This window comes from Streptomyces sp. NPDC007205 (assembly GCF_040634095.1).
In the GTDB taxonomy this organism is placed as follows: Bacteria; Actinomycetota; Actinomycetes; order Streptomycetales; family Streptomycetaceae; genus Streptomyces.
Genome location: NZ_JBEYEW010000021.1, coordinates 1 through 113905, shown reverse-complemented (window position 1 = coordinate 113905; position 113905 = coordinate 1). Strand labels below are relative to the sequence as shown.

The 113905-nt window shown below is 72.0% G+C and carries 102 protein-coding genes, 1 pseudogene and 1 riboswitch (1 of these 104 cut by a window edge); of the genes and pseudogenes, 28 read left to right on the top strand and 75 right to left on the bottom strand.

Going from position 1 to position 113905, the window contains the following annotated elements; translation table 11 throughout:
* On the bottom strand, positions 1-1349 hold the start of the coding sequence (locus ABZ624_RS29095; RefSeq protein ID WP_360095197.1) for a nitrate- and nitrite sensing domain-containing protein. It extends 2047 nt beyond the left edge of the window; 1349 of the gene's 3396 nt are visible here — the first part of the coding sequence; the start codon lies at positions 1347-1349; its stop codon lies off the left edge, out of view.
* 421 nt (positions 1350-1770) lie between these two features.
* On the opposite strand from ABZ624_RS29095, the gene ABZ624_RS29090 reads away from it, so the two are divergent.
* Positions 1771-2301, top strand: a complete 531-nt coding sequence (locus tag ABZ624_RS29090) for a hypothetical protein (RefSeq protein ID WP_360095251.1) — start codon at positions 1771-1773, stop codon at positions 2299-2301.
* A 246-nt stretch (positions 2302-2547) separates the two neighbouring features.
* On the opposite strand, the gene ABZ624_RS29085 is transcribed toward ABZ624_RS29090, so the two are convergent.
* From ABZ624_RS29085 to ABZ624_RS29075, 3 genes are read right to left on the bottom strand one after another with little or no spacing between them, the layout of a single operon-like run.
* Positions 2548-3735 (bottom strand): FAD-dependent oxidoreductase, encoded by a 1188-nt coding sequence (locus ABZ624_RS29085; protein WP_360095194.1) that lies wholly within the window; start codon positions 3733-3735, stop codon positions 2548-2550.
* Positions 3732-4382, bottom strand: coding sequence for a hypothetical protein (locus ABZ624_RS29080; protein WP_360095191.1), 651 nt, complete (start codon positions 4380-4382; stop codon positions 3732-3734). Before ABZ624_RS29080 ends, ABZ624_RS29085 begins: the two co-directional genes overlap by 4 nt.
* Positions 4379-4702, bottom strand: a complete 324-nt coding sequence (locus tag ABZ624_RS29075) for a bifunctional 3-phenylpropionate/cinnamic acid dioxygenase ferredoxin subunit (RefSeq protein WP_360095188.1) — start codon at positions 4700-4702, stop codon at positions 4379-4381. Before ABZ624_RS29075 ends, ABZ624_RS29080 begins: the two co-directional genes overlap by 4 nt.
* 312 nt (positions 4703-5014) lie before the next feature.
* Between ABZ624_RS29075 and ABZ624_RS29070 the strand changes: the two genes are divergently transcribed.
* The 8 genes from ABZ624_RS29070 to ABZ624_RS29035 all read left to right on the top strand — a co-directional run bounded on the left by ABZ624_RS29070 (position 5015) and on the right by ABZ624_RS29035 (position 16183).
* Complete coding sequence (locus tag ABZ624_RS29070) at positions 5015-5854, top strand: IclR family transcriptional regulator (RefSeq protein ID WP_360095185.1); 840 nt, start codon at positions 5015-5017, stop codon at positions 5852-5854.
* Positions 5855-6090: 236 nt separating this feature from the next.
* A complete protein-coding gene (locus ABZ624_RS29065; RefSeq protein ID WP_360095182.1) occupies positions 6091-7176 on the top strand; it encodes an S-(hydroxymethyl)mycothiol dehydrogenase in 1086 nt (361 codons plus the stop codon).
* Positions 7173-7793, top strand: a complete 621-nt coding sequence (locus ABZ624_RS29060; protein ID WP_360095179.1) for an MBL fold metallo-hydrolase — start codon at positions 7173-7175, stop codon at positions 7791-7793. Before ABZ624_RS29065 ends, ABZ624_RS29060 begins: the two co-directional genes overlap by 4 nt.
* Before the next feature lie 44 nt (positions 7794-7837).
* On the top strand, positions 7838-10300 hold the full coding sequence (locus tag ABZ624_RS29055; RefSeq protein WP_360095176.1) for an FAD-dependent oxidoreductase: 2463 nt from the start codon (positions 7838-7840) through the stop codon (positions 10298-10300).
* Positions 10301-10368: 68 nt separating this feature from the next.
* Positions 10369-11499, top strand: coding sequence for an aromatic ring-hydroxylating dioxygenase subunit alpha (locus ABZ624_RS29050; RefSeq protein WP_360095173.1), 1131 nt, complete (start codon positions 10369-10371; stop codon positions 11497-11499).
* Positions 11492-12958 (top strand): aldehyde dehydrogenase family protein, encoded by a 1467-nt coding sequence (locus ABZ624_RS29045; RefSeq protein ID WP_360095170.1) that lies wholly within the window; start codon positions 11492-11494, stop codon positions 12956-12958. The genes ABZ624_RS29050 and ABZ624_RS29045 overlap by 8 nt, the downstream gene beginning before the upstream one ends.
* Before the next feature lie 19 nt (positions 12959-12977).
* Entirely contained in the window at positions 12978-14549 is a 1572-nt protein-coding gene (locus ABZ624_RS29040; protein ID WP_360095167.1) for an amino acid permease, read from the top strand.
* Between the two features lie 83 nt (positions 14550-14632).
* Positions 14633-16183: a GMC family oxidoreductase N-terminal domain-containing protein gene (locus tag ABZ624_RS29035; RefSeq protein WP_360095164.1), complete on the top strand. Its 1551-nt coding sequence runs from the start codon at positions 14633-14635 to the stop codon at positions 16181-16183.
* Positions 16184-16186: 3 nt separating this feature from the next.
* On the opposite strand, the gene ABZ624_RS29030 is transcribed toward ABZ624_RS29035, so the two are convergent.
* From ABZ624_RS29030 to ABZ624_RS28990, 9 genes are all read right to left on the bottom strand, one after another.
* Complete coding sequence (locus ABZ624_RS29030) at positions 16187-20920, bottom strand: hypothetical protein (RefSeq protein ID WP_360095161.1); 4734 nt, start codon at positions 20918-20920, stop codon at positions 16187-16189.
* Between the two features lie 50 nt (positions 20921-20970).
* A complete protein-coding gene (locus ABZ624_RS29025) occupies positions 20971-21849 on the bottom strand; it encodes a hypothetical protein (RefSeq protein ID WP_360095158.1) in 879 nt (292 codons plus the stop codon).
* A 31-nt stretch (positions 21850-21880) separates the two neighbouring features.
* Positions 21881-23416 carry a hypothetical protein gene (locus ABZ624_RS29020; RefSeq protein ID WP_360095155.1) on the bottom strand — a complete coding sequence of 512 codons (1536 nt, stop codon included), beginning with the start codon at positions 23414-23416 and terminating at the stop codon, positions 21881-21883.
* Positions 23417-23507: 91 nt separating this feature from the next.
* Positions 23508-24209: a GntR family transcriptional regulator gene (locus ABZ624_RS29015; protein ID WP_360095152.1), complete on the bottom strand. Its 702-nt coding sequence runs from the start codon at positions 24207-24209 to the stop codon at positions 23508-23510.
* 9 nt (positions 24210-24218) lie between these two features.
* Entirely contained in the window at positions 24219-25148 is a 930-nt protein-coding gene (locus ABZ624_RS29010; RefSeq protein WP_360095149.1) for an SGNH/GDSL hydrolase family protein, read from the bottom strand.
* Positions 25145-26320 (bottom strand): glycosyltransferase, encoded by a 1176-nt coding sequence (locus tag ABZ624_RS29005; RefSeq protein ID WP_360095146.1) that lies wholly within the window; start codon positions 26318-26320, stop codon positions 25145-25147. The genes ABZ624_RS29010 and ABZ624_RS29005 overlap by 4 nt, the downstream gene beginning before the upstream one ends.
* Positions 26317-27444 (bottom strand): glycosyltransferase family 1 protein, encoded by a 1128-nt coding sequence (locus tag ABZ624_RS29000; protein WP_360095143.1) that lies wholly within the window; start codon positions 27442-27444, stop codon positions 26317-26319. Before ABZ624_RS29000 ends, ABZ624_RS29005 begins: the two co-directional genes overlap by 4 nt.
* 183 nt (positions 27445-27627) lie before the next feature.
* Positions 27628-29046, bottom strand: coding sequence for a HEAT repeat domain-containing protein (locus tag ABZ624_RS28995; RefSeq protein ID WP_360095140.1), 1419 nt, complete (start codon positions 29044-29046; stop codon positions 27628-27630).
* Between the two features lie 301 nt (positions 29047-29347).
* On the bottom strand, positions 29348-29740 hold the full coding sequence (locus ABZ624_RS28990; RefSeq protein WP_360095137.1) for an ankyrin repeat domain-containing protein: 393 nt from the start codon (positions 29738-29740) through the stop codon (positions 29348-29350).
* A gap of 312 nt (positions 29741-30052) precedes the next feature.
* Here ABZ624_RS28990 and ABZ624_RS28985 point away from each other — a divergent pair, with 312 nt between their 5' ends.
* Positions 30053-30247, top strand: a complete 195-nt coding sequence (locus tag ABZ624_RS28985; protein WP_031174416.1) for a hypothetical protein — start codon at positions 30053-30055, stop codon at positions 30245-30247.
* Positions 30248-30287: 40 nt separating this feature from the next.
* Entirely contained in the window at positions 30288-31874 is a 1587-nt protein-coding gene (locus ABZ624_RS28980; RefSeq protein WP_360095134.1) for a hypothetical protein, read from the top strand.
* Between the two features lie 125 nt (positions 31875-31999).
* Here ABZ624_RS28980 and ABZ624_RS28975 read toward each other — a convergent pair whose 3' ends face one another.
* Complete coding sequence (locus ABZ624_RS28975) at positions 32000-33508, bottom strand: PLP-dependent aminotransferase family protein (protein ID WP_360095131.1); 1509 nt, start codon at positions 33506-33508, stop codon at positions 32000-32002.
* Between the two features lie 102 nt (positions 33509-33610).
* Here ABZ624_RS28975 and ABZ624_RS28970 point away from each other — a divergent pair, with 102 nt between their 5' ends.
* The 4 genes from ABZ624_RS28970 to ABZ624_RS28955 all read left to right on the top strand — a co-directional run bounded on the left by ABZ624_RS28970 (position 33611) and on the right by ABZ624_RS28955 (position 37097).
* Entirely contained in the window at positions 33611-34264 is a 654-nt protein-coding gene (locus ABZ624_RS28970) for a hypothetical protein (RefSeq protein WP_360095128.1), read from the top strand.
* A complete protein-coding gene (locus tag ABZ624_RS28965) occupies positions 34261-35037 on the top strand; it encodes a glycerophosphodiester phosphodiesterase (RefSeq protein ID WP_360095125.1) in 777 nt (258 codons plus the stop codon). Before ABZ624_RS28970 ends, ABZ624_RS28965 begins: the two co-directional genes overlap by 4 nt.
* A 57-nt stretch (positions 35038-35094) precedes the next feature.
* Positions 35095-36444, top strand: coding sequence for an MFS transporter (locus tag ABZ624_RS28960; protein ID WP_360095122.1), 1350 nt, complete (start codon positions 35095-35097; stop codon positions 36442-36444).
* 278 nt (positions 36445-36722) lie between these two features.
* On the top strand, positions 36723-37097 hold the full coding sequence (locus ABZ624_RS28955) for an RNA polymerase-binding protein RbpA (RefSeq protein WP_003977404.1): 375 nt from the start codon (positions 36723-36725) through the stop codon (positions 37095-37097).
* A 96-nt stretch (positions 37098-37193) separates the two neighbouring features.
* Here ABZ624_RS28955 and fxsA read toward each other — a convergent pair whose 3' ends face one another.
* The 4 genes from fxsA to ABZ624_RS28935 all read right to left on the bottom strand — a co-directional run bounded on the left by fxsA (position 37194) and on the right by ABZ624_RS28935 (position 41310).
* On the bottom strand, positions 37194-37745 hold the full coding sequence (gene fxsA / locus ABZ624_RS28950; RefSeq protein WP_360095119.1) for an FxsA family membrane protein: 552 nt from the start codon (positions 37743-37745) through the stop codon (positions 37194-37196).
* An 85-nt stretch (positions 37746-37830) separates the two neighbouring features.
* A complete protein-coding gene (locus ABZ624_RS28945) occupies positions 37831-38628 on the bottom strand; it encodes a polyprenol monophosphomannose synthase (protein ID WP_360095116.1) in 798 nt (265 codons plus the stop codon).
* 552 nt (positions 38629-39180) lie between these two features.
* Positions 39181-40788: an amidohydrolase gene (locus ABZ624_RS28940; protein ID WP_360095113.1), complete on the bottom strand. Its 1608-nt coding sequence runs from the start codon at positions 40786-40788 to the stop codon at positions 39181-39183.
* An 81-nt stretch (positions 40789-40869) separates the two neighbouring features.
* On the bottom strand, positions 40870-41310 hold the full coding sequence (locus ABZ624_RS28935; RefSeq protein WP_018548954.1) for an Lrp/AsnC family transcriptional regulator: 441 nt from the start codon (positions 41308-41310) through the stop codon (positions 40870-40872).
* Between the two features lie 177 nt (positions 41311-41487).
* Between ABZ624_RS28935 and ABZ624_RS28930 the strand changes: the two genes are divergently transcribed.
* Positions 41488-41922, top strand: coding sequence for a hypothetical protein (locus ABZ624_RS28930; protein ID WP_360095110.1), 435 nt, complete (start codon positions 41488-41490; stop codon positions 41920-41922).
* Positions 41923-41929: 7 nt separating this feature from the next.
* Here the strand turns inward: ABZ624_RS28930 and ABZ624_RS28925 are convergent, their stop codons facing one another.
* Both ABZ624_RS28925 and ABZ624_RS28920 read right to left on the bottom strand, forming a co-directional pair.
* Positions 41930-43027 (bottom strand): phosphotransferase family protein, encoded by a 1098-nt coding sequence (locus tag ABZ624_RS28925; protein WP_360095107.1) that lies wholly within the window; start codon positions 43025-43027, stop codon positions 41930-41932.
* 14 nt (positions 43028-43041) lie between these two features.
* Entirely contained in the window at positions 43042-44142 is a 1101-nt protein-coding gene (locus ABZ624_RS28920) for a hypothetical protein (protein WP_360095104.1), read from the bottom strand.
* 137 nt (positions 44143-44279) lie between these two features.
* Here ABZ624_RS28920 and ABZ624_RS28915 point away from each other — a divergent pair, with 137 nt between their 5' ends.
* A complete protein-coding gene (locus ABZ624_RS28915; RefSeq protein ID WP_360095101.1) occupies positions 44280-44522 on the top strand; it encodes a hypothetical protein in 243 nt (80 codons plus the stop codon).
* Here the strand turns inward: ABZ624_RS28915 and ABZ624_RS28910 are convergent.
* The 6 genes from ABZ624_RS28910 to ABZ624_RS28885 form a co-directional block, all read right to left on the bottom strand.
* A complete protein-coding gene (locus ABZ624_RS28910) occupies positions 44485-45657 on the bottom strand; it encodes an acyl-CoA dehydrogenase family protein (RefSeq protein ID WP_360095098.1) in 1173 nt (390 codons plus the stop codon). The two genes, ABZ624_RS28915 and ABZ624_RS28910, sit on opposite strands and share 38 nt — an antisense overlap.
* A 227-nt stretch (positions 45658-45884) precedes the next feature.
* Complete coding sequence (locus ABZ624_RS28905; RefSeq protein WP_360095095.1) at positions 45885-46538, bottom strand: TetR/AcrR family transcriptional regulator; 654 nt, start codon at positions 46536-46538, stop codon at positions 45885-45887.
* A 77-nt stretch (positions 46539-46615) separates the two neighbouring features.
* Positions 46616-46756, bottom strand: coding sequence for an SCO1431 family membrane protein (locus ABZ624_RS28900; RefSeq protein WP_360095092.1), 141 nt, complete (start codon positions 46754-46756; stop codon positions 46616-46618).
* A gap of 106 nt (positions 46757-46862) precedes the next feature.
* Entirely contained in the window at positions 46863-48212 is a 1350-nt protein-coding gene (locus ABZ624_RS28895) for a peptidase C39 family protein (RefSeq protein ID WP_360095089.1), read from the bottom strand.
* A gap of 290 nt (positions 48213-48502) precedes the next feature.
* Positions 48503-50032: an amino acid permease gene (locus ABZ624_RS28890; protein ID WP_360095086.1), complete on the bottom strand. Its 1530-nt coding sequence runs from the start codon at positions 50030-50032 to the stop codon at positions 48503-48505.
* 57 nt (positions 50033-50089) lie between these two features.
* The gene (locus ABZ624_RS28885; RefSeq protein ID WP_360095083.1) at positions 50090-51046 is read right to left on the bottom strand and encodes a hypothetical protein; all 957 of its coding nucleotides are present in this window, start codon (positions 51044-51046) and stop codon (positions 50090-50092) included.
* 261 nt (positions 51047-51307) lie between these two features.
* Between ABZ624_RS28885 and ABZ624_RS28880 the strand changes: the two genes are divergently transcribed.
* The gene (locus tag ABZ624_RS28880) at positions 51308-51928 is read left to right on the top strand and encodes a hypothetical protein (RefSeq protein ID WP_360095248.1); all 621 of its coding nucleotides are present in this window, start codon (positions 51308-51310) and stop codon (positions 51926-51928) included.
* Positions 51929-52357: 429 nt separating this feature from the next.
* On the top strand, positions 52358-54220 hold the full coding sequence (locus ABZ624_RS28875; RefSeq protein WP_360095080.1) for an AAA family ATPase: 1863 nt from the start codon (positions 52358-52360) through the stop codon (positions 54218-54220).
* 24 nt (positions 54221-54244) lie between these two features.
* Here ABZ624_RS28875 and ABZ624_RS28870 read toward each other — a convergent pair whose 3' ends face one another.
* From ABZ624_RS28870 to ABZ624_RS28830, 9 genes are all read right to left on the bottom strand, one after another.
* Positions 54245-55330, bottom strand: a complete 1086-nt coding sequence (locus ABZ624_RS28870; protein ID WP_360095077.1) for a hemolysin family protein — start codon at positions 55328-55330, stop codon at positions 54245-54247.
* Positions 55327-56661, bottom strand: a complete 1335-nt coding sequence (locus tag ABZ624_RS28865; protein ID WP_360095074.1) for a hemolysin family protein — start codon at positions 56659-56661, stop codon at positions 55327-55329. Before ABZ624_RS28865 ends, ABZ624_RS28870 begins: the two co-directional genes overlap by 4 nt.
* A 203-nt stretch (positions 56662-56864) precedes the next feature.
* Positions 56865-57320, bottom strand: a complete 456-nt coding sequence (locus tag ABZ624_RS28860; RefSeq protein ID WP_360095071.1) for a PH domain-containing protein — start codon at positions 57318-57320, stop codon at positions 56865-56867.
* Between the two features lie 14 nt (positions 57321-57334).
* Positions 57335-58183, bottom strand: coding sequence for an ATP phosphoribosyltransferase (gene hisG, locus ABZ624_RS28855; protein ID WP_360095068.1), 849 nt, complete (start codon positions 58181-58183; stop codon positions 57335-57337).
* Between the two features lie 50 nt (positions 58184-58233).
* Positions 58234-58506 (bottom strand): phosphoribosyl-ATP diphosphatase, encoded by a 273-nt coding sequence (locus tag ABZ624_RS28850; protein WP_023552153.1) that lies wholly within the window; start codon positions 58504-58506, stop codon positions 58234-58236.
* Between the two features lie 34 nt (positions 58507-58540).
* Complete coding sequence (gene ribH / locus ABZ624_RS28845) at positions 58541-59026, bottom strand: 6,7-dimethyl-8-ribityllumazine synthase (protein ID WP_360095065.1); 486 nt, start codon at positions 59024-59026, stop codon at positions 58541-58543.
* A gap of 27 nt (positions 59027-59053) precedes the next feature.
* Positions 59054-60343 carry a bifunctional 3,4-dihydroxy-2-butanone-4-phosphate synthase/GTP cyclohydrolase II gene (locus tag ABZ624_RS28840; protein ID WP_360095062.1) on the bottom strand — a complete coding sequence of 430 codons (1290 nt, stop codon included), beginning with the start codon at positions 60341-60343 and terminating at the stop codon, positions 59054-59056.
* The gene (locus ABZ624_RS28835; RefSeq protein WP_360095059.1) at positions 60340-60981 is read right to left on the bottom strand and encodes a nicotinamide mononucleotide transporter family protein; all 642 of its coding nucleotides are present in this window, start codon (positions 60979-60981) and stop codon (positions 60340-60342) included. Before ABZ624_RS28835 ends, ABZ624_RS28840 begins: the two co-directional genes overlap by 4 nt.
* Positions 60978-61586, bottom strand: coding sequence for a riboflavin synthase (locus tag ABZ624_RS28830; protein ID WP_360095056.1), 609 nt, complete (start codon positions 61584-61586; stop codon positions 60978-60980). Before ABZ624_RS28830 ends, ABZ624_RS28835 begins: the two co-directional genes overlap by 4 nt.
* 161 nt (positions 61587-61747) lie before the next feature.
* Positions 61748-61878, bottom strand: a riboswitch (FMN riboswitch).
* A gap of 358 nt (positions 61879-62236) precedes the next feature.
* On the opposite strand from ABZ624_RS28830, the gene ABZ624_RS28825 reads away from it, so the two are divergent.
* A complete protein-coding gene (locus tag ABZ624_RS28825) occupies positions 62237-62980 on the top strand; it encodes an NAD(P)H-binding protein (RefSeq protein WP_360095053.1) in 744 nt (247 codons plus the stop codon).
* 217 nt (positions 62981-63197) lie between these two features.
* Positions 63198-64412 carry an MFS transporter gene (locus tag ABZ624_RS28820; RefSeq protein ID WP_360095050.1) on the top strand — a complete coding sequence of 405 codons (1215 nt, stop codon included), beginning with the start codon at positions 63198-63200 and terminating at the stop codon, positions 64410-64412.
* Here the strand turns inward: ABZ624_RS28820 and ABZ624_RS28815 are convergent.
* Entirely contained in the window at positions 64372-64830 is a 459-nt protein-coding gene (locus ABZ624_RS28815) for a thioesterase family protein (RefSeq protein ID WP_360095047.1), read from the bottom strand. The two genes, ABZ624_RS28820 and ABZ624_RS28815, sit on opposite strands and share 41 nt — an antisense overlap.
* Positions 64831-64972: 142 nt before the next feature.
* On the opposite strand from ABZ624_RS28815, the gene ABZ624_RS28810 reads away from it, so the two are divergent.
* The gene (locus ABZ624_RS28810; protein ID WP_360095044.1) at positions 64973-66367 is read left to right on the top strand and encodes a solute carrier family 23 protein; all 1395 of its coding nucleotides are present in this window, start codon (positions 64973-64975) and stop codon (positions 66365-66367) included.
* Here ABZ624_RS28810 and ABZ624_RS28805 read toward each other — a convergent pair.
* Positions 66340-67434, bottom strand: a complete 1095-nt coding sequence (locus tag ABZ624_RS28805) for a glycoside hydrolase family 6 protein (RefSeq protein ID WP_360095245.1) — start codon at positions 67432-67434, stop codon at positions 66340-66342. The genes ABZ624_RS28810 and ABZ624_RS28805 overlap by 28 nt on opposite strands.
* A gap of 179 nt (positions 67435-67613) precedes the next feature.
* On the opposite strand from ABZ624_RS28805, the gene ABZ624_RS28800 reads away from it, so the two are divergent.
* Positions 67614-68300 (top strand): DUF5995 family protein, encoded by a 687-nt coding sequence (locus tag ABZ624_RS28800; protein ID WP_360095041.1) that lies wholly within the window; start codon positions 67614-67616, stop codon positions 68298-68300.
* Between the two features lie 95 nt (positions 68301-68395).
* Positions 68396-69325, top strand: coding sequence for an LLM class F420-dependent oxidoreductase (locus ABZ624_RS28795; RefSeq protein WP_360095038.1), 930 nt, complete (start codon positions 68396-68398; stop codon positions 69323-69325).
* Positions 69326-69365: 40 nt separating this feature from the next.
* On the opposite strand, the gene ABZ624_RS28790 is transcribed toward ABZ624_RS28795, so the two are convergent.
* Both ABZ624_RS28790 and ABZ624_RS28785 read right to left on the bottom strand, forming a co-directional pair.
* A complete protein-coding gene (locus ABZ624_RS28790) occupies positions 69366-71063 on the bottom strand; it encodes an NAD(P)/FAD-dependent oxidoreductase (protein WP_360095035.1) in 1698 nt (565 codons plus the stop codon).
* Positions 71064-71112: 49 nt separating this feature from the next.
* Positions 71113-71901, bottom strand: coding sequence for a carbon-nitrogen hydrolase family protein (locus tag ABZ624_RS28785; RefSeq protein ID WP_360095032.1), 789 nt, complete (start codon positions 71899-71901; stop codon positions 71113-71115).
* 325 nt (positions 71902-72226) lie between these two features.
* Between ABZ624_RS28785 and ABZ624_RS28780 the strand changes: the two genes are divergently transcribed.
* The gene (locus tag ABZ624_RS28780; RefSeq protein WP_360095029.1) at positions 72227-72778 is read left to right on the top strand and encodes a Repetin; all 552 of its coding nucleotides are present in this window, start codon (positions 72227-72229) and stop codon (positions 72776-72778) included.
* A gap of 30 nt (positions 72779-72808) precedes the next feature.
* On the opposite strand, the gene ABZ624_RS28775 is transcribed toward ABZ624_RS28780, so the two are convergent.
* The 8 genes from ABZ624_RS28775 to ABZ624_RS28740 are packed head-to-tail and all read right to left on the bottom strand — an operon-like array spanning position 72809 to position 81541.
* Positions 72809-73189 carry a DUF742 domain-containing protein gene (locus ABZ624_RS28775; protein ID WP_360095026.1) on the bottom strand — a complete coding sequence of 127 codons (381 nt, stop codon included), beginning with the start codon at positions 73187-73189 and terminating at the stop codon, positions 72809-72811.
* 8 nt (positions 73190-73197) lie between these two features.
* Positions 73198-73623: a roadblock/LC7 domain-containing protein gene (locus ABZ624_RS28770; protein WP_360095023.1), complete on the bottom strand. Its 426-nt coding sequence runs from the start codon at positions 73621-73623 to the stop codon at positions 73198-73200.
* The gene (locus ABZ624_RS28765) at positions 73613-76042 is read right to left on the bottom strand and encodes a nitrate- and nitrite sensing domain-containing protein (RefSeq protein ID WP_360095020.1); all 2430 of its coding nucleotides are present in this window, start codon (positions 76040-76042) and stop codon (positions 73613-73615) included. Before ABZ624_RS28765 ends, ABZ624_RS28770 begins: the two co-directional genes overlap by 11 nt.
* A 56-nt stretch (positions 76043-76098) precedes the next feature.
* Positions 76099-77595 carry an HAD-IA family hydrolase gene (locus ABZ624_RS28760; RefSeq protein WP_360095017.1) on the bottom strand — a complete coding sequence of 499 codons (1497 nt, stop codon included), beginning with the start codon at positions 77593-77595 and terminating at the stop codon, positions 76099-76101.
* Between the two features lie 13 nt (positions 77596-77608).
* Positions 77609-78688 (bottom strand): ABC transporter ATP-binding protein, encoded by a 1080-nt coding sequence (locus ABZ624_RS28755; protein ID WP_360095014.1) that lies wholly within the window; start codon positions 78686-78688, stop codon positions 77609-77611.
* Entirely contained in the window at positions 78685-79503 is an 819-nt protein-coding gene (locus ABZ624_RS28750) for an ABC transporter permease subunit (RefSeq protein ID WP_360095011.1), read from the bottom strand. The genes ABZ624_RS28755 and ABZ624_RS28750 overlap by 4 nt, the downstream gene beginning before the upstream one ends.
* Positions 79488-80387 (bottom strand): ABC transporter permease subunit, encoded by a 900-nt coding sequence (locus ABZ624_RS28745; RefSeq protein WP_360095008.1) that lies wholly within the window; start codon positions 80385-80387, stop codon positions 79488-79490. The genes ABZ624_RS28750 and ABZ624_RS28745 overlap by 16 nt, the downstream gene beginning before the upstream one ends.
* A complete protein-coding gene (locus ABZ624_RS28740; protein WP_360095005.1) occupies positions 80384-81541 on the bottom strand; it encodes an extracellular solute-binding protein in 1158 nt (385 codons plus the stop codon). The genes ABZ624_RS28745 and ABZ624_RS28740 overlap by 4 nt, the downstream gene beginning before the upstream one ends.
* A 207-nt stretch (positions 81542-81748) precedes the next feature.
* On the opposite strand from ABZ624_RS28740, the gene ABZ624_RS28735 reads away from it, so the two are divergent.
* Positions 81749-82489 carry a GntR family transcriptional regulator gene (locus tag ABZ624_RS28735; RefSeq protein WP_360095002.1) on the top strand — a complete coding sequence of 247 codons (741 nt, stop codon included), beginning with the start codon at positions 81749-81751 and terminating at the stop codon, positions 82487-82489.
* A gap of 44 nt (positions 82490-82533) precedes the next feature.
* Here the strand turns inward: ABZ624_RS28735 and ABZ624_RS28730 are convergent, their stop codons facing one another.
* From ABZ624_RS28730 to fmt, 9 genes are all read right to left on the bottom strand, one after another.
* Positions 82534-82986, bottom strand: a complete 453-nt coding sequence (locus tag ABZ624_RS28730; protein WP_360094999.1) for an Lrp/AsnC family transcriptional regulator — start codon at positions 82984-82986, stop codon at positions 82534-82536.
* 27 nt (positions 82987-83013) lie between these two features.
* Positions 83014-84501: an amino acid permease gene (locus tag ABZ624_RS28725; protein WP_360094996.1), complete on the bottom strand. Its 1488-nt coding sequence runs from the start codon at positions 84499-84501 to the stop codon at positions 83014-83016.
* 333 nt (positions 84502-84834) lie between these two features.
* On the bottom strand, positions 84835-86277 hold the full coding sequence (locus ABZ624_RS28720) for a GuaB1 family IMP dehydrogenase-related protein (RefSeq protein WP_360094993.1): 1443 nt from the start codon (positions 86275-86277) through the stop codon (positions 84835-84837).
* A gap of 132 nt (positions 86278-86409) precedes the next feature.
* Positions 86410-86748: a barstar family protein gene (locus tag ABZ624_RS28715; protein WP_360094990.1), complete on the bottom strand. Its 339-nt coding sequence runs from the start codon at positions 86746-86748 to the stop codon at positions 86410-86412.
* The gene (locus ABZ624_RS28710) at positions 86745-87191 is read right to left on the bottom strand and encodes a ribonuclease (protein ID WP_360094987.1); all 447 of its coding nucleotides are present in this window, start codon (positions 87189-87191) and stop codon (positions 86745-86747) included. Before ABZ624_RS28710 ends, ABZ624_RS28715 begins: the two co-directional genes overlap by 4 nt.
* 248 nt (positions 87192-87439) lie before the next feature.
* On the bottom strand, positions 87440-88483 hold the full coding sequence (locus tag ABZ624_RS28705) for a sugar-binding domain-containing protein (protein ID WP_360094984.1): 1044 nt from the start codon (positions 88481-88483) through the stop codon (positions 87440-87442).
* 90 nt (positions 88484-88573) lie between these two features.
* On the bottom strand, positions 88574-89260 hold the full coding sequence (gene rpe / locus ABZ624_RS28700; protein WP_360094982.1) for a ribulose-phosphate 3-epimerase: 687 nt from the start codon (positions 89258-89260) through the stop codon (positions 88574-88576).
* Between the two features lie 184 nt (positions 89261-89444).
* Positions 89445-90854, bottom strand: a complete 1410-nt coding sequence (locus ABZ624_RS28695; protein ID WP_360094979.1) for a transcription antitermination factor NusB — start codon at positions 90852-90854, stop codon at positions 89445-89447.
* 81 nt (positions 90855-90935) lie between these two features.
* Entirely contained in the window at positions 90936-91868 is a 933-nt protein-coding gene (gene fmt / locus ABZ624_RS28690; RefSeq protein ID WP_360094976.1) for a methionyl-tRNA formyltransferase, read from the bottom strand.
* 245 nt (positions 91869-92113) lie between these two features.
* Between fmt and ABZ624_RS28685 the strand changes: the two genes are divergently transcribed.
* On the top strand, positions 92114-92647 hold the full coding sequence (locus tag ABZ624_RS28685) for a hypothetical protein (protein ID WP_360094973.1): 534 nt from the start codon (positions 92114-92116) through the stop codon (positions 92645-92647).
* 103 nt (positions 92648-92750) lie between these two features.
* Here the strand turns inward: ABZ624_RS28685 and ABZ624_RS28680 are convergent, their stop codons facing one another.
* The 14 genes from ABZ624_RS28680 to pyrR all read right to left on the bottom strand — a co-directional run bounded on the left by ABZ624_RS28680 (position 92751) and on the right by pyrR (position 109403).
* The gene (locus ABZ624_RS28680; RefSeq protein ID WP_360094970.1) at positions 92751-94910 is read right to left on the bottom strand and encodes a primosomal protein N'; all 2160 of its coding nucleotides are present in this window, start codon (positions 94908-94910) and stop codon (positions 92751-92753) included.
* A gap of 208 nt (positions 94911-95118) precedes the next feature.
* Positions 95119-96327 carry a methionine adenosyltransferase gene (metK, locus tag ABZ624_RS28675; protein ID WP_360094967.1) on the bottom strand — a complete coding sequence of 403 codons (1209 nt, stop codon included), beginning with the start codon at positions 96325-96327 and terminating at the stop codon, positions 95119-95121.
* Positions 96328-96576: 249 nt separating this feature from the next.
* Entirely contained in the window at positions 96577-97779 is a 1203-nt protein-coding gene (coaBC, locus tag ABZ624_RS28670; protein ID WP_360094964.1) for a bifunctional phosphopantothenoylcysteine decarboxylase/phosphopantothenate--cysteine ligase CoaBC, read from the bottom strand.
* A gap of 124 nt (positions 97780-97903) precedes the next feature.
* Positions 97904-98176: a DNA-directed RNA polymerase subunit omega gene (gene rpoZ, locus ABZ624_RS28665; protein ID WP_003982715.1), complete on the bottom strand. Its 273-nt coding sequence runs from the start codon at positions 98174-98176 to the stop codon at positions 97904-97906.
* Between the two features lie 52 nt (positions 98177-98228).
* The gene (gmk, locus tag ABZ624_RS28660; RefSeq protein ID WP_360094961.1) at positions 98229-98786 is read right to left on the bottom strand and encodes a guanylate kinase; all 558 of its coding nucleotides are present in this window, start codon (positions 98784-98786) and stop codon (positions 98229-98231) included.
* A gap of 60 nt (positions 98787-98846) precedes the next feature.
* Positions 98847-99170 (bottom strand): integration host factor, encoded by a 324-nt coding sequence (locus tag ABZ624_RS28655; protein ID WP_003977346.1) that lies wholly within the window; start codon positions 99168-99170, stop codon positions 98847-98849.
* 299 nt (positions 99171-99469) lie between these two features.
* Positions 99470-100315: an orotidine-5'-phosphate decarboxylase gene (gene pyrF / locus ABZ624_RS28650; RefSeq protein WP_360094958.1), complete on the bottom strand. Its 846-nt coding sequence runs from the start codon at positions 100313-100315 to the stop codon at positions 99470-99472.
* Complete coding sequence (locus ABZ624_RS28645; RefSeq protein WP_360094955.1) at positions 100312-101418, bottom strand: quinone-dependent dihydroorotate dehydrogenase; 1107 nt, start codon at positions 101416-101418, stop codon at positions 100312-100314. The genes pyrF and ABZ624_RS28645 overlap by 4 nt, the downstream gene beginning before the upstream one ends.
* Before the next feature lie 57 nt (positions 101419-101475).
* Positions 101476-104784 carry a carbamoyl-phosphate synthase large subunit gene (carB, locus tag ABZ624_RS28640; RefSeq protein WP_360094952.1) on the bottom strand — a complete coding sequence of 1103 codons (3309 nt, stop codon included), beginning with the start codon at positions 104782-104784 and terminating at the stop codon, positions 101476-101478.
* A complete protein-coding gene (gene carA / locus ABZ624_RS28635; RefSeq protein WP_360094949.1) occupies positions 104777-105919 on the bottom strand; it encodes a glutamine-hydrolyzing carbamoyl-phosphate synthase small subunit in 1143 nt (380 codons plus the stop codon). Before carA ends, carB begins: the two co-directional genes overlap by 8 nt.
* Positions 105916-106476 carry a hypothetical protein gene (locus ABZ624_RS28630; RefSeq protein ID WP_360094946.1) on the bottom strand — a complete coding sequence of 187 codons (561 nt, stop codon included), beginning with the start codon at positions 106474-106476 and terminating at the stop codon, positions 105916-105918. The genes carA and ABZ624_RS28630 overlap by 4 nt, the downstream gene beginning before the upstream one ends.
* Entirely contained in the window at positions 106473-107759 is a 1287-nt protein-coding gene (locus ABZ624_RS28625) for a dihydroorotase (RefSeq protein ID WP_360094943.1), read from the bottom strand. Before ABZ624_RS28625 ends, ABZ624_RS28630 begins: the two co-directional genes overlap by 4 nt.
* A 5-nt stretch (positions 107760-107764) precedes the next feature.
* Positions 107765-108736 carry an aspartate carbamoyltransferase catalytic subunit gene (locus tag ABZ624_RS28620; protein ID WP_360094940.1) on the bottom strand — a complete coding sequence of 324 codons (972 nt, stop codon included), beginning with the start codon at positions 108734-108736 and terminating at the stop codon, positions 107765-107767.
* Between the two features lie 88 nt (positions 108737-108824).
* Complete coding sequence (gene pyrR / locus ABZ624_RS28615; RefSeq protein ID WP_360094937.1) at positions 108825-109403, bottom strand: bifunctional pyr operon transcriptional regulator/uracil phosphoribosyltransferase PyrR; 579 nt, start codon at positions 109401-109403, stop codon at positions 108825-108827.
* Positions 109404-109656: 253 nt separating this feature from the next.
* Here pyrR and bldD point away from each other — a divergent pair, with 253 nt between their 5' ends.
* On the top strand, positions 109657-110160 hold the full coding sequence (gene bldD / locus ABZ624_RS28610; protein WP_014671524.1) for a transcriptional regulator BldD: 504 nt from the start codon (positions 109657-109659) through the stop codon (positions 110158-110160).
* A 216-nt stretch (positions 110161-110376) separates the two neighbouring features.
* On the opposite strand, the gene nusB is transcribed toward bldD, so the two are convergent.
* From nusB to ABZ624_RS28585, 5 genes and pseudogenes are all read right to left on the bottom strand, one after another.
* Entirely contained in the window at positions 110377-110805 is a 429-nt protein-coding gene (nusB, locus tag ABZ624_RS28605) for a transcription antitermination factor NusB (protein ID WP_360094934.1), read from the bottom strand.
* Positions 110806-110807: 2 nt separating this feature from the next.
* Positions 110808-111374: an elongation factor P gene (gene efp / locus ABZ624_RS28600; protein ID WP_225821938.1), complete on the bottom strand. Its 567-nt coding sequence runs from the start codon at positions 111372-111374 to the stop codon at positions 110808-110810.
* Between the two features lie 49 nt (positions 111375-111423).
* Positions 111424-112527, bottom strand: a complete 1104-nt coding sequence (locus ABZ624_RS28595) for an aminopeptidase P family protein (protein ID WP_360094931.1) — start codon at positions 112525-112527, stop codon at positions 111424-111426.
* Positions 112528-112688: 161 nt separating this feature from the next.
* Positions 112689-113603, bottom strand: coding sequence for a Pro-rich N-terminal domain-containing protein (locus ABZ624_RS28590; RefSeq protein ID WP_360094928.1), 915 nt, complete (start codon positions 113601-113603; stop codon positions 112689-112691).
* A 191-nt stretch (positions 113604-113794) separates the two neighbouring features.
* Positions 113795-113905, bottom strand: a pseudogene (locus ABZ624_RS28585) (3-dehydroquinate synthase); the annotation flags it as partial.

Sequence of the window (113905 nt, the reverse complement as noted above, 5' to 3'; positions counted from 1 at the left end):
TCGGCGAGTTCGTCGGTGTCTTCGGTGCGGCGTTCCATGGTGTCGAGCAGGGTGAGCTGCTTGTGCAGCAGCACCTGGCTGCGGCGGGCGAGGTTGACGAAGACCTCGGAGACGCCGGACCGCAGTTCGGCCTGTTTGACGGCGGCCTCGACGGCGGCGCGCTGGAGGGTGTTGAGGGCCTGGCCGACCTCACCCATCTCGTTCTTGTCGTACTCCAGGCGCGGCGCCTCGGTCTCGACGTCGATCTGTTCGCCGGCGGACAGGCGGCGCATCACGCTGGGCAGCCGGACCCCGGACGCCTCGTGCGCCTCCAGGCGCAGCTGGCGCAGGTCGCGGATGAGACCGCGGCCGACGCGGACCGACAGGACGACGGAGAGCACGAGCGCGACCAGGCCGAGGAGGCCCGCGACGGCCGCCTGCAGGATGACGCCGATGGCCACGGGGCGCGTACGGTCCTGGAAGCGGTCGCCCACCTGGTCGTCGAGGGTGCCGAGGCCGGCCAGCACGTTCGCGGCCGCGGAGTCCCAGGTGCGGGCCGTGACACCGCGCGGAGTGCCGGAGTCCGTGCCGATGGTGGTCCGTTCGGCCGCGCGTAGCGAGGCGGTGGTGGCGTTCTTCCAGAAGCGTTCGTAGCGTTCGCGTTCGGCGGCGGGCAACAGCGGCAGGCTGACGTCGTACAGGACGGTGCGCTGGGCGACCAGGCCGGAGATGTCCCGGGTCTCGTCGCGGGTGAGCCGGCCGACGACCAGGGAGGAGCCGAGCAGGGCGTCCTCGCGGGAGAGCAGCTCGCGGGCGCGGCTGATGTTGACCATCGCGCGGGCCTGCGCGTCCAGGTCGACGTCGTCGATGCCTTCGAGGGCGCCGAGCAGCGTGAAACAGGGGTCGACGAGGCGGTTGTACTGCTCCAGGGCCTGGGCACGGGTGACGGTGCCCGCCTCGACGCTGTGGCGCAGGGAGTCGAGGCCGCCGAAGGCGTCGAGGACGGCGGTGAGGCGTTCGCTGTCGTCCGCGTCCATGGCGTCGAGGACGTCCCGGTCGGTGGCGTTCTTCTGGATCTTGGCGATGGCCCGGTCGGTGGCGGTGCGGGTGCGCTGCAGCGCGGTGAGGGCGTCGGCGGTCCGCGGGTCGGCGAGGTAGACGAGGGTCTGGCGGCGTTCCTGCTGAAGGACGCGGACGGTGTCCTCGGCGGGGTAGCCGATGTCCTCCTTGACGTCCGACACATGGAACAACCGGGCGACTTCGCGCCCTGTGAGTACCGTGGCGAAGCCCCAGATCGCGGTCAGGGACACCAGCGGCACGAGAAGCAGCGCCACGATCTTCCGGCGGATCGACTTCCCGCGAAAGCGCATGGCCTCCCCCAGCTCGACCCCCGCGGGCCGGGGGTGCACATGTACGTCAACAAACGGCGCGAGCCTACTACCGCCTCCCAGTTAACTCGAAGACATGTCCGGAGGGCGAACTTCCGCTTCAGCCCGGAGACATGGCGAGTTGTCCGGGCATTACGGGAGATTGCCACCGTGATCCGCTAGCCGCGCACGGGCTGAGCGTGATGCCATGGCCGGGCGGTTGGCTTGTTTTTTTCGCCGAGTGGGAATCTTCCCGCGATCTCGTTCGTCCTTCTCTACGGGAAATGGGGGCGGAATGGGCCACAGGAGCCGCATCCCGCACTCCGGCGGCGTAAAACTGCGCAAGCCGGGCAGCCACTGGGGGAGCCGGAGTCTTGTGACACCGGGGGCGAGCGGTCTGCTGGCGGTGGGGAGTGACACGGTGATGGGCACGGCGGAGCGGCGCGAAGCGCCCGAGGAGAGCATGGCGGGGCGCTCGGCGGCGCGGCGGCGCCTGGAGGCGCCGGATCGCGACATCCCGGTACGTGGGCGCGCCGCGGAGTCCCCGGGCCAACAGCGGCAGGACTACCGGCCGTTGTGGGTCGAGGAGCCCGCCCGACGGCACCCGCTGCCGGATCCGGTGCGTACGGCGGCGGTGCGCGCGGTCCTGATCATGGCGGTGACGCTGATCCAGGCGATGGTGGCGTTCCTGTGCACGATGGCCGGGTCCTGGCTGGCGTTCCCCATGGTGATCAGCAGCGTGGCGAGCACGGTGGTGGCCACCTGGGCCGTGGTCGATGTATGGGTGACCCGCCAGGTGTGGAGCCAGCGGTACGGCGTGGTCTCCGAGCCGAGCAGCACGGCCCGTGCGCTTCGCCGCGACCGGCGCGCCCGCCGGCGCGAGGAGCGCGCAGCCCTGCGTGAGCAGGAGCGGATACGCCGGCGGGGCGGCGCCGGGCAGTTGTCGCATCCCTGAGCGTGAGTGGCCGGGAGCACCGGGGGCCGGGAGCGGTTCTGGCCGGCACAACCGGGGCGGGACATGACGGGACGCGACCCGGGCGGGACGTGACGGCGCGTGACCCCGGGCGGGACGTGACGGGACGCGAGCCGGGCGGGACGTGAACGCGCAGGGCCGGACACGACCCCGGCAAGACGTGAGCAGACATGGTCTGGACGCCAGCCGGGCGGGGCCCGACCCGTACCGGACGACTCCGGCCCGCCGTCACAGCACGGCCGGTGCGATCCGTTCCCGCTCCTCCCGCTGGAGTTCGCGGCGGGCCCGCATGAAGGCGCGCGGCCGGTCCACTCCGAGGACAGCGACCGTACGGCCGTCCCGCTCGTAGTGAGCGAGGAAGCCGGCCTCCCCTGGGCCGTCGTCGGTGATCTCGCCCTCGGTGACGCGGACGGTGTCGCCATCACGGTGCCGGCCCGCGAACTGGATGCGGGAGCCGTACTGGTCGGACCAGAAGTACGGCACCGTGCGCACCGTTTCGACGGTGCGGCCGGCGAGCAGGTTGGTCACGGCGACGCGGGGTTGTTCGGTGGCAGAGGTCCAGTGCTCGGCCCGGCTCCCGCCCACGCGCGCGACGTCCCCGACCGCCACCACCTGGGGCAGGGCCGTCGCACAGCCGTCGTCGCACAGCACGCCGTCGTGGAGGGCGAGCGTCGAGCCCACCAGCCAGGACGTGTTGGGTATGGCGCCGATGCCGACGATCACGAGGTCGGCGGGGAGCGTGCGGCCGTCGGTGAGGGCGACACCGGTGACGGTGGCGGCGCCGCGCAGGCCGGCCACAGAGGTACCGGTGATGAGCTCCACCCCACCGCGACGGTGGAGCGCGGCACACACGGCGGCCATCCCGGCGCCGAGCTGGGGCACCAGCGGCAGCGGTGCGGCCTCGACCACCGTGACCTCGTGACCCAGACCCGCGCACGAGGAGGCGGTTTCGGCACCGATGAAGCCGCCGCCGATGACGACGATCCGGCGGGATCCTTGGCAGAGGCCGGCGCGCAGGGCCCGGGCGTCGTCCAGGGTGCGCAGGGTGTGCACGCCGGTGAGGCGCTCGCCGGGGATCCGGCGCGCGGCGGCCCCGGTGGCGATGACGACGGCGTCGGTCGAGACCGTACGGCCGTCTTCGAGAAGAACGGTACGACCGCGCGTGTCGAGGCCTCGGGCGCGGACGCCGAGCAGCCACTCGGCGTCGAGTCCGGCGGTGTCGTCGGCGTCGGTGAGGGCGAGGTGCTCCTCGTCGGTGCGGCCGGTGAGGAAGTCCTTGGAGAGGGGAGGCCGGTCATAGGGGCGGTGGGGTTCCTCGCCGACGATCACCAGTCGGCCGTCGAAGCCCTGGGTGCGCAGTTCACGGGCTGCGTAGAGCCCGGAGAGGGAGGCGCCGACGATGGTCACGGTCTTCATACGGCACGGCTCCTCGCGGGGGCGGCGGGGTGGTCGGGGCGGGCCGGTGCCTCATCGGAGGGACGGCGCATGGGTGTCCTGCCGGTGGGCCAGGAGCTGGGGGATCGGGGCACGAGCTGTCCCGGGGCGCGGGCCGTACGGCAGCGGCGCATGCGTGAGCAGTCGCCGCCGCGGTGGCAATCGCCGACGGAGTCCAGCCGGTCCGACCGGCCTGGGGCCATCTTCGCGCGGACCCACCGTCGCTCGGCCGTCTTGATGCGGTCCCGCCGGCCCTCGGCCATGCTCACGCGAACCTGCCGGCCCTCGGCCAGCTCCAGGCGGTCCCGCCGACCCTCGGCCATCCTCACGCGAACCCGCCGGCCCTCGGCCGGCTCCAGGCGGTCCCACCGCTCCTCGGCCGTCCTCACGCGAACCCGCCGGCCCTCGGCCGGCTCCAGGCGGTCCCACCGCTCCTCGGCCATCCTCACGCGGTCCCACCGCCCCTCGGCCGTCCTCACGCGAACCCGCCGCTCCTCGGCCGGCTTCATGCAGTCCCACCGCCCCCGGGCGATGTGCGTGCGATCGGGCCTCCTCCAGGCGGGGTTCAGTCGGTTCCACCAGCCGCGGGCCCCCTTCACACGGTCGCGGCGGTCGTGGGTCGTCTTCATGCGGCGGTGCCCTCCTCCGCGGTGAGGTGGACGTGGATGACGCCGTCCTCGACGGTGACACGGTGGGTGCGGACGGGGCGCCGGGCCGGCAGGCAGGTCGGTTCGCCGGTGCGCAGATCGAAGGACGCGGCGTGCAGCGGGCATTCGACCAGGCAGCCCTCCAGCCAGCCCTCGGAGAGGGACGCGTCCTGATGGGTACAGGTGTCGTCGATGGCGTAGAGCCCGCCGTCTTCGGTGCGGAACACGGCGATGGGCGGTGTGGTCTCGACGCGGACGGACTCACCCTCGGGGAGGTCTTCGAGGCGGCAGACGGGAATCACGGGCCCCCCTCTCGGTCCGGGACACTCGGTCCGGGACCTGCTCGATGCAGGCGTCAGGGATGCAGCCAGGAGTCCGGACCCGTGGTGGTCCGGCCGGCAGCGGTAAGGGAGTGGAGCGGCACAGCAATGCCGGACATCTGGGTCCGGGTCGTTCGGCACCCTTCCGGGATCCGGACGCTTGGGTAACATGATGTTTCGTATGGCGCACGCTCTAGCGCTATGCGCAACAGAATCCGCGCGGGACGACCGCCGCGTCAAGGGCTTCCCGCAGATGCGGCCCGAACCGGGCCCACAGGTGGTGAGAGTTGAGCCATGACCCGCACGCAGAAGCAGTCTGACCGCAGCGAGGAGACCACGGAGGACCCACGAGTCCCGGAGAGGCGGAACGGCCGCGGCGCGGTCAGCGCGGTGCAGTCGGTGGACCGCGCCGTGAGTGTGCTGGAGATCCTCGCCCGGCACGGCGAGGCGGGCGTCACCGAGATCGCCGAGGAACTGGACGTGCACAAGTCCACGGCCTTCCGGCTGCTCGGCGTCCTGGAGAACCGCGGCCTGGTGGCCCAGGCGAAGGACCGCGGCAAGTACTACCTCGGGGCCGGCGTACTGCGCCTGGCGGGGGCGGCGGCAGTGCGGCTGGACATCTCCCAGGAGGGCGTCCCGGTCTGCCGTGAGGTCGCCGACGAACTGGGCGAGACGGTGAACATCGCCGTGCTCGACGACGACGCGGCGGTCAACATCATGCAGGCCCGCGGCACCGCCTCCGTCACCGCCCAGAACTGGCTCGGCAGACGCACCCCGCTGCACGCCACCTCCAGCGGCAAGGTGCTGCTCGCGCACATGCCGCCCACCCTGCGAGAGGGCCTGCTGGCGCGCTCGTTGCCGCGGTTCACGGACCGGACGATCACCGGCGCGGCGATGCTGCGCGCCGAGTTGGAGGCCGTGGTCGAACAGGGCTACGGCGTCACGATCGAGGAACTGGAGCTGGGGCTCGCGGCCGTCGCGGCACCCGTGCGTGCGCATGACGGCAAGGTGATCGCCGCGATCAGCGTCTCGGGGCCGGTGTACCGGCTGAATCCGGACCGGCTGCCGGAGGTGGCGAAGCGGACGGTGGCGGCCGGCGCCGAGCTGTCGCGCCGTATGGGCTACGGCTTCTGAAGGGCTACGGCTTCTGAAGGGCTACGGCTTCTGAAGGAGTTGCAGCAGAGGGTCACGGCGGTGCGGGACCGGGGGCGTCCCCGGTCCCGCACCGCCGTGTGTCCGACGGGTTTCGCCCCACGGATTCCTTTTGCCAAGGGTTAACGCGCACCCCTTGACGGCCGTGTGACGCCGTTCTCAATATGTTCCCCATCGCGCAACCCATCGTGCAATGCGCAACAGCAGAGGAGCTTGTCGTGCCACACGAGGTCCGTGCCGTAGTCGCTGTCGAGAAGGGCGCACCCGTGGAGGTGCGGACGATCGTGGTTCCCGATCCAGGGCCCGGTGAGGTCCTGGTCAAGGTGCAGGCCTGCGGGGTGTGCCACACGGATCTCCACTACCGGGAGGGCGCGATCAGCGACGACTTCCCGTTCCTGCTGGGCCATGAGGCGGCCGGCACGATCGAGGCGGTCGGCGCGGGTGTCACCGACCTGCAGCCCGGTGACTACGTGGTGCTGGCCTGGCGGGCGCCCTGCGGCAGCTGCCGTTCGTGTCGCCGCGGCCGGCCCTGGTACTGCTTCGACTCCCGCAACGCGGCCCAGCCGATGACCCTGTTGGACGGCACCCCGCTCAGCAACGCCCTCGGCATCGGCGCGTTCGCCGAGAAGACGCTGGTCGCGGCGGGTCAGGCGGTGAAGATCGACCCCGCAGCGCGTCCCGAGGCGGCCGGGCTCATCGGCTGCGGGGTGATGGCCGGTTACGGGGCCGCGGTCAACACCGGCCATGTCGGCCGCGGTGACTCGGTCGCCGTCATCGGCTGCGGCGGTGTCGGTAACGCGGCCATCGCGGGCGCCTGCCTGAACGGCGCCATGAAGGTCATCGCCGTGGACATCGACGACAAGAAGCTCGACCAGGCGGAGAAGTTCGGCGCCACCCACACCGTCAACTCCCTGGGCACCGACCCGGTCGAGGCGGTTCGCGCCCTCACCGACGGCCACGGCGTGGACATCGCCATCGACGCGGTCGGCCGCCCCGAGACCTTCGAGCAGGCCTTCTACATGCGCGACCACGCCGGCCTGCTGGTGCAGGTCGGGGTGCCCGCCCCCGAGATGAAGGTGGAACTCCCGCTGATCGACGTCTTCTCGCGCGGCGGCGCGATCAAGTCCTCCTGGTACGGCGACTGTCTGCCGAGCCGGGACTTCCCCTTCCTGATCGACCAGTACCTGTACGGTCTGCTCGACCTGAACGCGTTCGTGTCCGAGACCATCTCCCTGGACCAGGTGGAGCAGGCGTTCGGCAAGATGCACCGGGGCGAGGTACTGCGCTCGGTGGTGGTGCTGTGAAGGGCGCCGTACGCATCGAACGCGTCGTCACCCACGGCACGTTCAGCCTCGACGGCGACACCTTCGACGTCGACAACAACGTCTGGCTGGTCGGTGACGAAGAGGAGGTGCTGATCGTGGACGCCGCGCACGACGCCGAGGCGATCCACCGCGCCACGGCGGGCCGCCGGGTCACCGCCGTCGTCTGCACCCACGCCCACGACGACCACATCGACGCCGCGGCGGCGCTCGCCACCCGCACCGGCGCGCCCGTCCTGCTCCACCCGGACGACCACGAGCTGTGGTCCCACACCCATCCCGGCCGCAAACCGGACGGCGAGCTGACCGACGGCCGCGTCCTCACGGTCGCCGGGATCGAACTGCAGGTCATCCACACCCCCGGCCACACCTGGGGCAGCTGCTGCCTGTACGCCCCGTTCCTCGGCGCCGTCTTCACCGGCGACACGCTCTTCCACGGCGGTCCCGGCGCCACCGGCCGCTCCTACTCGGACCGCCCCACGATCGAGGCGTCCCTGCGCGCCCGGCTGCTGACCCTGCCGGGCGGCACCGTCGTCCACACCGGGCACGGCCAGGACACGACGATCGCCGCCGAGCGGCCGAACGTCCCCGCCGCCTGAGCGACTTCCCCGCACCTGCCATCCCCGCCACCACAAGGAGGGGCATGTCCAGCACCCCCGAACACCGGTCCCAGGGCCCCCGCGTCGTCGTCATCGGCGCCGGTATCGTCGGCTGCTCCCTCGCCGACGAACTGACCGCCCGCGGCTGGACCGACGTCACGGTCCTCGAACAGGGCCCGCTCCCCGCCCCAGGCGGTTCCACCTCCCACGCGCCCGGACTCGTCTTCCAGACCAGTCCCTCGAAGACCCTCGCGGAGTTCGCCAAGTACACCGTCGAGAAGTTCTGTTCCCTCGAGGTCGACGGCGTCTCCTGCTTCCAGCAGGTCGGCGGCCTGGAACTCGCCACGACCCCCGAGCGCCTGGCGGAACTGCACCGCAGGGCCGGTTACGCCGCCTCCTGGGGCATCCGCGGCGAGGTCGTGGGCACCGCCCGTTGCAAGGAACTCTGGCCACTTCTGGACGAGTCGGTCGTCGTCGGTGGATTCCACACGCCCGACGACGGCCTGGCCCGGGCCCTGCTCGCGGCCCGCGCCCAGATGGACCGGGCCACCGAGCGCGGCGCCCGCTTCCTGGACCGTCACACGGTCACCGGCATCGAGCAGGAGGACGGCCGGGTCACCGCCGTGGTCACCGACCAGGGCACCTTCCCCGCCGACCATGTCGTCTCTGCGGCCGGATTCTGGGGGCCGGTGATCGGCCGCATGGCCGGCATCGACGTACCGCTGCAGCCGCTCGCGCACCAGTACGCCAGGACCAGGCCGCTGCCCGAGCTGGGGGGCGCCACGGCCGAGGCCTCGAAGCCGATCCTCCGTTTCCAGGACCGGGATCTGTACTTCCGCGAGCACACGGACCGCATCGGCATCGGCTCGTACGCGCACCGGCCGCTGCCGGTGGACCCGTTCGCCGTGCTCGCGTACGACGCGGCCCGCGCGCAGGACTTGGAGATGCCGTCCTCGTACCCCTTCACGGAGGACGACTGGGCGCCGAGCTGGGAGGACTGCCGGCGGCTGCTGCCCGCGCTGCGGACGACGGAGATCGAGACCGGGTTCAACGGCGTCTTCTCCTTCACCCCGGACGGCATGCCGGTCCTCGGAGAAGCCCGGCAACTGCGCGGCTTCTGGCTGGCCGAGGCGGTCTGGGTGACGCACTCCGCGGGGGTGGCGAAGGCGGTGGCCGAGTGGATGGTCGACGGGCGGCCCTCGGTCGACGTGCACGAGTGTGACCTCACGCGGTTCGAGGAGGCGCAGCGTTCACCGTCGTACGTCCGTGAACGCGGTTCACAGCAGTTCGTCGAGGTGTACGACGTGCTGCACCCCCTGCAGCCGATGGAGCAGCCACGGCCGCTGCGCGTCAGTCCCTTCCACGCCCGTCAGCAGCAACTCGGCGCCTTCTTCCTGGAGGGCACCGGCTGGGAACGTCCGCACTGGTACGAGGCGAACGCCCCGCTCGTGGACGCTCTCGGCGACCTCCCCGAGCGCGACGCCTGGTCGGCCCGCTACTGGTCCCCGATCGCCGCCGCCGAGGCGAGGACGACCCGCGAGAAGGTCGCCCTGTACGACATGACCCCGCTGCGCCGCCTGGAGGTGACCGGACCCGGCGCGCTCGTCTTCCTGGACCGCATGACCAGCAACAACCTCCGCAAGAAGCCCGGCGCGGTCACCTACACCCTGCTCCTGGACGAGGCCGGAGGCATCCGCTCCGACCTCACCGTCGCCCGTCTCGCCCGCGACCGCTTCCAGGTCGGGGCCAACTCCCCCGCCGACCTCGACCGGCTGCTGCGGCACGCGCCCGACGACGTCCAGGTCAGGGACATCACCTCCGGCACCTGCTGCATCGGCGTCTGGGGACCGCTCGCCCGCGACCTGGTCCAGCCGCTGACCCGCGACGACTTCTCCCACGAGGGCTTCGGCTACTTCCGGGCCAAGCAGACCTACCTCGGCCATGTGCCGGTGACGGCGATGCGCCTCAGCTATGTCGGTGAGCTGGGCTGGGAGCTGTACACCACGGCCGACCTGGGGCTCCGGCTCTGGGACACGCTGTGGGAGGCCGGCCAGGAGCACGGCGTGATCGCGGCCGGGCGGTCCGCCTTCAACTCCCTGCGGCTGGAGAAGGGCTACCGGGCCTGGGGCACCGACATGACCGACGAGCACGATCCGTTCGAGGCGGGCGTCGGCTTCGCGGTCCGTATGGACAAGGAGGACTTCGTCGGCAAGGCGGCGCTGGAGCGGGCCGGTGAGCCCTCCCGCCGGCTCACCCCGCTCCTCCTCGACGACCCCGCAGCCGTGGTGCTCGGCAAGGAGCCGGTGCTGGTCGACGGCGCCCCGGCCGGCTATGTGACCAGCGCGTCGTACGGCTACACGCTCGGCCGCTGCATCGCCTACGCCTGGCTCCCGGCGGGCCTTGCCACCGGCACCGGCGTGCACATCGAGTACTTCGGCGAGAAGGTGCCGGCCACCGTCGCCGACGAGCCGCTGTTCGACCCGAAGATGACCCGCATCCGTCGTTAGGAGACGGCCATCCGATCGGCCTGTTCGACCCCGCCCCTCTCACCACCGCGCCCGCCCGAGGAGCCCCCGTGACGACGACCCCGATCCCCCCGAGCCTCATCGCGACCCTTCCGGGCCACTACTACACCGACCCGGATGTCTTCCGGCAGGAGCAAGAGAACCTCTTCGAGTCCCTGTGGTTCTGCGCGGTCCGCAGCGCCGACCTGGACAAGCCGGGGGCCTTCCGCACGGTCCAGGTGGGCCGCGAGAACGTCATCATCACCCGCACGCGTACGGGTGAGCTGCGCGCCTTCCTGAACGTGTGCCGGCACCGGGGCGCCCGGCTGTGCATGGAGGAGTCCGGCGAGGTGCGCCGCGCTCTGCAGTGCCCTTACCACGCGTGGACGTACGACCTTGACGGCAAGTTGATCGCCGCACCCAACTTGATCAAGATGCCGGACATTGATCGAGTCGCGTACGGGTTGATCAAGGTGGCCCTGCGCGAGTGGCTCGGCTACGCCTGGGTGTGCCTCGCCGACGAACCGCCCTCCTTCGAGGACACCGTGATGTACGCGGCCGTGGAACGGCTCGGCGACGCCGCCGCCATCGAGCACTACGGCACCGAGCAGCTGGCCCTCGGCAAGCGGATCACCTACGACGTGAAGGCCAACTGGAAGCTGATCGTCGAGAACTTCATGGAGTGCTACCACTGCGCCACGATCCACCCCGAACTCACCGAGGTGCTCCCGGAGTTCGCCGACGGGTACGCCGCCCAGTACTACGTCGGGCACGGCGCGGAGTTCGGCGAGCGGATCAAGGGGTTCACGGTCGACGGCAGCGAGGGCTTCGGCAAGCTCCCGGAGGTCCGCGCCGACCAGGACCGCCGCTACTACGCCATCACGATCAAGCCGACCGTGTTCGTCAACCTCGTCCCCGACCACGTCATCCTGCACCGGATGTTCCCGCTGGCCGAGGACCGCACGGTCGTGGAGTGCGACTGGCTGTACGCGCCGGAGGTGGTGGCGTCGGGCGCGGACGTGTCGAAGTCCGTGGAGCTGTTCCACCGGGTCAACGTGCAGGACTTCGAGGCCTGCGAGCGCACCCAGCCGGCGATGTCCTCGCGCGCGTACCGCGGGGGCGGTGTGCTGGTCCCGAACGAGCACCACATCGGGATCTTCCACGAGTGGCTGCTGACCCGGCTGGGAGACGTCCATGCCTGATTTCTTCATCGACGGCGAGTGGCGCAGCGCCCTGGACGAGCGCACCCGCGAGATCCGCTGCCCGGCCGACGGCTCCCTGGTCGGGGTCGTGGACGAGGCCGGCGGCAAGGACACCGTGGAGGCGATCGCGGCGGCCCGGCGCGCCTTCGACACCGGCCCCTGGCCGCGTACGCCCGCGCAGGAGCGCGGCGACCTGCTGCTGCGGGTCGCGGACCTCCTCGTCCGCGACAAGGACGCCCTCGCCCGCGCCGAGTCCCTGGACACGGGCAAGCGGCTGGTGGAGAGCGCGTACGACATGGACGATGTCGTCAACTGTTTCCGCTACTTCGGGCGGCTGGCCGCGACCGAGACCGGGCGGGTGGTCGACACCGGCCGGGAGGGCGTCGACAGCCGGGTGGTCCACGAACCGGTCGGCGTCTGCGCGTTGATCACACCCTGGAACTATCCGCTGCTGCAGACCGCGTGGAAGGTCGCGCCGGCCCTCGCGGCGGGCAACACCTTCGTGCTGAAACCGAGCGAGCTGACCCCGCACACCGCGATCCACCTGGTGCGGCTGCTGGCGGAGGCGGGGCTGCCGGCGGGCGTGGCCAACCTGGTGCTGGGCGCCGGCCCGGAGGCGGGCGCCCCGCTGGGCGACCATCCGGACGTCGACCTGGTCTCCTTCACCGGCGGCCTGCAGACCGGCCGCAGACTGATGGCGGCCGCCGCCGGCACGGTGAAGAAGATCGCGCTCGAACTCGGCGGCAAGAACCCCAACATCGTCTTCGCGGACGCCGACTTCGACGCGGCGGTGGACATGGCGCTGACCGCCGTGTTCCTGCACTCCGGGCAGGTGTGCTCGGCCGGGGCCCGGCTGCTGGTCCAGGACGCGCTGCACGACCCGTTCGTGGACGAGGTCGTACGCCGGGCCCGGCTGATCCGGCTGGGCGGCCCGTTCGACGAGCGGGCGCAGACCGGGCCGCTGATCTCGGCGGCCCACCGGGCGAAGGTCGAGGCATATGTGGCCAAGGGCATCGAGGAGGGCGCGGTGCTGCGGTGCGGCGGCGCCCGGCCCTCCGGCCCCGGCCACGACGAGGGCTTCTACTACCTTCCGACCGTCCTGGACGCGTGCACCAGCGGCATGTCCGTGGTCCGGGAGGAGTCCTTCGGGCCGGTGCTGACCGTCGAGCGGTTCACCACCGAAGAGGAGGCCGTACGGCTCGCCAACGACACCGTCTACGGCCTCGCGGGCGCCGTCTGGACCCGCGACGAGGCCAGGGCGGCCCGGGTCGCGGCGGGGCTGCGCCTCGGCACGGTCTGGATCAACGACTACCACCCGTATGTGCCCCAGGCCGAGTGGGGTGGTTACAAGCAGTCCGGGTTCGGGCGTGAACTCGGACCGGCGGGGCTCGCCGAGTACCGCGAGACGAAACACATCTGGCGCACCACCGCGCCGGCACCGCAGGGCTGGTTCGACTGACAGCCAGAGGAGTCACCTCATGACGACCACCGAGCAATCCCCAGGTCCCCACCACCACGACGACGCCGAACTCGCGGAGTTCGGCTACAAACCCGAGCTCAAGCGCACTCTCGGCAACTTCCACACCTTCGCCGCCGGGATCAGCTACATCTCGATCCTGACGGGCACCTTCCAGCTGTTCTACTTCGGCTACGGCAGCGGCGGTCCGGCCTACTGGTGGTCGTGGCCGATGGTGTTCTTCGGCCAGTTCACCGTCGCCCTGTGCTTCGCGGAACTCGCCGCCCGCTACCCGGTGGCCGGCTCGGTCTACAACTGGTCGAAGAAGATCGGCAATCCGCATCTCGGCTGGCTGGCCGGGTGGATGATGTTGATCGCGTCCATCGTGTCCATCTCGGCGGTCGCGCTGGCCTACCAGTTGACGCTGCCGCAGATCTCCTCCACGTTCCAGTTCGTCGGCGACGGCACCGGCAAGTACGACGTGGCGACCAACGCGGTCGTCCTCGCGGCCGTGTTGATCCTGTTCACCACGCTGATCAACGCTTTCGGCGTCAAGTTGATGGCCACGATCAACACGGCGGGCGTCTTCATCGAGTTGATCGCCACCGTTGTATTGATCACCTTGTTCGCCGTCCACATCACCCGCGGCCCTCAAGTCGTCATGCAGACGAACCACACGGGATCGGGTTACTCAACGGGTTACCTCGGCGCCTTCCTGGTGGCCTCACTGGCCTCGGCGTACGTCATGTACGGCTTCGACACCGCCGCCTCGCTCGGCGAGGAGTCCCTGGACCCGTCCCGGAACGCCCCGCGCGCCATCATCCGCGCGATCGTCGCCTCCTTCGTCCTGGGCGGACTGGTCCTGCTGCTGGCGCTGATGAGCGTCTCCAGCCTCAAGGGCGACAAGCTGTCCACGGACGGCCTGCAGTACATCGTGCTCGACGTGCTGGGTCCCACGGCCGGCAAGGCGATGCTGTGGTGCGTGCTGATCGCGGTCACGGTGTGCGCGCTGGCCGTGCACACGGCGGCGATACGGCTGGCGTTCGCCATGGCCCGGGACAACAACCTGCCCGCGTCCTCGCTGCTGGCCCGGGTCAGCCCGCGCTTCCGGACCCCGGTCCTGCCGGCCGTGATCATCGGTGTGCTGGCGCTGGCGATCCTCGTGGTCAACATCCGCCAGCCGCAGATCTTCACGGTCGTCACCAGCATCGGCATCATCATGATCTACCTCGCCTACCTGGGTGTCACGGTGCCGATGCTGGTGGCCCGGCTGCGCGGCAGGTGGCAGCCGGCGGGCGGGGGCCGGTTCTCGCTGGGCCGCTGGGGGCTGCTCGTCAACATCGTCGCGGTCGTGTGGGGCGCGGCCATGACGGTCAACCTGATCTGGCCGCGCGCCGCGGTCTACAACGCGAGCGCGCCGTACCACTGGTATCTGCGCTGGGGCGCGGTGCTGTTCGTCGCGGTCATCGCGGGCGGCGGCTTCGCCTACTACTGGTTCGTCCAGCGCCACCGCACCGGCGTGCTCGCCGAGCACCGCCTGGAGGCGGCGTCCGCCGCGGACTCGGCTCCCCTCGCCGCCCCGGCGGCCGACTGACTCCGCCCCACACCGACCGATTCCGATGGATTCTGGCGGATTCCGGCTGATTTCGGCTGGGTTCTGGCAGGCAAGGAGGTCATATGAGCATCGTTGAGTTCGACTATGTGGTGGTCGGCGGCGGCACGGCGGGCAACGTGGTGGCGGCGCGGCTCTCCGAGGACCCGTCCGTGACGGTGTGCGTGCTGGAGGCGGGGCCGAGCGACGTCGGCGACGACGACGTCCTCAGGCTGGAGCGCTGGATGGGCCTGCTGGAGTCCGGCTACGACTGGGACTACCCGGTCGAGCCGCAGGCCACCGGCAACAGTTTTATGCGGCACGCGCGGGCGAAGGTGCTGGGCGGCTGCTCGTCGCACAACTCCTGCATCGCCTTCTGGGCGCCGTCGCAGGACCTTGACGACTGGGCGGCCCAGGGCTGTACGGGCTGGAGCGCGGCCGACCTGTTCCCGCTGTACCGGCGGCTGGAGAACAACGACGCGCCCGGCGACCACCACGGCCGCACCGGCCCGGTGCGGCTGCGCACTCTGAAGGGCGGCGACCCGTGCGGCGCGGCCCTGCTGGAGGCGTGCGCACAGGCGGGGATACCCACGGTCCCGTTCAACACCGGGAAGACGGTGGTGCGCGGGGCCAACTGGTTCCAGATCAACTCCGACGAGAACAACGTCCGCCAGTCGTCCTCGGTGGCCTATCTGCACCCGGTCATGGGCAAGCGTCCGAATCTGGACATCCGTACCGGAGTACGCGCCAAGAAGCTGGTGCTGGAGGGCCGGCGGTGCGTGGGCGCCGAGTACCTGGACCCGGACCTGGTGCACACCCGTACGGTACGGGCCCGGCGCGAGGTGATCGTCTCCTGCGGCTCGATCGACTCCCCGAAGCTGCTGATGCTGTCCGGCATCGGCCCGGCCGGGCATCTGCGCGAGGTCGGCGTGGACCTCGTCGTCGACTCCCCCGGCGTCGGCGAGAACCTCCAGGACCACCCCGAGGGCGTGATCATGTGGGAGGCCAAGCAGCCCATGACCACCACGTCGAGCCAGTGGTGGGAGGCGGGCATCTTCTACGACACCGAGCCCGGCCTGGACCGGCCCGACCTGATGTTCCACTACGGCTCGGTCCCGTTCGACATGAACACCGCACGCTGGGGCTACCCCACCTCGGAGAACGCGTTCTGTCTCACGCCCAACGTGACCAAGGCGAAGTCGCGCGGCACGGTGCGGCTGCGCACCCGGGACTACCGGGACAAGCCGAAGGTGGACCCGCGGTACTTCACGCACGAGCACGATGTGCGGGTGATGACCTACGGGCTCAGGCTGGCGCGCAGGATCGCCGCGCAGCCGGCCCTGAGCGGCTGGACGGGAGCCGAGCTGGCACCCGGCCCGGACGTCCGGACCGACGACGAACTCCTGGACTACATCCACAGGACGCACAACACCGTCTACCACCCGTCCTGCACGGTGAAGATGGGCGCCGACGACGATCCCTCGGCCCCGCTCGACGCGCGGTTGCGGGTCAAGGGGGTCGAGGGGCTGCGGGTCGCCGACGGGTCGGTGATGCCGGACCTGATCGCGGTCAACCCGTGCATCACGACGATGATGATCGGCGAGAAGTGCGCGGATCTGATCAGGGAGGACCGCTGACGACTACGCCGGCTTCCTGAACATCCGGGTCGCCGTGATCTCGCTGTGCACCGCTTCTCCGGCCTGGGGCTGCTCGGGCAACCCGGGCCGGAGGTGTTCCTCCACGCTGATGTACTTCAGGCCCGCGCGCAGGTCGGCGTCGTTGCGCAGGCGGATGACGAGCGGGAACTCGGCCAGCGCGGTGGTGTCGAACAGGCCGGTGGTGTAGAGCAGCTGGACGCCCAGCGCGTCGGACACGGCTCGCTGCAGCTCCAGCAGGTAGGTGGCGTTGGCGCGCCCGATGGGATTGTCGAGGAACAGCGTGCCGGCGTGCCGGTGCTTGTCCCTGCCCCGGTCGTTCGACCGCAGCGCGGCCATCGTGCAGTACAACGCGATGGCCGCCGTGAGCAGCTGGCCGCCCGAGAACACGTCGCCCATCTGTCCGACGGGCACCCGCTCTGCGCGCAGTACGGCGTCGGGCTTGAGGATCTCGACCGCCACACCCTTCGGCTGCAGCGCCGCCCCGACACCGCGCAGCAGCAGCGACATGCCGTCGCGACGCAGGTCTGCGTTCTTCTTCACAGCCGCGCGGGTGGCGTCATCGATGACCTCGCCGAGCCGTTCGGTGAGCGTGGCCTGGTCGGGCTCCTCGAAGCGGATGCGCAGGAACTCCTGCCCGGACCACTCCCCCAGGCCTTCCGGGAGGCGGGAGAGCCGCTGGGCGGAGCGCAGCGTCGCGAGGGCGGACTCCACCAGGCCCCGCAGCCGGTCCACGATCGAGTCGCGGTTGCGCTCCAGCTGCGCCAGCTCGTCGGTCAGCACGCGCAGCCGGGGCGCGAAGGCGTCGGCCCACTTCTGCGCGTGCTCGGGCAGCGCGGAGGCGGGCAGCTCGCGGATCTGCTGCCGGGCGGGGGTGCGGACCTGCTCGTAGCGGGTGGAGTTGGCGTGCCGGACGAGTACGTCGCTCGCCTCGCGCACGGCCGCCTCGGCGGCGGACAGGTCGGCGGCGCAGCCGCGCAGCGAGCGGCGGGCCTCGGCGGCGGAGTGCCGGGCCTCCTCCAGGCTGCCCGGATAGGGCTCCGGTTCCTCCTGGTCCTCCTCGGTGGTGTGCTCGCGCAGCAGGTCGCGGAGCATCGCGGCGATCTCGTCGAAGCCGCCGGCCGCGTCCTCGGCGGCCCGGTGGGCCTCCAGCAGCTCGGCGTGCGCCTCGCGGGCCCCGGCCAGCGCCTCGGTACGGGCGGTGAGTTCACCTGCCGCGGTGCGCAGCAGCGCCTGGGCGTGCTCGGCATCGCGCGGGACGAGTTCCTCGGTCAGCTCGGTGTGTGCCTCGCCGTCCTCGGGGGCGTGTCGTTCGGCCTCGCCGCGCAGCCGGCCGAGCTGCTCGCTCGCGCTGGACATGCGGGTCTCCAGGAGCTGCACCAGCTCCTCCGCGCGGGCGGCGGCGGCCTGCCGGGAGGGCCCGTCGGAGCCGTCGGGCGACTGGAGGAGCTGCTCGGCGCGGGTGCGGACCTTGTTGCTGAGCCGGTCGAGTTCGGCGCGGGCGGCGCTCTCGTCGCTCTCCGCGCGGGCCTGCTCGGCGCGCAGGTCGGCGCCGACGCCGACCTTCTCGTACAGCTGGGAGGCCGCCCGGTAGGCCTCGCGGAGGGCGGGCAGGGACGCCTTGGGGGCGTCCGCGTCCTCGACCGGTACGTCGTCGGGGGCGCCGGCGATCTCGGAGCGCTCGGCGCGCAGGGCGCGTGCGGTGCGGCGGGCGTCGTCGGCGGCGCGCTGGGCGGCGCGGCGGTCCTCGTCGGCGGCGCGGGCGCGCTCCAGGCAGGTCTGGGCGCGGGCCTCGGACTCGGTGGCCTCGTCGGCGAGTTCGCGCAGTTTGGCCTGCCAGCCGGCGCGCTCGCGGAGCCGGTAGGCGAGTCCGGCGAGGGCGTCGGCGGCGCGGCGGGCCTTCTGCGCGGCGTCCTGCCGTTCGTCGCGGACGTGTACGGCCTCGGCGGCGGCCTCGTCGGCCTCCGCGCGCAGGGTGCGTGCCTCGGCGAGCTCGGCCTCGCACTCCTCGGCGAACGCACGGGCCTCCTGGGCGGCCTGGGCCAGTTCGGTGAGGCGTCCGGCGGGGCAGCCGGTGCGCCAGGAGGCGAGCCGGGCGGCCAGTTCACGGTCCTTGCCGAGCCGGGCGGCGAGGGTGCGGATCTCCTCGTCGCGCTCGGTGGCCCGCGCGCGCAGCGCCTGGCGTTCCTCGTCGGCGGCGTGCTCGTCGTGCATGGCCGGGTTCGGCGGTACGAGGAAGACGTCACCGGGGGCGGCGCTGTCGGCGGGGGTGGGGGCGAGCAGGGCGGCGGCCGTGCCGACGGCGACGGCGGAGCGCGGCAGCAGGGCGGCGTCGGCGAGCGCCTCGCGGGCACGCGCGTGCGTGTCCGGGTCGGTGATGATCACACCGTCGACCAGTTCCGGGCGGGCGGCGAGCACGCGCGCGTGGTCGGCGGGGTCGACGGCCTGGGCGAGATAGCGCCAGCCGGGCAGCGCCGGGATGCCGTGCTCGCCGAGGAACTCCACCGTGGCCAGGACGTCCGGGCCGGGCGGCAGCAGTCCGCCGTCGCCGAGCGCGCCGAGGATCCGGGAGTCGTCCGCGGCGGCGGTGCGCAGCTCGAAGAGGTGCCGTTCGGCGGTCGACACGGCGGCGTCGAGAAGCTCGCGCAACTCGTCGGCGAAGCGGTCGAGTTCCTCGGGGGTGAGGGGGGTTTCGGGAGCCGGGCGAGGGGCGCCGTTCGGGTCCGCTGCCGTCGGCTCCACGGCGCCGTGCCGCCCGCCCGTGGAACCCACGCCCGCGTCGGTCGCGCCGCCGCGCGTGCCGCGCCGGGCGCCCATCGCGTCGTCGGCCCCTGACCGAGGTCCGGGCACCGCGGCATGCCCGGCCGCGGGCGCACCCGGCAGGCTCAGCAGCTCCGCGAGCCGTTCCTCGGCGGCCAGGGACTCGGCGAGGCGCCGCTCGGCCTCGTAGGCGCGCTCTGCCGCCGTCGCGGCGTCCGCCGCGCGGGCCGCGGTCAGCTCGGCGCGGGACTCGGCGGAGGCCGCCTCGCGCGCGTGCTCGGTGACCTTGCGGGCGGCCTCGCGGGCCGCGTCCCAGGCGGCGACGGCACTCTTCTCGGCGTCGCTGGCGGCGAGTGCCGCGCGGGCCGGGTCGGCGTCCGGCGCGCTGTCGTCGAGCCAGCCGGCGCGCACGGCCTCGGCGGTCTCCTGCTCGACCTCGGTGAGGCGCTGGCGCAGATGCCCGGCCTCGCTGCGGGCGCGCTGTGCCTCGGTCGCGGCGGTGGTGGAGTCGCGGTAGGCGGAGTCGCCGGTCTCCTGGAGCGCGGCGGAGCGCTCCTCCTCCTCGTTGGCGAGGGCCTCGGCGTTCTCGGCGGCCGCGTGCAGGGCCCGTACGAGGTCCACGGCGGCCTTGGCACGGGCGGCGAGCGCGGGCGCGGCGTCCCGCTCGGCCTCCTGGATGGCGGCGGACACGCGCGCGACACGGTCGGCGGCGGCCCGGTGGCGCAGCACGGCCTCGGCGGCCTGCCAGGCGGAGTGCAGGGTGCGCGCGTCGGCCAGCTCGCGCTTCTGTGCGGCGGCGGACTTCTCGGCCGCGGCGAGCGCCAGGGAGGCGTGCCGGTAGGCGAGTTCGGCGGCGATCAGGGCGCTGCGCTCCCGTGCGCCCTCGGAATGTGTGACGGCGTACGCGGCGGCCGTGACCCGCTGGGCGAGGTCGGCGGCCCGTACCCGCTCCCGCACGCCCCGGGCGGACAGCCGCCGGGCGAGGGTGCGGGTACGGCGCTCGGCGCCGGCGTGGATGTCACGCGCGCGTGCGCGGGCGTCGGCGGCCTCGACGATCCGCCCGAGCAGGTCGACCGACCCGGCGGTGAAGTCGCGTTCGGCGATCAGCTCGGCGCGCCGGCCCAGCTTGTTGCCGAAGCCACTGACGAGGTCGGCGAGGCCGTCGGTGTCCCGGGTGTCGGTGACGGCGCGCAGCAGCAGGTCGGTGAAGTCGGAGTCCTTCTTCACCGCGAAGAGGCCGGCCGCCTCGCCCTCGTCGGCGTTCATCTCCCGCTGGTAGCGGAAGAGTTCGGGGTCGAGGCCGAGGTCGCCGAGGTGCTCGATCCAGCGGTCGTGGATCTCCTCCCAGTGCGCCTCCAGGTGCGGGTAGGCCTTGCCGGCCTCCATGAGGGCGTCACGGAAGCCCTTCATGGTCCGGCGGCGTCCCTGCGCGCCCGAGGTGCCCTCGACGGGGGGCCGTACGGCGGTGGACTCGGCGACGGGCAGGTTGTCCAGGCTGAGCCCCGGCCCGGGCCGGAACGAGTACCAGGCCTCGGCGAACTTGCGCGGGTCGTTGGACACCTGCCGTCCGCGCCACTCACTCACCTTGCCGACGACGACGCACTCGCCGGTCTGCACATGCTGCCATTCCAGCGCCACATGGCCGCAGTCGTCGGCGAGCAGGAACTTGCGCAGCACACCGGAGCTGGCGCCGCCGAGGGTGTTGCGGTGGCCCGGCAGCATCACCGAGAAGATCAGCTTGAGCAGCACGGACTTGCCGCCGCCGTTCTCCAGGAAGAGCACGCCCGCGGGCGCGGGCCGGCGCGGCGGGCCGGACGGCTCCTCCTCGAAGAACTCCGCCTGCGCGGGCGCCGGGTCGGGCACGGGCTCGCCGACTCCCCGCAGGTCAAGCACGGTGTCGGCATAGCGGGCACCGGCGGGACCGATGGAGTAGAGGCGGACCCGGGACAGCTCGTACATGGCGGACTCTCGTCGTAAGTCTTGGGAAAACGTGCGGTGGTTCTACGGGTTCAGGAGTGGAACGGCAGCCCGGCGTCGGCCACCAGCTCCAGATCCTCGGTGTCCTCGGCGGGCAGCAGGCTGGCCGTGCCGTCGGTCACCGGTACGACGCCCAGCTCGAGCAGTTCGGCCATGGCGGCGCTGCCGGCCAGGTCGCGGACCTGGAGCTGGTAGCGGGCCGTGGTGCGGTAGGTGCCGCCGCTGTCGTCGCCGGTGCGTTGCAGAAAGCCCGAGTCGGTGAGGAAGGCCAGGGCCTTGGCCACCATGCCGGTGGTGGAGGCGGCCGGCCGGCGGGCGTCCTTGGTGGCACCGGTGGCGCTGCGTCTGGCCCAGATCCGCCAGGCGGCCTCCAGTCCGGGCGCGTCGGTCGCCGGGTCGGTGTTCTCGCCCAGTTCCTCGGCACGCTCCTCCAGGCGCCGGCAGGCCTGCCGTACGAAGGCGTCGACGCCGTTGACGGTGACGCGGCCGATGTAGGTGTCGTCGGCCAGGTCCTCCGGGCGCGGGAAGGCCAGCGCGGCGGCGGCGAGATGGGCGAGTCCGTGCAGGAAGCGGTCGCCGGAGTCGGCGGCGGTGCGACGCGCGTAGTCCCCCATGCGGACGGCGAACACCGAGTCCTCGGCGGCCGTCACGGCCATTCCCGCGCGCGGCGACACCTCCAGCACGACGAGCCCCAGACCTGCGGCGACGGCGTCGGCGAGCCGCGCGAACGCCGGGTCCTCGCGGTAGCGGCGCAGCAGCTCCGTGTACTCCTGGTCCCGCGCGGGCTGCAGCTTGGGCTGCAGCCCGAAGGCGACGAGCCGCGCCGCGTCGGCGGCGTCGGCGGGGGTGACGGCGGAACCGGCCGGCGCGGCGGCAGGCTCGGGCTCACTCCGGTCGACGTGCTCGGTCACGGCTTGGGCTCCTTGTCGCGTTGGTGCTCACTCATGCTGCTTCCGTCCGGTCCGCGGCCATCCCCGCCGCGTCCAGCAGGGCGGTCCCCACGATGAGGTCGGCACCGCCGAACTCCGGGTCGTCGAGCTCGGTGCCGTCGTCCACGGCGAACAGCAGCTTCTCCTCGCCCTGCCGGTAGGCCGTGCCCACGGCCGGACTCGCCGCGTGGACCGCCAGCAGGGCGACCAGGTAGGCCAGATCCGGGTCGTCCGGGTGCCGGCTCCGGGCCTCGGCCAGCAGTCCGGACAGCCTGCGCGGTGCGTCGGCCGGAAGATCCAGCAGCTCCATGGCGGCAGCGAGTTGTTCCTCACTGAAGCGGCTGTCGTCCGGCGTGGCGATCAGGTCGGGCTCGGGCATCTCCGCGCCGAGGTGCTCCCGCTCGACGGGCGGCGTCAGCAGGATCTCGACGAGGTCGGCCACCCGCACGGACACCGGCGTCCGCAGCCCCGTGCCGTTCGCGAAGAACGCGTCCGTGACCCGGATCGCCTGCTCCAGGGGCAACGGCAGGACGGGCGCGACGAGATGGCCGTACAGGTCTATTCCCGAGGTCGTCGCCGGCGTGGCGAAGGCCTGCCGGTCCTGCTCGGCGCGGAACAGCGGGCCCGCCTCCAGCAACCGCGACTGGAGCTGGGTGTGCCGCCGGATGCAGTCCTTGACGATGTCGACCAGCTCGGCGGCGCGGCGCTTGTGCTCGGGCTCCTCGGTCTCGTCGCGGGCCTTGCGGATGTTGGTGAGGATGGCGTTCTCGTGGCGGTAGCGCTCGGCCACGTGGTCCAGGGCCTCGGCGATCATGTCGGGCACGGCGCCCAGCCAGTCGACCGCGCGGACGTTGCGCCGGGTGGCCTCCAGGGCCCGGCGGAGGGTCTCCGAGTACTGCACCGTGCGGTATCGGGCCTGCTCGGCGGCGAGCTGGGCGTCGGCGAGCCGGCCGCGGTTGATCAGCACCTCCAGCTTGACCTCGGCGGCGATCTGGGCGCTGGTGACGTCGGTGTCCAGGGCGCCGACCAGGACGTTGACCGCCTCGTCGGTGGTGCGCAGATAGACCGTGCCGCCGGGGCCGGGGACCTCCTCGATCAGCTTGAAGTCGTAGTCCCTGCGGACGTACGCACCGTCCGGCGCGAAGGTGCCGTACACGGCGCGGAAGCCGCGGTCGACACTGCCGACGTTGATCAGGTTCTCCAGGACCCAGCGGGCCACGCGCTCGTGCTCGGCGGCCGGTCGGCGCGGGGCCTGGGCGGCGATGCGCGGGACGAGCCGGGCCACGATCTGCTCGTGGTCGGCGCCGGTGTCGAAGTCCATGTTGAGCGTGACCAGGTCGATGGCGGCGAGGGCCACCTCGGCCATGCCGTACACCGAGTACTCACCGGCCAGGTTGGCCTTGCGCGCGTCGAGGTCGTGCAGCGGCGCGGTGCAGGCGAGCGCGCGCAGCCGACGCGCCAGCCCCTCGTCGGCGGCCGGGCCCGGTGCCGGGCGCGGCCCCGCGCTGAGCTGGGGCGGAACGCTGTCCGTCGATGCAGGCGAAGTCACGGTGCACAGACTAGGTCCTTGGTCTGACATCGACCCAAACGAGCGGCTCCGCCGGATTGGCCTACAGGGCCATGGGGTGTTGTGCCCTCACCTACGGGGTGCTGTCGGCCCCCACTCGTCGCCGGTACACCTCCACCACCCGGTCCAGCGAGTCCGCGAGGTAGGTCTCCAGCAGCCGCTCGGCCTCGCGCTTGTCGCCGCTCCGGAGCGCCTGCAGGATCTGGTGGTTGCGGGCGAGGTAGGGCTCGTGCAGCCGGCGCGGGTCGTCGACGACGTGGAAGGCGAGCCGCAGCTCGGCGAAGACGCTGCGCATCAGTTCGTCGGTGCGTTCGCTGCCGGCCAGGGCCACCAGTTCCCGGTGGAAGTGGATGTTGGCGGTTCCCAGCGCCTTCCAGTCGTTCCCGGCGGACGCCGCCTCGCCCTCGGCGACCGCCGCGGCCACGCCGTCCAGCCGGTACGGCGGCTCGCCGAGCCCGCGGACGACGGCGCACTCGACCAGGGAGCGCGTGCGGTAGATGTCCTCGACGTCCTCGACGGTCAGGACCCGCACGAACACCCCGCGGTTGAGTTCGTGGACCAGCAGTCGCTCGTGCGTGAGCAGCCGGAAAGCCTCGCGCAGGGTGTTGCGGGAGACGCCGAGCGCCCCGCCGATACCGTCCTCCGACAGCCGCGTGCCGGGCGGGAAGTAGCCGTCGGCGATACGGCTGCGGAGGATGTCCGAGACCCGCTCCGCCGTGCTCGTACGCCCCAGGAGCGCCCGGTCGTCGGCCAGTGCCGTCAGCTGCTCTGCCATGCCCGGAATTCAATCGCACACACCGGAACGAAACAACGCGGGTATCGAAGGATTGTTCAACGATCCATTCCTGAGTGTCCCGACGGCCGCGCAAGCCTCGACGGTGTCCCGTGTCAGGGCGGCCAGGGCCGCGGTCGCCGCGGCGGAGGCGCGCAGATCGAGGTGGGCGCTGGTGCCGCGGGCCCGGTGCCGGAGTTCGTCTGCCGCCAGGCGCAGCAGCTGGGGCAGCAGGTCCTTGCAGCGCCGGGCCACCCAGGCGGTGCCGGCCGTGGCCAGCCACAGCAGGCTCGCCGTCCGGGTCGGCCCGGGGGACTCCGGCACGGGGGACGGCGGTTGTCCCGTCGCCCGGCCCGTCTCGGTGAGCAGCGCGTGGAAGCGCACGGCGAGCTGCCGGTGCCCGCGTTCGCCCGGGTGCAGCCGGTCCGCGCTCCACAGGGTCCGGTCGGTGATCCAGGCACCGTCCGCGGCGTGCAGGTGGACGGCCCCGTAGCGTTCGGACAGCGCGTGGACGACCGTGTTGACGGCCCGTTGCCGGCGGGCCAGCGGACGGGCCAGGGCGCCCGGCAGGCCCAGCATCGCGCCGGGGTCGGGCAGGCAGGCGGTGAGGACGGTGGCGCCCTCGCGGGTGAAGGTCGCGTAGACCTCGTCGAGGTGGGCGGCCACCGTCCGGATGTCGAAGGTGCGGCGCAGCGTGTCGTTGACGCCGATCACCACCGACACCAGGTCGGGGCTGAGTTCCCGGGCGGCCGGGGTCTGCCGTTCCCGCACGTCCCGGGTCTGTGCGCCGCTGACCGCGAGGTTGGTGAACGCGACGGCGTGGGGGCTCTCGGCGAGGGAGGGGGCCAGCAGCGCGGCCCAGCCCCGCCAGCCGTCCCCGGCCGGGTCGCCCACGCCCTCGGTCAGCGAGTCCCCGAGGGCGACGAAGCGGAGGGGTCTCATGCCGCGCCCTCCGGTACGCCGCGACGGACGCCGTCGGGGCGGAGCACCTCCGCGTCGTGCGCCGCCAGGAACGCCTCCACGGCCGCCCCCCACCCGAAGCACTCCGCACGCGCGCGTGCCGCTTCGCGCCGGGCGTGCTCGCCCCGGTCCAGGAGCAGTTCCACCGCGTCCGCGAACGCCTCGCCCCGGTCGGCCGCGGTCACCCCGGCGGACCCGATGACCTCGGGCAGCGCGGACGACGCGCTCGCCACGACGGGCGTGCCGCACGCCATGGCCTCCAGCGCGGCGAGCCCGAACGTCTCGGCCGGACCGGGCGCAAGAGCGACGTCCGCGGTCGCCTGGAGGGCGCCGAGCACGGCCCGGTCGGAGACGTGCCCGAGGAACGTCACGGGCAGCCCGTGCTCCCGCGCGCGCTGCTCAAGACGGGCCCTGAGCGGCCCGTCCCCGGCCACCACGAGCACTGCCCGCCGCCCGCGTCGTATCAGCGCCTCCAGGGCGTCCAGCGCGGTTCCCGGGCGCTTCTCGACCGACAGCCGGGAGCACATCACGAGCAGCGCCTCGCCCCCGCGCGCGTGCAGGGTGCGCAGGCCCGGGTCGCGCAGGGCGGGGCGGCGTTCCGTCAGGTCGACACCGAGGGGGGCGCGTACGACGTTGCGCGCGCCGATGCGCACGAACTCGCGCTCGGCGAACTCAGTGGTGCACACCACCCGCGAGTAGACGTGCGCGGTACGGGTGTTGAGGGCGTCGGCCGCCCGACGGGAGAGGTTCTCGGACAGGCCCCAGGTGCGCAGTACGCCGTCGGCGGTCTCGTGGGAGACCATCACAGCGGGCACGCGCGCGCGGCGGGCCCAGCGTCCGGTCCAGCGCAGGGTCGTACGGTCGGAGACCTCCAGGCGGTCCGGGCCGAGCTCCTCCAGCAGGGCGGCCACGCGCCGCTTGTCGGTGAGGACGCGGTAGCCGCCGGTGCCGGGCAGCAGCGGGCCGGGCAGGGTGATGACCCGGCCCTGCTGGGTGTCGCGGTCGGTGTGCCGCTCGCCGGGCACGATCAGCACGGGTTCGTGGCCCGCCGCCCGGAAGCCCCTGCCCAGTTCGCGCAGGGCGGTGCGCAGGCCGCCGGAGGCCGGGGCGACGAAGTTGGCGAGCCGGACGATACGCAGGGACTGGCCGGTCATGCCGCCACCACCGCCCTGCGTGCCGCGAGGACATCGTCGTAGTGGGCGATCAGCTGGTCGCCGACGGCGGCCCAGGTACGACCCTCGACCAGGGTGCGCGCGGCGGCGCCGAACGCGCTACGCCGCGCCGGGTCGGCGGCCAGTGCGCGAACGGCCCGCGTCACGGCGCCTGCGTCGCACGGCGGGACGAGGAGTCCGGTGCGGCCGTGGGCGACCAGGTCCAGCGGGCCGCCGGCGGCGGGTGCGACGACCGGGACGCCGCTGGCCATGGCCTCCTGGACGGTCTGGCAGAACGTCTCGAAGGGGCCGGTGTGCACGAACAGGTCCAGCGAGGCGAAGATCCGCGCAAGGTCGTGGCCGGTGCGGCGGCCGAGGAACACGGCGCCGGGCAGGGCCTCAGTGAGGTGCGCGTGGCTCGGCCCGTCGCCCACGACCACGACCTTGACGCCCTCCAGGCCGCAGGCGCCGGCGAGGAGCTCGACCTGCTTCTCCGGGGCGAGCCGGCCGACGTAGCCGATGATCAGCTCGCCGCCGGGGGCGAGTTCGCGGCGCAGCGCCTCGTCACGGTGCTCTGGCCGGAAACGTACGGTGTCCACGCCGCGCGGCCACAGCCGGACCCGGGGCACGCCGTGCGCCTCCAGATCGCCGAGGGCGGCGCTGGAGGGGGCCAGGGTGCGGTCGGCGGCGGCGTGCACGGAGCGGATCCGCCGCCAGGCGGCCGCCTCGCCGGCGCCCATGTAGGTGCGGGCGTATCCGGCCAGGTCGGTCTGGTAGATGGCGACGGCGGGGATGCCGAGCCGGGCGGCGGCGGCCATGCCGCGCACCCCGAGGACGAAGGGGCTGGCGAGATGCACCAGGTCGGCGCGGTGCTCGGCGAGCGCCGCGGCGAGCCGCCGGCTGGGCAGGGCGACCCGGACCTGGGGGTAGCCGGGGAGCGGGAGGGAGGGGGTCCGGACGACCGGGCACGGGGCGTCCGTGTCCGGTCCGCTGCCCGGAGCGGGGGCGGGGGCGACGACGAGCGGATGGTGACCGCGCTCTACGAGGTGCCGGGCGGTCTGGAGCGCGCAGTGGGCCACGCCGTTCACATCGGGGGGAAAGGATTCGGTCACGATGACGACACGCATACGGGTGTTGTCGCCGCGCCGGACGTGGCAGCGTCGACTTCGATCTTTCCGCCCGGGGAACGTCCCATGAGCGTTGGGCTGCACACCCGAGCAGGTCAGACGGCCGTCATGACCGCCTGACCTGCGGGACACCCGGTGTTCACCCGGCGGGCGGCTGTCCGCCCGGGCCGGGTGTGCGCGGGGTCAGCCGAGGGCGGCGTCGGGCCCGAAGCGGCTGCGTACCGCCGTCTGTACTTCCGCCTCCTCGGCCGGGTCGGCGGCCAGGCGGCGCAGGCGCTCCACCACGCGGGCGTCACCGGTCTCGGCGTGCCGGGCGGCGAGTTCGCGGGTGGTCTCCTCGCAGTCCCACAGGCATTCGACGGCGAAGCCGGTGGCGAAGGAGGGGTCGGTGGCGGCCAGGGCGCGGGCGGCCCGGCCGCGGAGATGGGAGGACGCCGTCTCGCGGTAGACATGGCGCAGGACGGGGGCCGCGCAGGCGATGCCGAGACGTCCGGCACCGTCGACGAGGGTCCACAGGGTCGGTGCGTCGGGGCCCTCGCCGCGTACGGCCTCACGGAGGGCGCCGAGGACGAGGTCGCGGTCCTGGACGCCGCCGCGGCAGGCGAGCATGCGTCCGGCGGCGGCCCCGAGCACGTCGGGACGCTGGGCCCAGCGGCGCGCGCGGTCGACGGCGGCGACACTGCGCATCCGTTCGAAGGCGTCCACGGCGGCCTCCACGACGACGCTCGTGCCGTCGGTGACCGCGGCCTCGATCAGGTCGAGCGCGTCCGGGTCGTTGCTGTCGGCGAGATAGCGCAGGGCGGTGCAGCGGGCCCCGTCGATGCCGTTCCGGGCGGCCTGGACGATCTCCGGCCGGTCCTCGGGGCCTGCCACGGCCACCAAGCAGCGAGCGGCCGGCACATGGAGGGCGGCGCCCCGCTCGATGCCCTGCTGGGCCCACTCGAAGACGGCACGCACGCTCCAGCCGGGCCGCGGCCCGCTGGGGCTCATCTGGCGTTGCCAGCGGTCGAAACAGCCGGTCTCCTGTGCGGCACGCACGCGTGTGGCGATCGATTCGCGCGGATCCTCGGCCCACAGCCGCCAGGGCCTCGGCTCGAAGGCGTCGCGTACGGCGGTGGCCAGCTCGGCCTCGCCCTCGGGATCGGCAGGGAAGCGGGCCAGGACGGGCGCGGCGAGGGCACGCAGGCCGGCGTCGTCGTCCCTGAGGGCCAGCTCGTCCAGCGCCCAGGCCCAGCTCGAGCCGTGGGCGGCGTACCGGCGCAACAGCGAGAGCGCGTCGCGCCTGCCGTAGGAGGCGAGGTGCCCGAGGACCGCGAGGGCGAGGCCGGTGCGGGACTCGTCGGTGTCGAGGACGTCCTCGGGGCCGAAGAGGTGCGCCTCGATGGCATCCAGCTCACCGTTCAGATCGAGGTAGAGCCGGGCGTAGTAGAGGGAGCGGTTCTCCACCTGCCAGTCGTGGCGTGGATCGCGCAGCACGCACTGGTTCAGCGCCGCGAGCGCTTCGGCGCGCGGGGCGGTGAGCGCGTGCAGCGTGCCGTCGCCGCGGCCCCGCTGGAGCAGGCCGAGCAGCGTACCGCTGGGCGCTATGACCGGATCGAACATGGGAAACAGCCTCACATCAAGCGTCGACGCAACCGGGGAACACGCACTACCTGGCCGCGTGACACAACGTCGGAGCGCCCGCCGTCTCTTGCTTGCTGAAGACCATCTCTCTCTGCCTCTCGTCTGTGGCCCATGCGGACCGCATCACGGCCCGCGCGGTGCGGCAACACCTGCCCAGCCATCGCGTCCGTGAGTCACGTCGTCATGATGACCCGGCCGTTCGCGCTGCCGCGACCGTATTTCCGGCGGCCCTTTACCGCCTCCCCCGTTTTCTGTGTCGTACCTGGTCAGGACATGCGCGTCAGCGCGCGCCGAACAGCTCCAGGAGGTCCGTCTTGCCGAACATCCGGGCGGTGTCGACGGCCGACGGCGTCCCCGCCGCGGGGTCGGCCCCGCCCTCCAGAAGAGCCTTGATCACTTCGGTCTCGCCCTTGAAGACAGCACCCGCGAGCGGGGTCTGGCCTCGGTCGTTGACCTGGTCGGCCGCGCCGCCCCGGACGAGCAGCGCGCGGACCGCGTCGGCGTGGCCGTGGTAGGCGGCGAGCATCACCAGGGAGTCGCCGCGGTCGTTGGTGAGGTTGGCCGGAACGCCGGCGTCGACGTACGCCGCGAGCGCCTCGGTCTGCCCCTGCCGGGCCAGATCGAAGATCTTGGTCGCCAGCTCCACGACCTCGGGGTCGGGGGCTTCACTCATCGGCGGGACCGCCTCTCCTCAAAACTTCGGGGACTGCAGGGAGCGTACGGCAGCGAGCGGAACACGGCCGTACGAGTGAATCGCCAGCGTACTGGCTTCCGCGGCACATGACCCGATGTGCCGGAGGTAAAGATCAGCAACAGACCCCACCGCAGGCGACGGGCCTGGTCAAACCGGGTCAGGGCGACTCCGCCGCGTGGGCGAAATCAGCCAGATTTCACCCAGTTGCACCTTTAATCGTATGGATACATGCTGTGATCCTGGAAGAACTCATGGTGACTGTCCCCCACCCTCGACACCAGGAGGCCCGAAATGATCCTCTCCCTGTCCGGCGTGTTCCTGCTCGGCGTCGTCGTGTTCCTCTTCTTCCGCAAGGACGGACTGAAGGGCTCGCACGCCACCGTCTCGGCTCTGTTCGGCTTCTACCTGTCGAGCACGGCCATCGCCCCGAGCATCAAGGCCGGCGGCGAGAGCCTGGCCAGCCTCCTCGGCGGCCTCAAGTTCTGATCCTGTCCGCCCCACCCGCACGCACGACCAGGAGTCAGCAGTGGCCCGGCGCCCTCTCCCCCGCATTCTGAGCAAGGACAGCGCCCAGATCGCCCGGATGCAGCTCGCCCGGAGCCGGGAGCTGGCCCGGACCGCGGCCGACAGCGCCACCGACGTCCTCCACCCGCTGATCACCGTCACGCGCGGGCTGCGCCGGCTGGCCTCGGCCGGGCGGCGCAGATGGGCGGACACACCGAAGGACAAACGCGGGCAGTTGCTGTTCCTGGTGGCCTCCGTGGCCCTGGTCGTGGTGCTGGCGCCGTACGGGCCGCTGCTCGCCGTCATCACCCTGATGTCCGCGGCGGCCTGGCAGGGCCGCGACCGCACCCCGCCGGCCCCGGAAGGGCCCGACGAGTCCCAGACCGAACGGCTCCAGTCGCTCTACGACGCCCTGGTGCCGTACTTCTCCAGCCCCGAGGACCCGGCGCCGCTGTACACGCACGGCGGGGAGTGGGGGAAGGCGTTCCCCGCCCACGAGTTCGACGACTCCGGGCGCGTCGGTCATCTCGTGATCCGCTACCCCGCCTACTTCCCGGACGGCGAGCACGACGCCCGCGCGCGGATCGAGCAGCTGCTCACCGCGAAGGCCGGGCGGGGCCGCGAATACCACTTCACATGGGACGAGGAGGGCAACCAGCTCACCGTCACCGTCCTTCCCCCGCTGCCCGCCGACATCCCGGCCCAGCACTTCGTCACCGCGCCGGGCGAGACCGTCCTCGGCTTCACCGATCCGAGCGAGGTCCAGCGCACACTTCCCCTCTCCTACGGAGAGGAACAGATCGACGTCCCACCGGTCGTCTGGCGCACCGGCGTGCGCTCCACCGAGCCGCATCTGCTGGCCATGGGGCACCCCGGCAGCGGGACCTCGACCCTGCTGCGCTCGATCGCCCTGCAGGCCCTTCGGTACGGGGACGTCCTGATCGTGGACGGCGGCGGCACCGGCGAGTACGCGTGTCTGACCGGCCGGGACGGTGTGCTGGCGGTGGAGTGCGCGCTGCCCGGGGCGCTGGCGAGCCTGGAGTGGGCCGCGCAGGAGACCGAGCGGCGGCTCATCGCCGTCAACCTGGCCCGGCAGGAGGGCGACCCGCCGCCGGCCGACGCCCGGCGCCCGCTGTGGATCATGCTGGACCGCCCGTCGGTCTTCACCCACCTCGCCGGGGCGGACGGCCGCAAGGACCCGCAGACGCTGCTCCAGGTGCCGCTGCGGCACGGCCGGGCGGCGAACGTGACCGTCGTGGTGGCCGAGCAGTTCGACAGCGCGGAGGCGTTGAGCGAGGCGGTACGGCAGCACACACGCGCGCGTGTCGTGCTCGGGCCTGCGGCGCCTCGGCAGGTGGAGGCGGTGCTGGGGGCTCCGCCGCACACCACGCCGGTGGGGCATGTGCCGCCGGGGCGGGGATATGCGCGGCTGGGCGTGGGACCGGTGCATCGGCTTCAGGTGCCGCGTACGCCGGACCCGTACGACGACGCCACCAGCGACGCCGACCGGCAGGCGGTGCTGGAGTTGCTGCCCGCGCGGGCCACTGCCGTGGGGGCCGAGCCGACGGATCTCACGAAGCCGGCGGTGACCGCGGAGGCAGCGGGGTAGCGCCGTTCGGGTTCGGGCCGCCCCCCGGGTGCGGGCGCGTCGTGGCCGCCGCGCACCTGCGGCCGGGCCACCACGCGCCCCGAGCCCGTAGGCGCACGCGCCCCGAGCCCGTAGGCGCACTCGGCCTAAGCCACGAACGTACGTGGTGCCTCCGTACCCCCCGCGCCCCCGTTCTCCACCAACCGTGCCGCCGCCGCCAGCCGGACCGCCGCCTCCTCCGCCACCGCTCCTGCGACGGTGAACGGAAGCCGCACATAGCCCTCGAAGGCGCCGTCCACGCCGAAGCGGGGGCCGGAGGGAACGCGGACCCCGGTCCGCTCACCCGCTTCGGCGAGCCGGGAGCCCGACAGGCCGCCGGCGCGGACCCACAGGGTCAGACCGCCCTGGGGCACGTTGAACTCCCACTCGGGCAGTTCCCGGCGGAGCGCCGTCACCAGCGCGTCCCGGTTCTCCCGGGCCTGGGCCCGGCGCAGCTCCACCGCCTGCTCCCAACCCCCCGTGCTGAACAGCCAGTTGACGGCGAGCTGTTCGAGTACGGGCGTGCCCAGGTCGGCGTAGGCCCGCGCGGCGACCAGGCTGCGGATGACGTCCGGAGCCGCCCGCACCCAGCCGATGCGCATCCCCGCCCAGAACGCCTTGCTGGCCGAGCCGACCGTGATCACGGTCGAGCCGGCCGGGTCGAAGGCGCAGACCCGGCGCGGCATCCCGCCGCCCGCGAACTCCTCGTCCAGCCACAGCTCGGTCATCGTCTCGTCGGCGACGAGCACCGTACCGGCCGAACGCGCCGCGTCCACCAGCCGGCGCCGCTGGTCCTCGTCGGCGAGCGCCCCCGTGGGGTTGTGGAAGTCGGCGACGACATAGGCGAGCCGGGGCGCGGCCTCGCGCAGGACCTGGCGCCAGCGGTCCACGTCCCAGCCGGACAGTCCCTCGGCCATCGCGACGGGGACCAGACGGGCGCCGGCCTCGCGCATCAGCTGCAGGATGTTGGCGTAGGACGGGGACTCGACCGCGATGCGTTCACCGCGGCCCGCGAAGAGGTGGCAGATCGCGTCGATGGCGCCCATCGCGCCGGTCGTCACCATGATCTGCTCGGGCATGGTGGGGATCCCGCACGCGGTGTACCGCTCGGCGATCATCGCGCGCAGCGCGGGCAGTCCGGCCGGGTAGTCGCCGTGCGTGTGGGCGTAGGGCGGCAGTTCCTCCAGGGCGCCCTGCACGGCGCGGGTGAGCCACGGTTCCGGTGCCGGCAGCGAGGCGCAACCGAGGTCGATCACCGAGCCCAGGGCCTCGGGCGGCAGGGGTTCCAGGCCGCGGGCGGGCAGCGGGTTGCCCGCCGGTACGGCCGTCCAGCTGCCGGCGCCCCGCCGGGACTCCAGGAAGCCCTCGGTGCGCAGCGCCTCGTACGCGGCGGCGACCGTCGTACGGCTCACGGACAGGGCGAGAGCGAGTTCGCGTTCGGCGGGGAGGCGGGCGGCGACGGGCACGCGTCCTTCGAGGACCAGCAGCCGGATGCCGTCGGCGAGGGCGCGGTAGGCGGGCGGACGGCGGCTGCCGGGGCCGGCCGGGCGGTCCTGCTGGGAGTTGAGGAGCCGGGCGAGCTGCGCGGCCCCCATCGCAGAGGTCCACTGCGCCATGTAGATCAGTCCACCTTCCCCGAATTGGCCATGGAAGCGAATTCTTCCCAAGCCACAGAGTGACATGCGTCAGGCCACCGCCACCACCCAGGGGGGTATCTCATGCCCACTCGGCACCGTCTCGGACGACGATTGGTCCAGCTGTACGCCGGGCTCGCGCTCTACGGCGCGAGTGCCGCGCTGCTCCTGCGGGCGGGCCTGGGCATGGAACCCTGGGGCGTACTGCACCAGGGGCTCGCGAAGCTGACCGGGCTGACCATCGGGGTGGTGTCGATCATCGTGGGAGCGGCGGTGCTGCTGCTGTGGATCCCGCTGCGGCAGCGCCCGGGGCTGGGCACGGTCTCCAACGTCTTCGCCGTCGGCCTCGCGATGGACGGCACGCTCGCGCTCGTCCCGGACGCGCGGTCCCTGGCCGTACGCGTCCTGCTGCTGCCGGCGGGGATCGTGCTGAACGGTGTGGCGACCGGCCTCTACATCTCGGCGCGCTTCGGACCCGGCCCGCGCGACGGGCTGATGACGGGGCTCCACCGGCGCACCGGCCGCTCGATCCGGCTGATGCGGACGGGAATCGAGGTGGTGGTCGTGGTCACCGGGTTCCTGCTGGGCGGCACCGTCGGGGTCGGCACCGTGCTGTACGCCGTGTCCATCGGCCCGCTGGCGCAGCTGTTCCTGCGGGTGTTCGCCGTCCCGGCGGCATCGGGCGGCAGCACGGTGGTTGCCGCCGCGACACCGGAGCAGGTCATACTGCGGCCGTGAGCCTCACGACACCGCCGATACGCCACCCGTACCTCGACCACCCGGGCCCGATCGCCTTCGCCCACCGGGGCGGGGCCGCCGACGGGCTGGAGAACACCGTGGCGCAGTTCCGGCGCGCGGTGGAGCTGGGCTACCGGTACATCGAGACCGACGTGCACGCCACGGCCGACGGCCGGCTCGTCGCCTTCCACGACTCCACGCTGGACCGGGTCACCGACGGCGCGGGCCGCATCGCGGACCTGCCGTGGGAGGACGTGCGGCACGCGCGCGTGGGCGGACGGGAACCGGTGCCGCTGTTCGAGGAGTTGCTGGAGACCTTCCCGGAGGTCCGCTGGAACGTCGACGTCAAGGCGGAGCCCGCCCTGCGCCCCCTGCTGCAGCTGATCGAGCGCACGGACGCCTGGGAGCGGGTCTGTGTGGGCTCGTTCTCCGAGGCCCGGGTGCTGCGCGCCCAGCGGCTGGCCGGGCCACGGCTGGCCACCTCGTTCGGTACCCGCGGGGTGCTGAGTCTGCGGCTGCGCTCATGGGGGCTGCCGGCCGCCGTGCGCCGGTCCGCCGTCGCCGCGCAGGTGCCCGAGGCCCAGTCGGGCGTCCCGGTGGTCGACCACCGCTTCGTCCGCGCCGCGCACGCGCGCGGGCTGCAGGTGCATGTGTGGACGGTCAACGAACCGGAGCGCATGCACCGGCTCCTGGACCTGGGAGTCGATGGCATCATGACCGATCACATCGACACGTTGCGCAAGGTCATGGAGGACCGCGGCGTCTGGGTCTGACGACCCGGCCGCCGGGACCCGAGCCTTCGCGGCTCAAGCGGGGAAGCGAGGGCACGGGTGGCAACCGACACCGTGCGGACACAGGCGCCGGACGAGACCGCCGGCCTGCGGCGCGAGCAGCGCGGATGGTACTTCTACGACTGGGCCTGCTCGGTCTATTCGACGAGCGTGGTGACGGTCTTCCTCGGGCCCTACCTCACCGCGGTCGCCGAGCGGGCCGCGGACGCCGACGGCTATGTGCATCCGCTCGGCGTCCCGGTCCGGGCGGGCTCCTTCTTCGCCTACTCGGTGTCCCTGTCGGTGATCCTGGCGGTCGTGGTGATGCCGCTCGTGGGCAGCCTGGCCGACCGTACGGGCCGTAAGAAGCCGCTGCTCGCGGCGGCGGCGTACACCGGGGCGGCCGCGACGACGGGCATGTTCTTCCTGGACGGCGACCGGTATCTGCTCGGCGGGGTGCTGCTGCTGGTGGCCAACGCGGCGCAGTCCGTCGGGATGATGCTCTACAACTCCTATCTGCCGCAGATCGCCCCGCCCGAGGAACGCGACGCGGTCTCCTCACGCGGCTGGGCCTTCGGGTACGCGGCGGGCTCGACGGTCCTCGTCGCCGATCTGGTCCTGTACTCGGCGCACGACTCCTTCGGCCTGACCGAGACGGCCGCCGTCCGCGTGTGCCTGGCCTCGGCGGGCCTGTGGTGGGGCGCCTTCACGCTCGTACCGCTGCGCAGACTGCGCGACCGGCAGCACGCGCGCGTGGAGCACACCACGGCGCCCGGGCTCAGGCAGCTCGCGGCAACGGTCCGGGACATGCGCCGGCACCCGCTGACGCTCGCCTTCCTGCTGGCGTACCTCGTCTACAACGACGGCATCCAGACGGTGATCTCCCAGGCCTCCGTCTACGGCTCGCAGGAACTGGGACTGGGCCAGTCGACGCTCATCGTCGCGGTGCTGCTGGTGCAGGTGCTGGCGGTGGCCGGGGCGCTGGCGATGGGGCGGCTGGCACGGACGTACGGTGCCCAGCGGACGATCCTGGGCTCGCTGGTGGCCTGGACGGTCACGCTGGCGGCCGGTTACTTCCTGCCTGCGAAGGCTCCGGTGTTCTTCTTCGTGCTGGCGGCCGGGATCGGGCTGGTCCTCGGCGGCAGCCAGGCGCTGTCCCGGTCGCTGTTCTCGCATCTCGTGCCGCCCGGCAAGGAGGCCGAGTACTTCTCGGCGTACGAGGTGAGCGACCGCGGGCTGAGCTGGCTGGGGCCGCTGCTGTTCGGCCTGACCTACCAGCTGACCGGAAGCTATCGGTCCGCGATCGTCTCGCTGGTGGCCTTCTTCGTCGCCGGATTCGCCCTGCTGGCGCGGGTGCCGGTGCGCCGGGCCATCAGCGAGGCGGGCAACCCGGTTCCGGAGAGGATTTAGCTTCGATTTAGCGCTCAACACAAAAGGGCGGTAGTGTACGCCTTTGGCCTGCCAGGCGTACCGTTACTGCGCGTCAAAGATGCTGAAACGCTGGGTGACATCTGCTTGCAGATGTGACAAACCGGGCGCCGGTGGGTACAACAAGGGGCGGCTACGACGGCGACGCATGACCCGGAACGGGACCCGGAACGGGAATCTTTACCGCCGACCGGACGTTGACCGGATGACGACGACAGCGACACCTGTCCTGTGGGCGACAAGCCCGGGAGGCACGATTCATGAGTGAGCGAGCTCTTCGCGGTACGCGCCTCGTGGTGACCAGCTACGAGACGGACCGCGGTATCGACCTGGCTCCGCGCCAGGCCGTGGAGTACGCATGTGAGAAGGGGCATCGTTTCGAGATGCCCTTCTCGGTCGAGGCGGAGATCCCGCCGGAGTGGGAGTGCAAGGTCTGCGGGGCCCAGGCACTTCTGGTGGACGGCGACGGCCCTGAGGAGAAGAAGGCCAAGCCCGCGCGTACCCACTGGGACATGCTGATGGAGCGGCGCACCCGCGAGGAGCTCGAAGAGGTCCTCGAGGAGCGCCTGGCGGTTCTGCGCTCGGGGGCGATGAACATCGCGGTTCATCCCCGGGACAGCCGTAAGTCGGCCTAGTCCTCAGGGGCTGGGCGGAGACACAGCGCACACGAAGACCGCGGGCGCCGTACGCATCGTACGGCGCCCGCGGTTTTGGTCTTTCCGCCGGCCGGCTCAGCGTGACAGCGGCGGCCACTGCTGCTCCGGCCCGGGCCGGTCCTCCCTGATGACCTCGCCCTGCACCACCTTGCCGTCGGGCCGGTGCATGCGGACCTGCTGGAAGGCGTCGCCGAAACTGCCCGGTGCGGCCGTGCGCAGCCTCTTGTCCAGGGCGTTCTCGGCGTACCGGCTCACGGCCTTCTGCACCGGCGCCAGCAGCAGGAGCAGGCCGGCCACATCGGAGACCAGGCCGGGGATCATCAGCAGCAGGCCGCCGAGCATCATCAGGCCGTTGCCGCCGTGCTCCGGCGAACCACCGTGCTGCAACGCCTCGTTGAGACTCTGAAAGGCACGGCGGCCCGCCCGCTTGATGACCACGGAGCCGGCCACGAGGCCCGCGACGAGCAGCAGGAACACGGCAAGCCCGCCGGCCGCGCCCGCGACCACGGTCAGCAGCCAGATCTCCAGCACCAGCCAGGCGGCGACCCCGAGCGGCAGGTACCTGCGCAGCCGGGAGCGCCGGGGCCGGGTGGTGGTGTACGGAGAGGTCGGAGCGCCAGTCGTCATGCTTCCAGTGTGCCTGGCGGCGCCTCAGCGCGGGATAAGGGGATGATCGACCGGAGCCGGAGCAAGAGCCGGAGCCGACGGGAGCCTACGCGGTCCGCTTGTTCTTGCCGGTGAGCTTGGCGACCCGCTCCACCGCACCCCAGGCGGTGACCCGCCACAGCGCCTCGACCAGGATGTTCTTGCTCATCTTGGAGTCGCCGAGTTCGCGCTCGACGAAGGTGATCGGGACCTCGACCACGTGGTAGCCGGCCTTGACCGCGCGGCGGGCCAGGTCGACCTGGAAGCAGTAGCCCTGGGAGGCGACCTCGTCCAGGCCCAGGCCCTGAAGGGTCTCGCGGCGGAACGCGCGGTAGCCGCCGGTGATGTCGCGCAGCGGCAGGTCGAGGGCGAGCCGGGAGTAGAGGCTGCCGCCGCGGGAGATGAACTCGCGGGACTTGGGCCAGTTCACCACCCGGCCGCCGGGCACCCAGCGGGAGCCGAGCACCAGGTCGGCGCCCTTGAGGGCGGTGAGCAGCCGGGGCAGCTCCTCGGGCTGGTGGGAGCCGTCGGCGTCCATCTCGACCAGCACGCCGTAGTCGCGCTCCAGACCCCAGCGGAAGCCCGCGAGGTAGGCGGCGCCGAGGCCCTCCTTGCCCTTGCGGTGCATCACCTGGACGTTGTCGTCCTCGGCGGCCAGCTCGTCGGCGATCTTGCCGGTGCCGTCGGGGCTGTTGTCGTCCGCGATCAGTACGTGCGCCTCGGGGACGGCCTTGCGTACCCGGCCGACGATGGTCTTGATGTTCTCCGCCTCGTTGTAGGTCGGAATGATCACCAAGGCCGTGCCGAGCGGACCGAACTGCCTCCCCTGGGCCTTGGCCTCGAGGGTCCCGTCGCCGTCGTTCACTGCTGCCCCTTCTGGTTGTACGCAAGGATCCACCATAGTGGTCACCGCCTGGTAAGACGTGCCGACTTGTACGTATGGCAGTGTCGATTCCACAAGAGTGGGGTAAGAATGCCGCTTTGGGCACCTTCGAGGAGCGCCGTCGGCGACTTCCCGCCACGGCGGATGGGGGCCCGGCGCCCTTCGGGCCGACCTGGGACCCGCTGGCTGCGGATCGACCGAAAGCCGTTGTCTACTGAGCGCACGGGCCCCACCCGGGTCACACCTTGCCGGGCCGGAACGTTCCCTCGGCGGCGCGGGCGCTGAGCCTGGCTCCCAGCGACGATGCCCGGTACGGCACACCGTCCCTGACCCAGCGGCGCTGCGACGAGTTGCGTGAACGCCCCCGGTCGGGCGTCCGGTGGTGGACTCGGACGAACCTACCGGCCCGCGGCCGTCGACTGTCAACAGGCGCCTGACCTGCTACGACACCCCGGACGGGCCGACCGGCACAGAGGATGCGCAGGTCGGGCGGCGGGGCGGCGGGGCCCCGCTGCGCCGCGCCACCCCCGTAGATCACTCGCCCGGCCGTACGAACACCGTCCGTCCGCCCACCACGGTGCGCAGGCAGACCGGCAGGTCGCGGCCCGGGGTGAGGTCGGGCAGTCCGGGCGTGCCGGAGCGGGGGTCGGTCGACCAGCGGGCCACGCGGTCGTCGGGGGCCTGGACGATCAGCTCGTCGGTGCGCCAGACCGCGTAGTCGGCGGGCGCGCCCGGCACCAGGACGCCCGCGTCGTCCCGGCCCACAGCCCGCCAGCCGCCGCGCGTGTGCGCCGTGAACGCGGCCCGGACGGAGACCCGGTGCTCGGGCGTGCGGTGGAAGGCGGCGGCACGGACGGTGCCCCACGGGTCGAGCGGGGTGACCGGGCTGTCGGAGCCGAAGGCGAGGGGCACACCGGCCCGCAGCAGGGCCGCGAAGGGGTTGAGGGTGCGGGCCCGTTCGGCGCCGAGGCGCCGGGCGTACATGCCGTCCTCGCCGCCCCACAGCGCGTCGAAGGCGGGCTGGACCGAGGCGATCAGGCCCAGCTCGGCGAAGCCGGCGACGGTCTCCGGGGTGAGCATCTCTGCGTGCTCGACACGATGGCGGGCGGCGCGGATCCGGGCGAGGCCGAGCTTCTCCGCGGCGGCGCGCACGCCCCCCACCACGGCGCTCACGGCGGCGTCGCCGATGGCGTGGAAGCCGGCCTGCACGCCCGCCTCGGTGCAGGCGATGACATGGGCCGCGACGGCCTCGGTGTCCAGGTAGGCGGCACCGGTGTGGCCGGCGTCGTCGTACGACTGGTGCAGACAGGCGGTGTGCGAGCCGAGGGCGCCGTCGACGAAGAGGTCGCCCGCGGCGCCCGCGGCCCCCAGCTCCCGTGCCTTCTCGACGTCCTGTTCGGCCCAGTAGCCGACGACACGGGGGCCGGGCGCCTCGGCGGCGAGCTTCAGCAGGCCGGTGAAGTCGCCCTCGGAGGAGATCCCCGGACCGCCGCACTCGTGCACCGAGCCGATGCCGAGGGAGGCCGCGTGGGCGAGGGCGGCGCGCTGGGCCTCGGCCCGCTGGGCCGGGGTGATCGCGGCGAGGGCGGCCTCGCGGACGGTGTGGTGGGCGTCGGCGGTGAGCGGTGCGTCCTCGCGGGGGACGTCACCGGGGATCATGTCCAGCAGCGCGGTGGTGACCACCGCCGAGTGCACGTCGATGCGGGAGAGGTACACCGGACGGCCACCGGTGGCCTCGTCGAGTTCCGCGCGCGTCGGCGGGCGGCCGGCGGGCCAGCGGGCGGCGTCCCAGCCGTGGCCCAGCAGGACGCGGTCATCCGGGCGGGCGGCGGCGAAGTCGCGGACCAGGGCGAGGGCGGCGTCCAGGGAGGGCGCACCGGACAGGTCGAGTCCGGTCAGGGCGAGGCCCGTGGCGGTGGTGTGCACATGGGCGTCGGTGAAGGCGGGGGTGACGAGGGCGCCGTCGAGGTCGATCACCTCGTCCACGCCGTCGGCGAAGGCGTCGGCGGCGCCTTCGGAGCCGACCCAGGCGACTTGGCCGGCCTCGACGACCATCGCTGTCGCGAAGGGGTCGGCGGGGCTGTGCACCTCTCCTCGGCGCAGGAGGACGGTTGCGGCGGGCTCGGCGGTGCGCTCACTCATAGCGGACAGTTTCTCTCGTCACCGGGAAGAGGCTGCACGTGGGGCGTATGGGAACCGGGCCCGGCACAGTCGGCCGCCGCCTCAGATCCTCGGCGGCCTGGCCTCGTACGGCGTGGACAGCACCACCGTCGTGCGGGTCGAGACGCCTGCCAGGCTGCGCAGGCGGGCCAGCAGTTCCTCCAGTTCGTGCGGAGTCGCCACCCGCACCTTGAGGATGTAGTTCTCGTCGCCGGCGACGCTGTGGCAGGCCTCGATCTCGGGGACGCCGGCGAGGCGGTCCGCGATGTCGTCGGGGGCACTGGGGTCGAACGGTTTCACCGAGATGAACGCGGTGAGCGGCAGCCCGACGGCCTCGGGGTCGACCACCGCGGCATAGCCGCGGATGACGCCACGCTGTTCCAGCCGGCGCACCCGCTGGTGCACGGCCGACGTGGACAGGCCCGTGGCCTTGCCCAGGTCTGTGTAGCTCATCCGCCCGTCCTTGACGAGCAGCTGCACGATCTGTCGGTCCAGCTCCTCCATGGCGCCAAAACCTACAGTGTGCTTGATCGCCGCACCTGCACGTGGCATGTGACGAACGCCACACTCCCCGAACGGGCTCCGTGATGTTCTCGTGATTACCGCCGAGGGCGGACGGGAAGTGCTTGCTGTGGTCGAGGCCGCAGCGCCGCCACGGCCCAGCCTTAGGGGGAGAATCCCATGCAGAGTGTCCATCGCCCTGGTCGATCCGCGTCCAAGCGGCAGCAGCCGGTCGTCGAACCCGAGCCGGAGGGCGTCGAACCCGACGTCTTCGACGACGAACTGGACGCCTACGACACCTTCGAGATGTACCGGGTGATCTGCCCGGACTGCGCCCAGCCGATCGCGCTGCTGGCGGACGAGCAGGTCCTGCCGGAGCACGCGCTGTGCGCCTCGCCGTGGAACCCGTTCGGTCTCACGGTCTGTGCGGGTACGGGCCGCCAGGCCGCCGAGGCCCGCCCCGCGGACGAGTCCGCCCTGCCGCAGGAGCAGGACACCGCCCTGCTGCTGACGCTCCCCCAGAGCCTGAACTGGCGGACGCAGCCCTTCTCGCACGCCGGCGGCCCGGGCTCGCGCCCGATGCACGTGCCGGCGATGCCCCGCCGGGCCGCCTGAGCCTCCCTCACCGCATCCAGTAGGTGCCCTGCACCATGGCACGCAGGCTGCCGTGGTGCAGGATCAGTGTGTCCGGGTCCGCCGGCACGGCGACCTCCCCGAAGTACACCTGACGGTAGGCGATGCGCAGCATGACGATCGCGTGCCGCAGCGCGGCGTAGAGGGTGTGGAAGTCCATGTCCCGTGGGGTGTGACCGGTCAGCCGTGCGTAGCGGGCCTCGACGCGGTCCCGGCGCAGGAGGTCCGGCAGTCCGCGCTGCCCGGAGGCGACCGCGAGGTCGTGGAAGAAGCGGTGCAGATAGATGCTCCAGCCGAGGTCGACCTCGCGCGGGGCCAGTGCCGCCATCTCCCAGTCCAGGACGGCCACGGGGTCGAACCCGTCGTAGACGATGTTGCCGATGCGCGCGTCGCCCCAGGTGAGGACGGATTCGCCGGGCTCGCTCGGCCACAGCTGCTCCAGCCGGTCGAAGGCGGCCTCGATGAGCGGTGAGCGGGGCAGGCCGTCGATGACCCAGGCGTAGTAGGCGCGTTGGGCCGTCACATGCCGGCGCAGTGCGTCTCCCGTTCCGGGTGAGGCGAGGAACTCGGCTTCGATGAGCGGTACTTGGTCGTGCAGACGGGCCAGCAGTCCGACGGTCGCGGCCTCCAGGTGCTCGCGTTCGGCGTGGCTCGCGCGCTGCAGCCAACTGCCCTCGTAGGTGTACGGCATGACGTCCGGGGGCACGCGTCCGGCGACCCGCTCCATGACGAAGAACGGCGCCCCGAGCGGAGCCGGATCCTCCTCCAGCCACAGCACCCGGGGCACGGGCACGTCGGTACGCTCGGCCACCAGGCGCAGGGTGCGGTACTGGCGGGTCATGTCGTACTCGGGGAAGACGGTGTACGCCCGCGGGTCCGCCGCCAGCCTCAGCGCGCAGGCACGGCAGGGTGCCTCGGGGTGTTCGATGCCGAACAGCAGGGTCTCGCTGGACATGCCGTTGGTGGCCGGGACGGTGATGCCGGCGGCCCTGGCGCCGGGCAGCCGGGTGCCGAGCCAGGTGGTGAGGCGCCGGGCGAGGTCCTCGGGGTCTCGGGTGGTGGTGCGGGGACGCGGTGCCGTCGCCATGCCGGGCTCCTCCCTCAGGGCGCGACCGAGTCGAAGCCCGTGAAGCCGCTCGGATCGTGCCGGCCGAACGAGCCGTGTTCGAAGATGCCGTAACCGGTGTGCCCGTCGAGCCGGAAGCGGGCGGAGTGGTCGGTGACGCCGTAGGCGGCCAGGGGGTGGGGCAGGGTCATGTCGTAGGTACGGCGGTCGGTCCAGCCGGGGCCCCGCCAGGTCCCGTGCTGCCAGTCGTCCGCCGGCGGATAGCCCGCGCCGAGCGCGAGCGGCGAGGAGATCAGGATCTCGGCGTCCAGCTTCTGCGGTGCCCGCACGTCACCGAGCCGGATGACCGCCCGTTCCGGATGGCGGGTGCCGGGGCGGTAGCTGATCTCGGCCTGCGGCCAGCCCAGTTGGCGGTCGCGGTGGCCGGGCCGGACGAGGGTGGCGTCGTTCAGGGAGCGGTGGCCGTCGGCGTCCTCCTGGGTGATGACCATCAGGAAGCGGTCCTCGAAGCGGACCGGGCACCAGATCCAGTGGAAGCCCTCGGCGGGGTGGTCCGCGGCGAGGCGCCCGCCGTCCTCACCGGGCACCGGCCGGACCCCCCAGCTGCGGTCCCGGGTGCCGGTCCAGTCGTCGGCGGTGACCAGGAACTCCTCTCCCCCGGCCCGGATCACACCCGCCGCGGTGCCCGCCTGGACGAAGCGGCGTCCCTCCAGGGTGAGCCGGTCACCCCGGCGCTGCAGATGGTGCGGCTCCCAGAGAGCGGGGAAGGCGGCCGTCCAGGTGAGGTCGTACGACAGCTGTTCGTCCTCGCAGATCAGGCGCAGCTCCTTCAGCGGGCGCGGGACCTCGATGCGCAGCGGACCGACGGCGAGCCGCATCCGGTCCTCCCCCAGGGCGTCGGAGGCGCGTACGGCATGCAGGGTGTCCCCGGTGCGCAGGGTGGCGTAGGCGTCGATCACGCCCAGGTTGGGATAGACGCCGAGGCCGAGGATGAGCAGGGCGCGCCCGGCGTGGTCGAAGACGTGGAAGATGCAGCGGTCGTAGGCGTTGCGGTCGCCGGTCGCCACGTGCTTCATGGACAGCGGCACCTGGTGCACCGGGTATTCGTCGAGCGGTACGGGACGGTCGTCGGCCACGGGCACCCCCTGAACGATGGTCGGCTGACGGTACGTCAGTCGACCGGAGGTGGCCAGAGGGGGAACCGGACGGGCGTGAACTGACGCTCGATACCGCTGGGCGGTGACCTGCCCGGCCGCTGCCGCGTTGCCCGGGTATGACCCCCATGTACACGGCCACCGGGCGTCAGCGCCGCATCTTCGTGCCCCGCCCCGCCGAATCGGTTCCGCCACCCCTGCCGCAGGACCCGCCCATCTACCGCGATCTCATGCGGGCCTGGGCCGACCGGGGCCGGACCCTGCCGGGCCGCCACGACCCGGAGTGGATCAGACTGGCGGCCCCGACGGTCCGCACGGGCCAGTTCAGCGACCTTCGGGTCCCGCCACGTGGCGGGCGATGACCATCCGCTGGATCTGGTTGGTGCCCTCGACGATCTGCAGGACCTTGGCCTCGCGCATATAGCGCTCGGCCGGGAAGTCGGCGGTGTAGCCGTACCCCCCGAGTATCTGCACGGCGTCGGTGGTGACCTTCATGGCCGTGTCGGTGCAGTGCAGCTTGGCCATGGCGGCCTGCTTGGCGAACGGCTTGCCGGCGTCGCGCAGCCGGGCCGCCGCGAGGTAGAGCGCGCGGCCGGCCTCGATCTGGGTGGCCATGTCGGCGAGCATGAAGCGCAGGCCCTGGAAGTCGGCGATGGGACGGCCGAACTGCCGGCGCTGGGTGGCGTAGCCGACCGCCTCGTCCAGTGCTGCCTGGGCGAGGCCGATCGCGCAGGCGGCGATGCCGAGCCGGCCGGAGTCGAGGGCGGACAGGGCGATGGAGAAGCCCTGGCCCTCCTCGCCGATCCGGCGGTCGTCGCCGACCCGGACGCCGTCGAAGTGGACCTGGGCGGTGGGCGAGCCCTTCATGCCCATCTTCTTCTCGGGCACCGCCCCGCTCAGGCCGGGGGCGTCCCCGGGGACCAGGAAGGCGGTGATCCCGCGCGGGCCCTCCTCGCCGGTGCGGGCCATCACGGTGTAGAAGTCGGCGATGCCGCCGTGCGTGATCCAGGCCTTGGTGCCGTTGATCACCCACGCGTCGCCCTCCGGGAGGGCCTTCGTACGCAGCGACGCCGCGTCGGAACCGGCGGACGGTTCGGAGAGGCAGTACGCGCCCAGCAGGCCGCCGCCGAGCATCGCGGGCAGATGCTCGGTCTGCTGCTGCTTGGTGCCGTAGGTCGCGAGCCCGTAGCAGGCGAGCGTGTGCACGCTGACGCCGAGACCCACGGTGAGCCGGGCCGCGGCAAGCTCCTCCAGGACCTGGAGGTAGACCTCGTAGGGCTGCTCGCCGCCGCCGTACTCGGCGTCGTAGGGCAGGCCGAGCAGGCCCGATTCGGAAAGCAGGGTGAAGACCTCGCGCGGGAAGCGTCCCGCGTCCTCCTCCTCGGCCGCCTTCGGCGCGATCTCGCGCTGGGCGATGTCCCGGACGAGCGCGAGCAGATCCCGCGCCTCCTCCGTCGGCAGTTGACGCTCCACCGGCTGCGGGTCGCGGTCGGACATGGCGTCGGTCTCCTCCCTGTTCGGGCACCGGCGGTCTGGCCCGTCGGGTGGGGGCGGCTCCGCCTGGTCGTTCCGTGGCCGAAGGCGCCCGCTCCCGGGTCTCGGAAGCGGCTGACCAGCGGCTGTGCGCAGTGAGTATGCCCGATCAGCGACCTCCCGTCACCAGTTAACGACCGCTTACTTCAGGAAAGTCGTCGTCACCCTGAGTGAGCTTCCGCTCCCGTGGGTCAGCCGTCGCGGCGGGCCGGCCGCGGCGCCGGGTAGGCGGGGTCCAGCTCCTCGACGGCGCGCAGGGCTCCGCCGAGCGTCTTCACCAGCAGCTCGCGCATGGTGGCGCGGGACAGCTCGGGACGGTCGATCCAGTCCAGCGTCGCACCCTCGACGCTGCACACCCAGGAGAGCAGGCCCATCCGGGCCAGCGGAGCGATGTCGCTGCGGCCGTAGGCCCCCTCGGCGATGGTGGCGATGATGGCCTCGCGTACGCCGTCCCGGATCGCGTGCACCTCCGCGTCGAAGCCGACGCCGCCGCTGACGATGGTGCGGTAGGCGGCCTGGTGGTGCTCGGCGTAGTGCAGATAGCCGTCGATGGTGCGGTGGACGCGGTCCACCGCGGGCATCTCCAGACCGCCCGCGGCGGAGGTGACCAGGTCGGCGACGGAGTCCTGGATGATCGCCAGGTAGTAGCCGCGCTTGGACCGGAAGTAGTAGTAGATCAGCCCCTTGGCGACATGCGCCTGGCGGGCGATGTCATCCATGGACAGCGCGTCGTAGGACGTGTCGGCGAACAACTTCCGCCCGATGGCGATGAGTTCGGCGCGACGTGCGGCCGAGCGCTCGGTACCGTGCACCCGGGGACGGACGGCGGCACGCTGCTGAGGCATATTCAATTTCGACCCTGGTCTGGGAGTCGGTGGGACCTCCGCAGTATGTCAGAACATGCCTACCGCGTATGGCTCGCTCAGAGCAGACCCAGCTGGGTCACGAGCATCGCGATCACCGCGACGAGGACCCAGCCCATGGCGTGCTCGAGGATCTTCGGGCCGTCTTCCTGGGGGCCGCCGGTGCGGACGCGGGCGGCGGTGGCCGGGTGTGCGGTCATGGTCTCTCACAGGGGTCGGACGTACTGGGCGGAATCCCCCACCCGTTTGTCCACCTTGCCACCCGTGACGGCGTTTGCGGCGGAGACGTTGCTCACAGGGGTCGGGTCAGCGCACGCCCACCGCCGCGAGCGCCTTGCGCCGGCGCGGGCTAGGGTGGGCCGGGAAGTAGAGGTAGCAGACCCCGCCGGAGCCGGAGACGACCTTGCCCGAGGCGTTGTACCGCTTCGTCCTGAGCCAGACGTTCTCGAACTCCCGGCGCAGATAGACCCGCCGCACCGCGTCGTCGTTCGCCGAGGCGGGGTCATTGGCGATCACGTCACCGTCCGCCGTGAACCCGATCACGGTCATCAGATGGCCGGCGGTGCCGTAGCCGGCGCCGGTCAGCTCCGTCTTCAGGAACGACTGTGACGTCATGGCCGGGATGCCGGCCGCGATCAGCGTCTCCAGGTCGGTGAGCGAGGTGAGCCGCGTGACCACACCCTGGAGGTCCCTGAACGTGGCCGCGTAGGCGGCGTTGAACGGCCAGTTGCCGCAGCCCTCGTACTGGTAGTCGTAGGTGAAGCGGGCGGCGTGGTCGACCTGCGGGTCGGCATAGGAGGGGTCGACCCAGGACAGCTGCTCGGGGGTGAGCCGGCCGCCCCAGTACTCGATGATCATCTGCGAGGAGGTGGGGCTGCACCAGGCCTCGCCGCCGTTGTCGTACTCCGGGTACTGGCCTTTGTGGATCTCCTGCGAGTAGCGCGGGACGGCCAGTTCCCGGGCCAGGCCGGGGGCGGAGGCGGGGACGGTGAAGCGGTCGGGGATGTCGGAGCCCATGGCGCCGAGCCGCCACACGGTGGGGGTCAGACGTGTGCCGGGCTTGCGGTACAGGGTGAGGCGCAGCCGGTACGACGCCAGACGCAGGCCGGTGCTCGCGTCGTCGATGGCGAAGGTGTCGGTCGAGATACTGCTCCTGCCGTCGGTCTGGCCGTCCACCGAGGTCCGCTTGATGTCCTGGTCACCGGACGCCCAGCGGCCCATCACGTACCAGGGGGTCCCGGTGCCGTCGGAGTACGTGCCCTGCAGTTCGACCTGGAGCCAGGTGCCGTCGGGGGTGTGGGCGTTCCAGGAGGCGACGAGCTCGGTGGCCGGGACGGTGAGCTGGTGGACCGGGGCGGTCCAGGTGGCGTACTCCCAGGTGGCGGTGGTGCCGGTGTGCGGGTCGGTGTAGTCGCTGCGGCCGGCGGGGGCGCCGATCACGACGCCGGGGCGGGAACCGGCGACGGTCCGGACGCCCTGGGCGGCGCCGAGGCGCCACTCGCGGTACGTGGTCCAGGCGTGGTAGTCGATCGGGCGGGCCTGCGGGCGGCCGGGATCGTCGGCAGCGGCAGCGGCGGGGGCCGTTCCGCCGGCCACCGCTGCGGCGACGGCGGCGGTCAGGACGGTTCTGCGGGACGGCTGTCGGGCTCTGTTCATGGGCGCGATTCCCCCAGGTGTCCGGGTCGGGGCTGGTCTGCTGCACGTGTGCGCCAACTATGAAGCAGCGGGCATGCCCCTGCCAGCACTTCGGCGCATGCGCGCGCCATGAATATTGGTCTCGTCCAGTGGAGGCCGCCTCCCGTCCAGTGGAGGAGGCCTCCCGCAACCGACCGGCCCTGCAGCCTTCTGAGGGGCGCGGGGAACTGCGCGACCGGCCCACCACTGGCCGGCAGCCGCCCGGTTCCCCGCAACGATCCGGGCTGCACGCCTCTTCGAACGGCTCGGCGTCAGACGAGATCCATCGCCGCGACCTCGTCGGGGCGGCCGTAGCTGACCGGCCCCTGGAAGCGGCGGCGGGCCGTGGCGAACCACCACACCGTCGCCACGACCAGCACGACCGCGAGCGCGATCGGCGCGTAGTTGAAGGTGTCGGCGGTGATCGGCGAGGCCTGCGGCAGCATGAACAGGACGCTGCTGAGCACGATCCAGATCACCGCGAGCCAGCCGACCGGCCGGCCCCAGCGGCCCAGGTGCCAGGGCCCCGGCTGGAACCCGCCGCCGAGCCGCAGCCGCAGGAAGATCGGCACGGCATAGGCGAGGAAGAGACCGACCACATTGACGCTGACGATGGCGGTGAAGGCGGTGTGGGACCACCAGCCGGGCACGACCAGGGCCACCGAGCAGACCACCGCGAGCCACACCGCCTTCACGGGCGTACGGGTGCGCGGCGAGACCGAGTGCCACCAGCGGGAGCCGGGCATGGCTCCGTCGCGGGAGAAGGCGAAGATCTGCCGGGTGTTGCTGGTGAGGTTGGCGAGACCGCAGAAGAGCATGGCGCCGATGATGATGAGGAGCATGATCTTGGCGGCGCCCAGCCCGAGGCCGTCGATGAGAATCTGGACCGGCGGCGCCCCGGAACCGGCTTCCTTGGCGTAGTCGCCAATGCTGTAGACCAGTGCCAGCATCAGGATGAGACCGGTGATCGCCGAATAGCCGATGGCGCGGGTGATCCCCTTGGGCGCGTTGACCGTCGCGCGGACCGTTTCCTCGGACATGTGGAAGCTGCCGTCGAACCCGGTGAACGTCCAGCTGGTGACCAGCAGGCCGAGCATGCCCCCGTAAAGCCCGCTCGTGAAGCCGGTGTTGTTCTCGAAATGCGTCACGAAGGACACCGGCTGATGATGATCGGGCATCACTATGAGTGCGCCCACGATCACCACGAGTCCGATCAGCAGCCACCACACGGAAATACGGTTCAGCACGGCGACGAGCTGGACGGTGTAGGTGTTGGCGAGGCCCTGCACGACGATGATCAAGGCTGTGATCAGCACTGTCTGGTGCGTGGTCGGCTGGTAGGAGGGCCACTGCAGCTGGATGAAGGCCTGGATGAAGGTGGCGGCCGCGTAGCCGGTGGCGGCGGTCCCGCCGATCTGGCCGACGAAGTTCAGCCAGCCCGTGTACCAGGACCAGGCACCCTTGTGCCGCTTTGCAAGTTTACCGGCGGAGAAATACAGCGCGCCGCTCGTCGGATAGGCCGAGGCGACTTCCGCCATGGCCGCGCCGATGAGCAGCACCATGACGCAGACGCCGATCCAGCCGAACACGAGAATGCGGGGGCCGCCCGCATTCATACCGAATCCGAAGGACGAGAAAATACCTGAGAGGATATTGATGATGGTGAAGGAGATCGCGAAATTGTCGAACGCCTGGAAGCGTCGGGTGAGTTTCCGCGGATAACCCATCGCGTGCAGGGTCGCGTCGTCGTCGAGCGCGACCGGGTCTTCTCCCGCGCGGGCCTTCGCCCGTGGGGTCGGCATCCGTTCCGACACAGATCGGCCTTTCTCTCGATGGGGAGCAGGGACGAACGAAGAGGGTCAGTCGGGTCGCGGGACGGGCAGACCGCAGGTGCGCCGGGCCCGGGAGAGCTGTTCGGCGGGGTCGCCGAAGGCGCTCCACGGCATGCGCGAGGCGTACGGGCCCATCGCCGTGAACACCGCCCGCGCCTCGAACTCGCGCTGGGCCATCACGAGCGCATGCGCGAGGTAGGCCAGGTCGAGCACCGGCGTGAAGCGGTAATCCGAGACCGCCGGCAGCCAGTGGTGGTAGATCGCCAGCGCGGTGGCACGCCACTGCGGCTGTTCCCAGACCCGGTCGGCGAGCAGTTGCGTGGGGTTGTAGCTCTCCACCAGGGCGACCAGCGGCAGCAGCCGGAGGGCGGAGTCGGCGGGCGCCCGTTGGCTGAGGAAGGCGGCCACGTCCCAGGCCGCGTTGACCGAACCGCCGTGGCGCGTGAAGAAGCACGACAGGAAGCGGTGGTGGCCCTCACGGTGCCAGGGGTCCAGGGACAGGATGTGGGCGAACAGCCGCCAGGGGCCGGGCGGGGCGGTGAGCAGGCCCTGCGGGGCGGGGTCGCGCAGCCGGTGCAGCCGGGCCATGGCGAGCTTGGCGACCCAGGGCGTGGGATCCTCGGGGGCCAGGGCGGCGGCCCGGTCGCAGGCGGTCAGCGCGATCCGCTCCAGTGCCTCGGCGCGCTCGTCGCGCGCGTCGGCGGCCCGCAGCGCACGCTGCACCGCGACCCGGGCCCACATCAGTGCCGCCTCGGGCGTCGGCTCCTCGGCGAGCCAGCGCTCGACCAGATCGGTGCCGGCCGCCTCGGAGGCGAGGACCAGCGAGCGGTGGGCGCGCAGGGCGAAGTCGGAACGCGTCTCGGCGAGGGCCTCGTACGCGTATCGATAACGTCCGGCGCGCACATCGACGCATACGCTCGCCAGGACACGGTCGTCGGCCGCCGGATGCCACACATAGTGTCCTTCGAATAGCCCCGCGGCCATGTCCCCCTGCCAGTCCCCGTACGACGCACACCGGTTGCGCTGGAGGCACCCTACTCAGCTCCGGGCACAGCCGGAACGCCGAATTCGACATATCGGTCAGGGGATTCGCAAATGTTTATCCGGGCCATTGGCTGGCTGCCAGCCGATGATTCAAACCCCGACCTTTTCCGGTGCGGCGGCCTCGGCGGTCCGGCCGGCCAGGGGCCGCTACTAGACTGTTTCCGGAAAACCGTCCACTCCGACCCACACCGGGGAACCATCATTCTCGACCTCGCCGCCCGGCTGCGCGGGCTTCCCCCCTCCATCGGGCCGGTCCGGCTGATCGGCGTCGACGGGCACGCCGGCTCGGGAAAGTCCACCTTCGCAGGGCACCTGGCCGCGGCGCTCGGCGGGGCTCCGGTACTGCACCTGGACGACATCGCCAGCCACGAGCAGCTCTTCGAGTGGACCGACCGGCTCACGACGCAGGTGATCCGGCCGCTCGCCCGCGGCGAGAGCGCGCACTACACGCCGTACGACTGGCGGGCCCGTACGTTCACCGCGCCCCGCCCGCTGCCGGCGGCGCCCGTGGTCCTGGTCGAGGGTGTCGGCGCGGGCCGTCGGGCGCTGCGGCCCCACCTGGCCCTGTTGCTGTGGATGGAGCTGCCCCCGGAGGAGTCCTGGACGCGCGGCCGGCTGCGGGACGGGGCGGAGCAGCGGGAGTTCTGGGACGGCTGGGTGGCGGCGGAGCGCGCGCACTTCGCCGTGGACCCCTCGCGCCCCCATGCGGATCTTCTGGTGCACCAGACATCAGAGGGGTATGAGGTACTGCCGGGGCCTGGGTCAACCTCTGGGCCGCACCAAAGCATGACCCAGAGTGACAGACCGTCCGCGTTGTGGTGAAGGTGTGAAGACCCGTCCGGAGGAACTTCCCCGAAGGCTTCAACTCGGCTTGACCCGGGGGTCGTACAGGTCTTACGTTCTCAATGTGCGGCCCTTCGGAGCCGCCCACAGACGCGAAGCCCCCGGTTGTTCCCCCGTGATCGGGGGCTTCGTTCTGCCCGCGGACGCTTTTCCGCCCTCCCGGCGCACCGACCCGCTCACCCTCGGTCACGAAACCGTGTGCGCCCCGTCTGCTCCCACCTCGTCAAACGGCCTGCGCGGCACCCTTCGGCACGCGGTCCGCGCGCGGGTACGATGCCCTCGGTGCGACCTTCGCGGCTGCCTCGCGCACCGGTAACTCCGGTCCGGGGCACGGCGGTTCGATGCGCGGCGGCCGTCGGGCGACTGCCCGGTGGTGAACCACGGGGGCACGGTCTGTGGGGGGACGGGATGGACTTCGGCACGCAGGGCCCCGAGGCCCCGGCCGACCTGGCCTGGCTGCGAGGGGTGGACGCCTACACCATGGGCGCCTATCCGCAGGCGGAGGAGGAGTTCCGCACCGCGGTGCGGATGGACCCCGGGATGGCGGACGGCTGGCTCGGGCTGCACGCGCTGCGGATCGACACGACGACCGCGCTGCTCAGGATGTTCCGGCACCGCGACCGCTTCGGCGAACAGCGCGCCCGGCACCGCCGCACCCTCAACTCCTGGTACTGGCTGGGCTGGTGGGTGCAACCGGTGCTGGAGAGCCCGCGCGATCTGCTGCTGGCGCACGCCTCGCACTGGCTGGACGGCCGGCACGTGCCCGAGCTGGACCGCGCCCTCGCCGGACTGCCCCCGGTCGACGCCGATCCCCAGGTCCGTTTCCTGCACGCCTGCCGTGCCTATCTGGTGAAGGACTGGGACCAGCTGGTACGGCACACCGACCCACTGCTGGACGATCCCATGCTCGGCATCGAGGCCGGCCTGTTCGGCGGCATGGCCCGGGTCCGGCTGGAGATGTACGGCCAGGCCGAACCGCTGCTGTCGGCTGCGCTGATGCGCTGCCGCAGTGAGCAGCCGCAGCGCAAGGAGCTGCGCTACTGGCTGGCCCGGGCGCACGAGGGCACGGGCCGCAGCGCCGCAGCGCTCCCCCTCTACCGGGCCGTGCACCGCGTCGACCCGGCGTTCATGGACACCTCGGCGCGGCTCGCGGCGATCGCCGAGGGCGACGGGTACGACGACACCGCCGACCTCGCCGCGATCACCCTGACGGGTGCCGGACAGGACAGCGTGGACGGCCCGGACGGGTACGACCCCGTCTTCGGCAGCGACGGCCGCGATCTGCGGCTGCCGGAGCCGGATCTGCCGACGGGTCCCCTGCCGTCGGTGACCGATCCGGCGGTGCGGTTGAAGACGGGGGTCTCGTCCTCGCCGATCCCAGCAGGGCCGACCGATCCCGCCCTGCTCGAGGAGGCGCTCGCCGAGCTGGAGCGCATGGTGGGGCTGGAGCCGGTGAAACGCCAGGTCAAGGCGCTGTCGGCACAGTTGAACATGGCCCGGCTGCGGGCCGGGCAGGGACTGCCGGTGCAGCCGCCGAAACGGCACTTCGTCTTCTCGGGGCCGTCGGGGACCGGTAAGACGACGGTGGCCCGGATCCTCGGCCGGGTCTTCTACGCCCTCGGGCTGCTCGGCGGTGACCACCTGGTCGAGGCCCAGCGGGCGGACCTGGTCGGCGAGTACCTCGGGCAGACGGCCGTGAAGGCCAACGAGCTGATCGACTCCGCGATCGGTGGGGTGCTGTTCGTGGACGAGGCGTACTCGTTGTCCAACTCCGGTTACGGCAAGGGCGACGCGTACGGCGACGAGGCCTTGCAGGTGCTGCTGAAGCGGGCTGAAGACAACCGGGACCATCTGGTGGTGATCCTCGCCGGCTATCCGGAAGGCATGGACCGGCTGCTGGCGGCGAACCCCGGGCTGTCGTCCCGCTTCACGACCCGGGTCGACTTCCCCTCCTACCGGCCGCTGGAACTCACCGAGATCGGCAAGGTGCTCGCGCGGGAGAACAGGGACGTCTGGGACGACGAGGCGCTGGAGGAGCTGCGCTCGATCGCCGGGCACGTGGTCGATCAGGGCTGGATCGACGAGCTGGGGAACGGGCGGTTCCTGCGGACGCTGTACGAGAAGAGCTGTGCGTACCGGGATCTTCGGCTGTCGACGTATGCGGGGTCCCTGTCCCGGGAGGACCTGGCGACGCTGCGGTTGGCCGACCTGATGCAGGCGTACGGGGAGGTGCTGTCGGGGCGGGGGCCGCATGATCCCTCGGGTATGTGAAGCGCCCCGCCACCGACCGGGCTCTCAGGCGAGCGCTTCCTCCGGCTCCCCACTCACCCTCGGCTCCGCCAGCCTCACGTCCCGCATCTCCCGGTGCGCCGGATCCCGCACCTCGCCCACCAGCATCTCGAGAACGTCCTCCAGAGCCACCAGACCCAGCACCCTGCCGGAGGCGTCCGCCACCTGGGCCAAGTGTGTGGCCGCTCGGCGCATGACCGTCAGCGCGTCGTCGAGGGGCAGCTCGGCCCGCAGGGTCGCCATCGGGCGCCACACGTGCTGAGGCACCGCACGGTCGGAGTCCTCCAGGTCCAGGACGTCCTTGACGTGGACGTACCCCATGAAGGGGCCCTTGTCCGTCGCGGCGACCGGGAAGCGGGAGTACCCCGTGCGGGCCGTGAGCTCGACGATCTGTCCCGGGGTGATCGCCGGGTTCACCGTGACCAGGGACTCCCGGCGCAGCAGGACGTCCGTCACCGGGCGGGAGCCCAGTTCCAGCGCGTCCTCCAGGCGTTCCCGCTCCTCGGGGCCGAGCAGGCCCGCCTGGCCGGAGTCCTCCAGCAGGCGGTTGAGCTGCTCGCTGGTGACCACGGCCTCCACCTCGTCCTTGGGCTCGACCCGGAAGAGGCGCAGGATGGCCTGGGCGCAGGCGCCGAGGGACACCGTGATCGGCTTGCACAGGCGGGAGAAGCAGACCAGGCCGGGGCTCAGCCAGAGCGCCGCCTTCTCGGGGGCGGCCATCGCCAGGTTCTTCGGCACCATCTCGCCGATGACCAGGTGGAAGAAGACCACCGCGGCCAACGCGATCACATACCCGAGCGGATGGATCACGCCGTCGGGCAGATGCACCGCCTCGAACGCCGGTTCCAGCAGACGCGCCACCGTCGGCTCGGCCACCGCGCCCAGTGTCAGGGAGCAGACGGTGATGCCGAACTGGGCCGCGGCCATCATCTGCGGCAGCCGCTCCAGGCCGTACAGCACCTGGCGGGCGCGGGCGGTGCCGAGCGGTTCGATCTGGCTGCGGCGTACGGAGACCAGCGCGAACTCGGCGCCGACGAAGAAGCCGTTGGCGAGCACGAGCAGCGCGGCGAAGACCAGCTGGAGGACGCTCATCGGACGGCCTCCATCATGTTCACCGCCGGAACCGTCCTGACCAGGCGGACCCGTTCGGCGCGGTAGTGGCCGACCTGGCGGACCGAGATCCGCCAGCCGGGCAGTTCGGCGCGGTCGCCGGGGGCCGGGATCCGGCCGAGCAGGTCGGCGACCAGTCCGGCCACCGTCTCGTACGGTCCCTCGGGCACGTCCAGGCCTATGCGCAGCAGGATGTCCACGCGGCAGCTGCCGTCCACGTCCCAGGCGGGTTTGCCGTCCTCGGGCGGGGCCGGGAGCAGCTCGGGCACGTCCTTGGCGTCGTGCTCGTCGCGGACCTCGCCGACGAGTTCCTCGACGATGTCCTCCAGGGTGACCACGCCGGCCGTACCGCCGTACTCGTCGACGACGACCGCGATCGGCTGCTCGGAGCGCAGCCGGGCGAGCAGGGGCTGCACGGGCAGGGTCTCCGGGACCAGCAGCGCCTTGCGGGCGATACGGCTGACCGGGGTGCGCAGCCGGTCGTGCACGCAGACCGCCAGCGCGTCCTTGAGATGGGCCATGCCGACGATCTCGTCGATCTTCTCCCGGTAGACGGGGAAGCGGGACAGACCGGTGGCCCGGGTGAGGTTGACGACGTCCTCGGCGGTGGCCGTGTCCTGCAGGGCGCTGACCTTCACGCGCGGGGTCATGACGTGCTGCGCGGTCAGCTCGCCCAGGGACAGGGTGCGGACGAACAGGTCGGCCGTGTCCTGTTCCAGGGCGCCGGCCCGGGCGGAGTGCCGGGCCAGGGAGACCAGTTCGCCCGGGGTGCGGGCGGAGGCCAGTTCGTCGGCGGGCTCGACGCCGAGCGCGCGCACCAGCCGGTTGGCGACCGTGTTGAGCGCGGCGATCACCGGGCGGAACAGGCGGGAGAAGTGGTGCTGCGGGCCGGCCACGAACCGCGCGACCTGCAGCGGCTTGGACACCGCCCAGTTCTTGGGCACGAGTTCGCCGATCACCATCTGGATCGCGGAGGCCAGCAGCATGCCGACGACCACGGCGACACCGGAGACGGCGCCGCCCGGGATGCCGAGCGCGGCGAACGGGCCGTGCAGCAGCCGGGCCAGGGCCGGTTCGGCGAGCATGCCGACGACCAGGGAGGTGATGGTGATGCCGAGCTGGGTGCCGGAGAGCTGGAAGGACAGCTCCTTCAGCGACTCCGCGACCCTGCGGGCGCGTTTGTCTCCGTCGGCGGCGGCCTTCTCGGCGTCCGTCGGCTCGACGGTCACCAGGCCGAATTCCGCGGCCACGAAGAAGCCGTTGGCGAGGATCAGCAGGAAAGCCGCTCCGAGGAGCAGCAGGGGGGTGGTCACGCTGCCACCGCCTTCCCGGTATGTCGGGCAGGGGCGGCGCAGGTACTACAGGACGATCCGTCCATCGCTGGAGGGAGTCACTCCTCGGGTAGCAGGAACCCCTGTGCACCGGGTGGCACGCAGGGGCGGAGGCGCAGCGAAGAGGCCTCCGCCACCAGATTAATCAAGACAGGGGCCACTCGGGCAGGGTGGGCGCCCCCGAGTCAGCCCTGATCTTCGACCGGACGGGCCGTGGAGCGGGCTTCGGCGAGGGCGCGCAGGGCCTGCGCGTCGGCGATGGCGCGCTTTTTGGCGAGGCCGGGCTGGATGCCGAGCGCGGGCAGGCTGGTGCCGTCGCTGAGGTTGAGGAACACCCACGGGTCGCCCGGACGGAGGTTCACCTGAAGGATCTCCGCCCAGTCCAGGCGCCGTTTGCTGGCGACGTTCACCACGGTGACGCCGGACTCGTCGGCGACGACCTTCACCCGGGCCAGCTGGGCCAGCACCCAGAAGATCAGCGCCCCGGTGACGACGAAGGTCGCCCGCTCCCCCGGGCCGAGCTGCTCCAGCAGCAGGGAGACCCCGGAGATGGTCAGGAAGATCGCGACACCGGCGGTGAGCAGGACGGCCCGGGTGTGGCCCGGCCGGAAGGTGACGGGAAGCGAGGGAAGATCGGACATCGCGGTGCGTACCCTTACAGGCGGCAGGCGTGGATGGCCGTGGTGAGGATGGCGCGGGCGCCGATGGCGTACAGGTCGTCCATGATCCGCTGTGCCTCCTTGGCGGGGACCATGGCGCGGACCGCGACCCAGCCCTCGTTGTGCAGCGGGGAGACAGTCGGGGACTCCAGGCCGGGGGTGAGCGCCACGGCCTTCTCGAGCTGCTCGACGCGGCAGTCGTAGTCCATCATCACGTACGTCCGGGCGACCAGGACGCCCTGGAGGCGGCGCAGGAACTGCTCGACCTTCGGTTCCTCGCCGTCGGCGCCGGTGCGGCGGATGACGATCGCCTCGGACTTCATGATCGGCTCACCGAAGACCTCCAGACCCGCGTTGCGCAGGCTGGTGCCGGTCTCCACGACGTCGGCGATGACCTCGGCGACGCCCAGCTCGATGGCGGTCTCCACGGCGCCGTCCAGGTGGACGACGGAGGCGTCGACGCCGCTGTCCGCGAGGTGCCCCGCGACGATCCCCTCGTACGACGTGGCGACCGTCTTGGCCTTCAGGTCCTCGATGCCGTCCGCGGTGCCCGGCTTGGCGGCGAAGCGGAAGGTGGAGCGGGCGAAGCCCAGCGGCAGGATCTCCTCGGCGTCGGCGCCCGAGTCGATCAGCAGGTCGCGGCCGGTGATGCCCAGGTCGAGGCGGCCGGAGGCGACGTAGATCGCGATGTCGCGGGGGCGGAGGTAGAAGAACTCGACCTCGTTCTCCGGGTCGACGATCCGCAGCTCCTTGGACTCGCGGCGCTGCTGGTAGCCGGCCTCATGCAGCATCTCCGCCGCAGGGCCGGACAGTGAACCCTTGTTGGGGACGGCGATGCGCAGCATGAGGTCGGCTTCCTTTGCTCGTTCTCTACGGGACTGTGTGCGGGTACGGCTCAGAGGTGGGCGTAGACGTCGTCCAGGGAGATCCCGCGGGCGACCATCATCACCTGGACGTGGTACAGCAGCTGCGAGATCTCCTCGGCGGCCGCCTCCTTGCCCTCGTACTCGGCGGCCATCCAGACCTCGGCGGCCTCTTCGACGACCTTCTTGCCGATGGCATGCACGCCCTTGCCCACCAGCTCTGCGGTACGGGAGGTGGCGGGATCGCCGTGGGCGGCCTTCTGCTGGAGCTCGGTGAAGAGCTCCTCGAACGTCTTCTTGGACATGGTGCTGCCCACCCTACGCGGTGCGGGCGACTCCCTAGTGCCAGGGTTCAGATACTGAGCGCAGCGTGGCCGCGGTCGCCACGGCGGCCGTCACCGCCTCGTGGCCCTTGTCCTCGGTGGAGCCCTCGATGCCGGCCCGGTCCAGGGCCTGCTGCTCGGTGTCGCAGGTGAGCACGCCGAAGCCGACGGGGACGCCGGTCTCGACGCTGACCTGGGTGAGGCCCTGGGTGACGCCCTGGCACACGTAGTCGAAATGGGGGGTGCCGCCGCGGATGACGACTCCGAGGGCGACCACGGCGTCGTAGCCGCGCCCGGCCAGTACCTTGGCGGCGACCGGCAGTTCGAAGCTGCCGGGGACCCGGATCAGGGTCGGCTCGTCGATCCCCAGGTCGTGCAGGGCGCGCAGGGCGCCGTTCACCAGACCGTCCATCACCTTCTCGTGCCACTGCGCCGCGATGACGGCGACCCTGAGGTCGCTCGCGTTGCGTACGGACAGTTCCGGTGCACCCTTGCCGCTCACGTCTCTCCTAAGTGCTGTCTTGCTTGCTTACTGGTTGCCGCAGGTGGACACGGCAGGTGTGTCCAGCCAGGGCAGGTCGTGCCCCATCCGGTCCCGCTTGGTGCGCAGGTAGCGGAGGTTGTGCTCGCCCGCCTGGACCGGCATCGGCTCCCGGCTGCTGACCCTGAGGCCGTGGCGCAGGAGTGCGTCGGTCTTCTCGGGGTTGTTGGTCATCAGGCGGACGCTGCGCACACCGAGGTCGGCGAGGATCTGCGCGCCGGCGCCGTAGTCGCGGGCGTCGGCGGGCAGCCCGAGTTCCAGGTTGGCGTCGAGGGTGTCGCGGCCCTGCTCCTGGAGTTCGTACGCCCGCAGCTTGGACAGCAGGCCGATGCCGCGCCCCTCGTGGCCGCGCAGGTAGACCACCACTCCCCTGCCCTCGGCCTGGATCCGTTCCAGGGCGGTGTCCAGCTGGGGGCCGCAGTCACAGCGCAGGGACGAGAAGACGTCCCCGGTGAGGCATTCGGAGTGGACGCGGACCAGGACGTCCTCGCCGGCGCCGATCTCGCCGTGCACGAGGGCGACGTGCTCCACGCCGTCGACGGTGGACCGGTAGCCGTAGGCGGTGAAGGTGCCGTGCGCGGTGGGCAGGCGCGTCTCGGCCTCGCGGCGGACGGTGGGCTCGCTGCCGCGGCGGTAGGCGATCAGGTCCTCGATGGAGATGATCGACAGCCCGTGCTTGCGGGCGAACGGGATCAGCTCGGGCAGCCGCAGCATACGGCCGTCCTCACCGGCGATCTCCACGATCGCGCCGGCCGGGCGCAGGCCCGCGAGCCGGGCCAGGTCGACGGCGGCCTCGGTGTGGCCGTTGCGGACCAGGACGCCGCCGGGCTTGGCGCGCAGCGGGAAGACGTGGCCGGGGCGGACGAAGTCGGTGGGCTCGGCGGTGCCGCCGGCCAGCAGCTGGAGCGTGGTGGCACGGTCGGCGGCCGAGATGCCGGTGCTCACGCCGTGGGCGGCGGAGGCGTCCACGGAGACGGTGAACGCGGTCTTCATCGACTCGGTGTTGTCCTGGACCATCTGGGGGAGCTGGAGCCGGTCGAGCTCCTCGGGCTCCATGGGGGCGCAGATGAGTCCCCGGCACTCGCTCATCATGAACGCGACGATCTCGGGAGTGGCGTGTTCGGCCGCGACGACGAGGTCGCCCTCGTTCTCCCGGTCCTCGTCGTCCACGACGATGACCGGGCGGCCGGCCGCGATGTCGGCGATGGCCCGCTCGACGGGGTCGAGGCGGAACTCCTCGAGGTCGGCGGTGTCGTACAGCAGCGGTGCCGAGGTCATGCCGGCGCTCCTTCCAGGACGGGCTGCGGGCTCCTGCGGGAGCGCAGCCACCAGTCGCGCATGCCCCACAGGACGAGTGCGCCGTAGATGACGTAGACGAAACCGGAGAAGGCGTAGCCGTTGGCGAAGTTGAGGGGTACGCCGACGACGTCGACGAGCAGCCAGGCGATCCAGAACTCGACCATGCCCTTGGCCTGCGCGTACATGGCGACGATGGTGCCGACGAAGATGTAGGCGTCGGGCCAGGGGTCCCAGGACAGGGACGGGTAGGCCGTGAAGAGCAGGGCGACGGCGACCGTGCCGGCGGCGGCCGCGCCGAGCATCGCCGCGCGCTCGCGCCAGGTGGCGAACCGGGGGGCGATGTGGCCGTCCGTGGACCGGTCCTTGTCGCGCTGCCACTGCCACCAGCCGTAGAGCGCGACGGCCATGACGACGACCTGCTTGCCGGCACTGCCGGTCAGATGGCCGTAGAAGGCGGCGAAGAGGACGAGGCCGGAGAGGAACTGCACGGGCCAGGTCCACAGGGAGCGGCGCCAGCCGAGGGCGAGGGTGATCAGGCCGAGGATGTTTCCGGCCATGTCCGACCAGATGATGTGCTGGCCGAAGAGGGTGAAGGCCTCGGAGTTCAGCCAGCTCACTTGGTGGCTCCCGGGGCGCGGTCGCCGAGGAGCCGCTCGACGTACTTGGCGATGACGTCGACCTCGAGGTTGACCGGGTCGCCGGGCTGCTTGTGGCCGAGCGTGGTCAGATCGAGGGTGGTCGGGATGAGGCTGACGGTGAAGTGGTCCGGGCCGGCCTCCACGACCGTGAGGCTGATGCCGTCGACGGTGATGGAGCCCTTCTCGACGACGTAGCGGGAGAGGTCCGCCGGGAGCGAGATCTTGACGATCTCCCAGTTCTCGGAGGGGATGCGCGCCAGCACCTGCCCGGTGCCGTCGACATGGCCCTGCACGATGTGCCCGCCGAGGCGCGTGCCGACGGCGGTGGGGCGTTCGAGGTTGACGCGGGAGCCGACGGTGAGTGCGCCGAGGCTGGAACGCTTCAGGGTCTCCGCCATCACATCGGCGGTGAACTCGTCGTCCTCGTGCTCCACGACGGTGAGACAGACCCCGTTCACGGCGATGGAGTCGCCGTGCTGCGCGCCCTCGGTCACGACGGGGCCACGGAGCCGGAAGCGGGAGGCGTCGCCGAGGTTCTCGACGGCGGTGACCTCACCCAGCTCTTCGACGATTCCGGTGAACACTTCCCGGGTCCTCCTGCCTCTTCGGGCACGGACTCCGGGGCCTGTCGATGACGACAGAATCTACGGGTGAGCACACACCGGGGCGTCGCCGGAACGGGCCCGTCCGCATATGGACGCGCCCAGATACGGCGGCGCGCACACGGAAAACGCATGCCCGCCCGCCGCGCACTGCCTCCCATCCGGACTTTAACCGTCGGTCCAGGAATTTCACCTGGTCAACCGGCCGCTGGAAGCGACCGGGTCGCGGACTGTAACCGCCGGTTCGGACTTTCACCGACCCCGGAGTGCGCTGCTTCTGGTACAGGGCCAGTGTGCCACGCCGGGCCGCCGTCCAGACAGGTGTGCGGTGTGGGCTCCCTCACAGTGCGTGTCGCCGGCCTTGCGGGGCGCGACCGGACCGCACAACTGGCGGGCGGACGGGGCCGATTGGCCTGGTCCCGAGCCATTGACCGGGTTGGTCTAGTCCTTTTAGGGTGCGGACGGGTCCGGCGGCGGTGACGACGGCCCTTGCCCGCCGCCGGACCGCCGCCAACTGCCGTCAGCCGGGCGGGCCAGCCGGGGCATGTCACATTCACCGAGGTCCGCGCCGTCTCATCCGAAGGAGGGTGCCCCGACGGGGGGTGCCCGGCGTCCGGAGGGACAGAAACAGCATGACCACGATCCTGGTGACCGGCGGAACCGGCACGCTCGGCCAGTGCGTGACGCGGCGGCTGCGGGCGGACGGACACGAGGTGCGGGTGCTGAGCCGGCACGCACAGCCGTACGCCGTCGATCTGCGTGCGGGCGGCAGCGGGCTCGACACCGCGCTCGCCGGTGTGGAGACCGTGGTGCACTGCGCGAGCACCCAGCGGGGCGGGGACGAGAAGGCGGCCGAGCATCTCGTCGCGGCGGCGCGGCGGGCCGGAGTGGGCCATCTGGTCTACATCTCCATCGTCGGGGTCGACCGGGTTCCGCTCGGCTACTACCGGACCAAGCTGGCAGTGGAGCGGCAGATCGAGGCGTCGGGGCTCGGCTGGACCATCCTGCGCACGACCCAGTTCCATGACCTGCTCGTCTCGGTCCTGGGCGGGCTGGCCAAGGCGCCCGTCCTGCTGGTCCCGGCCGGGGTGCCGGACCAGCCGGTGGAGGTGGCCGAAGTCGCGGACCGGCTGGCCGGGTTGGCGCTCGCCGGTCCGGCGGGGCGGGTGGCGGACATGGGCGGCCCCGAGGTGCGGACCCTGGACTCCCTGGCCCGCTCCTACCTCCGCGCGACCGGCCGGCGCCGTGCGGTGGCCCGGGTGCCGCTGTTCGGCGGGACCTATCGCGCCGCCCGCGCGGGCGGTCTGCTGACGCCGGAACAGGCGGTGGGGAAGACGACGTTCGAGGAGTATCTGGGGCGCCGGTTCGGCGGCTGACGGAGAGCCGGGGCCACCGGTTCACCAGCGCGGCGGGGCCAGGTGTCGGCAGGCCGCACTCGCGGCCAGGGCGACGACCGCCGCAGCGCCCGCCGGCGCGTGGAAGCCGGGGAAGTCTCCGTCGCAGTCGCTCGCCGAGGGCAGTGCCGCAATGGTTCAGGGCGCGTACCGGCGGGGGCGGCGGCACGGTGGGGGACTCTCGGGGAGGTACCGGAACATGAGTGACGTGGGCTACGCAGGTGACGAGGTGAGGCGCGCCCGGTATGCCGTGGCGGCCGTGTTCGCCGTGCACGGCGCGGTGACCGGCACGTTCGCCACGCGCGTGCCGTGGATCCAGGACCACGCCTCGCTGAGCTCGGGCCGGCTGGGGTTCGCGCTGGCCTTCACGGCGTTCGGCGCCTCGTGCGCGATGCCGCTGGCGGGCCGGATCAGCCATCGCTTCGGCAGCCGTACGGCCCTGCGCGGGCTGCTCGCGCTGTGGACACTCTCCCTGGTCCTGCCGTCGCTCGCGCCGAACCTCGCCACCCTGTGCCTGGCGATGTTCACCTACGGTGCGAGCTCGGGCATGGCCGACGTGGCGATGAACGCGCTCGGTGTCGAGGTCGAGCGGCTGCTCGGCAGGTCGGTCATGTCGGGGCTGCACGGCATGTGGAGCGCGGGCACGCTGACCGGCTCGGCGGCCGGCACGCTCGCCGCGCACCTCGGCTCGGACGCCCGGCTGCACTTCACGCTCACCGCTGCCGTGCTCACCGTGCTCGGCCTTGCGGTCTGCGCCCGGGTGCTGGATCTGCAGCCCGCCGAGGAAGAGGAGCCGCCGCCGCGGTTCGCGCTGCCGCCGCGCTCGGCGCTGCTGATCGGCACGGTCGGCTTCTGCGCGGTGTTCGCCGAGGGCGCGAGCCTGGACTGGTCGGCGGTGTTCCTGCGGGACCGGCTGGACAGCTCGGCCGGGGTGGCGGCGGCCTGCACGACCGGCTTCGTGCTGACGATGGCGGTGGCCCGGATCGCCGGGGACGCGGTGGTGAACCGGTACGGCGCGGTCCGCACCGTCCGCGCCGGTGGCGTCCTGGCCGTGCTGGGCGGTCTGCTGATCGTTGCCGCCGCGCATCCGGCGGTCGCCATGGCCGGGTTCGCGCTGATGGGACTCGGCATCGCGGTGGTCGTCCCGCTGTGCTTCGCGGCGGCCGGGCACGCCGGGCCGAACCCGAGCCAGGCCATAGCCGGCGTCGCGACGATCACCTACACCTCGGGGCTGATCGCGCCGAGCCTGATCGGCGGGGTGGCCCAGGCGACCAGCCTGGTGATGTCGTTCTGCGTGGTGACGGCGCTGGCGTGCGGGCTCGCGGTGTTCGCGGGGGTGCTGCGCACGGCGGAGCGCGGCGGCCGGAAGGAGATCAGTCCGCAGACCGCAGCAGTTCCCGGCCCACGGCCCTGAAAGCGTCGGTCCACGGCGCGGGTCGCAGCGTCGTGGCGTCCAGCCGGACCAGCACCCGGGTGCCCTCGGCGTAGGTCTGTGTGCCGTCGGCCGAGCAGAACCGGAAGCCGTAGGTCAGGCCGGTGGCGCCCAGCCGCTCCAGCCAGAGGTGGACGGCGTAGGTGCCGGGCCGGGTCACCGGTGCCTCATAGCTGATGCGCAGCTCGCGGACGGCATTGCAGGCGTCGCCGGCCGCGTGCCAGTCGCCGTCGAAGCGGACGCCGTGCTCATTCCACAGCTCGGTCCAGGCGCGCTCGACCATCAGCGGGTAGCGGGCGTTGTGCAGGAGCCCCAGGGCGTCGAGGTCGTCGAAGTGGACGGTGACCGGGATCAGCCGGCCGTAGGACAGGGCGGGGGCGATCGGGGCTTCGGCGGTCACGGGAGGGCTCCTGAACATGGCTGAGGGAGGATCCATACTAAGCGACCGCTCAGAATGCGCGGGGCCGTGCGAGCGCGGGGCCGCCGGTACCCGGACAATGGTCCGGAACCCCTTCACGTACGTAAGAAAGCGAAACCCCACCATGGACCTCGGCGTGCGCTGGAAACTGCACGGTGACGGGCGCACGCCCGCGCCCGGAGCGGTGGTACGCCCCGATGAACGGCTCTCCTGGCCCCGCACGGTGGGCCTGGGCGCCCAGCACGTGGTCGCGATGTTCGGCGCGTCCTTCGTGGCGCCCGTGCTGATGGGTCTCGACCCGAATCTCGCCATCATGATGTCGGGTGTGGCGACCGCGATCTTCCTGCTCGCCACCCGCGGCCGGGTTCCGAGCTATCTGGGCTGCTCCCTGTCCTTCGTGGGCGTGGCCGCCGTCATCCGCGCCCAGGGCGGTACGAGCGCCACCGTGACCGGCGCGGTCCTCGTGGTCGGAGCGGTGCTGTTCCTGGTGGGCCTCGCCGTGCAGCGCTTCGGCGCGCGGATCATCCACGCGGCCATGCCGCCGATCGTCACCGGCGCGGTCGTCATGCTGATCGGCTTCAACCTCGCGCCGGTGACCGCCTCCACCTACTGGCCCCAGGACCAGTGGACGGCCCTGCTGGTCATGCTGTTCACCGGGCTGGCCGTGGTCTGTCTGCGCGGTTTCTGGTCCCGCATCGCGATCTTCCTCGGGCTGGTCTTCGGGTACGGCATCTCCTGGGCCTTCGACCGGATCTTCGGCAGGATCCACTCCATGAGCCCGAGCGGCAAGGTCACCGACCACTGGCGGCTCGACCTCTCCGGAGTCTCCAAGGCCGACTGGATCGGTCTGCCGCACTTCCACGGGCCGTCCTTCCAGTGGTCGGCCGTCCTGGTCGCGCTGCCGGTCGTCATCGCCCTGGTCGCGGAGAACGCGGGGCACGTCAAGGCGGTCGGTGAGATGACCGGCGACCCACTGGACGACAAGCTCGGTACGGCGATCTCCGCGGACGGCGTCGCATCCGTGCTGTCCACCGCGGTGGGCGGCCCGCCGAACACCACCTACTCCGAGAACATCGGCGTGATGGCCGCGACCCGCGTCTACTCCACCGCCGCCTACTGGGCAGCGGCCGGCTTCGCCCTGCTCTTCGGCGTCTGCCCGAAGTTCGGCGCGGTCGTGGCCGCGATCCCGGGCGGTGTCCTCGGCGGCATCACCGTGATCCTCTACGGCATGATCGGCCTGCTCGGCGCCCAGATCTGGCTGCACGCCAAGGTGGACCTGCGCAACCCGCTGAACCTGGTGCCGGCCGCCGCGGGCATCATCATCGGCGTCGGCAACGTCAGCATGAAGTTCACCAGCACCTTCTCGCTCAGCGGCATCGCCCTCGGCACCGTGGTCGTCATCACCGGCTACCACGCGCTGCGCGCCTTCGCGCCGGCCCATCTGAAGAAGCAGGAGCCCCTGCTGGACGAGGGCACGTCCAGCTACGACGCTCAGGGGGCTCCGCGCGCCAGCTCGTAGGCGTACGACGGCGTGAACGTCCCGGCCGCGCCCCGGCAGCCGTCGGACTCCCCCGGCAGCTTGACCCACAGATAGGCGTCGATCCGGGCCTCGCCGGTGTCCAGGGTCGGGGCCCGGCCGAGCTTCCGGCCGGCCGGGTCGCACCACCGGCCGTCCGGCGGGGCGCCGTTGCCGTTGTGGCTGGTGTCGATCACCGCGCCGAGGCTCGCGGGGCCTCCGAGCGCGTCGAGGACCTGACGGTCGTAGGCGATCTCGTCGGCCGTGGTGCGGAAGTTGGAGACGTTGCTGAAGACGCCGTCGGCGTCCGCCGCTCCCGCCTGGCGCAGCAGGGCGGCCTGCTCGGCCGGCGGGTGCCAGCCGGAGTGGCCGGCGTCGTAGTAGACGCGCGCCTTTGGATCGGCGGACTTCAGCACCCGCCCGGCACGGGCCAGCGAGGCGAACCTGGCCGCGCGGTCGGCCTCCGGCAGGCAGTCGGACCGGGCGATGGAGTCCGGTTCCAGCACGATCATCACCTGGTCCGGGCCGAGCCCCTGCGCGAAGGCGTCGATCCAGGTGTCGTAGGCCGCGAGGTCCGGCGCGCCGCCCCGGGAGGCGCCGCCGCAGTCCCGGTCCGGGATCGCGTAGGGCACGAGCACCGGGACCCGGCCCCGCACCGCCGCTTCCGCGGTGACCGCCCGCACCCGGGCGGTGACGGTGTCCGGGTCGGGGTCGGTGAACCACACCGCGGCCGGCCGGCCTGCGATGCGGGCGGCGATGACGCCGGTGCGCGGATCGCCGGGGTGGACGCGGACCCAGTCCAGCACCTGGGAGCCGGGGTGGCGGTACAGGAGGGGCGCGGCGGGGGCGGCCGGCTTCACGGTCCCGGCGCGGGCGGCGGGGACAGTCCCCGGGGTCCGGTCGTGGCCCGAAGGGGCGCGGGGCCGCGTCCGACGTGCGGCTTGCGCCGCGTGCGTGCGATCAGTCACGACGGATCCGCGGACGTCAGGGCCCTCTCGCGGAGCGGTCAGCGCCGCGATGGTCCCGGCGACCGACCCGACCAGGGTCACCACCGAGGCCGCCGCCACCATCACCCCGCGCCGCACGGCGCGCCTGCGCGCGGCCCGGCGCTCGGCGAGACGCCGGGTACGTAAGCCTGACACCGTGCCGTTCCCCCCTCGCATCCGCGGCTCGCCGTCCGTTCCCCCGTTCCGGCGAAGCACCGGGCCGGTCGGCACGCCCGTCGGCCCAGGGCTGGGACCCTTCCCCCATGACGCAGTTGGAACACCTCACCACTCCGGTCGACGCGGTCGTCTCCCGGATGCGCGCCCTGGACGCGGCCCTGCCCGAGCGGGACGGGGTCGCCGTGTTCAACCGCGTCTACCTCACCGTCACGGAGGAGGTCGACCGGCATCTGGACGCCGGGGAGTTCCCGGATCCACGGGCGGCGATCGCGCTGGACGTACGGTTCGCCGAGCGGTACCTGGCGGCGGTCGACGCGACGGCCGCGGACCGCCGGGCACCCGCCTGCTGGCGTCCGCTGTTCCAGCTCCGCCGCCATCCCGGGGTACGGCCGCTGCAGTTCGCGCTGGCGGGCATCAACGCGCACATCGGGCACGATCTCGCGCTCGCCGTGGTGGACGCCTGTCGTACGCTCGGCTGCGAACCACCCGACGTGGAGGACGAGTTCGACCGCGTGGGCGAGCTCCTCGTCTCGCTGGAGGAGCGCGTCCGCGAGGATCTGATGCCGGGTCCCGACCTGCTCCAGATCGCCGATCCGCTCACCCATCTGCTGGGCTCCTGGAGCCTGGAGCGGGCCCGCGACGCGGCCTGGGTGGCGGCACGGGCCCTGTGGGCGCTGCGCCATTGCGGCGAGGTGGCCGAGGAGTTCACCGAACGGCTGGACGCGGCGGTGGGGTTCGCGGGGCGGATGCTGCTCACGCCCCTCGCCGACTGAGGTGGCCTGAACCCGTCGCCGCGCGCCGCCTCCGGAACTCCCCTGCGGTGACCTTACGTTGAGCCGTTCGTACCCGATCGCAGAGGAGCAGCGGTATGGCGTCCAGGCTCGGCCTCAGTCTCCCCCAGATGCGCCAGTACGCCATCGGAAGGGACGTGCCGGACGTGGCACGCGCCGCCGAGGCCATCGGCTACGACAGCCTGTGGGTCTTCGAGCGCGCCCTGTTCCCCGAACCGGCCACGCAGGGCCTGTACGGCGTCGAGGGCCTGCCCTGGCCCGACCAGTACCGGAGCGTGGCGGACCCGCTGGTCACCCTCACCCTGGCCGCGGCGGCCACGGAGCGGGCGGAGCTGGGCTCCAGCGTCCTGGTGGCGCCGCTGCACGTGCCGTTCCAGCTCGCGAAGGCTCTGGCCTCGCTGGACGCGGCGAGCGGCGGCCGGGTGATCGCGGGCTTCGGCACCGGCTGGTCCCTGGACGAGTACGCGGCCTCGGCCGTCCGGCCGTTCGAGGAGCGGGGCGCGGTGCTGGACGAGATCATCGAGGTGTGCCGGGTGGTGTGGGGTCCGGATCCGGTCGTCTACGAGGGCGAGTTGACCAGGATCGCCTCGGCCGTGGTCGGGCCCAAGCCCGCCCGGCCGATCCCGGTGATGCTGGCGGCGAGCAACGCGCGGGCCTTCCGCAGGCTCGTCGACCATGCCGACGGCTGGCTGCCTGCGGGGTTCGGCGTGGAGGGGGTGAGCGCACAGTGGCGGCAGTTGCGGGAACTGGCCGAGGAGCGGGGCCGTACGAAGCCGATCCGGACCGTGCTACGGGTGAACACCAGCCGCCAGGCGAAGCCGTACGACGGGGCGGACCGCCAACCCTTCCAGGGCGATGTCGACCAGATCGTGGAGGACCTCGTGGAGTACGCCGGCATCGGCCTGGACGAGATCCTCGTCGACCTCCAGGGCACCGCGCGGGACGCGCAGGAGCTCAAGGACGTCGCCGCAGAGGTGTTTGAAAAGGCGCGGGCGGCCGGAGTCTGAGGCCGGCCGCCCACGCCTTGGTCCTTGCTCGCTCTTCTCGTCAGTCTTCCGGCAGCTCCACGGGGGCGATCTCGTCGTACAGGTCACCCGGGCCGGGGTTGGCCGGGTCGCTCTCGCCGCCGAAGTGGTGCATGACGCCCCAGACCGCGTTCAGCGCGGTCTGGATCGCACCCTCGGCCCAGCCGGCCGTCCAGGAGATGTCGTCGCCGGCGAGGAAGATGCCGCGCTTGTCCTCGGGCAGCCGGTCCTGCATGAAGTGGGTGAACAGGCGCCGCTGGTAGCGGTAGTGGCCGGGCAGGTTGGCCTTGAACGCGCCCATGAAGTAGGGCTCGTTCTCCCAGGAGACCGTCACCGGGTTGCCGATGATGTGCTTCCTGATGTCGACCTTCGGGTAGATCTCGCCGAGCGACTTCAGCATGACCTCCATCCGCTCGTTCGCGGACAGCGGCAGCCACTTCAGGCTGTCGTCGCACCAGGTGTAGGACAGGCAGATCACGGCCGGCTTGTCCGGGCCGTCGTCCAGCAGGTAGGTGCCCCGGGTCATACGGTCGGTGAGCGTCATCGACATGACGTCCCGGCCGGTCTCCTCGTCCTTGTCCAGCCAGAACGGCCGGTCGACCGGGACGAAGAGCTTGCTGGACTCCATGTAGTGGGTGCGCTCGATCGCCGTCCAGTGGTCGATCGGGAACAGCGAGTCGTCGCAGGCGATCTTGGACAGCAGCATCCAGGACTGGGCGGTGAAGATCGCCGCCTTGTAGGTGCGGATGTCGCCGTTCGCGTCCGTCACGGTGATCTGGTTGCCGGCGGTGCGGTGCAGCCGGGTCACGGCCGGGCGGGGCTCGCCGTCCACGTGCAGGGACTTCAGCGAGGTGCCGTACGGCCAGTGGACGATCTTCTCCGGCTCGCGCTCCCACAGGCGCAGCGGCAGCTGCTGGGAGCCGCCGACGATGCCACGGTGGTGGTCGTCGGCCTCGGTGTAGACGACGCGGAGGATCTCCAGGATGGAGTTCGGGAAGTCGGTGTCCCAGCCGCCGGTGCCGAAGCCGACCTGCCCGAAGATCTCGCGGTGCCGGAAGGACTTGAAGGCCTCGGAGTCACAGAGGAAGCCGTAGAAGGTCTGGTTGTCGAGCTTCTCGACCAGCTGCGCCCAGATCTCGCGGATACGCGGGACGTCCCGCTCGCGCATGGCGCGGTTCATGTCGGAGAAGTCGGCGCCCTCTTCGAGGCACTTGTTCCAGGCGTCGGCGACGTCCCGGTACACCTGCGGCAGGTCGTCGACGGTCTCGGCGTAGTGCGACTCGCCCTTGAGGTCCACGACGGTCGAGGGCGTGGCCTCGGCCAGCGGGTTCGGGAAGGGCCTGGTCTCCAGGCCCACCATGTCGATGTAGTGCTGGAGCGCGGTGGAGGACGGCGGGAAGCGCATCGCGCCCAGTTCGCAGTTGAGCGCGTCGTCGCACCCCTCGAAGCCGACCGTGCGCAGCCGGCCGCCGAGCTGGTCGGCCTCGTAGACGACGGGCTTGAGGCCCATCTTCATCAGCTCGTACGCGGCCACGATCCCGGACAGGCCGCCGCCGATGACCGCGACCTCGGTGCCGTGCTCGGTCGCGGGTATCTGCCCGAGGCCCGCCGGGTGGGCGAGGAAGTCGTCGTAGGCGTAGGGGAAGTCCGGGCCGAACATGGTGATCGGCGGCTGCTGCTCGTCGGTGTGCTCGACGGCGTTGGGCACCGTGGACGTCATGGGGTACGGACTCCTTGCGCGGGGGTGACTCGGGGGGAGGCTGGGGGGTTCAGACGAGGGACCCGTACAGACCGGGGCGGCGGTCCTTCAGGTACGGGTTCGCCTCACGGGAGGCGGCCAGGAAGGCCGGGTCGACATCGGCGAGCACCAGTTCCTCACCGCGGCCGGCGCGGGTACGGGCGATGCCGTCGGGCCCGGCCAGGGCGGAGAGCCCGAAGAACTCGAACTCGCCCTCGGGTCCGACCCGGTTGACGTACGCGACGTACATCTGGTTCTCCCACGCACGCACCGGCACCATGGCTTCGGCGACGAACTGGAACGGGTGCATGTTCGCCGTCGGCACGACGAGCAGGTCGGTGCCGGCCAGGGCATGGGCGCGCGCGTTCTCCGGGAACTCGACGTCGTAGCAGATCATGATGCCGACGGTCAGGCCGCCCAGCCGGGCCTGGACGAGCGACTGCTCGCCCGGGGTGAAGTGCTCGCGCTCGGCGCAGCCGAAGAGGTGGGTCTTGCGGTAGTTCGCGAGGCGGGTGCCGTCGGCGGAGAGCAACTGGGCGGAGTTGTAGACGGTCTCGCCGTCGCGCTCCGGGTAGCCGTAGGCGATCGCGATGCCGTGCCGGGTGGCCATCTCCGCGATCGCGTCGGCGGAGTCGCCGTCGGCGGGCTCGGCGAGGCGGCCGATGTCGTCGCCGATGGCGTATCCGGTCAGGAACATCTCCGGTGCGGTGAGCAGCGCGGCGCCCGCGGCGGCGGCACGGCCCGCGGCCTCGTCGAGGACCTTGAGGTTCTCGACGATCGAGCCGGGGCGGCCGGAGCTCTGGAGCAGGGCGGTGCGCATGCGGGGTCCTCACCGGAAAGAGGTTCGTGTGGGTGGCCGGGAAGTTTTGGGGGCCATGAAAAAGGTACGGTCGGCGCGCTCGGCCGGACAAGGAGGAGCCGTTGCGCGTCTGTGCGCGGTTCGTTGCGTGGAAGGGGGGCGTGGCGGCGATTCGTTGCGCGCCCTGGGGGCCGCAGGCCGTCCTCCCCGAGGCGCAGGTCACGGCCGGGCTTCCCCGCCGGATGGCGGAGGTGGGGTCCCGCCCGTGGGGCGATGTGCGACCGGCCCGTTGCCGGGAGAGTGGTGATCGCTCAGTACACGCGCTTGACCTGCGGAAAGGACCGTCATGAAGCGTCGCACGAAGATCGCCGCCGTCACCCTCACCGTCGCCCTGCTGATCACCGCCGGAACGGCCGGGGCGGCGCTGGCCTCGGGCGGCGGGGCACCCCACCCCCAGCGGGAGGCCGCCTCCCTGACCGGTACGGCCAAGCTGTACCGGTCGGCCGGGGACGACATCACCTTCGGCTTCGACGCGCATCTGGCGCAGAAGGACAACATGAACCCGCGCAAGGCCACCGGCACCTTCGAGTTCAGCCACTACCTGCACGGCCAGGGCGCCTGGGCCAGGGCCAAGGTCGACTGCCTGGTCACCGGCGGCCCGGTCGCCGTCGTCTCCGGTGTGATCACCGCGTCCGACCTGCCGGGGGCGAAGGGCAAGCGGGTCGGCGTCACGGTCCACGACCTCGGCCGGCACGACCGGCTGGGCTACAGCTGGGCGGGGGTCGGCAGCCCGAGGGACACCAAGGACCTGCCGCCGTGTGTGTCGTCCGCCCCGTTCGAGAAGGTGAAGGAGGGCACGGGTGACTTCAAGGTCGTGCCCTGGCAGCCGAAGCTCTAGGTTCGGCTGCCGTGGTACCGACGGCAGGGCCTAGATCTCCCGCAGGCGCTGCACGATCTCCCTCAGCAGGCCCGGGTCGGCGGCCGGCCCGCCGGCCGGGAGGCGGCGCGGCTCGTCGATGCGGATCAGGCCCGCCTCGGCCAGATCGCCGAGCAGGACCCGCAGGACGGTCAGGGGCAGATCGGCGTCCGCGGCCAGCTCCACGACGGGACGCGGACCGCGCCGGACGAGGTCGAGCAGCGCGGCCCGGGCGTGGTCGACCTCCGGTCCCGGCGCGTCGGTGTCCAGCGCGGTCACCCGGGACATCAGGTCGATGGCGTGCGCGCCGGAGGGCCGGGTGCGGCCGCGGGTCACCGTGTAGGGGCGCACCATGGACCCGGTCTCGTCCTCGTACCAGTGCTCGTCGCTCACGTGCGGGATCAGCTGGGGTTGCGAGTGGCGGCGTCCAGGTGGCGGCCGAGGCGGCGGACGAGCAGGGCCATCTCGTGGGCGAGCTGGCCGACATCGGTGCGGGCCTCGCTGAGCACGGCGAGCCGGCTGCCGTGTCCGGCCGGGGTGATGAAGAGGTAGGCGTCGTCGAGCATCACCATGGTCTGCCGCACCCGGCCCGCCGCGAACCGCTCCCCCGCTGACCGGGCGAGGCCGTGGAAGCCGGAGCAGACGGCGGCCAGATGTTCGATGTCCCGCCGGCGCATCCCCTCCGAGCTGCTGAGGGGGAGCCCGTCGGCGGTCAGCAGGACGGCCTGGCGGACGTGGTCGGTGCGCGCCACGAGGTCATCCAGCAGCCAGCCGAGTGCTCCGCTGGGGTCGGCGGGCTGCTCGGGCCTCTGTTCGTCACCGGGCATCGTCGGTATCCGTCCCTTCGTGGGCGTGGTCGGGTGCGGGTGCATGTTCGGGTGCGGGGGCGTCGGGGCCGGTCGCGCCCATGTTGCGGGGCGGCATCTTCGCATGCGGCCCCGCGTCCCTGGGGAGGTGCGGTTCCGTCGGCTGCAAGGCACCGGAGCTCCCCGGAACCGCATCGGTCGTCGGCATGCCCCTGCGGCCGCGGTCCAGGCCCCGCTGAAACGCACCGAAGATCGCCCGCATCTCCTCGGCATCGACCTCCGGTGCCCTCACCGTGCTCTCCTCGGCCGGCGGCTCCTCCCGCAACTCCGGAGCGAGAGACGCCTGCCGGATCCGGGTGGGCAGAGCGGGCTCGGCCACCGCGCCCGGCGCGGGCACGGGCGTGAGCCTGCTGCGTGTCGGCGGCTCCCCCGCGGGTGGGCTCTGCCGCTCGGCCCGCGCGGCGGATCGCTTCCCGGTCGGCAGCTCGTGTACCGCTGCCCCCTGTTCTCGCGGCCCGACCGCCACCGGCTCCACCTCCGCCAGCACCCCGTCGGGGAGCAGGACCACCGCTGTCGTCCCGCCGTACGGTGAGTCGCGCAGGGTGACCTCGATGCCGTGCCGGGCGGCGAGGCGGCCGACGACGTAGAGGCCGAGCCGGTCGTGGCGGGTGGGGTCGAAGGCGTCGGGGTCGGTGAGGGTGCGGTGGGCCTGCGCGCGGACGTCGGCGTCGAGGCCGAGCCCCCGGTCGTCGATCTCCACCACGAACCCGTTGCCGGCCCGGCCGGTGCGCAGGGTGACCTGGGTGTGCGGCGGCGAGAACACCGTGGCGTTCTCCAGCAGTTCGGCGATCAGGTGCACCACGTCGGCGACCGCGTCCGCCGCGACGCCCGTCTCCGGCATCGGCGGCACCACCACGCGCGCGTAGTCCTCGATCTCGCTGACGGCCGAGGCGACGACGTCCGCGACCGGTACGGGCCGGCGCCAGCGCCGGCCGGGCGTGGCGCCGGAGAGGATGATCAGGCTCTCCGCGTGCCGGCGCATGCGTGTGGTCAGGTGGTCGATACGGAACAGCTCGCGGAGCACGTCGGGGTCGTCCGTGCGCCGTTCCAGGGTGTCGACGAGCTTCAGCTGCCGGTGGACGAGGGCCTGGTTGCGGCGGGCGATGTTGAGCAGCACCGCGAACAGGCCGCGGCGCAGGGTCGCCTGCTTGACGGCGGCCTCGACGGCGGCGAGCCGCGCGGTGTTGAAGGACCGGCCGACCTGCCCGATCTCGTCGTCACGCACGTCGTCGGCGGCCAGCGGCGGCGCCTCCGCCACCGCATCCACCTCCTCGCCCGCACTCAACCGGCGCATGACGTCGGGAAGTTGTTCCCTCGTCAGGACGTCGGCCGCGTCCCGCAGGGTCTCCAGACGCCGCGAGACGCGCCGGGCACCGCGCACCGCGAACCACAGGGAAAGCCCGGCGGCGCCGAGTCCGACCACGCCGACGACGGCCGCCTTGGTCAGCTCCCGGTAGGCGAAGGCCCGGCCGCGGGCGGCGGAGTTCTCGGCGGACTGCGTGCACAGCCGCATGTACCGCTGCACGGCCCGGTCGGTGGTGGACCGCCAGGTGTCCGCGGCGACCGCCTTCCCGGCACCGGCGGCACCGGCCCGCAGCAGCGCGTCCTCGCCGCGCGCCAGCGAGTCGTACAGGTTCCGGCGCTGGAACTGCTCGAACAGGGCGCGTGAGTCGGCGGGCAGGTCCGGTACGTACGTCCGCTGGAAGACGCGCCGGTCCTCGATGGTCGCGGTCAGGCTGTCGTACTGCCGGCCGGTCAGCGTGCCGGCCGCCCGCGCCCCGGCGACCAGCGCGTCCTCCCGCGAGACGTACTCCCGGACCCGCACCAGCTCGATGACGACCTGCGCCTCACGGGCGAGCTGTCCGGCCTGCAGGGCGGTGAGCGTGGACTGCACGTCGAACCCGGGCTCGACGAGCGCGCTGTACCGGTCCACGGCACGGTCCCAGGTGATGTGCCGGGACAGCACCTGCGCGCGCAGGTCGTCCAGCGTGCCGGTGGCGGTGACCATGGTGTCCAGCGCCTGTCGCTGCCGTGCCGTGAGCCGGCTGCGGTCGCCGCCCCGGACCGCCTGCCGCATGGCGTCGACGGCCCGGTCGGTGCGGCGCTGCTGCCCGAGCAGGTCGCCGGCGGCGGCCGTGTCGAGACGGCCCCCCAGGTAGGCGGCGGACATCCGGCGCTCGATCTGGATCTGCCCGATCGCGGTGTCCACGGGGGTGCCGAAGTCCTCGTACACCCCCTGGAGCCGGATCAGCGCGCGCGTCTCGCCGGTGACGGACCACATGGCGAAGCTCCACAGCCCCATCAGCGCGACGGCCGGGGCGAGCGCGAGCGCCACGATCCGCGCACGGACGGTGGTGGGACGGCCGAGGGGCCAGCGCATGGGGTACCTGCCGCTGTTACCAGTCAGTAGAAAGTTCGGCACAACCTACGGGACGATCACCCTGGTCCGCAATGGTGACCTGCGGTAACCCCGGGCCGGATCCGGGTCACGGCGAAGGTGGTCACCACCGCCGCGTGGTCGGACGGCCAGTCGTTGTCCGCGACGTCCGGCCAGGGCCGCGGACTGCCGGTGACGAGGGTCCGCGCGTCCCGCACGGTCAGGCCCCGGTGCAGGACGTAGTCGATCCGGTCCTGCGGCTCGGGCCGCCCGCTGCCGTCCTCGTGCACCGGGTGGATCGGCGACCAGGTGTGGCCGGGCTCGGCGACCGGGTCCGGGTGGACCTCGCGGTAGGAGTCGGCGAAGCCCGCGTCCTCGGCGGCCTTCGTCACCGGCCAGGCGACGTCCGGCCAGTCCAGGTGCGAGGGGCAGTTGAAGTCACCGACGAGGGCGACCGGGACGCCCTGCCCGGAGGACTCGGCGATGCGGCCCAGCGCGTCCCGTATCTGCGCGAGCCGCAGCTCCTCGTGGGCGATCAGTTCCGCCGCCGGCAGCCCGTCGAAGACGGACTCGTAGGGGCCGTACGGGGTGTAGTGGAGATGCGCGGTCCACACGTCGACCTCGCGGCCGGGGGCGAGGGCGATCCGGACGCCCGCGGCGCCGTAGAAGCCGACGTCCGGGTCGCCGAAGCGGGCGGTGACCGGGTGTCGGCTGATGACGCCGAGGTTCTCGCCGGCCCGGTGGTGGTACCAGCCGAGCGCCTCGGCCAGCTCCTGGGCGGCGGTTCCGCCCGTCTCCTGCAGTCCGACGACGTCGGCCCCGCTGTCCAGGATGACCTTGAGCTGCTTGGCGCGGTGGTCGTCGACCCTGCTGCCGCCCAGCCACAGATTCCAGCTCATGACCCGCAGTTCGGGCGCGGCCATGGCCCGCAGCTCCTCGACCGTGACCCCGGCGAGGCTCTCCCGCACGGTCCGGCCGGGCGCGGCACCGATCGGCGCGAGGGACGGCACGGCGAGCACCGCGCACCCGGCGGCCTCCGCCGACGCCACGCCGGTCCCGGTGTCCTCGACGGCCACACAGCCGGCGGGGTCGACGCCGAGAGCACGGCAGGCGGCGAGGTAGGGGTCGGGGGCGGGTTTGGTGCGGGCGGTGTCGTCGGCGGTGACGGAGACCGCGAACCGCTCGGCGCCGAGGGCGTCGAGGACGACGTCGGCGACCGCGCGCGGGGACGCGGTGACCAGGGCGGCGGGAACGCCGGCGGTGGCCAGCGCGTCCAGCAGGTCGAGGGCGCCGGGCCGGGGCACGATCCCGGTGCGGACGCGGGCGGCGAACTCGCGGTGCAGGTCGGCGGCGAGGCCGGCGGCCTGCCCGCCGGTGGCCGCGGCGAGCCAGGCGGCGGTGTGCTCGACCGGGCGGCCGAGCACGTCCGGCTGGTCGGCCTCGCTCAGCGGGCGTCCGGCGACCTGCTCGACCGCCTCCCACCAGAGCCGCTCGGTGTCGACGAGCGTGCCGTCCATGTCGAACAGAACCGCCTGGAGGGCGGTGTGGGGGGTCATGCGGAGTGGTTCCTCACTTCTGGGTACGTTCGGCCACGAGCACCGGCCGCTCCGGCAGTGACACGCCGACGGGGGTTCCGGCGCCGAGCCCGGTGGCCTCGTGCGCGGGCAGGTCGGCCTTGGCCTCGGTGCCGTCGGCGAGCCGTACGGTGACCCGGACGACCGCGCCGAGGAAGGCGGTGGCGACGACCCGGGCGCCGCCCTGCTCGTCCGGGCGCACCTGTACGGCCTCGGGCCGCACCAGCACGTCCACCGCACCGTCCGGCACCTCGCCGTCGGCCGGCAGCCGCTGCCCGAGCACCTCGACCGTGCCGTCCTTGAGCTCGCCCGGGATCCGGCTCATGGTGCCGACGAACTCGGCGACGAAGGCGGTGGCGGGGCGGCCGTACAGCTCGGCGGGCTCGGCGCACTGTTCGAGCCGCCCGGCGCGCATCACGGCGACCCGGTCGGCGACCGAGAGGGCCTCCTCCTGGTCGTGGGTGACGAAGAGCGTGGTGATGCCGAGTTCCTGCTGGAGCCGGCGGATCTCCTCGCGCAGGGTGAGCCGCACCTTGGCGTCCAGGGCGGACAGCGGTTCGTCGAGCAGGAGCACGCGCGGGCGCAGGGCCAGCGCGCGGGCCAGCGCGATGCGCTGCTGCTGGCCGCCGGAGAGCTGGTGCGGGTAGCGCTCGCCCTTGTCGGCGAGGCCGACCAGCTCCAGCAACTCGGCGGCGCGGGCACGCCGTTCGGCCGTACGGACGCCGCGCATGCGCAGCCCGAACGCGACGTTGTCGACGGCGTTCAGATGCGGGAAGAGGCTGTACGACTGGAAGACCATGCCGGCGTCGCGGCGGTGGGCCGGGACGTGGGTGACGTCCTGGCCGTCCACCAGTACGGCGCCGGAGTCGGGCTGTTCGAACCCGGCGAGCATGCGCAGCGCCGTGGTCTTGCCGCAGCCGGACGGGCCGAGGAGGGCGAGGAACTCCCCCGGGCGGACGGTCAGGTCGAGCCCGTCGAGGGCGACGGTGGCCCCGAACTCGCGCCGCAGTCCCCGGAATTCGACGGTTGCGGCCTGTGTGCGGGTCTCGGTGAGGGTGGCGGTCATGTGTGTCATCCCCGGGAGGAAGCGGTTCGGTCGCGGCCGCCGGCACCGGCGAGCGCGAGGAGCAGGGCCCATGTGACGAGCAGGCTCAGCACGGACACGGCGACGGACATCTGGGCCTGCGAGCCGCCGACGTCGTAGATCCACACGGCGAAGGGCCGGTAGCCGAGCAGGCTGGCGACGGTGAACTCGCCGAGCACCAGGGCGAGGGTGAGGAAGGCCGCGTTCAGCAGCGCTCCGCGCAGATTGGGCAGGACGGCCCGGACGAGGGCCTGGGGCCAGGAGGCGCCGCAGCTGCGGGCGGCCTCGACGAGGGTCCGTACGTCGACGGCGCGCAGGCCGGCGTCCAGGGCGCGGTAGACGAACGGCAGGGCCATCACGACGTACGCGAGGACCAGCACGACCGGGAAGCTGTCGTTCTGGATCACCACGAAGGTCTCGAACAGCGGGGTCCGGGACAAATACTCGGGGCCCCACTTCAGCACGGTGGCGATCCCGGCGACGAACGCGATGGGCGGCACGACCAGCGGCAGTGAGCACACCACCTCCACCACCGGACGCAGCCGGGGGGCGCCGAGCCGCAGGGCGACCACGGCGGGGACCATCAGCAGCAGGACGACCGCGATGGTGGCCACGGCCAGCTCCAGCGAGAGCAGCAGACTGGAGACAAAGCCGTCGGTGGAGAGGATCTTGGTGTAGGCGTCGAAGGTGACGCCCTGACCGGGCACGTCCACCGTGAAGATCACGGAGGCGGCGAGCGGCACCAGGAAGTACAGGGCGGCCAGGCCGAGGACGACCCACCGCCACGGGGTCAGGCGTCGAGCCATCGGGCGCTCCGGCGTTGCAGGGGCAGGTACACGGCCATCACCAGGCCCGCGACCAGGACCATGTCGAGGCTGAGGGCGAGGGCGACGTTCTCCTGGCCGACCAGGACGTTGCCGGACAGGGCGTCGGCGATCTGCAGGGTGACCAGCGGGACCGCGCTGCCGACCATGGCGGCGGCGGTGGCGTAGGCGGCGAAGGCGCTGCCGAAGAGCAGGACGAGACCGCCGAGCAGCGAGGGCGCGAGCACGGGCAGGGCCACGTGCCGCCAGTACTGCACGCCGGTGGCGCCGTTGTTCAGGGCGGCCTCCCGCCACTGGGCACGCAGGCCGTCCAGTGCGGGGGTGATGGTGAGGACCATGAGCGGGATGAGGAAGTACAGATAGACGAGGACCAGGCCCCAGAAGCTGTAGAGGTCCCAGCCGCTGTCCTTCAGGCCCAGGTGCACGGTGAGCACGCCCGCGTTGCCGAGGGTGGCGACGAAGGCGAAGGCCAGCGGGACGCCGCCGAAGTTGGCGAGCACGCCGGAGGCGGTCAGCACGGCCTCGCGCAGCCAGCGCGAGCGGGAGCTGACCACGGCCTGGGCGAGCGGCAGCCCGAGCAGGGCGCCGAGCGCGGCGGAGACCGCGGACAGTTTGACGCTGCCCAGCAGGGCGGTGAGGTACGGGCCCTGCAGCGAGGCCGTCAGGTTGGCGCCGGTGTAGGAGGTGGCGCCCGTGGTGGCGTCCTTGACCGTGAAGGCGCCGTTCAGGACGGCGACGGCCGGCAGGCCGAAGGCGACGGCCGTGAACACCAGCAGTGGCAGCACGGCGAGCCAGCCGGGGGCGCGGCGCCGCCGCTTCGCCGAAGCGGCGGGCGCCACGTCCGCGCGGGGGAGGGCGGCGGTCATCCGGAGACGGCCTTCCCCCAGCCCTGGGCGATGACCGTCTTCGCCTTGCTCTGCTGGGTCTCGGTCGGGAAGGACGGCGTGCCGGTGACCTTCGGGAGCTTGGCGGCGGCGGTCTTGTCGAGCGTCCCGGCCTTCTCCATGGCGGCCATCAGGGCCGGGCGGGCGTAGCCCTTGAGCCACAGGTTCTGGCCCTCGGTGCTGTACAGGTACTCCTGCCACAGGCGGGCGGCGGCCGGGTGCGGGGCGTCCTTGTTGATGGCCTGGGAGTAGTACTGGGCGTACTGGCCGTCGCTCGGGATGACGACCTTCCAGTCGAGGCCCTTGGACTTGAACTCGTCGGCGTACCCGGCGTTCAGGTAGTCCCAGTCGATGGAGATGGGCGTCTCGCCCTTCTCCACGGTGGCCGGGGTGGACTCGACCGGCGTGTAGTTGCCGTTCTTCTTCAGCTTGGCGAAGAAGTCCAGGCCGGGCTGGATGCGGTCGAAGGAGCCGCCGTTCGCGAGGGCCGCCGCGTAGACGCCGCCGAAGGCCGAACCGGACTTGGTGGGGTTGCCGTTGAGGGCGACCTGGCCCTTGTACTGGGGCTTGAGCAGGTCCTTGAAGCCGGTCGGGCACTGCTTGACGCGCTTGGCGTCGCAGCCGATGGAGACATAGCCGCCGTAGTCGTTGTACCAGCGGGCCTGCGGGTCCTTCTGGGCCTCGGGGATGCCGGCGAAGGAGGCGACCTTGTAGGGCGCGAGCAGGCCCTGCTGTGCGGCGCTCAGCGCGAACGAGCTGCCCAGGTCGAGGACGTCGGGCGCGCGGTCCTGGCCCTTCCTGGAGGTGACGGCGTTGATCTCGTCCTGGCTGGTGCCGTCCGGGCTCTCGTCATCGATCTTGATGCCGTACTTCTTCTGGAAGCCGTCGATGAGGGCGCCGTAGTTCGCCCAGTCGCGGGGCACCGCGATGATGTGCAGCGTTCCCTCCTTCTTGGCCGCCTCGACCAGGGCGTCCATGCCGCCGAAGTCGGCGGCGGAGGTGGCGGTGGCGGCGCTCCTGCCGCCCTTGGTGGTGGTCGACGCGTTGTCGGGGGCGGCGCCGCAGGCGCTCAGCGCGAGGGCGACGACGGCGGTGCAGCCGCCGAGCACGACGTTTCTCGGCAGGGACACGGTCACGGTCTCTCCAGGGGACGCAGGAGGAGGGGGAGGGAGAACTTGTCTGAACAAGTTGCGTCACAGTACGCCCGCTCACGATGTCCTGTCCGTAAACGGGAACGAAACTCTGGGCCCTGCCTGGCTGCACAATCCAGACCGCTGCAGATCACGCTCAGGTCTCGATTAGGCTGGTCACGCTGTGCACAGCGACCTGAGCAGAGGGGAAGCATGACGGCGCGACACGAGGAGATCGCCGACGAGCTGCGGCGGGCGATCGACCGCGAGCAGTACACGGTCGGCAGCCGCCTGCCCTCGGAGTCGGAACTCGCGACGCACTACGGCGTCTCACGCGGCACGGTCCGCCAGGCCGTCGCGACCCTGACCGCCGAGGGCCTGATCGGCTCCCGTCAGGGCGCCCGGCGCGTGGTGCTCGCCAGCCGCCGCAGCCAGAGCTTCGAGGAGCTGCGCAGCTTCGCCCAGTGGGCCCGCGCGATGGGCCGCGAGGCCACGGGCCATGTGGTGGCCCAGGAGTACCGCCCGGCCACCTCCGAGGACGCGGTACGTCTCCAACTGGCCGCGGGGACACCGCTGTTGCACGTACTCCGGGTACGCGGCCTGGACGGCGAGCCGGTGCTGGTGGAGCGCACGGTGTACGCCGACTGGATCTCCCCGGCGGTCGAGCCGATCGAGCCGGACTGCCCGTCGGTGACACAACGGCTCTACGAAGACACGGGCCTGGTCTTCGCGTACGGCGAGCACGTCATCGACGCGGTTGCCTGCGGCGCGCAGGACGCCGAATTGCTCGGGGTCCGCCGCACGAGCCCGCTTCTCCGGGTCCGCCGGGTGACGACGACCCGTGAGGGCCGCCCGGTGGAATGGTCGGACGACCGGTACCGTTCGGACGCGGTGAGCTTCAGCGTCCGGAACTCGATGGACAACAACGCGCTGGCGCGGAAGACCGCGGAATAGGACTCGGGGCGCGTTCGCAACGCGCCCCGAGCCGGAAGCCGCCCCTAGCCCGGCGCCCCGGAAGAAAAGCGCCGCAACAACGGCGACAGCACCAGCACCGACCTGGTCCGCTCGACGAACGGCTCCCCGGCGATACGCTCCAGCACCCGCTCGAAGTGACGCATGTCGGAGGCGAAGACCTGGGCGATCGCGTCCGCGTCGCCGGTGACGGTCGACGCGGCCACCACCTCCTGATAGCGCTCCAGGCCCCGCTGGATGGTGTCCGGCGAGGTGTTGCGCCGGCAGTAGATCTCGATGTAGCCCTCGGTCTCCCAGCCGAGCGCCGCCGGGTCCACCCGGACGGTGAATCCGGTGATCGCTCCGGTGGCGCGCAGCCGGTCCACGCGCCGCTTCACGGCGGGCGCGGAGAGGCCGACCATCTGCCCGATGTCCGCGTAGGAGCGGCGGGCGTCCTCGGCGAGGGCGTGCACGATGCGTTCGTCGAGATCGTTCAGCACAGGGGGTGGTTCACTTCTTCGGTCCGGTCACTTCTCTGCCGTCACCGCGAGGTCCTCACCGGTCGCGAGACGGGAACGGCGGTAGCCGTATACGAAGTAGAACACGAGCCCGACGGCCATCCAGACACCGAACACGATCCAGGTGACGGTCGACAGGCTGCCCATCATCCAGACGCAGAAGGCGAGGCCCAGCGCGGGCAGCACCGGCGACAACGGGACGCGGAAGGTGCGTTTCATGTTCGGGCGGGTCCGGCGCAGCACCACCACGGCGATGTTGACCAGAGCGAAGGCGAACAGCGTGCCGATGCTGGTGGCGTCCGCCAGCTGGCCCAGCGGGATCGCGGCGGCGAGGACACCGCAGAACACCGAGACGATGACCGTGTTGGCGCGCGGGGCGCCGGTCTTCGGGTGCACCTTGGCGAAGATCTTGGGCACCAGACCGTCGCGGGACATGGCGAACAGGATGCGGGTCTGGCCGTAGAGCACGGTCAGGACGACGCTCGCGATGGCGATGACGGCGCAGAAGGCGAGCAGGGTGCCCCAGAAGCTCTGCCCGGTGACGTCCTTCATGATCTGGGCGAGCGCGGCCTCGGAGTCGTTGAACTTCCGCCACGGCTTGGCGCCGACGGCGACGGCCGCGACCAGCACGTACAGGGCGGTCACGATGACCAGCGACAGCATGATCGCGCGGGGCAGGTCGCGCTGGGCGTTCTTGGCCTCCTCACCGGCGGTGGAGGCGGCGTCGAAGCCGATGTACGAGAAGAACAGCGTGGCGGCGGCCCCGCTGACGCCCGCCATGCCGAGCGGCATGAAGTTCGCGTAGTTGCCGGACCTGAAGCCCATGAAGCCGATCGCGCAGAACAGGACCAGCGCGGCGATCTTCACACACACCATGACGGTGTTGGCCCGCGCGGACTCCTTGGCGCCGCCGAGCAGGAAGGCCATCGCGAGGAGCACGACGATCAGAGCCGGCAGGTTGAAGATGCCGCCGTCGCCGGGCGGCGCCGACAGGGCCGTCGGGATGGTCACGCCTATGGTGCCGTCCAGCAGCTCGTTGAGGTACTCACCCCAGCCGACGGCCACGGCGGCGACCGAGACGCCGTACTCCAGCAGCAGACACCAGCCGCAGACCCAGGCGATCAGTTCGCCCATGGTTGCGTATGCGTACGAGTACGAGGAGCCGGAGACCGGGATCGTGCCCGCCAGCTCGGCATACGACAGGGCCGAGAACAGCGCGGTGAGACCGGCGATCACGAAGGACAGGGTGACAGCCGGGCCGGCCTTCGGGACGGCCTCGCCGAGGACGACGAAGATGCCGGTGCCGAGGGTGGCACCGATGCTGATCATGGTCAGCTGCCAGAGGCCGAGGGAGCGCCGAAGCGATCCTCCCTCACCGTGGCCGCCCTCCGCGACCAGGCGTTCCACGGGCTTGCGCCGCATGAGGCGCGCGGCGACGCCCAGGGACGCGGGGGCGGTCGCTCTGCGGTCGTGCGGGGGTGCGCCTTGGTCGAGCACGCGCTGGCTCCTTAATCCTGCGGTCATTGCGGGCGGGGACCGGTGGCAGCCCTGCGAGGGCGGAAGCCCACCGAGCGGGGTCCCCGCCACACCACGTACAGACGAGCACCCTATGAGGCGGGCCTTCACGGGCGTAATGCAGCAACCTTGCGCGTCCCCGGATGATCATTGCGTTCATCGGACCGGAATGACAAATCGTTGCGCGCAGGCTGCCGACCGTTGCACAGCAATCTCACGGCCGCCTTCGCCCGACCGCCCGGCTCACGCATACGCCGACGGCCCCCGTCCTTCCCGGTGGGGGGAAGGACGGGGGCCGTGCGGGACGCGGAAGGGTCAGCTCCAGCTGGCGTGCAGCGGCTTGCCCTCGGCGTAGCCGGCCGCGCTCTGGATGCCGACTATGGCCTTCTCGGCGAACTCCTCCAGGGAGGCGGCACCGGCGTAGGTGCAGGAGGAGCGGACGCCCGCGATGATCGAGTCGATCAGGTCCTCGACGCCCGGGCGGGCCGGGTCGAGGAACATGCGGGAGGTGGAGATGCCCTCCTCGAACAGCGCCTTGCGGGCGCGGTCGTACGCGGACTCGTCGGAGGTGCGGTTGGCCACGGCGCGCGCGGAGGCCATGCCGAACGACTCCTTGTACGCACGGCCGTTGGCGTCGTGCTGGAGGTCGCCCGGCGACTCGTACGTGCCCGCGAACCACGAACCGACCATCACGTTGGACGCGCCGGCCGCGAGCGCCATGGCCACGTCGCGCGGGTGACGGACACCGCCGTCGGCCCACACGTGCTTGCCGTACTTCTTCGCCTCGGCGGCACACTCCAGGACGGCGGAGAACTGCGGCCGGCCCACGCCGGTCATCATGCGGGTGGTGCACATGGCGCCCGGACCCACACCGACCTTGATGATGTCCGCACCGGCGTCGATCAGGTCCTTGACGCCCTCGGCGGAGACGATGTTGCCCGCGGCGATCGGCACCTGCGGGTCGAGGGCGCGCACCAGCTTGATGGCGCCGATCATCGACTCCTGGTGGCCGTGCGCGGTGTCGATGACGAGCGTGTCCACGCCCGCGTCGAGCAGCTGCTTGGCCTTGCCCGCCACATCACCGTTGATGCCGACGGCGGCGGCGATGCGCAGCTTGCCCTTGGCGTCCACGGCCGGGGTGTACAGCGTGGCCCGCAGGGCGCCCTTGCGGGTCAGGATGCCGGCCAGCTTGCCGTCCTTGTCGACGGCCGGGGCGTAGCGGCGGTTGTGGTGGTCGAGGGTGTTGAAGGCCTCGCGAGGGTCGATGTCCGCGTCGAGCAGCAGCAGGTCCTTGGACATGACCACTTCGAGCTGGGTGAAGCGGTCGACGCCGGTCAGGTCCCGGTCGGTGACGACCCCGACGGGCCGCTGGTTCTCGTCCACGACCACGCCGGCGTTGTGCGCCCGCTTGGGCAGCAGGGCCAGGGCGTCGGCGACGGTCTGGTGCGGGGCCAGCACGATCGGCGTGTCGAGCACCAGGTGGCGGCTCTTCACCCAGGAGACGACGTCGGTGACAACCTCGATCGGGATGTCCTGCGGGATGACCACCAGGCCGCCGCGGCGGGCCATCGTCTCGGCCATGCGGCGGCCGGCGATGGCGGTCATGTTGGCGACGACGAGCGGGATGGTGGTGCCCGTGCCGTCCGGCGAGCTGAGGTCCACGCCCTGACGCGAGCCCACCGCGGAGCGGCTCGGCACCATGAACACGTCGTCGTACGTCAGGTCGTACGCGGGCTGGATGTCATTGAGGAAACGCACGTGCTGCACATCCCAGTCGATCAGAGGTGACCCCCGGACGGGTGCGCCAGGGGGAAAGAGCACGTACTTCATTCTCCCATGCCAGGACCGCGGTCACGCCCCCACGGAACCTCCAGGGTGGGCGCCGATCACCTAGGAGGATCCTCCAAGGGCCAGTACGACCGCGAGCGCGGGGGTCCGGTCCACCGCCTCGGCGAACACGTCCTGGGCCGTCCGCCACTCGCCCGGATTCGCCTCGGCGTACGGCTGCCAGCCTCGTACGACGATCAGGAGCCCCTGTTCGACCGCTGCCTCGGGCCATACGGTGTGGTCGGAGAGGGAGTCGACCAGCGCGTCCCAGTTGCGGCCGAACCAGTCGGGCAGCGTCAGGGCCCGGGCGGCGCGCTCCATGAGTCCGGCCTTGTCGGTGACTCCGCCGAGGTCCAGGGTGACGACGAGCCGCCCTGTCAGGTCTGTGGGGTCTTCGCTCATCTCAGCACCGCCCGGAACGAGTTGTAGTGATCATCGGTGTAGTAGATCTCCCCGCCCTGCCCGGTCACGATGCGCCGGGCCCCGCGATCGCGCGAGCCGGGCGTCCTGACCGTGTACTCGTGGTAGTAGCCGCGCTGGTGCTGCGGCAGACGGCCCTCGAAGTTCCCGAAGACGACACCGTCCTTGGCGTAGGGGAAGGGGCCGCCCTTGTCGATCAGGGCGAGCGTCCTGCGGGCCTCCGCGGGCAGCTCGGATGCCCTGACCGTGGCCGTCCCGTGCGCCCACGCCGGGACGGACACGCCGGTACCGGCACCCGGGCCGGACGGGGCCCCGGACGAGCATCCGGCGAGCAGGACGGCAAGGACGAACGCCAGCAGAGCCACGCACGCGCGGGGCAGTGCCGGGGAGCGTCTGGGCGTGTGGGAGACCAACCGCGGGAGCATGCCGACGATGCTGCCACGCCCGGCTCGCCACGGCTGTCACTGGGGCCGTGGTGGGCGCTGGGGGCGCTGGAGGCGCCCCCTCCGGGGGGAGGGCACCCCGGCCCGCACCCACGCCCGTCACCGCGACGGCTGACACCGCCACGGCCCGGCGACAACCGCTTCGGCCGACTCGCCCGGACAGTCACCGCCCGCCCCGAGCCGTCCTCGCGGCCGGCCGCGAGACTCGCCCACGACCGGCTGTGGTCCGGTCACGCCCCGTCGGGGTCCGCACGGCTGAGTGCGGGCTTCGGGGCCGGGCCGGCCATCAGCAGATAGTCCGCGGCGGAGGTGTCCGTGACCAGGCTGGTGACCAGCCCGGACCGCAGTACCGCGTCGATCGCGGCCGCTTTGCGCTGCCCACCGGCGATCGCCACGACCTCCGGGATACGGCGCAGCTGGTCGGCCTTGACCGTGATGCACCGCTCCCCCAGGTCCCGCCCGATCCGGCGCCCCTCGGCGTCGAAGAGGTGCGCGGCCATCTCGGCGGCGACCCCGAGCGAGGCGTAGTGTGCCCGCTCCTCGTCGCTGAGCATGTCGTGCACCGTCGAGATGCCCGGCTCCCAGGAGCCGATGGAGACGCAGGCGACCGTGACCTTGTCGAAGTACTCGTAGGCCCGGGCGATCCCGGTCTGGTTGCGCAGCGCCGCCGCGGTGGCCGCGTCCGGCAGCAGCATCGGTGCGTAGATGGGGTGGGCGTCGCCGCCGGACACCTGGGCGGCGCGCCGCACGGCCTCGACCGAGCCGCGCTCCGAGGTCCCGGCGTCGTACACGCCCGTCAGCTGCACGACCGTGCACGGCGGCAGCCGGTCGAGCGCCGCCGCCATGTGGATGGTGGACCGGCCCCAGGCCAGACCGAGCACGTCCCCCTCGTTGACGAGCTCGCCGAGCAGGTCGGCGGCGACCTCCCCGAGGTTCTCGGGGTCGGGGGTCTCCTCGGCCTCGGCCGGGGACTCGACCACGACGGCGTGCCTCAGGCCGTAGCGGGCGCGGAGCGCGTCGGAGCGCTCGGCGTCCAGCTCGGCCGGGACGCGGATCTCGATGCGTACGAGATCCCGTTCGAGGGCCGTCTCCAGGACCCGGGCCACCTTGAAGCGGCTGACGCCGAACTCCTCCGCGATCTGGATCTTGGACTTGCCCTCGAGGTAGAAGCGGCGGGCCATGGCCGCCGCCTGCACCAGCTCAGCGGGTCCCATCCGCATGGCTGACCGGCCCGCCGACATACCCGACACGGCGATCTCCTCACTGCTGTTCACACTCTGGATTCGCCGTTCATCCTTGCAGATTCGGCGCGGCTCATCCGCCCTGAAGGGCGGCGTTCACTTAACCGTTCATGTATCTGTGGCTCAGTGGTCGCATGCCCAGGACGCCTTGGCGGTGGCCGCCTCCGCCTGCGTGCGCAGGGCACGGACCGCCTCCGCCGGGTCCTGCGCCCCGTACACGGCCGAGCCTGCCACGAACACGTCCGCCCCCGCGTCCGCGCACTGCTCGATCGTCGAGGCCGAGACACCGCCGTCCACCTGGAGCCACAGCTGCAGGCCGTGCTTGCTGATCAGCTCACGGGTGCGGCGGATCTTCGGCAGCATGATGTCCAGGAAGGCCTGGCCGCCGAAGCCGGGCTCGACCGTCATGATCAGCAGCATGTCGAGTTCCGGCAGCAGGTCCTCGAACGGCTCGATCGGCGTCGCGGGCTTGAGCGCCATGGAGGCGCGGGCACCCTTGGCGCGGATCTCCCGGGCGAGCCGCACGGGCGCGGCGGCCGCCTCCACGTGGAAGGTCACGGAGGAGGCACCCGCCTCGACGTACTGGGGCGCCCAGCGGTCGGGGTCCTCGATCATCAGGTGGCAGTCCAGCGGGGTGTCCGTCGCCCGCGCCAGGGACTCCACGACCGGCACCCCGAGCGTGAGGTTGGGGACGAAGTGGTTGTCCATGACGTCGACATGGAGCCAGTCGGCGCCTTGGACCGCCTTGGCCTCCTCCGCGAGGCGGGCGAAGTCGGCGGACAGGATGCTGGGGTTGATCTGCGCGGCCATGCCCCTAGCCTGCCATGTCGCTGCGCCGGGCTGTAACGGCAGTCCATTTCGGTTGTGGTTTGTCCGCGGGGCGGTGGGGGTTGGCCGGTGGGGGTTGGCCGGTGGGGTTGCTCGCGCCCACGCGGCGGAGCCGCGTATTGATACGGCCCCGCGCCCCTTCCGCGGCGCTGTCCCCCAGCGGCGTTCAGGCGGTTCTGCGGATCAACGCCAGGTACATCGCGTCCGTGCCGTGCAGGTGGGGCCAGAGCTGTACGTCCGGGCCGTCGCCGAGCGCCGGGACGCCCGGCATCAACGGGCGGGCGTCGATCAGTTCCGCCTCCGGGTGCTTCTTGAGGACGTCGGAGACGACCGCGCGGGTCTCGCCGAGATGAGGCGAGCAGGTGGCGTAGCCGACGATCCCGCCGACGCGTACCGAGTCGAGCGCGGTGCGCAGCAGGGCGCGCTGGAGCGGTGCGAAGTTGTCCAGGTCCTCCGGGCGCCGCCGCCAGCGGGCCTCGGGGCGCCGGCGCAGCGCGCCGAGCCCGGTGCACGGGACGTCCATGAGCACGCGGTCGAAGGTGCCGGGCCGCCACGGCGGCCGGGTGCCGTCGGCGGTGATGACCTGGTACGGCCCCGGGTTGCCGGCCAGCGCCTTGGCCACCAGACCGGCCCGGTGCGGCTGCTTCTCGGAGGCGAGCAGCGTGGCGCCCCGCTCGGCGGCGAGCGCGGCCAGCAGCGCGGCCTTGCCGCCGGGTCCGGCGCACCCGTCCAGCCACATGCTGTCGGAGCCCTCCAGGGGCGCGTTGGCGAGCGCGAGGGCGACCAGCTGGCTGCCCTCGTCCTGCACTCCGGCCCGTCCCTCACGCACGGCCTGCACCGCGCCCGGTTCCCCGCCCTCGGCGAGCCGCACGGCGTACGGCGACCAGCGCCCCGGTACGGCGGACTCCTCGCGCAGCAGCTCCTCGGTGCCGGCCCGCCCCGGCCGCGCGACCAGGGTCACCTCGGGCCGCTCGTTGTCGGCCTCCAGCAGGTCCTCGATGGCCGCGCGGCCACCGCCGAGCGAGTCCCAGAGCGCGGAGACGACCCAGCGGGGATGCGAGTGCACGACGGCCAGGTGGTCCTCGGGATCCTCGTCGTAGGGCGGCGCGACCTTCTCCAGCCAGCCGTCGAGGTCGTCCTGAGCCACCTTCCTCAGCACGGCGTTGACGAACTTGGCGCGCCCGTCGCCGAGCACCACCCGCGCCAGCTCCACGGAGGCGGACACGGCGGCGTGCGTCGGGATACGGGTGCCGAGCAGCTGGTGCGCACCGAGGCTGAGCACGTCGAGCACCGGCGGGTCGACCTCGCGCAACGGCCGGTCGACACAGGCGGCGATCACCGCGTCGTACGTCCCCTGCCGGCGCAGCGTGCCGTACACCAGCTCGGTGGCGAGAGCGGCGTCCCGCGCGTCGAAATCGCCCTTGTCGCGGGCCTTCCTGAGCAGTGGGGGCAGCACGAGGTTGGCGTACGCGTCCCGCTCGTCGACCGCGCGCAGCGCCTCGAAGGCCAGGATGCGGACGGGGTCCTTCTGGGGACGGCGGTAGGGCTTGCGGGGCCGCTGGGACTGCTCGCTCACGTAAAAGGTGCTCCGGATGTGAAGAAGAGGGGTGCGGTGTCCAGCGTACGTCGGCACACCGTCACCCCCTCCGCCCGGGGCTCAGCCGCCGAGGGTCTCGCTCTCGGCGATGCGCACACCGCGGGCCCAGTCGGCGGCGCGCATCGGCTTCTTGCCCTGCGCCTGCACCCACAGCAGCTCGACGGCGTACGAACCGGTGCCCACGTGCAGGCTGTTCTTGCCGACCGCCATCCGCCCCGGCGCGAGGTCCGTACGCTCGGGCACGGGCGTGACCTGGATGAGCTTGAGCCGCTCGCCGCGGAAGGTGGTCCACGCGCCGGGCGCCGGGGTGCAGCCGCGCACGACCCGGTCGACGCGCAGCGCGGGCGCGGACCAGTCGACCTGGGCGTCCTCGACGGTGATCTTCGGCGCGACGGTGATGCCCTCGGCCGGCTGCGGTACGGCCTTCAGGGCACCGTCCTCGATGCCGTCCATGGTCGCGGCGAGCAGCCCGGCACCGGCGAAGGCGAGCCGGGTCAGCAGGTCGCCGCTGGTGTCCGTGGGCCTGATCTCCTCGGTGACGGTGCCGTACACCGGCCCCGAGTCGAGACCCTCCTCGATGAGGAAGGTGGAGGCGCCGGTGATCTCGTCGCCCGCCATGATGGAGTGCTGCACCGGTGCCGCCCCGCGCCAGGCGGGCAGCAGCGAGAAGTGCAGGTTGACCCAGCCGTGCGCAGGGATGTCGAGGGCGGCCTTGGGCAGCAGGGCGCCATAGGCGACGACCGGGCAGCAGTCCGGGGCGATCTCCTTCAGCCGCTCCAGGAACTCCGGGTCCCGCGGCTTGAGGGGCTTCAGCACCTCGATCCCGGCCTCCTCCGCGCGCTCGGCCACGGGCGACGCGACCAGCCTGCGCCCGCGCCCGGCCGGCGCGTCGGGCCGCGTGACGACGGCGGCCACCTCGTGCCGCCGGGAGGCGATCAGGGCGTCCAGAGCGGGAACGGCGACCTCGGGGGTACCGGCGAAGACGAGCTTCATGGGCGGGATCGGGCCTCTCGGGCGGGGGTTGGACGGGCAGCGCACCAGTCTATGACCACGGACGGAAGGGCGGGTCATGGCCACGGAGGCACGGCTCGTGACCGCGGACGCACGGCGTGCGCATATGCCCGTACGCCCCCACCCCGTGACCCGTGGAGCGCACACGCGTTGGTCAAGAGAGAGTTGACCACACAGGGCCTTTTCGCGGCCCGATCCCTTTCAACGCCGGTTCGAGAGGCTTGTTCATGGCCGACCACGCCACCCACGACGCCCAGGCCCGGGCCAGCCTGCACTTGCTGGTGCGGGACATCGAGCGGGTCCGCCGGCAGGTGGACGCGCTGCGCACGCTCACCGCCCAGCTGGGCAACGTCTACCGCCCGCGCCGCTCGGGCCCGTCCACGGGCTTCGTCGTCTACGGACGCGCTCCCGCCCCGACGGTGCGCCTCGCCCAGGAGCTCCGGGACAGTGTCGAAACCCTGGTCACGGCCGCCGTGGACTTCGACCGCTCCCTCGGCTTCTCGTGGGACGCGGTGGGCTCCGCGCTCGGGGTCACCAAGCAGGCGGTGCACCGCCGTTACGGCGCCCGCCGCGCCGCGGCCCAGGCGGCCGCCGAGGCGGAGCGGACGCCGGAGCCGTCCGGTACCCGCACGGTCAGCGTGAACACCGGCCTGCCCACGGTCCCGGCGGCCCGCTCGATGCCCACACAGCCGACCGCGGGCAGCCCGGCCCTGCGCGACGACGCCCGCCCGACGGCTTTTCCGAGCCCGCGCAACGGCTGACGGACCCTGCCCCTGCCCTCCCGCACAGCGTCCGGGAGGGCAGACACGTATGGGGAAGCAGCGACCGGACGGGGCGGGTGCGGCATGGAGCCCTCGCGTCCCCTCACCCGATGTCCGCCGGATCGACCCGCACCCGCACCGCTTCCCCGCCTCCCCGTGCCATGCGAGCGGCCTGGGCCGCCTTGAGCGCGGAAGCCAGCGCGGCCCCGCTGCCCGGTGGTACGCGCACCAGTGCCCGGTCCCAGTGCTCGCCCGGCGGCGGTGCTCCGGGCCTGCGGGGCCGGCCGGGCGGCGTCGGCGACATCGGCACCGGCCCCAACACCTCCGCGTCCGGCGGTAGTTCGACCGAGGACAGGAACTCGGCGACGGCCGCGGGCGGCCCCGACACCGCCGCCATCCGCGACACCGGCGGGAAGCCCAGCTCGGCCCGCTCGGCCAGCTCCCGCACCGCGTGCCCGACGGGGTCCCAGCGCACCAGTGCCTGCACGGGCCGCAGGGTCGGCTCGGCCACGACGACCACCGTGCCCCCCTCGCTCTGCGGCCGCACCAGCGATCCCGCCGCGATCCACCGGCGCAGCGCGTCCTCGCCGGCCCGCAGGTCGGGGCGTACGAGCATGGCCCAGCCGTCCAGGAGGAGGGCCGCCGCGTAGCCGCCCTCGGCGACCGGTTCGGCGCCCGGTGTGCTCACGACCAGCGCGGGCGTGCCCGGCACCGTGTCCAGCACGTGTTCCCGTCCCGAGGTGCGGACCGGGACGGCGGGAAAGGCGCGCCCCAGCTCCTCGGCCGTCCGCCGCGCCCCCACGACCTGGGCCCGCAGCCGGAAGCCGCCGCACTCCGGGCAGTGCCACGCGCTCTCCTCGCGTCCGCACCAGGCGCACCGCAGCACCCCCGCGTCCTGCCCCTGCAGCGGTCCTGCACAGTGCCGGCACCTCGCGGGCGCCCGGCACTGCGCGCAGGCCATACGCGGTGCGTAACCGCGTCGGGGCACCTGCACCAGCACCGGACCGTGCCGCAGCCCCTCGCGGGCCGCCTGCCAGGCGAGGGTCGGCAGCCGGGCGGCACGCGCGGCCTCGTCGCGCGCGAGGTCGTCGTCCCCGACCGTGCGGACCAGGGGCGCGGCCCGGCGCACCTGCTCCCGCCCGGCGACCAGCGGCCGGGCCCAGCCGCTCTCGACGAGCTGGGCGGCCTCGACGGTGCAGGCGCAGCCGCCGAGCAGGAAGGCGCACTTGTCCAGCGCGGCGCGCAGCAGCAGCACGTCGCGCGCGTGCGGCTGCGGGGCGTGCTGCTCGCTGTGGCTGTCGTCGCCGTCGTCCCAGATGGCGACGAGCCCCAGGTCCTGCACGGGCGCGAACATGGCCGCCCGCGTCCCGACCACGGCCCGTACGGAGCCCCGTCGCACCGCGAGCCACTGTCCGTACCGCTTCTCGGGCCCGGCGTCGGCGGTGAGCAGCGCGTGCCGACCCGCGCCGAGCAGCCCGGTGAGCGCGGCGTCGACCCGCGCGGCGGCCCGCCCGTCCGGCACCACGACGAGGGCGCCGCGTCCGGAGGCGAGCGCGGCGGCGACGGCGCGGGCCAGTTCCTCGCTCCACAGCGGACCCGGCAGCGCGTTCCAGACAGCCCTGGGCGACCCTCCAGAGGCCAGCGCCTCCAGGAGCGCTTCCCCGTGCTCGTACCGCCGCCAGGAGGCCGCCTCGGGGGCCGTGGGCGGGGGCAGTGGTGCGGGCGAGGGCCGCTGTTCGGCTCGCGCGCTGCGCGGTGGCACGGCCAGCTGGAGCACATCGGCGAGGCTGCCGGCGTATCGGTCGGCCACGGCCCGTGCGAGGCCGAGCAGCTCCTCGCTCAGCACCGGCTCCGGCGAGACGACCTGGGCGAGGGCGGCCAGCGGCCCCGCATAGTCGGACTCGGCGCGTCGCTCGACGAGGAACCCGTCGATGAGCCCGCCGCCCTCGCGGCGTCCGTCGCGCACCCGGCCGCGCCCGGCCCCGAACCGCACCCGAACCCGCACGCCGGGCTGCGCCTGCTCGTCCAGCTCCTCGGGCACCGCGTAGTCGAAGTACCGGTCGAGGTGCAGCACGCCCTTGTCGACGAGGACCCGCGCGACCGGCAGCTCCTTGGCGAGCGCGGCCCCCCGCCAGGTCCGCGGCTTGGCGCGGGGCGTCCTGGCCTGGCGCACGCTCTCCCGAATGAGCGCGAGCTGCTCCGGCGGCGCCCCTGCGGCCCCGCCGTCCCCCTCTGCCCGGGGCGCTCCGTTCTCGCTGCTCACGCTTGCATTCTTACCAAACGGCACTGACAACGGGGCCTGCCGGTGGATAGCTGGCGGGCCTGGGCTCCCGGCCATGGCCGGGTTCGATGTCCTGGCGCCCGGTGGGCCATGCGCCGGATCCGGCCGGCGCCCCCGTCCGGCCCCGCGCACGCCGAGGCCCGGCCCCCGTGACGGGGAGACCGGGCCTCGGCGAGACGAGCGGAGGGGCTTACAGGCCCACGGCCTTGCGCAGGGCGTCCACGCGGTCGGTGCGCTCCCAGGTGAAGTCGGGCAGCTCGCGGCCGAAGTGGCCGTAGGCCGCCGTCTGGGCGTAGATCGGGCGGAGCAGGTCGAGGTCGCGGATGATCGCGGCCGGACGGAGGTCGAAGACCTCGTCGATCGCCTTCTCGATCTTCTCGACCTCGACCTTGGCGGTGCCGAAGGTCTCCACGAACAGACCGACCGGCTCGGCCTTGCCGATCGCGTAGGCGACCTGGACCTCGCAGCGGGAGGCCAGGCCCGCCGCCACCACGTTCTTGGCGACCCAGCGCATCGCGTACGCGGCGGAGCGGTCGACCTTGGACGGGTCCTTGCCGGAGAAGGCGCCGCCGCCGTGCCGGGCGAAACCGCCGTACGTGTCGATGATGATCTTGCGGCCGGTGAGGCCGGCGTCACCCATCGGGCCGCCGATCTCGAAGCGGCCGGTCGGGTTGACCAGCAGGCGGTAGCCCTCGGTGTCCAGCTTGATGCCGTCGTCCAGGAGCGCCTTCAGCTCCGGCTCCACGACGAACTCGCGGATGTCGGGGGCGAGCAGCGACTCCAGGTCGATGTCGCTCGCGTGCTGCGAGGAGACGACGACCGTGTCGAGGCGTACGGCCTTGTCGCCGTCGTACTCGATGGTGACCTGCGTCTTGCCGTCCGGGCGCAGGTAGGGGATGGTGCCGTTCTTGCGGACCTCCGACAGGCGCTTCGACAGGCGGTGCGCCAGGAAGATCGGCAGCGGCATCAGGGTCGGCGTCTCGTCGGACGCGTAGCCGAACATCAGGCCCTGGTCGCCGGCGCCCTGCTTGTCCAGTTCGTCGTCGTCGCCCTCGACCCGGGACTCGTACGCCGTGTCGACACCCTGGGCGATGTCCGGGGACTGGGCCCCGATGGACACCGACACACCGCAGGAGGCGCCGTCGAAGCCCTTCTTCGAGGAGTCGTAGCCGATCTCGAGGATCTTGCTGCGGACCAGGGTCGCGATGTCCGCGTAGGCCTTGGTCGTCACCTCGCCGGCCACGTGCACCAGGCCGGTGGTGATCAGCGTCTCGACGGCGACCCGGGAGGACGGGTCCTCGCGCAGAAGCGCGTCGAGAATGGTGTCGCTGATCTGGTCAGCGATCTTGTCGGGGTGACCCTCGGTCACGGACTCCGAGGTGAACAGGCGACGGGACACAACGCTCCCTGTGGTTGCAGCGGCTGCTGGCTGATCATTTGCGGCGACGCGCGGGGCTGCGCCCGGCGTCGACCGTGAACAGTTTATCGGTCGCACTCGGCCGATGGGGCACGTGTCTCGCCTCTCGGGAGCGCTGTGACCTGCGGCACGGGCATTCTGCCCAACGCCGGGCAGTGTTGGCCAGGGCCGCCGCACCCGATTTGATCGGTCCCCGAGCGCGGCGTCAACCCGGTCTCGGGGCCCCTCACGTCACCGCAGACGCCGTGCCACCAGATCCCAGACGATGTCGGCCAGGGCCTCCTTGGGGCCGTGCGGCACCGGTGTCTCGCTGCCGTCGGCGCCCAGGACCACGGCCTCGTTCTCCTCGGAGCCGAAGGTCTTGCGCTCCCCCACCTCGTTGACGACCAGCAGGTCACAGCCCTTTCGGGCGAGCTTGGCGCGGCCGTTGGCGAGGACGTCGTCGGTCTCGGCGGCGAAGCCCACGACCACCTGTTCGGGCCGCGCTCGGTCGGCCGAAACCTCCGCGAGAACGTCCGGATTCCGCACCAGGACGACCGGCTCGGGATCCTGGCCGTCCGTCTTCTTGATCTTGCCGGTGGCGTAGACCGCCGGGCGGAAGTCGGCGACGGCGGCGGCCATGACGACCGCGTCGGCGTCCGCCGCCGCCTTCAACACGGCCTCACGCAGCTGGACGGCCGTGCCGACCGGTACGACGTCCACGCCCGCCGGGTCGGGCAGGCCTGTGTTGGCCGCGATCAGGGTGACCCGGGCGCCGCGCGCGGCGGCGGTGCGGGCGAGGGCGTAGCCCTGCTTGCCGGAGGAGCGGTTGCCGAGGAAGCGGACCGGGTCCAGGGGTTCGCGGGTGCCGCCCGCAGAGACGACGACGTGCCTGCCCTTGAGGTCGGGCTCGGTGACGCCCCGGGCCAGCACCCGGCGGCAGACCTCGAAGATCTCCGCCGGGTCGGGCAGCCGGCCCTTGCCGGTGTCGACGCCGGTGAGGCGGCCGACGGCGGGCTCGATGACGACGGCGCCGCGGCGGCGGAGCGTGGCCACGTTCTCCTGGGTGGCCGGGTGCTCCCACATCTCGGTGTGCATGGCGGGCGCGAGGACGACCGGACAGCGAGCGGTCAGCAGCGTGTTGGTCAGCAGGTCGTCGGCGAGGCCGTGGGCGGCCTTGGCGAGCATGTCGGCCGTGGCGGGCGCGACGACGACCAGGTCGGCGTGCTGACCGATGCGGACGTGCGGGACCTCGTGGACGTCGTCCCAGACCTCCGTCGAGACCGGGTTGCCGGACAGGGCGGACCAGGTCGCGGCGCCGACGAAGTGCAGCGCGGAGGCGGTGGGCACCACGCGGACGTCATGGCCCGACTCCGTGAGCCTTCTCAGCAGCTCACAGGACTTGTAGGCGGCGATGCCGCCGCTGACCCCCAGGACGACCTTCGGCTTGTCCACGCTCACTCCCCGGACTCGGAACCCTGCACACCCAATGACACACCACAGGCCCGGCAGTGCGACTGCCGGGCCTGTGGATAAGTCGTTCGCAGTCTGAAAGTACTACTGCGCACTCCTACGCGTACTACTGGGCGGGGCCCTCGACGGCCTCGGAGGTCAGCAGACCGGCGTTGATCTCGCGCAGGGCGATCGAGAGCGGCTTCTCGTGGACGTGGGTGTCGACGAGCGGACCGACGTACTCGAGGAGACCCTCGCCGAGCTGCGAGTAGTACGCGTTGATCTGACGGGCCCGCTTGGCGGCGTAGATCACGAGGCTGTACTTCGAATCGGTGGCCTCAAGCAACTCGTCGATCGGCGGGTTGATGATGCCCTCGGGCGCGGTGATGGAAGAGGACACGCTCTACCTTCCGATGGGTGGGAAAAGATCATTCGTGATCACACATTCGCGATCACACAACATCCACCAAGGCTAGCAGCTCGCGCGCCACGTCCTCGACGGAGGTGTTGACCAAGGTCGTATCGAACTCCGGCTCGGCCGCCAGTTCGGTCCTGGCCGCCTCCAGGCGGCGCTCGATGACCTCGGGCGGCTCGGTGCCCCGGCCGGTCAGCCTGCGCACCAGCTCCTCCCAGGAGGGCGGAGCCAGGAACACCAGACGAGCGTCGGACATCGACTCCCGCACCTGCCGGGCACCCTGGAGATCGATCTCCAGCAGCACCGGCTCACCCTTCTCCAGCCGCTCCAGCACGGCCGCGCGGGGCGTGCCGTAGCGGTTGCCGGCGAACTCGGCCCATTCCAGCAGCTCGCCGTTGGCGATCAGCTTGTCCATCTCCTCGTCGGTGACGAAGAAGTAGTGGACTCCGTGCTGCTCGCCGGGGCGCGGCTTGCGGGTGGTGGCCGACACCGAGAGCCAGACCTCGGGGTGTTCCTTGCGCATATGGGCGACGACCGTGCTCTTGCCGACCCCCGAGGGGCCGGAGAGCACGGTCAGCCGCGGACGTTCACTCATGCAGCGATTATTCCAGCAATCCCGGAGTGCCCGGGACTCCCGGTCCGGCAGGCGCCGGACTCAGGAGCCGGTGCTGCCGAACTCACGCTCCAGGGAAGCGATCTGGTTGGAACCGAGACCGCGCACGCGGCGGCTCTCGGAGATGCCCAGACGCTCCATGATCTGCTTGGCGCGGACCTTGCCCACGCCCGGCAGCGACTCGAGCAGTGCGGAGACCTTCATCTTGCCGATGACGTCGTTCTCCTGGCCCTGCTTGATGACCTCATGCAGGGAGGCGCCGGAGTGCTTGAGTCGATTCTTGACCTCGGCCCGCTCCCGGCGAGCCGCGGCGGCCTTTTCGAGCGCGGCTGCGCGCTGTTCGGGGGTAAGGGGCGGAAGAGCCACGCCTACGTCACCTCGGATGTCGAACTGTCGGATACGGACCGGTGAGGAACCTAGTCGCCCCACACCTGGGGAGCTACGAGCAACACGCTGCCCGTTCTCCCCCACTGCCTTGAGGGCGTGGGAGGTATCCCCACTGCTCGGAGACTAGCGGTCAAGTCCGCCAGAGTCAGCGAGAACAGAGGAAAAGTCCTGGTCAGCCTCCGCCAGGCCAGGCATTTCCGACATAATGCCCTCGATTTGAGGATGTATTCACACTCAAGTCGCCGGGACACCGCTCCCCTGGGCCCACATCTCGGGACTCAGGCGCCCGCCACGGCGGCCTGGATCTCCTCCGCGAAGCGCTCGGCGGCCACGCGCAGCGCCCCCGCGTCGGGACCGTGCCGCAGCACGCCCCGGCTGACGTTCGGCACCACGTTGCGCAGCGCCGACCCGAACACCTTCGGAAGGTCGGCCGGCGTCGCGCCCTGCGCGCCGACGCCGGGCGCGAGCAGCGGGCCGTTGATGGCGAGGTCGTACGACGACAGGTCACCGACCGTGGCGCCGACGACGGCGCCGAAGGAGCCCAGCGGCTCCTCCCCCGCGTTCTCGGCGGCCAGGTGGGCCAGCATGGTCGCGCCCACGGTGCGGCCGTCGGCGCGGACGGCGTGCTGGACCTCGGGGCCCTCCGGGTTCGAGGTGAGCGCCAGCACGAACAGGCCGGCGCCGCTCTCCCTGGCCAGGGCGACGGCGGGGCTGAGCGAGCCGTAGCCCAGGTACGGCGAGACGGTCAGGGCGTCGGAGAACAGCGGGGCGTCCTTGTGCAGGTATGCCTCGGCGTACCCGGCCATGGTCGAGCCGATGTCGCCGCGCTTGGCGTCCATCAGGACGAGGGTGCCGGCCGCACGCGCCTCCTGGACGATCGTCTCCAGGACGGCGACCCCACGGGAGCCGAAGCGCTCGAAGAAGGCGCTCTGCGGCTTCATCACGGCGACCCGGTCGGCCACCGCCTCGACGACCGTACGGCTGAACCGCTCCAGCCCGGCCACGTCGTCGTTCAGACCCCACTCGGCGAGCAGGGAGGCGTGCGGGTCGATGCCGACGCACAGCGGGCCGCGCTCGTCCATGGCGCGACGCAGGCGGGCCCCGAAGGGCTCGTACGAGGTCATGCGGGCTTCCTCACGTCGGCGCCGACCGCGTCGGCGAGGGTGGCGTACGGGCTGGTGCGCAGGCGCGCGGCGAGGCCCTTGTGGATCGCACGGGCCCAGAAGGGGCCCTCGTAGATGAAGGCGCTGTACCCCTGGACCAGCGTGGCACCCGCCAGGATGCGCTGCCAGGCGTCCTCGGCGGTCTCGATGCCGCCGACACCGACGAGCGTGATCCGGTCGCCCACGCGCGCGTACAGACGGCGCAGCACCGCCAGGGAACGTGCCTTCAGCGGGGCGCCGGACAGGCCACCGGTCTCCTCCACCAGCGAAGGTGAGGACTTCAGGCCGAGGCCGTCGCGGGCGATGGTGGTGTTGGTGGCGATGATGCCGTCCAGGCCCAGTTCCACGGCCAGGTCGGCGACGGCGTCGATGTCCTGGTCGGCGAGATCGGGCGCGATCTTCACCAGCAGCGGGACATGCCGGTTCGCGACCGTGCGGTCGGCGGCCTCACGGACGGCGCTCAGCAGCGGACGCAGGGCCTCGGTGGCCTGCAGGTTGCGCAGGCCGGGTGTGTTCGGCGAGGAGACGTTCACGACCAGGTAGTCGGCGTACGGCGCGAGGCGCTCGGCGGACTTCACGTAGTCGCCGACGGCCTCCGCCTCCGGGACGACCTTGGTCTTGCCGATGTTGACGCCGACGACGGTCCTGAAGACAGGCTCACGGGTCGCCAGGCGGGCGGCGACGGCCAGCGAGCCGTCGTTGTTGAAGCCCATGCGGTTGATCAGCGCGCGGTCCGCGACGAGCCGGAACAGCCGCTTCCTGGGGTTGCCGGGCTGCGGCTCGCCGGTGACCGTGCCGATCTCGACATGGTCGAAGCCCAGCATCGACATGCCGTCGATCGCGACGGCGTTCTTGTCGAAGCCGGCGGCAAGCCCGAAGGGGCCGTGCATGCGCAGCCCGAAGGCCTCCGTCCGCAGCTCCTGGTAGCGGGGCGCGAGGGCGGCCGCGGCGAAGGTGCGCAGCACGGGGATGCGGACGGCGAGGCGGATCCAGCGGAAGGCCAGGTGGTGGGCCTTCTCGGGGTCCATCCGTTTGAAAACCAGACGGAAGAAAAGTTCGTACATGTCTCTGTGTCCTCATGAAGAGGGGGACACCGTTTCCGGTGTCCCCCTCAAGGGCTGCTAGTCGCGGGCCGCGGTCAGGTGTTCGGCGTGTTCCTGGAGGGAGCGGACGCCCACGTCACCGTGGTTGAGGGCGTCGATGCCCTGCACCGCCGCCGCGAGCGCCTGCACGGTGGTCAGGCACGGGACCGAGCGCGCCACCGCGGCCGTACGGATGTCGTAGCCGTCGAGGCGGCCGCCGGTGCCGTACGGGGTGTTGACGATCAGGTCGACCTCGCCGTCGTGGATCAGCTGGACGATGGTCTTCTCGCCGTTCGGGCCGGTGCCCTCGGACTGCTTGCGCACGACGGTGGCGTGGATGCCGTTGCGCTTGAGGACCTCGGCCGTGCCGGAAGTGGCCATCAGCTCGAAGCCGTGCGCGACCAGCTCCCGCGCCGGGAAGATCATCGACCGCTTGTCCCGGTTGGCGACCGAGATGAACGCCCGGCCCTTGGTGGGCAGCGGGCCATAGGCACCCGCCTGGGACTTGGCGTACGCGGTGCCGAAGACGGAGTCGATGCCCATGACCTCGCCCGTGGAGCGCATCTCCGGGCCCAGCACCGTGTCGACGCCGCGGCCGTGGATGTCCCGGAACCGGGACCACGGCATGACGGCCTCCTTGACGGAGATCGGCGCGTCCAGCGGCAGCTCGCCCCCGTCGCCGTGCTTCGGGAGCAGACCCTCGGCGCGCAGCTCGGCGATGGTCGCGCCCAGCGAGATGCGGGCGGCGGCCTTCGCGAGGGGCACCGCGGTCGCCTTCGAGGTGAAGGGGACCGTACGGGAGGCGCGGGGGTTGGCCTCCAGCACGTAGAGGATGTCGCCGGCCATCGCGAACTGGATGTTGATCAGGCCGCGCACGCCGACACCGCGGGCGATGGCCTCGGTGGAGGCGCGCAGCCGCTTGATGTCGAAGCCGCCCAGGGTGATCGGGGGCAGCGCGCAGGCGGAGTCGCCGGAGTGGATGCCGGCCTCCTCGATGTGCTCCATCACGCCGCCGAGGTACAGCTCGGTGCCGTCGTAGAGGGCGTCGACGTCGATCTCGATCGCGTCGTCCAGGAAGCGGTCCACCAGCACCGGGCGGGAGGGGCTGATCTCGGTCGACTCGGCGATGTAGGCGGCGAGGCGGGTCTCGTCGTAGACGATCTCCATGCCGCGCCCGCCCAGCACGTAGGAGGGCCGGACCAGGACCGGGTAGCCGATCTCGTCGGCGATGGCCTTGGCCTCGGTGAAGGTCGTGGCCGTGCCGTGCTTCGGGGCCGGCAGTCCCGCCTCCGCCAGCACCCGGCCGAACGCGCCGCGGTCCTCGGCGGCGTGGATGGCCTCCGGGGAGGTGCCGACGACCGGTACGCCGTTGTCCTTCAGGGCCTGTGACAGGCCCAGCGGGGTCTGGCCGCCCAGCTGCACTATCACACCCGCGACCGGACCGGCCTGCTGCTCGGCGTGGACGATCTCCAGCACGTCCTCCAGCGTCAGCGGCTCGAAGTACAGCCGGTCGGAGGTGTCGTAGTCGGTGGAGACGGTCTCCGGGTTGCAGTTGACCATCACGGTCTCGAAGCCGGCGTCGCTCAGCGCGAAGGAGGCGTGGACGCAGGAGTAGTCGAACTCGATGCCCTGGCCGATGCGGTTCGGGCCCGAGCCCAGGATGATCACGGCCGGCTTCTCGCGCTGGGCGACCTCCGTCTCCTCGTCGTAGGAGGAGTAGAAGTACGGCGTCTTGGCGGCGAACTCGGCGGCGCAGGTGTCGACCGTCTTGTAGACCGGGCGGATGCCCAGCGCGTGCCTGACCTCGCGGACCACGTCCTCGCGCAGGCCGCGGATCTCACCGATCTGCTGGTCGGAGAAGCCGTGCCGCTTCGCCTCCGCCAGCAGGTCGGCGGTGAGCTCGGGGGCGTCGGCCAGCTCGTCCGCGATTTCCTTGATCAGGAAGAGCTGGTCCACGAACCACGGGTCGATCTTCGTGTACTGGAAGACCTCCTCGGGCGTGGCGCCCGCGCGGATGGCCTGCATGACCGTGTTGATCCGGCCGTCGGTGGGGCGTACGGCCTCGCGGAGCAGGGTCTCCTTGTCGCCCGCCTCACCGACGAAGGTGAACTGACTGCCCTTCTTCTCCAGCGACCGCAGCGCCTTCTGGAAGGCCTCGGTGAAGTTGCGGCCGATGGCCATGGCCTCGCCGACCGACTTCATCGTGGTGGTCAGCGTGGAGTCGGCCTGCGGGAACTTCTCGAACGCGAAGCGCGGGGCCTTGACGACCACGTAGTCGAGCGTGGGCTCGAAGGAGGCCGGGGTCTCCTGGGTGATGTCGTTCGGGATCTCGTCCAGCGTGTAGCCGACGGCCAACTTCGCGGCGATCTTCGCGATCGGGAAGCCGGTCGCCTTGGAGGCGAGGGCCGAGGACCGCGACACGCGCGGGTTCATCTCGATGACGATCACGCGGCCGTCCTCGGGGTTCACCGCGAACTGGATGTTGCAGCCGCCGGTGTCCACCCCGACCTCGCGGATCACCGCGATGCCGATGTCCCGCAGAATCTGGTACTCGCGGTCGGTCAGCGTCATCGAGGGCGCCACGGTGATCGAGTCACCGGTGTGCACGCCCATCGGGTCGAAGTTCTCGATGGAGCAGACGACCACGACGTTGTCGTGCTTGTCGCGCATCAGCTCCAGCTCGTACTCCTTCCAGCCGAGGATGGACTCCTCGAGGAGCACCTCGGTGGTCGGGGAGAGCGTGAGGCCCTGGCCGGCGATGCGGCGCAGCTCCTCCTCGTCGTGTGCGAAGCCGGAACCCGCGCCGCCCATGGTGAAGGACGGGCGGACGACGACCGGGTAGCCGCCGAGTGTCTCGACGCCCTTGAGGACGTCGTCCATGGAGTGGCAGATGACCGAGCGGGCGGACTCGCCGTGCCCGATCTTCCTGCGGACCTCCTCCACGACGTCCTTGAACAGGTCGCGGTCCTCGCCCTTGTGGATCGCCTCGGGCTTGGCGCCGATCAGCTCGACGCCGTACTTCTCCAGGACACCGTTCTCGTGCAGCGAGATGGCGGTGTTCAGGGCCGTCTGGCCGCCCAGGGTGGGCAGCAGGGCGTCGGGACGCTCCTTGGCGATGATCTTCTCGACGAACTCGGGGGTGATCGGCTCGACGTAGGTGGCGTCGGCGATCTCCGGGTCGGTCATGATCGTCGCGGGGTTGGAGTTGACGAGGACCACGCGCAGGCCCTCGGCCTTGAGCACGCGGCACGCCTGGGTGCCGGAGTAGTCGAACTCTGCGGCCTGGCCGATGACGATCGGGCCGGAGCCGATGACCAGGACGGACTGGATATCGGTGCGCTTAGGCACGCTGGCCCTCCATCAGGGAGACGAAGCGGTCGAACAGGTAGGCGGCGTCGTGCGGACCCGCCGCCGCTTCGGGGTGGTACTGGACGGAGAAGGCCGGCTGGTCGAGCAGCTGCAGCCCCTCCACGACGTTGTCGTTCAGGCAGACGTGCGAGACCTCGGCGCGGCCGAACTTCGTCTCGCTGACCTTGTCGAGCGGCGCGTCCACGGCGAAGCCGTGGTTGTGCGCGGTGACCTCGACCTTGCCGGTCGTACGGTCCTGGACCGGCTGGTTGATGCCCCGGTGGCCGTACTTCAGCTTGTACGTGCCGAAGCCGAGCGCGCGGCCGAGGATCTGGTTGCCGAAGCAGATGCCGAAGAGCGGCGTCCTGCGCTCCAGGACGGCGGTCATCAGGGCGACGGGGCCGTCGGCGGTCGCCGGGTCGCCGGGGCCGTTGGAGAAGAACACGCCGTCCGGGCCCACGGCGTAGACCTCGTCGGCCGTGGCGGTGGCGGGCAGCACATGCACCTCGATGCCGCGCTCGGCCATGCGGTGCGGGGTCATGCCCTTGATGCCGAGGTCGATCGCGGCGACGGTGAACTTTTTCTCGCCGACGGCCGGGACGACGTACGCCTCCTTGGTCGCGACCTCCTCGTAGAGGCTCGCGCCCTTCATGTGCGGCTGGGCCTGCACGCGCGCGAGGAGCTCGGACTCGGCGGCGATCGCCTCGCCGGAGAAGACGCCGGCACGCATGGAACCGCGCTCGCGCAAGTGGCGGGTGAGGGCTCGGGTGTCGATGCCGGAGATGCCGACCACGCCCTGCCGCTCCAGCTCGTCATCCAGGGAGCGCTTGGCCCGCCAGTTGGACGGCACGCGCGCGGGGTCGCGCACGACGTACCCGGAGACCCAGATGCGCTTGGACTCGTCGTCCTCGTCGTTCCAGCCCGTGTTACCGATCTGCGGAGCGGTCGCGACCACGATCTGGCGGTCGTACGACGGGTCGGTCAGGGTCTCCTGGTAGCCGGTCATGCCGGTGGAGAACACGGCCTCGCCGAAGGTCTCCCCCACGGCCCCGTAGGCACGGCCGCGGAAGATGCGGCCGTCCTCCAGGACGAGTACGGCGGGAACCCTGGCGGTTCCCCTGGTGGAGGTCGTCATCGTGCGCCTTCCGTGTCGTTGATCATCTGGTTCAGGGTGTTGACCCACTCGGTGTGCTCGGCCGCCCGGTCGGAGCGGAAGCCGGAGTCGATCAGCTTGTCGCCGAGCTCCCAGGTCACCACCAGCAGGCCGCCCTCGGTGAGGACCTTGCCGGCGATGCCCTTGTCCAGCCGGGCTCCGCGCAGTGCGGCGGTGGGGACGAAGAAGTCGCTCGCTCCGGGACGCTCGACCTCCAGCCCTTGGTCGGTCAGGGTCAGCTCGGCCCGGCTGCGGGTGCCCAGGCCGTGGGCCACGATGCGGTCCAGCCACTGCCCGGCGGTGGTGGAGCCGTGGTAGCGGCCGCTCATGCTCAGTCTCACCGGACCGGTCTCGTCCGGCGCGCTGGGCAGCTCCGGGATGTCGCTCTGGAGGGTGCCGCGCCACTTCCAGCCCTCGCGCATCAGCCAGTAGACGAGCGCGATGAAGAGCAGGAGTCCGACGAGCCAGCCGATGCGGGCCGGCCAGTCGGTGACCTCGGCCGACCTCTTGGCCTCGGCCAGCAGGATTACAGATGTCACGTGAGCTTCCCGTCGACGAGCGTGGCCTTGCCCCGCAGCCACGTGTGCGTCACACGGCCCGGCAGCTCACGCCCCTGGTACGGGGTGTTGCGGCTGCGCGAGGCGAAGCCCGCGGGGTCCACCTGGCCACGGTATTCCGTGTCGACGAGGGTGAGGTTGGCGGGCTCACCAGCCGAGACGGGACGGCCGTGCCCGGTGGCCTGTCCGATCTGCGCGGGCTTGACGGACATCCGGTCGGCGACGCCGGCCCAGTCCAGCAGGCCCGTGTCGACCATGGTCTCCTGGACCACTGACAACGCGGTCTCCAGGCCCACCATGCCCATGGCGGCGGCGGCCCACTCGCAGTCCTTGTCCTCGTGCGGGTGCGGGGCGTGGTCGGTGGCGACGATGTCGATCGTGCCGTCCGCCAGGGCCGCACGCAGGGCGTGCACGTCCCGCTCGGTGCGCAGCGGCGGGTTGACCTTGTAGACGGGGTTGTAGGTGCGCACCAGCTCGTCGGTGAGGAGCAGGTGGTGCGGGGTGACCTCGGCGGTGACGTCGATGCCGCGGGACTTGGCCCAGCGGACGATCTCGACGCTGCCGGCGGTCGACAGGTGGCAGATGTGGACGCGGGAGCCGACGTGCTCGGCGAGCAGCACGTCCCGCGCGATGATCGACTCCTCGGCGACGGCCGGCCATCCGCCCAGGCCCAGCTCGGCGGAGACGACGCCCTCGTTCATCTGGGCGCCCTCGGTCAGCCGCGGCTCCTGGGCGTGCTGGGCGACGACACCGCCGAACGCCTTCACGTACTCCAGCGCCCGGCGCATGATCACGGCGTCGTCCACGCACTTGCCGTCGTCGGAGAAGACGGTGACCCCGGCGGCCGACTCGTGCATGGCGCCCAGCTCGGCGAGCTTCCTGCCCTCCAGGCCGACGGTGACGGCGCCGATGGGCTGCACGTCGCAGTAGCCGTGCTCCTTGCCGAGCCGCCAGACCTGCTCGACGACGCCGGCGGTGTCGGCGACCGGGAAGGTGTTGGCCATGGCGAAGACGGCGGTGAAGCCGCCGCTCGCCGCCGCGCGGGTGCCGGTGAGCACGGTCTCGGAGTCCTCGCGGCCGGGCTCGCGCAGATGGGTGTGCAGGTCGACCAGGCCCGGCAGCAGCACCTTGCCGCCGGCCTCGATCACCTCGGCGCCGTCGGCGGACAGGTCGGTGCCGACCGCCTCGATGACCTCGCCGTCGATCAGCACGTCCTGCGGCTCGCCGCCGAGCACCTTCGCACCGCGGATCAGGATCTTGCTCATGGGTGTTACTTCTCCTCAGTGCGGGTCTGGGCGGGCTCGTTGCCGCCGAGCAGCAGGTACAGGACGGCCATCCGGATGGACACGCCGTTGGCGACCTGCTCGACGGCGGTGCAGCGGTCGGAGTCGGCGACCTCGGCGGTGATCTCCATGCCGCGGACCATCGGGCCGGGGTGCATCACGATGGCGTGCTCGGGCAGCCTGGCCATGCGGTCGCCGTCGAGGCCGTAGCGGCGGGAGTACTCGCGCTCGGTCGGGAAGAAGGCGGCGTTCATCCGCTCGCGCTGGACGCGGAGCATCATCACCGCGTCGCACTTGGGCAGTGCGCTGTCGAGGTCGTACGACACCTCGCACGGCCACGCCTCGACGCCGACCGGCACCAGGGTGGGCGGGGCGACGAGGGTGACCTCGGCGCCGAGGGTGTGCAGCAGGTCGACGTTGGAGCGGGCGACCCGGCTGTGCAGGACGTCGCCGACGACGGTGATGCGCTTGCCGCTGAGGTCCTGGCCGAGGCCGGCGTCCCGGCCGACCAGGCGGCGGCGCATGGTGAAGGCGTCCAGCAGGGCCTGGGTGGGGTGCTGGTGGGTGCCGTCGCCTGCGTTGATCACGGCCGCGTCGATCCAGCCGGAGTTGGCGAGGCGGTACGGGGCTCCGGAGGCGCCGTGCCGGATGACGACGGCGTCGACGCCCATGGCCTCCAGGGTCTGGGCGGTGTCCTTCAGGGACTCGCCCTTGGAGACGCTGGAGCCCTTGGCGGAGAAGTTGATGACGTCGGCGGACAGGCGCTTCTCGGCGGCCTCGAAGGAGATCCGCGTGCGGGTGGAGTCCTCGAAGAAGAGGTTGACGATCGTGCGGCCGCGCAGGGTCGGCAGTTTCTTGATCGGCCGGTCGGCGACCCGGGCCATCTCCTCGGCGGTGTCGAGGATCAGGACGGCGTCGTCGCGGGTGAGGTCGGCGGCCGAGATGAGATGACGCTGCATCTGTCAGGCTCCGTAAGGCAGTTCATTCAGGAGATGTGGGGCAAATCGGCGCGTGCGGGCATGCCGAAGCAGCCCGGCGCCGGAGTTGCTACTGGTCGGCCTTCACACCGAGCAGCACGGTGTCGCGACCGTCCTCCTCGGCGAGCTGGACCTTGACCGTCTCCCGCAGCGACGTGGGGAGGTTCTTGCCGACGTAGTCGGCGCGGATCGGCAGTTCGCGGTGGCCGCGGTCGACCAGGACCGCGAGCTGGACCGCGCGGGGGCGCCCGATGTCGTTCAGGGCGTCGAGGGCGGCGCGGATGGTGCGGCCGGAGAAGAGCACGTCATCGACGAGGACGACCAGCTTGCCGTCGATGCCGTCACCGGGGATCTCGGTGCGGGCCAGCGCACGCGGCGGGTGCATGCGCAGGTCGTCGCGGTACATGGTGATGTCGAGCGAGCCGACCGGCACCTTGCGGTCGGTGATCTGCTCCAGCTTGACGGCGAGCCGCTGGGCGAGGAAGACACCCCGGGTGGGAATGCCGAGGAGCACCACGTCGTCGGCGCCCTTGGCGCGCTCGACGATCTCGTGGGCGATACGGGTCAGTACCCGCGCGATGTCGGGGCCTTCGAGAACGGGCCGCGCATCGGATGCCTGCGCTTGCGCGGGCGAGTCGTGCTTGTCCATACGAAACGGACCTCCTTCTCCGCCTCACGGGACGGACCTTAAAGGACGTCGGATTTGCGCCATCCATCGTAGCAGGTCATGGAGAGTGCCTCGATCACCCCCTTGGCGGAACCGGTCGCCGCTACCACGGAAGAGTCGGGGTGGACCATTCGGCTTGACGCACGAGAGTCACGCTGCGTAACCTCACAGTGAGTTACCAGCCGCGCGGCGGGAATACCGTCCGGCCGCGTCGACACAGTGTCCGGGGAGCTATATGTCCAGCGAATACGCCAAACAGCTCGGGGCCAAGCTCCGGGCCATCCGCACCCAGCAGGGCCTTTCCCTCCACGGTGTCGAGGAGAAGTCACAGGGGCGCTGGAAGGCCGTCGTGGTCGGGTCCTACGAGCGTGGCGACCGTGCGGTGACCGTCCAGCGGCTCGCCGAGCTGGCCGATTTCTATGGCGTTCCCGTGCAGGAGCTCCTGCCGGGCACCACGCCGGGCGGCGCCGCCGAGCCGCCGCCGAAGCTGGTCCTCGACCTGGAGCGACTGGCCACCGTGCCGGCCGAGAAGGCGGGCCCGCTGCAGCGCTACGCGGCGACGATCCAGTCCCAGCGCGGTGACTACAACGGCAAGGTGCTCTCCATCCGCCAGGACGACCTGCGCACACTCGCCGTCATTTACGACCAGTCGCCCTCGGTCCTCACCGAGCAGCTGATCAGCTGGGGCGTCCTGGACGCCGACGCCCGCCGCGCGGTGGCCACGCACGAAGAGGCGTGACCGCCTCCAGCGCCTGAGCAGAAACGTGCCGCCGGGGTGGCCGGAACTTCACAGTTCCGGCCACCCCGGCGGCTTTTTCACGACAGTGACGGCGCCTTGTGGGTGCCTAGGGGCGCGCGCACGCCCAAGGGGCGCGGGGAACTGCGCGACCAGCCACGGACGACCCGCAGCCGCCGTGTCACGCTTCCCGGCGCCCCTCTTACGGCTTTTCCCCGGCTAGTCCCGGCGGAGCGAAGGCTTGAGCTCCTTCAACCGCCCCAGCAGACCGTTCACGAACGAAGGCGACTCGTCGGTCGAGAACTCCTTCGCCAGCTGCACCATCTCGTCCAGGACGACGGCGTCCGGGGTCTCGTCGACCCAGATCAGCTCGTACGCGCCCAGCCGCAGGATGTTGCGGTCCACGACCGGCATCCGGTCGAGCGTCCAGCCGACCGCGTACTGGGCGATCAGCTCGTCGATGCGCTTCGCGTAGTGCGCGTAGCCCTCGACCAGCTGCATCGTGTACTCGCTGACCGGCGGCTGCCGGGTGTCGGACCGGGAGAGCCGGACCCAGTCAGCGAGGACCGTCAGGACGTCCGCGCCACGCTGGTCGCCCTCGAAGAGGATCTGGAAGGCGCGCTTGCGGGCCGTGTTGCGGGCAGCCACGGTTAGCTGTTCACCCGGCCGAGGTAGTCACTCGTACGGGTGTCGACCTTGATCTTCTCACCGGTGGTGATGAAGAGCGGGACCTGGATCTGGTGGCCGGTCTCCAGGGTGGCGGGCTTGGTGCCACCGGTGGAGCGGTCGCCCTGGACGCCCGGCTCGGTCTCGGCGATGACCAGCTCGACGGCGGCCGGCAGCTCGACGAAGAGCACCTCGCCCTCGTGCTGCGCGACGGTGGCGGTGAAGCCCTCGATCAGGAAGTTCGCGGCGTCGCCGACGGCCTTCCGGTCGATGTGCAGCTGGTCGTAGGTCTCCATGTCCATGAAGACGAAGTAGTCGCCGTCCATGTACGAGAACTGCATGTCGCGCTTGTCGACAGTGGCCGTCTCGACCTTGACGCCGGCGTTGAAGGTCTTGTCGACGACCTTGCCGGAGAGCACGTTCTTGAGCTTGGTGCGCACGAAGGCCGGGCCCTTGCCGGGCTTGACGTGCTGGAACTCGACGACGGACCAGAGCTGGCCGCCTTCGAGCTTGAGCACCATGCCGTTCTTGAGGTCGTTCGTGGAAGCCACGGTTGCGGAATCTCCTGGACTGACGTACGACCCCGGCGCACGCCACTGCCTAGAGGGCGAGCAGCTCCTTGGTCGTGATGGTGAGTAGCTCGGGTCCGCCGTCCGCCTCGGGGCGTACGACGAGCGTGTCATCGATCCGGACGCCGCCCCGGCCCGGGAGGTGGACCCCCGGTTCGACGGTGACCGGCACGCAAGCGTCCAGTTTACCCATGGCCGCGGGCGCCAACTGCGGGTCCTCGTCGATTTCGAGTCCGACGCCGTGTCCGGTCAGCGGTGGCAGGGCCTCCGCATAGCCGGCCGAGTCCAGTACCTGGCGCGCCGCGCGGTCCACGTCACAGTACCCGGCGCCGGGTGCCAGGGACTCGCGTCCGGCGCGCTGGGCGGCGAAGACGAGGTCGTACAGCTCGATCTGCCAGTCGGCGGGCGAGGTGCCGATCACGAAGGTACGGCCGATCTCGCAGCGGTAGCCACGGTAGGTCGCGCCCAGGCACACGGTGAGGAAGTCGCCCTCCTCCACGCGCCGGTCGGTGGGGCGGTGGCCACGGCGGCCTGAGTTCGGCCCGGTGGCGACCGAGGTGGGGAACGCGGGCCCGTCGGCCCCGTGGTCCACCAGGCGGCGCTCCAGCTCCAGCGCGAGGTGCCGCTCGGTACGGCCGACCAGGATGGACTCCAGCAGCTCACCGAGGGCCTGGTCGGCGATCTCGGCGCCGATGCGGAGGCAGGAGATCTCCTCCTCGTCCTTGACCACCCTGAGCTGCTCGACGGCTCCGCCGAGGTCGGCGAGGCGGAGCTGCGGGGCGACCGAGGCCAGGGCTCTGTGCCGGGCCACGGTGAGGTGGTGTTCCTCCACCGCCAGTGAATCGGCACCCTGGGCCGTGACGAGGTCGGCCGCCGCGACGGCGGCGTCGCCGCCGGTGGGCAGGACGTGCACGCGCAGGTTCTCGTCCGGCCGGCCCTCGTAAGGGCGGTCGTCGGGCGGGCCGGCGCACACGAGGAGGTCCTCGCATCTGCCGAGCAGCAGTGCGGAGCCCTGCGGGGCTGCGGCGGCGAGGTAGCGCACGTTGGCCGGGCGGGTGACGAGCGCTGCCGCGGTGCCGGCCGCGGTGACATGGTCTCTCAGCCGGGATCGGCGGGTCGCGTACACCTCTGACATGAGACGAGCGTAGGAGTTTTGTGCCGATTGTGCCGATTCGTGGGGGCCGAGTGGGGTTGCGGGGCAGGTGAGGGGTGGTGTCCGTCGTTCGCCGGCTGCCGGTCCACGGGTGGTACTCGCGCAGTTCCCTACGCCCCTTGACGGCACTGCAGACCCCCCGGTCACCAGCTCGGCGGGCTCGCTATCGCTCTGGCCAGGACCTCGTCCAGGAGGCGGGCCGTCCCGGGGATGTCGAGCTGGGAGTTGTCGATGATCGGGAGGCCCGAGCCGTACCAGCCGGCCATGCGGCCGTGGATGCGGGCGACCTCCTCGTCGGTGAGGCGGCGGTTGCCGGTGCGCTCGGCGTTGCGTTCCAGGACGATGTCCAGGCCCGGCAGGAGGACGACCGGAAGCAGACCGGGGCCGACGTGCCGCTTCCAGCCCCCGAGGCCGACGACCGGGCGGTCCGGGAAGACGGCGTCGTCGAGGATGCAGGAGATGCCGTTGGCGAGGAAGTTGCGGGCGGCGAAACCACAGGTGCGGCGGGCCAGGCGGTACTGGGCCTCGGAGTTGTCGTTCCAGCCGGACTGGGGGTCGGCGAAGCCCGAGCGGACCCATTCGCGCACGTCGTCCAGGCTGATGTGCGCGGTGGGTACGCGGCGGTGGTCGGCCCAGTACTTGGCGACGCTGGTCTTGCCCGCACCGGCCGGGCCGATCAGCAGAACGGCCAGAGTGGTGCTCACCGGGTCGGGGGCCGCGGCGGGAGCCGACGGCGCCGTGGGCACGCCTACGGGGCCGCCGGGCGGCAGCGGGACATGCCCGGTGGAGTCGGGGGCCGGCGGGGCCGCGGCGGGCGGTGGGACCGGGGGCTGTGCGACCGGGGGCTGTGCGACCGGAGGCCGGGGCGCGGGGGGTTGCGCGGGCGTCGGCGGGACGGCGCCGGTCGGGGCCGGGAAGCCCGGCGGCGGGGGCACCGGGCCGGATCCCCGAGCTCCCGGGTGCGGGCCCGGGTGGTGTGCGGCCGGCGCCCAGCCGACGTGCGGCCCGTGCCCCGGCTGGTGGGGCGGCGGCAGCGGAGACCCCACTGCGTGCTGCATCCGTTGCCACTCCGTCTCGTGCAGGCTGTTGGCGCTGGTGGCGGGGGTGGGCCCCGCTCCCTAGCGAACGGTACCGTCCCCTGCCGTCGTTTGGTGAAACGGCCGGGGACGGTCCTGAGTGCCCGCTGCACGGAGGGAATCGGGCGGAAGGAACAGCGGGTGACGTACCGGGCCGCTCCCCCGCCGGCGTGCTACTGGCCGACCTCTCCGTAGGCGGCGAGGAGGACGGCGGGGTCGGGGCCTTCCAGGACGGTCGGTCTGGCCAGGCCGTCCAGGACGATGAAGCGCAGCAGGTCGCCGCG

Excerpts from the sequence above, each read along its gene's own strand:
- ABZ624_RS28975 (WP_360095131.1), bottom strand. The coding sequence starts at position 33,508 with ATGGCGCAGTGGACCTCTGCGATGGGGGCCGCGCAGCTCGCCCGGCTC.
- ABZ624_RS28890 (WP_360095086.1), bottom strand. The coding sequence starts at position 50,032 with ATGCCGACCCCACGGGCGAAGGCCCGCGCGGGAGAAGACCCGGTCGCG.
- ABZ624_RS28940 (WP_360095113.1), bottom strand. The coding sequence starts at position 40,788 with ATGAGTGAGCGCACCGCCGAGCCCGCCGCAACCGTCCTCCTGCGCCGA.
- fxsA (WP_360095119.1), bottom strand. The coding sequence starts at position 37,745 with ATGACGACTGGCGCTCCGACCTCTCCGTACACCACCACCCGGCCCCGG.
- ABZ624_RS29035 (WP_360095164.1), top strand. The coding sequence starts at position 14,633 with ATGAGCATCGTTGAGTTCGACTATGTGGTGGTCGGCGGCGGCACGGCG.
- pyrF (WP_360094958.1), bottom strand. The coding sequence starts at position 100,315 with ATGACCTCGTACGAGCCCTTCGGGGCCCGCCTGCGTCGCGCCATGGAC.
- ABZ624_RS28785 (WP_360095032.1), bottom strand. The coding sequence starts at position 71,901 with ATGCGCACCGCCCTGCTCCAGAGCTCCGGCCGCCCCGGCTCGATCGTC.
- ABZ624_RS28770 (WP_360095023.1), bottom strand. The coding sequence starts at position 73,623 with ATGCCCGGTGACGAACAGAGGCCCGAGCAGCCCGCCGACCCCAGCGGA.
- bldD (WP_014671524.1), top strand. The coding sequence starts at position 109,657 with ATGTCCAGCGAATACGCCAAACAGCTCGGGGCCAAGCTCCGGGCCATC.
- ABZ624_RS28745 (WP_360095008.1), bottom strand. The coding sequence starts at position 80,387 with ATGACCGCCGCCCTCCCCCGCGCGGACGTGGCGCCCGCCGCTTCGGCG.
- ABZ624_RS28625 (WP_360094943.1), bottom strand. The coding sequence starts at position 107,759 with ATGAGCAAGATCCTGATCCGCGGTGCGAAGGTGCTCGGCGGCGAGCCG.
- ABZ624_RS28910 (WP_360095098.1), bottom strand. The coding sequence starts at position 45,657 with ATGTCCGACCGCGACCCGCAGCCGGTGGAGCGTCAACTGCCGACGGAG.
- ABZ624_RS28790 (WP_360095035.1), bottom strand. The coding sequence starts at position 71,063 with ATGACGTCCACGGTGCCCAACGCCGTCGAGCACACCGACGAGCAGCAG.
- ABZ624_RS28750 (WP_360095011.1), bottom strand. The coding sequence starts at position 79,503 with ATGGCTCGACGCCTGACCCCGTGGCGGTGGGTCGTCCTCGGCCTGGCC.
- ABZ624_RS28875 (WP_360095080.1), top strand. The coding sequence starts at position 52,358 with ATGGACTTCGGCACGCAGGGCCCCGAGGCCCCGGCCGACCTGGCCTGG.
- ABZ624_RS28780 (WP_360095029.1), top strand. The coding sequence starts at position 72,227 with ATGAAGCGTCGCACGAAGATCGCCGCCGTCACCCTCACCGTCGCCCTG.
- ABZ624_RS28810 (WP_360095044.1), top strand. The coding sequence starts at position 64,973 with ATGGACCTCGGCGTGCGCTGGAAACTGCACGGTGACGGGCGCACGCCC.
- ABZ624_RS28895 (WP_360095089.1), bottom strand. The coding sequence starts at position 48,212 with ATGAACAGAGCCCGACAGCCGTCCCGCAGAACCGTCCTGACCGCCGCC.
- pyrR (WP_360094937.1), bottom strand. The coding sequence starts at position 109,403 with ATGGACAAGCACGACTCGCCCGCGCAAGCGCAGGCATCCGATGCGCGG.
- ABZ624_RS29030 (WP_360095161.1), bottom strand. The coding sequence starts at position 20,920 with ATGTACGAGCTGTCCCGGGTCCGCCTCTACTCCATCGGTCCCGCCGGT.
- ABZ624_RS28820 (WP_360095050.1), top strand. The coding sequence starts at position 63,198 with ATGAGTGACGTGGGCTACGCAGGTGACGAGGTGAGGCGCGCCCGGTAT.
- ABZ624_RS28885 (WP_360095083.1), bottom strand. The coding sequence starts at position 51,046 with ATGGCCGCGGGGCTATTCGAAGGACACTATGTGTGGCATCCGGCGGCC.
- ABZ624_RS28620 (WP_360094940.1), bottom strand. The coding sequence starts at position 108,736 with ATGCAGCGTCATCTCATCTCGGCCGCCGACCTCACCCGCGACGACGCC.
- carA (WP_360094949.1), bottom strand. The coding sequence starts at position 105,919 with ATGACGACCTCCACCAGGGGAACCGCCAGGGTTCCCGCCGTACTCGTC.
- ABZ624_RS28990 (WP_360095137.1), bottom strand. The coding sequence starts at position 29,740 with ATGAGTGAAGCCCCCGACCCCGAGGTCGTGGAGCTGGCGACCAAGATC.
- ABZ624_RS29005 (WP_360095146.1), bottom strand. The coding sequence starts at position 26,320 with ATGACCGGCCAGTCCCTGCGTATCGTCCGGCTCGCCAACTTCGTCGCC.
- ABZ624_RS29055 (WP_360095176.1), top strand. The coding sequence starts at position 7,838 with ATGTCCAGCACCCCCGAACACCGGTCCCAGGGCCCCCGCGTCGTCGTC.
- ABZ624_RS29040 (WP_360095167.1), top strand. The coding sequence starts at position 12,978 with ATGACGACCACCGAGCAATCCCCAGGTCCCCACCACCACGACGACGCC.
- ABZ624_RS28850 (WP_023552153.1), bottom strand. The coding sequence starts at position 58,506 with ATGTCCAAGAAGACGTTCGAGGAGCTCTTCACCGAGCTCCAGCAGAAG.
- ABZ624_RS29045 (WP_360095170.1), top strand. The coding sequence starts at position 11,492 with ATGCCTGATTTCTTCATCGACGGCGAGTGGCGCAGCGCCCTGGACGAG.
- ABZ624_RS28590 (WP_360094928.1), bottom strand. The coding sequence starts at position 113,603 with ATGCAGCACGCAGTGGGGTCTCCGCTGCCGCCGCCCCACCAGCCGGGG.
- ABZ624_RS28925 (WP_360095107.1), bottom strand. The coding sequence starts at position 43,027 with ATGGCGACGGCACCGCGTCCCCGCACCACCACCCGAGACCCCGAGGAC.
- ABZ624_RS28840 (WP_360095062.1), bottom strand. The coding sequence starts at position 60,343 with ATGACCTCGGCACCGCTGCTGTACGACACCGCCGACCTCGAGGAGTTC.
- ABZ624_RS28715 (WP_360094990.1), bottom strand. The coding sequence starts at position 86,748 with ATGAGCGAAGACCCCACAGACCTGACAGGGCGGCTCGTCGTCACCCTG.
- ABZ624_RS28930 (WP_360095110.1), top strand. The coding sequence starts at position 41,488 with ATGCAGAGTGTCCATCGCCCTGGTCGATCCGCGTCCAAGCGGCAGCAG.
- ABZ624_RS28825 (WP_360095053.1), top strand. The coding sequence starts at position 62,237 with ATGACCACGATCCTGGTGACCGGCGGAACCGGCACGCTCGGCCAGTGC.
- ABZ624_RS28765 (WP_360095020.1), bottom strand. The coding sequence starts at position 76,042 with ATGCGCTGGCCCCTCGGCCGTCCCACCACCGTCCGTGCGCGGATCGTG.
- ABZ624_RS28985 (WP_031174416.1), top strand. The coding sequence starts at position 30,053 with ATGATCCTCTCCCTGTCCGGCGTGTTCCTGCTCGGCGTCGTCGTGTTC.
- ABZ624_RS28805 (WP_360095245.1), bottom strand. The coding sequence starts at position 67,434 with ATGGTGGCGGCGGCCTCGGTGGTGACCCTGGTCGGGTCGGTCGCCGGG.
- ABZ624_RS28995 (WP_360095140.1), bottom strand. The coding sequence starts at position 29,046 with ATGTTCGATCCGGTCATAGCGCCCAGCGGTACGCTGCTCGGCCTGCTC.
- ABZ624_RS28905 (WP_360095095.1), bottom strand. The coding sequence starts at position 46,538 with ATGCCTCAGCAGCGTGCCGCCGTCCGTCCCCGGGTGCACGGTACCGAG.
- ABZ624_RS29000 (WP_360095143.1), bottom strand. The coding sequence starts at position 27,444 with ATGCGTGTCGTCATCGTGACCGAATCCTTTCCCCCCGATGTGAACGGC.
- ABZ624_RS29080 (WP_360095191.1), bottom strand. The coding sequence starts at position 4,382 with ATGAAGACGACCCACGACCGCCGCGACCGTGTGAAGGGGGCCCGCGGC.
- ABZ624_RS28795 (WP_360095038.1), top strand. The coding sequence starts at position 68,396 with ATGGCGTCCAGGCTCGGCCTCAGTCTCCCCCAGATGCGCCAGTACGCC.
- gmk (WP_360094961.1), bottom strand. The coding sequence starts at position 98,786 with ATGAGTGAACGTCCGCGGCTGACCGTGCTCTCCGGCCCCTCGGGGGTC.
- ABZ624_RS29085 (WP_360095194.1), bottom strand. The coding sequence starts at position 3,735 with ATGAAGACCGTGACCATCGTCGGCGCCTCCCTCTCCGGGCTCTACGCA.
- ABZ624_RS28755 (WP_360095014.1), bottom strand. The coding sequence starts at position 78,688 with ATGACACACATGACCGCCACCCTCACCGAGACCCGCACACAGGCCGCA.
- ABZ624_RS28710 (WP_360094987.1), bottom strand. The coding sequence starts at position 87,191 with ATGCTCCCGCGGTTGGTCTCCCACACGCCCAGACGCTCCCCGGCACTG.
- ABZ624_RS29090 (WP_360095251.1), top strand. The coding sequence starts at position 1,771 with ATGGGCACGGCGGAGCGGCGCGAAGCGCCCGAGGAGAGCATGGCGGGG.
- ABZ624_RS28595 (WP_360094931.1), bottom strand. The coding sequence starts at position 112,527 with ATGTCAGAGGTGTACGCGACCCGCCGATCCCGGCTGAGAGACCATGTC.
- ABZ624_RS28735 (WP_360095002.1), top strand. The coding sequence starts at position 81,749 with ATGACGGCGCGACACGAGGAGATCGCCGACGAGCTGCGGCGGGCGATC.
- ABZ624_RS28970 (WP_360095128.1), top strand. The coding sequence starts at position 33,611 with ATGCCCACTCGGCACCGTCTCGGACGACGATTGGTCCAGCTGTACGCC.
- ABZ624_RS29015 (WP_360095152.1), bottom strand. The coding sequence starts at position 24,209 with ATGGCAGAGCAGCTGACGGCACTGGCCGACGACCGGGCGCTCCTGGGG.
- ABZ624_RS29070 (WP_360095185.1), top strand. The coding sequence starts at position 5,015 with ATGACCCGCACGCAGAAGCAGTCTGACCGCAGCGAGGAGACCACGGAG.
- ABZ624_RS28685 (WP_360094973.1), top strand. The coding sequence starts at position 92,114 with ATGGCCGACCACGCCACCCACGACGCCCAGGCCCGGGCCAGCCTGCAC.
- ABZ624_RS28800 (WP_360095041.1), top strand. The coding sequence starts at position 67,614 with ATGACGCAGTTGGAACACCTCACCACTCCGGTCGACGCGGTCGTCTCC.
- fmt (WP_360094976.1), bottom strand. The coding sequence starts at position 91,868 with ATGAAGCTCGTCTTCGCCGGTACCCCCGAGGTCGCCGTTCCCGCTCTG.
- ABZ624_RS28955 (WP_003977404.1), top strand. The coding sequence starts at position 36,723 with ATGAGTGAGCGAGCTCTTCGCGGTACGCGCCTCGTGGTGACCAGCTAC.
- hisG (WP_360095068.1), bottom strand. The coding sequence starts at position 58,183 with ATGCTGCGCATCGCCGTCCCCAACAAGGGTTCACTGTCCGGCCCTGCG.
- ABZ624_RS28935 (WP_018548954.1), bottom strand. The coding sequence starts at position 41,310 with ATGGAGGAGCTGGACCGACAGATCGTGCAGCTGCTCGTCAAGGACGGG.
- ABZ624_RS28870 (WP_360095077.1), bottom strand. The coding sequence starts at position 55,330 with ATGAGCGTCCTCCAGCTGGTCTTCGCCGCGCTGCTCGTGCTCGCCAAC.
- rpe (WP_360094982.1), bottom strand. The coding sequence starts at position 89,260 with ATGGCCGCGCAGATCAACCCCAGCATCCTGTCCGCCGACTTCGCCCGC.
- ABZ624_RS28860 (WP_360095071.1), bottom strand. The coding sequence starts at position 57,320 with ATGTCCGATCTTCCCTCGCTTCCCGTCACCTTCCGGCCGGGCCACACC.
- ABZ624_RS29010 (WP_360095149.1), bottom strand. The coding sequence starts at position 25,148 with ATGAGACCCCTCCGCTTCGTCGCCCTCGGGGACTCGCTGACCGAGGGC.
- ABZ624_RS28900 (WP_360095092.1), bottom strand. The coding sequence starts at position 46,756 with ATGACCGCACACCCGGCCACCGCCGCCCGCGTCCGCACCGGCGGCCCC.
- ABZ624_RS28760 (WP_360095017.1), bottom strand. The coding sequence starts at position 77,595 with ATGACCCCCCACACCGCCCTCCAGGCGGTTCTGTTCGACATGGACGGC.
- ABZ624_RS28645 (WP_360094955.1), bottom strand. The coding sequence starts at position 101,418 with ATGTACGAACTTTTCTTCCGTCTGGTTTTCAAACGGATGGACCCCGAG.
- ABZ624_RS28915 (WP_360095101.1), top strand. The coding sequence starts at position 44,280 with ATGACCCCCATGTACACGGCCACCGGGCGTCAGCGCCGCATCTTCGTG.